Annotated in this window: 95 protein-coding genes, 1 tRNA gene and 1 pseudogene (2 of these 97 cut by a window edge); 60 read left to right on the top strand and 37 right to left on the bottom strand. The window is 44.4% G+C overall.

Annotated elements, in window-relative coordinates; translation table 11 throughout:
• From IDJ77_RS22830 to IDJ77_RS22820, 3 genes are all read left to right on the top strand, one after another.
• Positions 1-802: the 3' portion of a DUF1501 domain-containing protein gene (locus IDJ77_RS22830; protein ID WP_191191295.1), read on the top strand. It extends 656 nt beyond the left edge of the window; only the last 802 of its 1,458 coding nucleotides appear in the window; its start codon lies beyond the left edge, outside the window; its stop codon occupies positions 800-802.
• A gap of 235 nt (positions 803-1,037) precedes the next feature.
• On the top strand, positions 1,038-1,997 hold the full coding sequence (locus IDJ77_RS22825) for an NHL repeat-containing protein (RefSeq protein ID WP_224751203.1): 960 nt from the start codon (positions 1,038-1,040) through the stop codon (positions 1,995-1,997).
• Between the two features lie 25 nt (positions 1,998-2,022).
• A complete protein-coding gene (locus IDJ77_RS22820) occupies positions 2,023-4,179 on the top strand; it encodes a c-type cytochrome domain-containing protein (RefSeq protein ID WP_191191293.1) in 2,157 nt (718 codons plus the stop codon).
• A 391-nt stretch (positions 4,180-4,570) separates the two neighbouring features.
• Here IDJ77_RS22820 and IDJ77_RS22815 read toward each other — a convergent pair whose 3' ends face one another.
• Together IDJ77_RS22815 and IDJ77_RS22810 are read right to left on the bottom strand one after the other, a co-directional pair.
• Positions 4,571-5,905: a dihydroorotase gene (locus IDJ77_RS22815; RefSeq protein ID WP_191191292.1), complete on the bottom strand. Its 1,335-nt coding sequence runs from the start codon at positions 5,903-5,905 to the stop codon at positions 4,571-4,573.
• 151 nt (positions 5,906-6,056) lie between these two features.
• Positions 6,057-6,695 (bottom strand): hypothetical protein, encoded by a 639-nt coding sequence (locus IDJ77_RS22810; protein ID WP_191191291.1) that lies wholly within the window; start codon positions 6,693-6,695, stop codon positions 6,057-6,059.
• Between the two features lie 373 nt (positions 6,696-7,068).
• Here IDJ77_RS22810 and IDJ77_RS22805 point away from each other — a divergent pair, with 373 nt between their 5' ends.
• From IDJ77_RS22805 to IDJ77_RS22770, 8 genes are all read left to right on the top strand, one after another.
• Positions 7,069-8,430: a DEAD/DEAH box helicase gene (locus tag IDJ77_RS22805; protein ID WP_191191290.1), complete on the top strand. Its 1,362-nt coding sequence runs from the start codon at positions 7,069-7,071 to the stop codon at positions 8,428-8,430.
• Positions 8,396-8,704 carry a hypothetical protein gene (locus IDJ77_RS22800; RefSeq protein WP_191191289.1) on the top strand — a complete coding sequence of 103 codons (309 nt, stop codon included), beginning with the start codon at positions 8,396-8,398 and terminating at the stop codon, positions 8,702-8,704. Before IDJ77_RS22805 ends, IDJ77_RS22800 begins: the two co-directional genes overlap by 35 nt.
• A gap of 5 nt (positions 8,705-8,709) precedes the next feature.
• Entirely contained in the window at positions 8,710-9,042 is a 333-nt protein-coding gene (gene gldC / locus IDJ77_RS22795) for a gliding motility protein GldC (RefSeq protein ID WP_191191288.1), read from the top strand.
• 2 nt (positions 9,043-9,044) lie between these two features.
• On the top strand, positions 9,045-9,467 hold the full coding sequence (locus IDJ77_RS22790) for a hypothetical protein (RefSeq protein ID WP_191191287.1): 423 nt from the start codon (positions 9,045-9,047) through the stop codon (positions 9,465-9,467).
• Positions 9,468-9,565: 98 nt separating this feature from the next.
• Positions 9,566-12,997, top strand: coding sequence for a response regulator (locus IDJ77_RS22785; protein WP_191191286.1), 3,432 nt, complete (start codon positions 9,566-9,568; stop codon positions 12,995-12,997).
• 1 nt (position 12,998) lies between these two features.
• Positions 12,999-13,838: a CheR family methyltransferase gene (locus tag IDJ77_RS22780; RefSeq protein WP_191191285.1), complete on the top strand. Its 840-nt coding sequence runs from the start codon at positions 12,999-13,001 to the stop codon at positions 13,836-13,838.
• Positions 13,839-13,872: 34 nt separating this feature from the next.
• On the top strand, positions 13,873-14,421 hold the full coding sequence (locus IDJ77_RS22775; protein ID WP_191191284.1) for a chemotaxis protein CheB: 549 nt from the start codon (positions 13,873-13,875) through the stop codon (positions 14,419-14,421).
• A gap of 16 nt (positions 14,422-14,437) precedes the next feature.
• Complete coding sequence (locus tag IDJ77_RS22770) at positions 14,438-16,375, top strand: response regulator (protein WP_191191283.1); 1,938 nt, start codon at positions 14,438-14,440, stop codon at positions 16,373-16,375.
• Here IDJ77_RS22770 and IDJ77_RS22765 read toward each other — a convergent pair.
• From IDJ77_RS22765 to IDJ77_RS22755, 3 genes are read right to left on the bottom strand one after another with little or no spacing between them, the layout of a single operon-like run.
• Complete coding sequence (locus IDJ77_RS22765) at positions 16,359-16,844, bottom strand: methylated-DNA--[protein]-cysteine S-methyltransferase (RefSeq protein ID WP_191191282.1); 486 nt, start codon at positions 16,842-16,844, stop codon at positions 16,359-16,361. The two genes, IDJ77_RS22770 and IDJ77_RS22765, sit on opposite strands and share 17 nt — an antisense overlap.
• Before the next feature lie 3 nt (positions 16,845-16,847).
• Positions 16,848-17,657 carry an SDR family NAD(P)-dependent oxidoreductase gene (locus IDJ77_RS22760; RefSeq protein ID WP_191191281.1) on the bottom strand — a complete coding sequence of 270 codons (810 nt, stop codon included), beginning with the start codon at positions 17,655-17,657 and terminating at the stop codon, positions 16,848-16,850.
• A 42-nt stretch (positions 17,658-17,699) separates the two neighbouring features.
• On the bottom strand, positions 17,700-18,644 hold the full coding sequence (locus tag IDJ77_RS22755; protein ID WP_191191280.1) for an Rpn family recombination-promoting nuclease/putative transposase: 945 nt from the start codon (positions 18,642-18,644) through the stop codon (positions 17,700-17,702).
• A 56-nt stretch (positions 18,645-18,700) separates the two neighbouring features.
• Between IDJ77_RS22755 and IDJ77_RS22750 the strand changes: the two genes are divergently transcribed.
• The 9 genes from IDJ77_RS22750 (at position 18,701) to IDJ77_RS22710 (ending at position 27,469) form a co-directional block, all read left to right on the top strand.
• Complete coding sequence (locus tag IDJ77_RS22750) at positions 18,701-19,384, top strand: heme exporter protein CcmB (protein WP_128533411.1); 684 nt, start codon at positions 18,701-18,703, stop codon at positions 19,382-19,384.
• Between the two features lie 94 nt (positions 19,385-19,478).
• Positions 19,479-20,663 carry a carboxypeptidase-like regulatory domain-containing protein gene (locus IDJ77_RS22745; protein WP_191191279.1) on the top strand — a complete coding sequence of 395 codons (1,185 nt, stop codon included), beginning with the start codon at positions 19,479-19,481 and terminating at the stop codon, positions 20,661-20,663.
• A gap of 409 nt (positions 20,664-21,072) precedes the next feature.
• Positions 21,073-21,747, top strand: coding sequence for a cytochrome c biogenesis protein (locus IDJ77_RS22740; RefSeq protein WP_224751202.1), 675 nt, complete (start codon positions 21,073-21,075; stop codon positions 21,745-21,747).
• 3 nt (positions 21,748-21,750) lie between these two features.
• Positions 21,751-21,960, top strand: coding sequence for a CcmD family protein (locus IDJ77_RS22735; RefSeq protein WP_191191278.1), 210 nt, complete (start codon positions 21,751-21,753; stop codon positions 21,958-21,960).
• Positions 21,961-22,110: 150 nt separating this feature from the next.
• Positions 22,111-23,547 (top strand): Glu/Leu/Phe/Val family dehydrogenase, encoded by a 1,437-nt coding sequence (locus IDJ77_RS22730; protein ID WP_191191277.1) that lies wholly within the window; start codon positions 22,111-22,113, stop codon positions 23,545-23,547.
• Positions 23,548-23,683: 136 nt separating this feature from the next.
• Positions 23,684-24,217, top strand: coding sequence for a hypothetical protein (locus IDJ77_RS22725; RefSeq protein ID WP_191191276.1), 534 nt, complete (start codon positions 23,684-23,686; stop codon positions 24,215-24,217).
• Between the two features lie 38 nt (positions 24,218-24,255).
• A complete protein-coding gene (locus IDJ77_RS22720; protein WP_191191275.1) occupies positions 24,256-25,041 on the top strand; it encodes a hypothetical protein in 786 nt (261 codons plus the stop codon).
• Positions 25,042-25,143: 102 nt separating this feature from the next.
• Positions 25,144-26,778, top strand: coding sequence for a sensor histidine kinase (locus IDJ77_RS22715; protein WP_191191274.1), 1,635 nt, complete (start codon positions 25,144-25,146; stop codon positions 26,776-26,778).
• Positions 26,771-27,469, top strand: a complete 699-nt coding sequence (locus IDJ77_RS22710; protein WP_191191273.1) for a response regulator transcription factor — start codon at positions 26,771-26,773, stop codon at positions 27,467-27,469. The genes IDJ77_RS22715 and IDJ77_RS22710 overlap by 8 nt, the downstream gene beginning before the upstream one ends.
• Before the next feature lie 116 nt (positions 27,470-27,585).
• Here the strand turns inward: IDJ77_RS22710 and IDJ77_RS22705 are convergent, their stop codons facing one another.
• A complete protein-coding gene (locus IDJ77_RS22705) occupies positions 27,586-28,224 on the bottom strand; it encodes an NAD(P)-dependent oxidoreductase (protein ID WP_191191272.1) in 639 nt (212 codons plus the stop codon).
• A 536-nt stretch (positions 28,225-28,760) separates the two neighbouring features.
• Between IDJ77_RS22705 and IDJ77_RS22700 the strand changes: the two genes are divergently transcribed.
• The 3 genes from IDJ77_RS22700 to IDJ77_RS22690 are packed head-to-tail and all read left to right on the top strand — an operon-like array spanning position 28,761 to position 32,151.
• Positions 28,761-29,171 carry a cytochrome c maturation protein CcmE domain-containing protein gene (locus IDJ77_RS22700; protein ID WP_191191271.1) on the top strand — a complete coding sequence of 137 codons (411 nt, stop codon included), beginning with the start codon at positions 28,761-28,763 and terminating at the stop codon, positions 29,169-29,171.
• Between the two features lie 9 nt (positions 29,172-29,180).
• A complete protein-coding gene (gene ccsA, locus IDJ77_RS22695; RefSeq protein ID WP_191191270.1) occupies positions 29,181-31,652 on the top strand; it encodes a cytochrome c biogenesis protein CcsA in 2,472 nt (823 codons plus the stop codon).
• A 19-nt stretch (positions 31,653-31,671) separates the two neighbouring features.
• On the top strand, positions 31,672-32,151 hold the full coding sequence (locus IDJ77_RS22690) for a nuclear transport factor 2 family protein (RefSeq protein WP_191191269.1): 480 nt from the start codon (positions 31,672-31,674) through the stop codon (positions 32,149-32,151).
• 41 nt (positions 32,152-32,192) lie between these two features.
• On the opposite strand, the gene IDJ77_RS22685 is transcribed toward IDJ77_RS22690, so the two are convergent.
• Positions 32,193-32,423, bottom strand: a complete 231-nt coding sequence (locus tag IDJ77_RS22685; RefSeq protein WP_191191268.1) for a hypothetical protein — start codon at positions 32,421-32,423, stop codon at positions 32,193-32,195.
• A 188-nt stretch (positions 32,424-32,611) separates the two neighbouring features.
• Between IDJ77_RS22685 and queG the strand changes: the two genes are divergently transcribed.
• Positions 32,612-33,544 carry a tRNA epoxyqueuosine(34) reductase QueG gene (queG, locus tag IDJ77_RS22680; RefSeq protein ID WP_191191267.1) on the top strand — a complete coding sequence of 311 codons (933 nt, stop codon included), beginning with the start codon at positions 32,612-32,614 and terminating at the stop codon, positions 33,542-33,544.
• A gap of 94 nt (positions 33,545-33,638) precedes the next feature.
• Here queG and IDJ77_RS22675 read toward each other — a convergent pair whose 3' ends face one another.
• Complete coding sequence (locus IDJ77_RS22675; protein ID WP_191191266.1) at positions 33,639-34,667, bottom strand: exonuclease domain-containing protein; 1,029 nt, start codon at positions 34,665-34,667, stop codon at positions 33,639-33,641.
• 120 nt (positions 34,668-34,787) lie between these two features.
• Here IDJ77_RS22675 and IDJ77_RS22670 point away from each other — a divergent pair, with 120 nt between their 5' ends.
• Entirely contained in the window at positions 34,788-36,761 is a 1,974-nt protein-coding gene (locus IDJ77_RS22670; RefSeq protein ID WP_191191265.1) for a DUF3857 domain-containing protein, read from the top strand.
• On the top strand, positions 36,762-38,672 hold the full coding sequence (locus IDJ77_RS22665; protein WP_191191264.1) for a DUF3857 domain-containing protein: 1,911 nt from the start codon (positions 36,762-36,764) through the stop codon (positions 38,670-38,672).
• Here IDJ77_RS22665 and IDJ77_RS27895 read toward each other — a convergent pair whose 3' ends face one another.
• The gene (locus tag IDJ77_RS27895) at positions 38,673-38,795 is read right to left on the bottom strand and encodes a hypothetical protein (protein WP_262892804.1); all 123 of its coding nucleotides are present in this window, start codon (positions 38,793-38,795) and stop codon (positions 38,673-38,675) included.
• A gap of 32 nt (positions 38,796-38,827) precedes the next feature.
• Here IDJ77_RS27895 and IDJ77_RS22660 point away from each other — a divergent pair, with 32 nt between their 5' ends.
• Positions 38,828-39,571 carry a TMEM175 family protein gene (locus IDJ77_RS22660; RefSeq protein ID WP_191191263.1) on the top strand — a complete coding sequence of 248 codons (744 nt, stop codon included), beginning with the start codon at positions 38,828-38,830 and terminating at the stop codon, positions 39,569-39,571.
• 13 nt (positions 39,572-39,584) lie between these two features.
• Here the strand turns inward: IDJ77_RS22660 and IDJ77_RS22655 are convergent, their stop codons facing one another.
• The 3 genes from IDJ77_RS22655 to IDJ77_RS22645 form a co-directional block, all read right to left on the bottom strand.
• The gene (locus tag IDJ77_RS22655) at positions 39,585-40,190 is read right to left on the bottom strand and encodes a C40 family peptidase (protein ID WP_191191262.1); all 606 of its coding nucleotides are present in this window, start codon (positions 40,188-40,190) and stop codon (positions 39,585-39,587) included.
• 166 nt (positions 40,191-40,356) lie between these two features.
• Positions 40,357-42,933 carry a DNA mismatch repair protein MutS gene (gene mutS / locus IDJ77_RS22650; protein WP_191191332.1) on the bottom strand — a complete coding sequence of 859 codons (2,577 nt, stop codon included), beginning with the start codon at positions 42,931-42,933 and terminating at the stop codon, positions 40,357-40,359.
• A gap of 328 nt (positions 42,934-43,261) precedes the next feature.
• Positions 43,262-44,581, bottom strand: a complete 1,320-nt coding sequence (locus IDJ77_RS22645; protein ID WP_191191261.1) for a hypothetical protein — start codon at positions 44,579-44,581, stop codon at positions 43,262-43,264.
• A gap of 116 nt (positions 44,582-44,697) precedes the next feature.
• Between IDJ77_RS22645 and IDJ77_RS22640 the strand changes: the two genes are divergently transcribed.
• Positions 44,698-45,087, top strand: a complete 390-nt coding sequence (locus IDJ77_RS22640; protein WP_191191260.1) for a hypothetical protein — start codon at positions 44,698-44,700, stop codon at positions 45,085-45,087.
• Positions 45,088-45,093: 6 nt separating this feature from the next.
• Positions 45,094-46,167, top strand: a complete 1,074-nt coding sequence (locus IDJ77_RS22635; protein ID WP_191191259.1) for a winged helix DNA-binding domain-containing protein — start codon at positions 45,094-45,096, stop codon at positions 46,165-46,167.
• A gap of 2 nt (positions 46,168-46,169) precedes the next feature.
• Here the strand turns inward: IDJ77_RS22635 and IDJ77_RS22630 are convergent, their stop codons facing one another.
• The 19 genes from IDJ77_RS22630 to IDJ77_RS22540 form a co-directional block, all read right to left on the bottom strand.
• Entirely contained in the window at positions 46,170-47,405 is a 1,236-nt protein-coding gene (locus IDJ77_RS22630) for a cation:proton antiporter (protein ID WP_191191258.1), read from the bottom strand.
• Between the two features lie 112 nt (positions 47,406-47,517).
• Complete coding sequence (locus IDJ77_RS22625) at positions 47,518-48,231, bottom strand: phytanoyl-CoA dioxygenase family protein (protein WP_191191257.1); 714 nt, start codon at positions 48,229-48,231, stop codon at positions 47,518-47,520.
• 21 nt (positions 48,232-48,252) lie between these two features.
• Positions 48,253-49,164, bottom strand: a complete 912-nt coding sequence (locus tag IDJ77_RS22620; protein WP_191191256.1) for a polysaccharide deacetylase family protein — start codon at positions 49,162-49,164, stop codon at positions 48,253-48,255.
• Positions 49,165-49,251: 87 nt separating this feature from the next.
• Positions 49,252-50,406, bottom strand: coding sequence for a Gfo/Idh/MocA family protein (locus tag IDJ77_RS22615; protein ID WP_224751200.1), 1,155 nt, complete (start codon positions 50,404-50,406; stop codon positions 49,252-49,254).
• A 16-nt stretch (positions 50,407-50,422) separates the two neighbouring features.
• Positions 50,423-52,705 carry a GH92 family glycosyl hydrolase gene (locus IDJ77_RS22610; RefSeq protein WP_191191255.1) on the bottom strand — a complete coding sequence of 761 codons (2,283 nt, stop codon included), beginning with the start codon at positions 52,703-52,705 and terminating at the stop codon, positions 50,423-50,425.
• A gap of 84 nt (positions 52,706-52,789) precedes the next feature.
• Complete coding sequence (locus IDJ77_RS22605; RefSeq protein WP_191191254.1) at positions 52,790-54,289, bottom strand: RagB/SusD family nutrient uptake outer membrane protein; 1,500 nt, start codon at positions 54,287-54,289, stop codon at positions 52,790-52,792.
• Positions 54,290-54,315: 26 nt separating this feature from the next.
• Positions 54,316-57,720 carry a TonB-dependent receptor gene (locus IDJ77_RS22600; RefSeq protein WP_191191253.1) on the bottom strand — a complete coding sequence of 1,135 codons (3,405 nt, stop codon included), beginning with the start codon at positions 57,718-57,720 and terminating at the stop codon, positions 54,316-54,318.
• Between the two features lie 245 nt (positions 57,721-57,965).
• Positions 57,966-59,159: a FecR family protein gene (locus IDJ77_RS22595; RefSeq protein ID WP_191191252.1), complete on the bottom strand. Its 1,194-nt coding sequence runs from the start codon at positions 59,157-59,159 to the stop codon at positions 57,966-57,968.
• Positions 59,160-59,248: 89 nt separating this feature from the next.
• Positions 59,249-59,842: an RNA polymerase sigma factor gene (locus tag IDJ77_RS22590; protein ID WP_191191251.1), complete on the bottom strand. Its 594-nt coding sequence runs from the start codon at positions 59,840-59,842 to the stop codon at positions 59,249-59,251.
• A 164-nt stretch (positions 59,843-60,006) separates the two neighbouring features.
• The gene (ruvB, locus tag IDJ77_RS22585) at positions 60,007-61,029 is read right to left on the bottom strand and encodes a Holliday junction branch migration DNA helicase RuvB (protein ID WP_191191250.1); all 1,023 of its coding nucleotides are present in this window, start codon (positions 61,027-61,029) and stop codon (positions 60,007-60,009) included.
• Between the two features lie 134 nt (positions 61,030-61,163).
• Positions 61,164-61,895: a polyprenol monophosphomannose synthase gene (locus tag IDJ77_RS22580; protein WP_191191249.1), complete on the bottom strand. Its 732-nt coding sequence runs from the start codon at positions 61,893-61,895 to the stop codon at positions 61,164-61,166.
• A gap of 168 nt (positions 61,896-62,063) precedes the next feature.
• Positions 62,064-63,569 (bottom strand): POT-type proton-dependent oligopeptide transporter, encoded by a 1,506-nt coding sequence (locus IDJ77_RS22575; RefSeq protein ID WP_191191248.1) that lies wholly within the window; start codon positions 63,567-63,569, stop codon positions 62,064-62,066.
• A gap of 110 nt (positions 63,570-63,679) precedes the next feature.
• A complete protein-coding gene (locus tag IDJ77_RS22570; protein WP_191191247.1) occupies positions 63,680-64,606 on the bottom strand; it encodes a hypothetical protein in 927 nt (308 codons plus the stop codon).
• Positions 64,607-64,652: 46 nt separating this feature from the next.
• Positions 64,653-65,831 (bottom strand): acetyl-CoA C-acyltransferase, encoded by a 1,179-nt coding sequence (locus IDJ77_RS22565; RefSeq protein ID WP_191191246.1) that lies wholly within the window; start codon positions 65,829-65,831, stop codon positions 64,653-64,655.
• Between the two features lie 142 nt (positions 65,832-65,973).
• Complete coding sequence (locus tag IDJ77_RS22560; protein WP_191191245.1) at positions 65,974-66,378, bottom strand: DUF3368 domain-containing protein; 405 nt, start codon at positions 66,376-66,378, stop codon at positions 65,974-65,976.
• A gap of 21 nt (positions 66,379-66,399) precedes the next feature.
• Complete coding sequence (locus IDJ77_RS22555) at positions 66,400-66,627, bottom strand: UPF0175 family protein (RefSeq protein ID WP_224751199.1); 228 nt, start codon at positions 66,625-66,627, stop codon at positions 66,400-66,402.
• Between the two features lie 179 nt (positions 66,628-66,806).
• Positions 66,807-66,971, bottom strand: coding sequence for an Arc family DNA binding domain-containing protein (locus IDJ77_RS22550; protein WP_191191243.1), 165 nt, complete (start codon positions 66,969-66,971; stop codon positions 66,807-66,809).
• Between the two features lie 8 nt (positions 66,972-66,979).
• Positions 66,980-67,516, bottom strand: a complete 537-nt coding sequence (locus IDJ77_RS22545; RefSeq protein ID WP_191191242.1) for a hypothetical protein — start codon at positions 67,514-67,516, stop codon at positions 66,980-66,982.
• 1 nt (position 67,517) lies between these two features.
• Complete coding sequence (locus IDJ77_RS22540; RefSeq protein WP_191191241.1) at positions 67,518-68,375, bottom strand: SPFH domain-containing protein; 858 nt, start codon at positions 68,373-68,375, stop codon at positions 67,518-67,520.
• 112 nt (positions 68,376-68,487) lie between these two features.
• Here IDJ77_RS22540 and IDJ77_RS22535 point away from each other — a divergent pair, with 112 nt between their 5' ends.
• On the top strand, positions 68,488-70,557 hold the full coding sequence (locus tag IDJ77_RS22535) for an HD family phosphohydrolase (protein ID WP_191191240.1): 2,070 nt from the start codon (positions 68,488-68,490) through the stop codon (positions 70,555-70,557).
• Positions 70,558-70,746: 189 nt separating this feature from the next.
• Positions 70,747-70,833 (top strand) — tRNA-Ser (locus tag IDJ77_RS22530).
• 731 nt (positions 70,834-71,564) lie between these two features.
• Here the strand turns inward: IDJ77_RS22530 and IDJ77_RS28065 are convergent.
• Both IDJ77_RS28065 and IDJ77_RS22515 read right to left on the bottom strand, forming a co-directional pair.
• A pseudogene (locus IDJ77_RS28065) lies at positions 71,565-72,347 on the bottom strand (recombinase family protein); the annotation flags it as partial.
• Between the two features lie 19 nt (positions 72,348-72,366).
• A complete protein-coding gene (locus tag IDJ77_RS22515; protein WP_191191239.1) occupies positions 72,367-72,582 on the bottom strand; it encodes a hypothetical protein in 216 nt (71 codons plus the stop codon).
• Positions 72,583-73,208: 626 nt separating this feature from the next.
• On the opposite strand from IDJ77_RS22515, the gene IDJ77_RS22510 reads away from it, so the two are divergent.
• The 11 genes from IDJ77_RS22510 to IDJ77_RS22460 all read left to right on the top strand — a co-directional run bounded on the left by IDJ77_RS22510 (position 73,209) and on the right by IDJ77_RS22460 (position 89,066).
• The gene (locus IDJ77_RS22510) at positions 73,209-73,616 is read left to right on the top strand and encodes a mobilization protein (RefSeq protein WP_191191238.1); all 408 of its coding nucleotides are present in this window, start codon (positions 73,209-73,211) and stop codon (positions 73,614-73,616) included.
• Positions 73,601-74,869 carry a relaxase/mobilization nuclease domain-containing protein gene (locus IDJ77_RS22505; RefSeq protein WP_191191237.1) on the top strand — a complete coding sequence of 423 codons (1,269 nt, stop codon included), beginning with the start codon at positions 73,601-73,603 and terminating at the stop codon, positions 74,867-74,869. The genes IDJ77_RS22510 and IDJ77_RS22505 overlap by 16 nt, the downstream gene beginning before the upstream one ends.
• A 13-nt stretch (positions 74,870-74,882) precedes the next feature.
• On the top strand, positions 74,883-76,883 hold the full coding sequence (gene mobC / locus IDJ77_RS22500) for a conjugal transfer protein MobC (protein ID WP_191191236.1): 2,001 nt from the start codon (positions 74,883-74,885) through the stop codon (positions 76,881-76,883).
• Between the two features lie 364 nt (positions 76,884-77,247).
• A complete protein-coding gene (locus tag IDJ77_RS22495; RefSeq protein ID WP_191191235.1) occupies positions 77,248-77,844 on the top strand; it encodes an RNA polymerase sigma factor in 597 nt (198 codons plus the stop codon).
• An 88-nt stretch (positions 77,845-77,932) separates the two neighbouring features.
• On the top strand, positions 77,933-79,045 hold the full coding sequence (locus IDJ77_RS22490; protein WP_191191234.1) for a FecR family protein: 1,113 nt from the start codon (positions 77,933-77,935) through the stop codon (positions 79,043-79,045).
• Between the two features lie 108 nt (positions 79,046-79,153).
• Positions 79,154-82,666 (top strand): SusC/RagA family TonB-linked outer membrane protein, encoded by a 3,513-nt coding sequence (locus IDJ77_RS22485; protein ID WP_224751198.1) that lies wholly within the window; start codon positions 79,154-79,156, stop codon positions 82,664-82,666.
• Positions 82,596-84,125 carry a RagB/SusD family nutrient uptake outer membrane protein gene (locus tag IDJ77_RS22480; RefSeq protein WP_191191233.1) on the top strand — a complete coding sequence of 510 codons (1,530 nt, stop codon included), beginning with the start codon at positions 82,596-82,598 and terminating at the stop codon, positions 84,123-84,125. Before IDJ77_RS22485 ends, IDJ77_RS22480 begins: the two co-directional genes overlap by 71 nt.
• Positions 84,126-84,208: 83 nt before the next feature.
• Positions 84,209-85,399, top strand: coding sequence for a TlpA disulfide reductase family protein (locus tag IDJ77_RS22475; protein WP_191191232.1), 1,191 nt, complete (start codon positions 84,209-84,211; stop codon positions 85,397-85,399).
• A gap of 19 nt (positions 85,400-85,418) precedes the next feature.
• A complete protein-coding gene (locus IDJ77_RS22470) occupies positions 85,419-86,930 on the top strand; it encodes a hypothetical protein (protein WP_191191231.1) in 1,512 nt (503 codons plus the stop codon).
• Entirely contained in the window at positions 86,930-87,439 is a 510-nt protein-coding gene (locus IDJ77_RS22465; protein WP_191191230.1) for a protein-disulfide reductase DsbD domain-containing protein, read from the top strand. The genes IDJ77_RS22470 and IDJ77_RS22465 overlap by 1 nt, the downstream gene beginning before the upstream one ends.
• A gap of 481 nt (positions 87,440-87,920) precedes the next feature.
• Entirely contained in the window at positions 87,921-89,066 is a 1,146-nt protein-coding gene (locus IDJ77_RS22460) for a TlpA disulfide reductase family protein (RefSeq protein ID WP_224751197.1), read from the top strand.
• 260 nt (positions 89,067-89,326) lie between these two features.
• On the opposite strand, the gene IDJ77_RS22455 is transcribed toward IDJ77_RS22460, so the two are convergent.
• Entirely contained in the window at positions 89,327-89,791 is a 465-nt protein-coding gene (locus tag IDJ77_RS22455; RefSeq protein WP_191191229.1) for an Lrp/AsnC family transcriptional regulator, read from the bottom strand.
• Positions 89,792-89,953: 162 nt separating this feature from the next.
• Between IDJ77_RS22455 and IDJ77_RS22450 the strand changes: the two genes are divergently transcribed.
• The 11 genes from IDJ77_RS22450 to IDJ77_RS22400 all read left to right on the top strand — a co-directional run bounded on the left by IDJ77_RS22450 (position 89,954) and on the right by IDJ77_RS22400 (position 103,130).
• Positions 89,954-91,024, top strand: a complete 1,071-nt coding sequence (locus IDJ77_RS22450; protein WP_224751196.1) for a PLP-dependent cysteine synthase family protein — start codon at positions 89,954-89,956, stop codon at positions 91,022-91,024.
• Positions 91,025-91,056: 32 nt separating this feature from the next.
• Positions 91,057-91,506: a protein-disulfide reductase DsbD domain-containing protein gene (locus IDJ77_RS22445; RefSeq protein ID WP_191191227.1), complete on the top strand. Its 450-nt coding sequence runs from the start codon at positions 91,057-91,059 to the stop codon at positions 91,504-91,506.
• Between the two features lie 394 nt (positions 91,507-91,900).
• Positions 91,901-93,562, top strand: coding sequence for a protein-disulfide reductase DsbD family protein (locus IDJ77_RS22440; protein WP_191191226.1), 1,662 nt, complete (start codon positions 91,901-91,903; stop codon positions 93,560-93,562).
• 386 nt (positions 93,563-93,948) lie between these two features.
• Complete coding sequence (locus IDJ77_RS22435; RefSeq protein WP_224751195.1) at positions 93,949-95,274, top strand: M16 family metallopeptidase; 1,326 nt, start codon at positions 93,949-93,951, stop codon at positions 95,272-95,274.
• A gap of 60 nt (positions 95,275-95,334) precedes the next feature.
• A complete protein-coding gene (locus tag IDJ77_RS22430; protein ID WP_191191225.1) occupies positions 95,335-96,753 on the top strand; it encodes a M16 family metallopeptidase in 1,419 nt (472 codons plus the stop codon).
• A gap of 177 nt (positions 96,754-96,930) precedes the next feature.
• Positions 96,931-99,075: an FUSC family protein gene (locus tag IDJ77_RS22425; protein ID WP_191191224.1), complete on the top strand. Its 2,145-nt coding sequence runs from the start codon at positions 96,931-96,933 to the stop codon at positions 99,073-99,075.
• A 572-nt stretch (positions 99,076-99,647) separates the two neighbouring features.
• Positions 99,648-100,262 (top strand): Crp/Fnr family transcriptional regulator, encoded by a 615-nt coding sequence (locus IDJ77_RS22420; protein ID WP_191191223.1) that lies wholly within the window; start codon positions 99,648-99,650, stop codon positions 100,260-100,262.
• 569 nt (positions 100,263-100,831) lie between these two features.
• Positions 100,832-101,356, top strand: coding sequence for a helix-turn-helix transcriptional regulator (locus IDJ77_RS22415; protein ID WP_191191222.1), 525 nt, complete (start codon positions 100,832-100,834; stop codon positions 101,354-101,356).
• 143 nt (positions 101,357-101,499) lie between these two features.
• The gene (locus tag IDJ77_RS22410) at positions 101,500-102,099 is read left to right on the top strand and encodes a cyclic nucleotide-binding domain-containing protein (RefSeq protein ID WP_191191221.1); all 600 of its coding nucleotides are present in this window, start codon (positions 101,500-101,502) and stop codon (positions 102,097-102,099) included.
• 110 nt (positions 102,100-102,209) lie between these two features.
• Positions 102,210-102,683: a MauE/DoxX family redox-associated membrane protein gene (locus tag IDJ77_RS22405; protein ID WP_191191220.1), complete on the top strand. Its 474-nt coding sequence runs from the start codon at positions 102,210-102,212 to the stop codon at positions 102,681-102,683.
• 138 nt (positions 102,684-102,821) lie between these two features.
• Complete coding sequence (locus IDJ77_RS22400; protein ID WP_191191219.1) at positions 102,822-103,130, top strand: hypothetical protein; 309 nt, start codon at positions 102,822-102,824, stop codon at positions 103,128-103,130.
• Between the two features lie 71 nt (positions 103,131-103,201).
• On the opposite strand, the gene IDJ77_RS22395 is transcribed toward IDJ77_RS22400, so the two are convergent.
• Genes IDJ77_RS22395 through IDJ77_RS22385 form a run of 3 tightly spaced genes read right to left on the bottom strand, consistent with a single transcriptional unit; the run spans position 103,202 to position 109,190 of the window.
• Entirely contained in the window at positions 103,202-104,557 is a 1,356-nt protein-coding gene (locus IDJ77_RS22395) for a RagB/SusD family nutrient uptake outer membrane protein (protein WP_191191218.1), read from the bottom strand.
• Positions 104,558-104,604: 47 nt separating this feature from the next.
• Positions 104,605-107,796: a SusC/RagA family TonB-linked outer membrane protein gene (locus IDJ77_RS22390; protein ID WP_191191217.1), complete on the bottom strand. Its 3,192-nt coding sequence runs from the start codon at positions 107,794-107,796 to the stop codon at positions 104,605-104,607.
• Positions 107,797-107,852: 56 nt separating this feature from the next.
• Positions 107,853-109,190: a TlpA family protein disulfide reductase gene (locus IDJ77_RS22385; protein ID WP_191191216.1), complete on the bottom strand. Its 1,338-nt coding sequence runs from the start codon at positions 109,188-109,190 to the stop codon at positions 107,853-107,855.
• A 617-nt stretch (positions 109,191-109,807) separates the two neighbouring features.
• Between IDJ77_RS22385 and IDJ77_RS22380 the strand changes: the two genes are divergently transcribed.
• The 7 genes from IDJ77_RS22380 to IDJ77_RS22350 form a co-directional block, all read left to right on the top strand.
• A complete protein-coding gene (locus tag IDJ77_RS22380; protein WP_191191215.1) occupies positions 109,808-110,314 on the top strand; it encodes a helix-turn-helix domain-containing protein in 507 nt (168 codons plus the stop codon).
• A 286-nt stretch (positions 110,315-110,600) separates the two neighbouring features.
• Positions 110,601-111,503, top strand: a complete 903-nt coding sequence (locus tag IDJ77_RS22375; RefSeq protein ID WP_191191214.1) for an RteC domain-containing protein — start codon at positions 110,601-110,603, stop codon at positions 111,501-111,503.
• A 155-nt stretch (positions 111,504-111,658) separates the two neighbouring features.
• Entirely contained in the window at positions 111,659-112,192 is a 534-nt protein-coding gene (locus tag IDJ77_RS22370) for a hypothetical protein (RefSeq protein ID WP_191191213.1), read from the top strand.
• A gap of 160 nt (positions 112,193-112,352) precedes the next feature.
• The gene (locus IDJ77_RS22365) at positions 112,353-112,637 is read left to right on the top strand and encodes a DUF4134 domain-containing protein (RefSeq protein WP_224751205.1); all 285 of its coding nucleotides are present in this window, start codon (positions 112,353-112,355) and stop codon (positions 112,635-112,637) included.
• A gap of 2 nt (positions 112,638-112,639) precedes the next feature.
• Positions 112,640-113,137 carry a hypothetical protein gene (locus tag IDJ77_RS22360; RefSeq protein ID WP_191191211.1) on the top strand — a complete coding sequence of 166 codons (498 nt, stop codon included), beginning with the start codon at positions 112,640-112,642 and terminating at the stop codon, positions 113,135-113,137.
• 92 nt (positions 113,138-113,229) lie between these two features.
• Positions 113,230-113,565 carry a DUF4133 domain-containing protein gene (locus IDJ77_RS22355; RefSeq protein WP_191191210.1) on the top strand — a complete coding sequence of 112 codons (336 nt, stop codon included), beginning with the start codon at positions 113,230-113,232 and terminating at the stop codon, positions 113,563-113,565.
• On the top strand, positions 113,562-115,343 hold the 5' portion of the coding sequence (locus IDJ77_RS22350) for a TraG family conjugative transposon ATPase (RefSeq protein ID WP_191191209.1). 684 nt of this gene lie beyond the right edge of the window; the window shows 1,782 of its 2,466 coding nt (coding positions 1-1,782); the start codon lies at positions 113,562-113,564; its stop codon lies off the right edge, out of view. The genes IDJ77_RS22355 and IDJ77_RS22350 overlap by 4 nt, the downstream gene beginning before the upstream one ends.

Raw genomic sequence — 115,343 nt, 5'->3', positions numbered from 1 at the left:
TTTAGATTCTATCCACCAGGGCGTACAGTTCAGCAGCGGCGAAGACCCAATCCTGTACCTCAACGACCCTGAAGGGTTGAATCGCCACGAGCGCCGTAAGATGTTGGATAATTTGGCAGCACTGAATGATATCAATTATAAGGAATTCGGCGACCCGGAGATCAACACCAAGATACAGCAGTACGAGATGGCCTACCGGATGCAGACCGCGGTGCCCGAGATCATGGATGTTTCTAAAGAATCGGACGATATTGTAAAAATGTATGGCCCCGAATGTTTGATACCAGGCACCTACGCGGCCAATTGTTTGCTGGCGAGGAAACTCTCGGAGAACGGTGTTCGCTTTGTGCAGCTTTACCATCAGGGTTGGGATCAGCATAATAACCTGCCGCAGGAAATGGCGGGCCAGGCCAAGGATGTTGACCAGGCCTCGGCAGCATTGGTTACCGATCTGAAACAACGCGGTCTGCTTGATGAAACGCTGGTGATCTGGGGCGGCGAGTTTGGCCGCACCAATTATAGCCAGGGTAAACTGGATGCAGCAAATTACGGCCGCGACCACCACCCGCGCTGCTTCAGCGTTTGGATGGCCGGCGGAGGCATTAAGCCGGGAATGGTTTATGGCGAATCGGACGAGTTTGGGTACAATATTGTGAAGGACCCGGTACACGTACACGATTTCCATGCCACCATCCTCAACCAATTAGGCATCGACCATACAAAACTAACCTTTAAAAGCCAGGGGCGCCGCTACCGTTTAACGGATGTGGCCGGTAATGTGGTGAAGGGGATAATAACTTGATCAAAACTAATTACCACGCGTCATTGCGAGGAACGAAGCAATCTCTACGCAGGACGAGCCGCAATGCAAAGTGGATAAGCACATCGGGAGATTGCTTCGTGCCTCGCAATGACGGGGTGTTAATTAATCGGTGAAATCAAAATAAAATCGGTGAAATCCAAAAAATAATATGGAAAGAAGACAATTTATAAAGCACACATCAGTCCTCTCCGCAGGTATTTTTATTACAAAAGACATGTTAGCAAAAAATGATGGCCCGGTTTACGGGCATGGCAACATGCGTTACCGGCTGGATAAGGAATGGAGCAAGGCCGATTCGCAAAAGAACCCCGTGAACGATTGCCATGAGATGGTACAGGATAGCAAAGGCCGCATTTTGCTGCTTACGAACGAGACGAAGAACAACGTACTCATCTACAATAAATCGGGTAAGCTGCTGAGCACCTGGGGTCACGATTTCCCGGGCGCGCACGGGCTTGCCTTGTTTAACGAGAACGGCACGGAATTTTTGTTCATCACCGATACCGTAAAGCACCAGGTTTATAAAACCACGCTGGATGGGAAGCTATTGATGACCATTGATGCGCCGATGGAAACCGGCGTTTACAAAAAGGCGGAAGAGTTTGTACCTACGGAAACCGCAATTGATACCAACGGCGATATCTATATTGCCGACGGTTACGGAGCGCAATACATTACCCGTTATGATAAAGACGGCAAGCTGAAAGGCTACTTCGGTGGCAAAGGCGAGGGCGACGAGCATTTGGATAATGCTCACGGTATTGTTATCGACAGGCGCAAGGGAACGCCAACCCTACTGATCACCGACCGTACCCGCAACTGCTTCAAACGCTTTAGTATGGATGGTAAGCTGCAGGAAATTATTAAGCTGCCCGGCGCCTGCGTTTGCCGCCCGGTTATCAAAGGCGACCACCTGTACGCCGCTGTGCTGCGCTCGCCTGATCTGGGTAAGAAAAACTCCGGCTTTACTACTATCCTCGATAAAAACAACAAAGTGGTATCCAACCTCGGCGGTACCGAACCGGTTTACGTAGATGGCGTATTGCAACCTATGGCCCAGGCTGAAAAGATCTTCTCAAACCCGCATGATGTATGCGTAGATAACGACGAAAACTTGTATGTAGCGCAATGGGCATCGGGCAAGGTTTACCCTTATAAATTTACACGCGTTTAAACCCATGCAGTACCACGTTTGATATATGAAGAGCAGCCATAAAGGTTTTGCGGATGGGGCGCTTTTCGCGCTGAATGTTTTTATTTTGGTTTTACTGCTTGCCGGCAATAGCCTGGTGGTGCCGCAATGGCTGCAACCAGCAGGCAGGCTGCATCCATTGGTGCTGCATTTCCCTATTGTGATACTGATGCTGGCCATGCTGATGGAATTCTTCCGCTTCCGGCCGGAGTTTGTGGATGAAAAATTATATCAGTCCTTCACCAATTATTTGCTGGTGCTGGGGGCTTTGTTTGCTTCGGTCACCGTAATTATGGGCTTGCTGCTTTCGCGCGAAGCCGGTTATGAGGGCAGCAATTTACAATGGCATAAGTGGTTTGGGGTAGGCGTGGCCTTTGTGGGCTATGGCGTTTACCTCATCCGCAACCGCGAACGGTATACGGCTACCATTGCCAAAACGGGCGCTATCGTTACCATTTTTTGTTTGATCATGGCCGGGCATTTCGGCGGCAACATTACACACGGCGATGATTTTGTTTTTGGTCCAATAATGGATAAGGATAAAAAGCAGGTGCCGATAAACGAAGCGCTGGTTTACCGCGATGTGATTGCCCCCATCTTCGAGGCCAAATGCCAAAGCTGCCATAACGCCGATAAAACAAAGGGTGGTCTGAAATTAACCGATGAAGAATCGATATTGAAAGGCGGTAAAAAAGGGAAACTTTTTGTAGTAGGCAACCCGCAAATAAGCCTGTTGCTGCAGCGCATCCACCTCCCCGAAGCCGAAAAGAAACACATGCCGCCCATAGGCAAGCCACAGCTAACCGACGAGGAAAAACTGCTGCTTTATTTCTGGGTGAAGAACAACGCCGATTTTAAAAAGAAGGTGATCGATCTGCCTGCCACCGATTCCCTGCGGATCATTGCTTCATCTTTTTTAAAACCTGCGGAGAGCACGGAGGAAACCTATGATTTTTCGGCTGCGAGCGAAAGCGACATTAAAAAACTGAACAATAACTACCGCGTGGTTTACCCGCTGGCTGCCGAGTCGCCGGCTTTGGCGGTGAATATCTATAATAAAAGCACGTTTAATGTGAAGGCATTAGAGGAATTAAGCCCCATTAGCAAACAGGTGGTCTCGCTCGACCTGAACAAAATGCCGGTAAAAGATGCCGACCTGAAAGCCGTTGCCAAACTGGAGAACCTGCGCCGCCTGGTGCTCAACTTCAGTGATGTAACCGGGAAGGGGCTGAAAGAGTTAGGCGGATTAAAAAACCTGCGCAGCCTTTCTTTAGCAGGAGTGAAGCTAACGCCTGCCGATATCAAACAATTGTCCGCCATAAAGAGCCTCACCGAACTGGCTGTTTGGGACACAGGACTTAAACCTGCCGATTTTCATTCGCTGCAAGCTGGCAACAAACAGCTGAAAGTATTAACTGGTTTTAAAGATGATGGCAAGCCTGTAAAGCTTACCAACCCGGAATTAAAAAACAAAGCGGTGATTTTTAGCGAAAGCTATCCGCTACAACTTACTAACCCCATAAAGGGAGTTGATATCCGCTACACCACAGATAACAGCGCGCCGGATAGTGCCCGCTCTTTGCTGTATAAGCGCGGTACGGTTCTCACCCAAAGCACGGTTATAAAAGCCCGGGCCTATAAGCAGGGCTGGATTGGCAGCGATACCGTACAATTCAACGTTTACAAATGCCGCTATACGCCCGATAGCGTACTGTTTATAACCCGCCCGGATGACAAGTATAAAGGCGATGGGGCTAAAACCATTATCGATAAAGAGCTTGGCGGTACCAGTTTTGGCAACGGCAAATGGCTGGCCTCGCAAAAGGACCTGGAGATGATGATGTGGTTTAATAAACCTATCGAGATGCATTTTTTAGAACTCAACACGATGCGCAACATCGGCTCGCAGATCTTTTTAGCCGCCGCGATTGAAGTATGGGGCGGACCGGATAAAGATCACCTGAAACTGCTAAGCACACTTAAAACCGCTACGCCGCATAAGGATGATCCGTTTGGATTGGTGCCTTTAACCTGTAAGCTGAAAGCGGCGCAAACGGTTTCTTGCCTTAAGATTGTTGCCAAGCCCCTCAAAACCGTACCAGATTGGCACCCCGCTAAAGGTAAACCGGGCTGGGTGTTTATGGATGAGGTGTTTATTAATTGACGGGACGCGAGCGGGAATTGAATTCAGAGCAGGGGGGCGGTGCGATTCCCCTCTTGAGGGTAATAGCCCATCATATGACAGATTCCATAAAACGTTCCGCCGGAACGTAAAAACTGCCGTTATTTTTTCTACCCATAAGACGTTCCTCTGGAACGACTTTGTTTTTCTTCATCCCTTCGGGATGTTTTACGGGTAGTAGAAAATGCCAAAGAACCCTTTAACGTTCCAGCGGAACGTCTTATGAATTACCCGCCTGTCTTATGATGGGCTATTACTCGAGAGAGGGGTGCAGGGGTGTGTTAGTCCGCACGGCGAAACACACCCCGCCACCGCGTATTTCCCTCACACGCCCCTCTCGAGAGGGGAAATTAAAAGCTTCTGAAATGATACCTTACCTCACAAAGCTCATCCTTTGCCCGTAAGTACCATCTGCCACTTTACCACTTTCATAAACCACATTACCACTCACTATGGTGTGGCTTATACCTGATGTAAACCGCTGCCCCTCAAACGGCGACCAGCCGCATTTATACAGGATGTTGTTTTTGTCCACATTCCAAGCCTTGTTCAGATCCACCAAAACCAGATCCGCCCAGTATCCTTCGCGGATAAAACCGCGCTTTTCTATCTGGAAGCATTTGGCAACGTTATGTGCCATCTTTTCGGCAATTTGTTCCAGGGTTATTTTGCCTTGCTTGTGCAAATCCAGCATAGCCACTAAGGCGTGCTGCACCAATGGACCGCCGCTTGGTGCCTGCAGGTATGCCTGGGCCTTTTCTTCGCTGGTATGGGGGGCGTGGTCGGTGGCGATAACATCTATGCGCCCATCCAGTACGGCGGCTAAAATACCATCCCGGTCGACCGCGGTTTTTACTGCCGGGTTCCATTTGATCAGGATGCCTTTTGTTTCGTAATCGGCATCGCTAAACCATAAATGATGGATACAGGCCTCAGCGGTTATACGTTTATCTTCCAGCGGGATATTGTTGCTGAATAAATGTGTTTCTTTCTCCGTAGAGATGTGCAGAATATGCAGGCGGGTGTTATGCTTTTTTGCCAGTTCTACCGCCATGCTTGATGACAGGTAGCAAGCCTCGGCGCTCCTGATCTTAGGGTGAAGTTGTATCGGGATATTTTCGCCAAGCAGCTGTTTATAATGCTCGAGGTTGCTTTTAATGGTGGCTTCGTCCTCGCAATGCGTAGCGATCAGCATAGGGGAGTTGGCGAATAGGTTCTCCAAAGTGGTAGGATTATCTACCAGCATATTGCCGGTTGATGAACCCATGAAAACTTTTATCCCGCACACGTTTTTAATATCGGTGCGTAAGACCTCCTCCAAATTATCGTTGCTGGCGCCCATGTAAAACGAATAATTGGCCGGCGAGTTTTGTGCCGCTATCGCGTATTTGTCTTCCAGTAATTCGCGGGTAAGCGTGTTAGGCACGGTATTTGGCATCTCCATAAAAGAGGTGATGCCACCAGCCACCGCCGCGCGCGATTCGGTATAAATATTACCCTTATGCGTTAGTCCGGGCTCGCGGAAATGCACCTGGTCGTCTATACAACCCGGGAAAAGGTAAAGCCCTTCGGCATTAATCTCTCTGTCGGCTTGTGCATTGATGGAGCTATCAATACGTTCGATGTGGCCGTGTTTCACCAATACATCGGCAATAAATTGTTTGCCTTCGTTAATGATGGTAGCGGCTTTGATGAGGATAGTTGGCATAGCGACAAAGATAGGCGCTTACTCGTGAGAAGCAAGGAAATCAAGAGGCAAGAATCAAGGTAAAAATAAGTCAGTAAGAAATCAGAGCCAAAAATCAAGAAAGGGCGTTCACTTCTTTCCTGATTCTTATGTCTTGCTGTCTTGCATCTCTTTACTTCCCTCCCCAATAATAATTCAACCCAAACGTAAAGTTGTTATTCAAAGCCAGGTTTAGCTTGGTGCCGTTGGTTTGGTAGTTGTAATTATAGTTGAGGTTGCCAAAACCCATATTGATGCCCAGTTTTTGGGTAGGGAAGAAAACCACGTTGGGGCTGCCACCTATATTAAGCGAACCCACCAAAAAGTTATTAAGCACATGGTTGCTGCTGATGCCCATTTGGGGGTAAATGCCGAATTTGTCGCTCAGCATCCAGTAGTAACGCAGGTTAATGGCCAGCCCGATGATATCGGTGTGGTATTTACGGGTATAGCTGTAGTTGTCGGTAACGGTGGTGTTGGAGTAATAATTGCTGGTTTCGGTACCTGATATGCGCGAATAGCCGGGTTGGATGCCTATTGTCCACTTTTTGTTTAGGAAGAAGCCAAACTCGGGGCTTACGTTTAAGTTCAGGATACCGGTATTAAAATATTGGGTGGTTCCCTGCGGGTAAGTTACGTTGCTGGAATAGCCCGCTTCATCATAGTTGAGGTTAAAGCTGCCGCCGATGTATTTGGCGCCTCTGCCGGTTTGGGCCGATGATGTGCCCGCGAAGAATAATATTGCTAAGACTGTAAGTAAGTGCTTTTTCATGAATGGAAATATATGGCGAAGGTAAATGTTTAGTTGGAATGACGGGGAAAAGGAGCTAAACGTTACAGAGGGTTGGTTTTCTTATCGCCCGCATATTTGACTCACCCCGGCGACGCTACGCTGGCCGACCCTCTCTGCTCCGCAAAGAGGGTGAAGAAACAAAAAATAACAGCTATGTCTCCCCTTCTTTCCGCAGGAGAGAGGGGGTTGTGGGTGAGTTAAACCCGCGATGCAGACATGACTGCCATGTTTCGAAACACAAGGGTTGAAACCATAGTTATAAAAAGCCGCCGCAAAGTATAAGATTAGCGCCCTTCCTTCGTCTTTCCGTCCTTCATCCTTCCTCTAAAACAAAAACCTTATCTTTGCCGCCATGGGCATACCCTTTGAAGATTTTAAATTTAACCGGCAGATATTGAATGCTGTTGCCGATGCCGGTTATACCAGAGCTACGCCGATACAGGAAAAGGCTATCCCCCCGATAATGAACGGGCAGGATGTAATGGGCATTGCGCAAACAGGTACCGGCAAAACCGCCGCCTATGTGCTGCCGATATTAATGAAGCTGAAATACGCCCAGGGCGATAGTCCGCGTGCGCTCATCGTATCGCCAACGCGCGAGTTGGCTATGCAGATAGAAGAGAACATCAAGGCCTTCGCTGCCAATACCGACTTACGGGTTGTGGTGCTTTACGGTGGCCTCGGCCCAAAAACACAGATCGAACTCATTAACAAAGGCGTTGATATTATTGTAGCAACGCCGGGCCGTTTGCTTGATATTTACCTGGCCGGCCACATCGTTACCAAAACCTTGCAGGTGCTGGTGCTTGATGAGGCCGATAAGATGATGGATATGGGCTTTATGCCGCAGATAAACCGCATTTTAGAGGTAGTACCGGTTAAGCGCCAAAACCTGCTGTTCTCGGCCACCATGTCTGATAGGATCCAGGAACTCTCTCATAATTTTTTGGAGTTCCCTACGGTGATAGAAGTTACCCCGCAGGCCACAACGGCAGAAACGGTTACCCAGCAACTGTACCACGTACCCAATAATAAAACCAAGATAAACCTGCTGAAGGTTTTGATGGACAAAGAGGGCGACATCAAAAAACTGATGGTGTTTTGCAAAACCCGTGTAGCGGCCGAGGATGTGTACAAATTCCTGTTGCGCAAATACGGCGAAACAGGTGTAAAAGTACTACACGCCAACAAAGGGCAAAACACTCGTATCAACTCCATCAATTCGTTTAAAGAGGATAAGGTGAAGATCCTGGTAGCTACAGATGTAGCCTCGCGCGGTATTGATGTGAGTGACGTAAGCCACGTAATAAACTACGATGTGCCTGTGGTAATTGAGGATTACGTACACCGCATTGGCCGTACGGGCAGGGCGTATAACTCGGGCGTAGCCATTACCTTTGCAGTGCCGTCAGAGGAGTATTATGTAAATAAGATCCAGAAGCTCATCAGGCAAACCATTCCCGTTTATCCTATTCCCGAGGGTGTGTTTATTGAGGAAACCCCGTACGAGGAACGACAGGAGCAGGCCAAAGAGATAGACCTGCAAAAACGCAAGGAAGATCCCGACTTTAAGGGAGCCTTCCACGAGAAAAAATCATTGGCGCAGATCAAAAAATTTGAAGCAGCCAAAGCAAAGAAAAATCCTAATCACCCAACCAATAAGAAACCCATAAAAAAATATGGAAGCCAAAACCGATCCGGCAAAAAACGCTGATCAACCGCGTAAATTCAGGGTTAGTCCGTTAAATTTTGCCACTGCCGGCTTTTTTATACTGGCGGGCTACATATTCATCAATGGCGCTAAAATAACCGGCAGCCCTTACGAGCATTGGAGCGGTACCATTACCTGGATATTTATACTGTTTGGCGTGGTTGTGTCATTGCTGGATATAATTTTCCGTAATTTCTTTGCCGAAACCAAAAAACTATGGATTGTAGAGCTAAGCTTTATAACTTTGGTGACGATCATATTTTTAATTGTTAAATAACACTGATGAAGACTGCTGAAATAAAGCTGACTGTACAACTCGACGATAATAACATTCCTGAAAAAATCCTGTGGGAATCAACCGATTCAAAAAATAAAGAGGCTTTGCCCGTACAGGCGTTCATGCTTTCCTTGTGGGATCAGAGTTATCAAAACACGTTAAAGATTGACCTATGGACCAAAGATATGCCGGTTGATGAAATGAAACGCTTCTTTTACGAAACCCTGCAAACCATGGGCGACACCTTTTTGCGCGCCACCGGCGAAAAGAACATTGTAGAAGACCTGCGCGATTATTGCGCCCACTTTGCCGATAAAATGGATATCAAAAAACAATAAAAATGCGCCTGCCTTCACTCTTATCACTTATCGGTTTTATTATACTTATTGCCGCAACTTACTGCCCAATGCTTAGCGCTTTCGGGTTGGTTACCATGAACGTTTATAAAATGAACCAGCCATTCGGACTGTTGCTATTGATGGTCGGGATAATCGGCATACTATGCACATTCTTTAACCAAACCAAAGTAACGCGGTTCACGGCATTTATGTCGCTGGCGCTTGTTGCTTTGCTGTTATTGGCGGCGTTTCTCAAAGTAAAAACCAGTTTCAGCTTTATACCATTTAAGGGTATTGCCGCTTTCTTAACCAGCAAGATCAGGTTTAGGTGGGGTTGGATAGTGCTGTTTGTAGGGCCGGTGTTGGCGGTGATAGGTGCGCTGTTCTCCAAAAAGAAGCTGAATATTTCTGCACAGCAGGTATAGCTACTCCTAATCTGTTTAAGGAGGGTTTCGTTATATTAAATTTAGTTAACGAGCAATTTTTTAAACATATTTGTACCACATTAACCACATTTTATTAAATGTTTAAGCTTTCCTTTCGCAACCAGGTATTAGCAGGCTTTGCTGTTTCCATTGTATTGGTATTATTTGTAGGCACACTTTCCTTTAAAAGCATTAAGCAGTTAAAGGAAGATACCGTATGGGTAGACCATACTCAGCAGGTTATAAAAACCACCAATAATTTACTGCAATTGTTAATAGACGGCGAAACCGGCATGCGCGGTTATGGCGCAACGGCCAATAAGATTTTTTTAGACCCTTATAACATTGCTGTACCGCGTATCAACGAAAACTTAACACAGCTTGGCAACCTGATAGCCGACAACCCTGTACAGGTGAGACGCATTGACTCCCTCAAGGAACTTGTGGCACGCCAGATGGCCGTTTTAAAATTAAACATAGATACCCGCGAAGCCAAGGGGCTTGATTATATGGTTGCCAACCATATGTTTTTGGCTGGCAAAGGCAATATGGATAGTATCCGCGGTATTAAGAACCGCATGATAGAAACGGAGAATAACCTGCTTGCACAGCGCAAGGCAGCTTCCGATAAAGCAACAACCGAGGCTATATGGATAATAACTATTGGTTCAGCTATATTCCTGGTCATTGTTGTTCTCATGTTTTTCTATATCCAAGGTACATTTGCCCGTCAGAAAAAGATAGAAGAAGAAGTAAAAATAGCCAATATCGAACTTGGAAAAGTACTGGCCGAGAACGAAGCGAAGAACTGGTTACTCACGGGTACAGGTACCCTTAACGATAAAATGCAGGGCCAGCAAAGCGAAAAAGAATTATCTGAAAATATACTTGCGGAAGTGAGCCACTATGCAAACGCTTTAACGGGTACTCTATACCTATTTAACGAAACAGAGGAGCGGTTGGACCTGTATGCATCTTATGCCTATAACGACCCTGCATCGCTTAAAAAATCTATCCGTATTTCCGAGGGTTGGATAGGGCAGGCAGCGAAAGACGAACGCGCCGCCGTGGTGAAAGGCAAACTGAATGATAAAATTGAATTAGGCTCTTCTATCGTGAGCGAAGAGATCATAGAAACCTTCATCGTGCCTTTCTTCTTCGATAAAAAACTGAAAGGCGTAATGGAGATCGGTTTCCGTGGCGAGCTGCGGGAGCAGGTGAAAGATTATATCCTGCTTGTGGCAAATGACATCGGCATAGCGGTGAATACCGCCCAGGCCCGCACAATTATGCACGATCTGTTTGAAGAAACCCAGCAACAAGCCGAAGAACTGGAAGCCCAACAGGAAGAAATGCGCGTTACCAACGAAGAGCTGATGAACAAAACAGAAATGTTGCAGGCATCAGAAGAGGAGCTACGCGTACAGCAGGAAGAACTGCGCACCATCAACGCCGAACTGGAAGAAAAAGCCAGTTTACTTGAAGAGAAGAACCAGGCCATTGAAGAGGCCCGCCAAAGCATCACCCAAAAGGCAAACGAGCTGGAAGTTACCGGCAAATATAAATCGGAGTTTTTGGCCAACATGAGCCATGAATTGCGTACCCCGCTGAACAGTATCCTGGTGCTGGCACGCATCTTAAAAGATAACAAGCCGCTCAACCTGTCGGAAGACCAGATCAAATACGCCAGTGTGATTTTCAACGCCGGTAACGATCTGCTTACCCTGATAAACGATATTCTCGACCTCTCTAAAATAGAATCGGGCAAGCTGGATATGCAGAACGAGGACATCCGGGTATCCGAGATCCTGGGCGATGTGCAATCTCTTTTTGCCGAAATGGCGATGAACAAGAACATCACCTTTAAAACCCATGCGATTGATGTACCGGCAACCTTCTTTACCGATAAGCAAAGGGTAGAGCAGGTGATTAAAAACCTGCTGTCGAACGCGTTTAAATTTACACCGGATGGCGGTTCTATTTCGGTTACCGCTAAACCGGGCGCCTTGGCCAATACCATCAGTTTCAGCATAAAAGATTCGGGCATTGGCATCCATGCCGATAAACAGAAGATCATCTTCGATGCCTTTCAGCAGGCAGATGGTTCTACCAGCCGTAAGTATGGCGGTACCGGGCTGGGCTTATCCATCAGCCGCGAACTGGCAAGCCTGCTTGGCGGACACATTACCCTCAAAAGCGAACCGGGCGAGGGCAGCGAGTTTACCCTCACGCTGCCGCTGGAAGCCAGGCATGTGGAACCGGAGAACGTACCAACCGTAGAAACCTTTACACCATCTGCCAGCTTCCTGAACACTATAGTGAAAAAGCCGGAAACCGGCCGCGAGCCAACCGTAGTAATTGTAGAGGACGATAAAAACTTTGCCGCTATTTTACAGGATTACGCCCGCGACCACGGCTACACCGCTATTATGGTGAACGAAGGCACAAATGCATTCGAGATCATTAAAGAGAAACAGCCGGACGCGGTTATTTTGGATATTATGCTGCCGGGCAAAGATGGCTGGCAGATATTGAAAGAACTGAAGAACGACCAGGCTACCCTGGCTATACCGGTGCACCTGATGTCGGCAGGTGAGGCAGCGGCCAATAGGGTACGTAAAGAGGGCGCCATCAGCTTCCTTAAAAAGCCGGTGGATACCGAAACGCTTGATAAGCTGTTTACCGATATTATGGTGAACAGCGGCACCCGCTTTAAGCAGATACTGCTGGTAGAAGACCACCGGGCGCAAAGCCAGGCGCTGAAGGACCTGATGCAAAGCCAGGGCATTACGGTAGACCAGGCATATGATGGCGAATCGGCCTTCAGGATGCTGCACGAGAATGAATACCAGTGCGTAATACTGGATCTGAACCTGCCGGATATCTCTGGCCTCGACCTGTTAGATAAGATAAAAGAGGTGGATAAATTTGCCGCCCTGCCGGTCATCATCAATACCGCGATGGAGCTGGATAAAACATCGGTAAACAGGCTGATGCATTATGCCAACGCTATGGTAGTTAAAACCAACAAATCATCAGACAGGCTGATAGACGAAGTGAACCTCTTCCTCAACAAAATAAGCGAGTCAACCGGCACGCCCCAAGCATCAGCCCCTATATCGCCTAAGAAATTGATAACTGCCAATAAGGATAACCTCAAAGGCAAGAAGGTTTTGGTGGTAGATGATGATATGCGAAACATCTTCGCACTGAGCAGCGCATTGGAAAGTTACGACCAGGATGTAGTGATAGCCAATGATGGCGAAGAAGCGATAGCCAAGCTGGAAGAGATAACCGATATTGATATCGTACTGATGGATATCATGATGCCCAAAATGGACGGCTACGAGGCTACGAGGTACATACGCAAGCAAAACAAATGGGCCAAATTGCCTGTTATCGCGTTAACCGCAAAAGCAATGAAGGATGACCGCGAAAAATGCATAGCTGCAGGCGCTAATGATTATATCACTAAGCCTGTAGATATGGACAGGCTCATTTCGTTGATGCAATTGTGGCTGGATAGCTGATATGAGAGAAATTTTAGGTAAGGATAGTAATTTAACAACGCCGCAATTAACGGAGCTGATAGATCTTGTAAAAAAGATCCACGGCTTTGACTTTAGTGATTACACCAAGGCATCCCTTAAAAGGAGGCTGGCGCGGATCATGATGCTGAAGAAGCTATCCTTTTACGATCTGAAACACATTTTGGTGAACGCCCCCGCTTTTTTTCAGGAGTTTTTGGAAGAAATTACGGTGAATGTAACCGAGATGTTTCGCGATCCGGCCTTTTACAAGGCGCTAAATACTCAGGTTGTACCTTACCTTTCTACCTACCAGCATACCAAGGTTTGGTGCGCCGGTTGCTCATCCGGCGAGGAAGTTTATTCGCTGGCCATTTTGCTGAAAGAGGAGGGGTTGGGTAAAAAATCTTTTATTTACGGCACGGATATCAATACCGAAGTATTAAAGGAAGCACGCAAGGGCATTTATAGCCTGCGCAAAATAAAAAGCTATGCTGAAAACTATTTGTTTACCGGCTTACCCGGCTCCATAACAGATCATTTTACCATGATGTACGATGCGGCGGCCATCCATAGCGAGCTGAAACAAAATACGCTATTCTCGGTACATAACCTCATTTCTGATACCATATTTAATGAGTTTCAGATGATAAGTTGCCGCAACGTTTTTATTTATTTTGAAACAGAATTGCAGGAACGGATCCTTGATCTTTTTTATAAAAGTCTCTGTCCATTAGGTTATCTTTGTTTAGGTAACAAGGAAACCATCCGCAGTGATAGCTTTCGTAAAAAGTTTAAAGTGATCAACCAAAAGGAAAATATATACCAAAAAATTGGCGCTTGATGCTCAACTGATCGGACGATTTAACAGATCGAAGATGCTGCTTTTGGGCGGCTCGGCAGGGTCGTTTAAATTGTTGTTCAGGCTGGTGAAATTATTACCGCACGACTTTAATAAAACGGTCGTTATCATTATTCATAGAAAGAAGAATTTTTTTAGCGAAATTGAGAAACTGTTCGCCGAAAACAGCCGTATGTTGCTGAGGGAAATTAGCGATAAAGACCCAATAGACAGCAATGCTATTTATATAGCACCGGCAAACTATCATACCCTGATAGAAAAGAAGGGGTATTTTAGCCTGGACGTATCAGAAGCAATATGGTATTCAAAACCATCTATAGATGTAACCTTTGAAAGCGCTGCGGATGCATTCGGCAAAAGCTGTACAGCCATATTATTTTCGGGAGCAAACCAGGATGGGGCGGAGGGCCTGCTAAAGCTGCGCCAAAGCGGCGCGCTAACTATTGCCCAGCACCCCGAAGATGCGGAAATGGCTGAAATGCCAAACGCGGCCATTAGCATTGATGGTGCTGAATACATATTACGAACTACGGAGATATTTGAGCTACTACAGAACGGTACTTAACGCCCCTACATATTGAATGACCCCTATTAATATTCTGATCGTTGATGACAGAGAAGAAAATATTGTTGCGCTTGAAGCACTTTTAAAGCGCAATGATATCCGCCTGTTTACTACTACGTCGCCAAACGACGCCTTAAAGATTGCCTGGGAAAATCATATCTCCATTGCACTTGTGGATGTGCAGATGCCCGAGATGGATGGCTTCGAGCTGGTAGAGATGCTAAAATCCAACCCGCGTACCAAAGAGATCATGGTGATATTTGTAACCGCGATATCCAAAGAGAGCAAATATGCTGTTAAAGGTTTTGGCGCGGGCGCTGTAGATTACCTTTACAAACCGCTCGACCCCTATATCACCTCAGCTAAGGTTGATTCATTTATACAGCTTGCGCGCCAGCAGCAGGAGATAAAATCCAAAAATATCGAACTGGAGGATTACGCCATTGTGGTAAGAAATAGTGCCGACCTGATATGCTCTGTTGATGCTAACACCCTGCGGATAAAAACGATAAACCCCGCGGTTGAAAAGATATTGGGCTACCGGCAGTCGGAAATTTTTGGCTCCAACATTGTAGACCTGGCCATAGATGAGGATAAAGTCGCCTTTAAAAAGAAACTTGGAGAGATCATTAAAGATAACCAGCAATTTTCTTCGTTCGAGTTTCAGTTTAACACGTTTGATAAGCGCAGTATATGGGTAGACTGCCGCGTATCGTATCGCAACAAGGTGCTTTTTATGAACATCAGCGATTGTTCGCCGCAAAAGAGTTATGAGCAGCAGCTTATCAAATCTAAAGAAGCCGCCGAGTACGGTAAAAAAGTAAAAGAAACATTTTTGGCCAACATGAGCCACGAATTGCGCACCCCGGTGAACGGCATTATCGGCATCAGCAATTTGTTGCGCAAAACAGGTGTAACTAATCAACAAAGTAACCTGCTGGATATGCTGGAAACTTCGTCGCGCTCGTTGTTAGGCGTTATAAACGATGTGCTGGATATTTCTAAAATAGAGGCCGGTAAGTTTAATATTGTGCGCTCGCCGCATAATTTACGCAATACCATCGAATCGGTACACGGCTTGCTAAAATTTAGTGCCGATGAGAAATGCATCGAATTTGAGCTGGAGATAGATGATCATATACCCGATGTTTTGCTGTTAGATTCGTTGCGTATTAACCAGATACTGATGAACCTGCTGAGCAACGCCATTAAGTTTACCGATAGGGGGACGGTTAAGCTAAAAGTTGCGGTTCTTCAAAAAAATGGTGATAAGGTACAACTAAGATTTAGCGTGGAAGACAGCGGTATTGGCATCCCTGCCGACAGGCTTTCGAGGATCTTCGAATCCTTTGAGCAGGCCGATGATGATACAGCAAGCAAATACGGCGGTACGGGCCTGGGCTTAACCATTGTTAAAAAGTTGGTGGAGCTAAAAGGCGGCGAACTTACCGTAAGCAGCCAGATAGGGAAGGGCAGCATATTTAATTTTACAAACTGGTTCGAAATAGCTAAAATGCCCGAACATAAAGCCGTTAAACCAGCTGCGCCGCTTAGTCCGTTTGCGGGTTTAAATGTTTTGGTGGCAGAAGATAACATGATAAACCAGTTTATGCTGGTGAAGATGCTGAAAGACTGGAACGTGAATGTAATGGTGGTTGATAATGGTAACAGTGCTATAGAAAAGTTTACGGATAACGACTACGACCTGGTTTTGATGGACACCCACATGCCGGGGCTTAATGGCTACCAAACCGCAAGGACCATCCGCATGGATTTTGCCGAGCCTAAGCGGAGTGTACCTATCATATCGCTATCGGCAGCGGCCTACGAGCATGAGCATAAAGAAGCCATATCTTCCGGCATGAACGATGTTTTATCAAAACCATTTGAACCGCACGAACTGCATAGTAAAATTGAAAAGCTGGTAGGCGGTAAAATTAAAAAAACAATTTAGTTTGCCCCACGCCCATTACACGGGCTTCGTGGTCGAGCAGCCACTGTTTACGCCAGATGCCGCCAGCGTAGCCGGTTAGGCTGCCATTGCTGCCGATAACGCGGTGGCAGGGCACTACTATCCACAAATTATTTTTGCCATTGGCAGACGCAATTGCCCGTATAGCCAATGGGCTGTTCATGATCTGCGATTGCTGCCCATAACTGATGGTTTTCCCGTAAGGGATAGTTAGTAACTGCTGCCAAACCTGCTGCTGAAATTCGGTACCGGGTTGATTAAGCGGCAGGTCGAACGCCTTCCTGGTGCCCTCAAAATATTCATCCAATTGTTTAATAGCGAGGTTGATCACCGGCGAATCCGACGGTGTTTCCACGCATTCCTCATCGCGGATGCTGATGGAGGTGATGTACTCTTCCCCGGCCCTGATGCGGACAAACCCAACCGGTGTTTTATGGAAAGCCTCGTACATGATTTATAAACTCTCTGCTTTTAGCAGTGCTTTATAATATACCTTGCCCATGTTTTTGGTGATGAACTTGCGCGGCATAAAGCTCATAAATACATTGCCCACCCGGTTTAAAAAGCCGGGGATATGCACATGCTTGCGCAATATAAAAGCGTTCAGCCCCTCAATAGCGGCCTGATCAACGGGCATCAGCCAGCTTTTCAGGTCGTTAAAGTTTTTACCTTCGGTCATTTCAGTAGCTATGCCGCCGGGGGCATACACAGTTAAGGAAAGCGCCAGGTTTTTGATCTCTACGGATAAGGCATTGGCAAAGGCCATAATGAAAGCCTTGGTTGCCGAATACACCGCCTGATAAGGCACCGGGAAAAACGCTGCCATGCTGGATACGATCATCACACCGCCTTCGGTGTTAGCTTTCTCGAAATGGGCCACCAGTCGGCTGGTCATATACACCACGCTGTTTACATTGGTTTTCATGATGTTCTCGGTTTGCTCCCAGGGCATATCGCTGTGGCGGCCAAAGTAAGTTACACCGGCGTTTAAGATAGCGCCGTACAGCGTTCCATCGGCCAGGCTATCATCTATCATTCGTACCACATCCTCATGTACCGACAAATCGGCCACCATCACCTTCACTTTTATACCTGCGGATGCCTCCAGCTCGGTTTTAAGCTGATCGAGCTTATCTTTGCGGCGGGCTGCGATGATGAGGTTGGCGCGGTGTTTTGTGGCCAGTTGTTTGGCCATTTCCTGCCCCAGACCGGATGAGGCGCCAGTAACCAGGATCCATTTATCCGCTAATTCGAGTTTCTTCATTTAAGCAAGTATACAGAGCATTAAAGAAACCCTTAAATATATTTACAGTTTTTCTATTGTTTCTATAGAAAGCTTAGTGGTTTTAGCAATAAAATCAATTGCTAAACCCTCTTTTTTAAGTTCGCGGGCAATGGCTAACGCTTCTTCTAACTTGCCTTTTTCAATTCCTTGCTCAATCCCTTTTTCAATCCCTTGCTCAATTCCTTTCTCGATTCCTCGCTCAATCCCTTGCTCAATCCCTTCTTTTAAGGCATAGTCCAGAACGTTCTTATTGTCCCATTTATATTTTAAGCTGCTATCGTACATGTCTCGTTCCTCCTTTGTAAAATTAGCGTATTCCGCAATGTTGAATAATTTCTCAAAAATTGGCTTTCTTAAATATACAGGTATCTTACCAATTTTGCTCATGTTTTTTAGCACATAAAGCCACTTATCCAATTCTGTGCCTAATTCACTTTCGGTTTTAACAAATTTACTCAATTCTATATAGGTAAAACCCAATTTTTCGTAAAATATTTCACCTGTGTCGCGGTCGCATAAATAAACATCGTGCACATATTTGGGATAGGGGCCTGCCGCAGATGTAAAATCTTCCAGCAGTGCAATTAAATATACTTCGGTAAGGTCGTATGCCCATTGGCTGCGTTTACCTTTTGGTGCCTGGTTACTAATGAGGCGGGATGTGTAAAACAAAGCCCTTTCTTTAAAAAATCCTTGCCTGCCCCGTTGTATCTCAATGATAAATTGCTCGCCCTTGTCGCCGGTGCATTGGAGGTCGAATATGGCCGCCCCTTCGTCTTTCAGATCGCCGTGTTGTTCGTTTTTGCTGTATACAAGGTCGGCAATAACTTTACGACCTCTAAAAACTTCGTTTAAAAAAGCGATCAGCAAATCTTTATTGGGTTCACTGCCGAATATTTTCTTAAAAGCAAAGTCTACTAAAGGATCAATATATTTCCCCGTAGCGGGTGGTTGTTGGTTAGGCATGTCTCAAAGATATTAAGATAAACCCAATTCAAATGGCAGATTAGTATATTTGCCCAATGAGGCTTTTTAACGAAACCTATAACTTATTAAAAAAAGAGATCATCCTGGAATGGCGCTCCAAATACGCTTTTAATGGGGTACTGCTGTACATCGTCTCCACGGTTTTTATCTGCTACATCTCCTTTAATTTAAACCCGGGTTTTAAAAGCAGCCAGGGCTACCCCATTGTTTGGAATATCCTCTTCTGGATCATTATGCTGTTTGCTTCGGTTAATGCCATTGCCAAAAGCTTTATGCAGGAGAGCAAAGCCCGTTTGTTGTATTATTATACCATAGCGCGCCCGCAGGCCATAATCTTATCTAAAACCATCTATAACGCCATGCTGATGGGCTTGCTGAGCATACTGGCGCTATTGGTGTATATGCTCTTCTTTACCAACACGGTTGGCGATCTGTTTTTTTACTTCATCACCGTGCTGATAGGCAGTATCAGCTTTTCTACAGTATTCACCATGATCTCGGCCATAGCGTCCAAGGCGGGTAATAACGGTACGCTGATGGCCATATTAAGCTTCCCGGTAATTATCCCGGTGATACTGCTCCTGATAAAAGTAAGCAAGGCTGCCATGGATGGGATAGACCGCGGGCACAGTTACGGCACCATTGGTGTGCTGGTGGCTATCAACGTTATCGTGATCACTACCTCATTGATATTGTTCCCGTTTTTGTGGAGGGATTAATCGCCTGTATCTTTTTAATTACCATCGATCTTTTTCATCTTTAGTTCATAAATTATATCTTTATTAGCATCCTCTAAAAAAATTTAAAAGTACAATGCGCCGTTGGTGGTTTATCGTGATGTTTTTATGGCTGCCCATGCTGGCGGCTGCGCAGGCCGGGTTTATAAGCGGGAAAATTACTGCTGCCGGTACTAAAACCCCGGTTGCGAGGGCCAGCGTGTTCCTCAGCAATGCCAGTTACGGTACCGCAACTGCAGATGACGGCACTTTTACATTAAGCGGTATAAAACCCGGGCAGTATAATTTAGTGGTAACCACACTCGGATATGAAGAATACACCAAACAAGTACTGGTAGGCAGTCAGCCGATTAACCTGGTTATTGAGATGACGCCCAAGGTAATGATGATGCGGGCGGTAACCATCACCAGCAATGCCGACTGGAAAAAGAACTACGAGCAGTTTAAAAAAGATTTTATAGGGACTACCGAAAATGCCAAACATTGTAAGGTTGTGAACCCGCATGTGCTCGATCTCACCTATATCCGCAGGAAGCAAACACTGGAAGCATCCTCCGATGAGTTTTTAGTGGTAGAGAATAATGCCCTTGGCTATCGTACCAAGTTCCTGCTGAACAGCTTCAGCAGCGACAATATATCGCATACCATCTCGTATGTGGGCAAGGCGCTTTTTGAGGAACTGCCTGGCAGCGAATCGCAAAAGAAAAAGTGGAAGGCTAAGCGAGAGGACGCGTATTATGGTTCCGCGCAACATTTTTATAGGTCGCTTTATAAGAACAAGCTGACTGATGAGGGTTTTGTGATCTATAACTACACCCGTATCCTCAACCCAAACCGCTATCAGGAAGCTTTTATCCAAAAGAAAATAAAACAGTTCGAACTGGTTAACCGCGATTCGGCCAGGTATTGGATAGACCAGCAGAACGTACCCAAATGGGCCAATGAGAACCTGATAAAACCACCATTAAAGGCTATCGACGTGATCCGCACCACGGGGCAGGAGGGGATCTTTGCTATTACCTTCCCGGCTTACCTTTATGTGGTTTATACCAAAAAGTACGAGGACGCGGTGTTCCGCGATATATACCGCCCGTTGGATATGGAGAATTTTGAAACCAGCGTGATCAGTCTCTATAGTAAACGCTACGCTATTTTTGATATGAACGGCATCGTGATAGCCGAAAGTCCGCTGTACGAAGGCACCTGGAGCAAATCTAAGCTCTCTAACCTGTTGCCGGTTGATTATGAGCCGGGTGATTAGTGATTCATTAGTTCAATGGTTTATTAGTTCATTGGTGTAATACCTGTTGAAAATGCGATAGGGATTGGAAGGGTTTAGCCGCAACGGGGAGCAATGAGCGGGGAGCGGCCGCAGCGCAGCGGAGCCCTGGAAAGCCCGGGCCGAAGGCATCGCCATCATAATTGTCTGAACCTTGATTGTCATGATTATAGGATTTCCTGATAAAAATCAAGCCTATACTTCAACCTCAAAAGTCATAGCCTAAAAAAATAAAGGCTTTCAATTTCACCACCCTTTAGTAACAATTTTTCAACCCTTTCCCCACAATCAAAATAACTTTATAACCATTAACGCCTCGCAGTGCAACAATACTAATTATACGGTAACTAATCTATCATAAACAAACATATTACTACCTTTGCCGCACAATATGAAATTCATTTATCAAACCTGGTGGAAAGTATTGGCCGTTGTGCTGATATTTTATACACTCACAGCCGGTTTTTTGATAGGGGTACCCCGACTGCCTATCCTGCACGAAACAATACGCAACACGTATTTCCATGTGCCTATGTGGATAGCCATGTTCACGGTGTTCACCATATCGGTAATTTACAGCATTAAATACCTGCAGAGCGGCAAAGAGGAGCACGACTTGATAGCAGTGGAATGCGTAAATACAGGGCTTTTCTTTTTTGCCCTGGGCCTGGTAACCGGGATGCTTTGGGCAAAATACGCCTGGGGCGAGTACTGGAGCAACGACCCTAAACAAAACAGCGCCGCCATAGCCTTTTTACTGTACTGTGCCTACTTGGTGCTGCGCAACTCGATAGACGAGGAACAAAAGCGCGGAAAGATCTCGGCCATCTATAACATTTTTGCATTCCCCATAATGGTGGTGCTGATTATGGTTTTACCCCGCCTAACCGACTCGCTGCACCCCGGCAACGGCGGTAACCCTGCGTTTGGTAAACTGGATATGGACAACCGCATGCGTATAGTGCTTTACCCCGCCTTTATTGCCTGGGCGCTTATTGCGGTTTGGATAGCTACCCTGCGCTACCGTATACGTTTAATTGAATTTAAAAAGAACACGATAAATTAAGAGATGAAGAAACTGATATTTTTAGTGGCTATGCTGCTTAGTTTTGTTACCGTGAACGCCCAGCCAGGGAGCGATATACAAATGGCAGATGCGCTCCGTACATCGGGGATGATCTATGTGGTGGTAATTACCATTGTGATAATTTTTACCGGGCTGGCCATTTACCTGTTCAGCATCGATCGCCGCCTGAAAAAAATTGAGAAGGAGAATTAAACTAATCCCCCTTAATGCTGTTTAAACTTTGATTTTGAATTTCTTTACATTTTAAACAGATACTGTCTTTTAAAAATTTGCATTATTCGCAAAAAAAGAACCAACTTTGCGCAGTTTTTTAAGAGATTAATTTTTATCCAATTCTAAATTATGAATATTAATAATCCGACTGCAAATCAGGATACGCACTTTTTTGGTGACGTATGTAAAAACTTTGATTTTGCAGCGCAATTTACCCAGCACGATGCCGGTTTGTTAGACCAGATAAAATCGTGTAACAGTGTTTACCGTTTCCGTTTCCCTATCCGCAGGGGCAATGGTTTCGAAGTTATTGATGCCTGGCGTGTAGAACACTCGCACCACCAAAGCCCAACTAAAGGTGGTATCCGCTACAGCGAAATGGTGAACGAGGATGAAGTAATGGCGCTTGCTGCCCTCATGACCTACAAATGCGCCATTGTAAATGTACCTTTCGGCGGTGCTAAAGGCGGCATAAAAATAAATCCTAAAAGTTACAGCGTAAGCGAATTGGAGAATATTACCCGTCGCTACACGGTAGAGCTTATCAAAAAGAACTTTATAGGCCCAAGCATTGATGTACCTGCACCCGATTACGGTAGCGGCGAACGCGAAATGAGCTGGATTGCCGACACCTATGCTACCATGAACCCTGGTCAGCTGGATGCTATGGGTGCTGTAACAGGTAAGCCTATTGCGCTGCACGGTATTGCCGGCAGGAGAGAAGCAACCGGCCGTGGAGTTGCCATAGCCATCCGCGAGTGTGTGGGTGTTGCCGAGGATATGCAGAAGATAGGCTTAACCACCGGCTTATCGGGCAAAAAGATAATTGTACAGGGCCTAGGTAACGTGGGTTACTACTCTGCAAAGTTCCTTTCGGAATTTGGCGCGTTAATAGTTGGCCTTTGCGAGTTTGAAGGTGCTATTTACAACGAGGATGGTTTGGATGTGGAAGCTGTATTCCAGCACCGCAAATCAAGCGGATCTATCTTAGGTTATGCCGGCGCGAAAAAAGAGTTTAAAAACACGATGGACGGCCTGGAGCAGCCTTGTGACATATTAGTACCTGCTGCTTTGGAAAACCAGATCACTTCGCAAAACGTGGGCAGCATTAAAGCAAAAATTATTGCTGAAGGTGCGAACGGCCCCACATCCCCGGAAGCGGAAGCCGCGTTTTACAAAAATGGCGGCATGATCATCCCGGATATGTATGCCAACGCCGGCGGTGTTACCGTATCGTACTTCGAATGGTTGAAAAACCTGAGCCACGTAGCATTCGGCCGTATCAACCGCAGGTTTGAGGAAAACTCGAACCTGAATTTGGTGAACATGGTAGAAGGTATTACCGGCACGGCTTTAACACCGATGCAGCGTTCAACCATCATCAAAGGTGCGTCGGAATTGGAATTGGTAAACTCCGGTTTGGAAGATACCATGATCCGCTCATACCACGAGATCCGCGAGATCTACAAGAACAACCCTAAGATAGGAACCCTGCGTAACGCAGCCATGGTAGGCGCTATCAACAAAATAGCGGTATCGTACCAAAACCTTGGTGTTTGGCCGTGATCAGCGTTTAGAGGCTGGAGATTAGAGATTAGTCTTCAAATTCGATATAAAGAAAGAGCGCCCGGAATGGCGCTCTTTTTTTGCGCTCTGAATTTGAAAAATATCGATACATTGATCAGATGAAAATATCCCGCCGTTGAACCAGCAACTAACCAAACCGACAGCCTTTAGAAAGGAGTTTATGTGGACGATAAACAGCAAGTTTGGTTGCTGGTCGTGCCTTATAAAAGTTCCCGCGATCTTGGTTTTGGGTTATTATACGTTCTTTTACCCATTGATGGAGTATGACCGCACTTTAGTTGAATGGCATATCCCCGTGATTGCCGGATGCATCGCGGGTTTGTTAGCAGCGGTATTCTTCGCGAAGCGGGCGAAGCAATTTCTGCCGATGGCCTTTGTAACAGCATTTGCTTTCAACGCCGTTTTGTTTTTTCTTAACGATGTGTTCTCCGATGGGAAGAAAGTAGCGTTTAAACTTACCATCAACGCAAGATACCCGCATTATGGCAAATACGGGCCGAGCGCAGCTGTTAAATTCCACGAGAAGAACTACTCGGTTAAAGCCGCGAGCAATGAGGAGTTAAAGCAGGCATCGTACGCCGTGATAACGGTTGATGAAGGGTTGTTTGGATATTATATCATTCGGGGTGAAAGATTGGTGAAATACTAATACCCATATTTGCAAATATTTATTAAAGCACCTTCGTAATGCTGAGCCGCTTATTTTTTGTATGCTTCCTGTTTATCTTTCCTGTTGCTTGTGTGCAATTAGATAAAGAGCGGCCGACCAAACCAGAAAAAGAAAGTTCAAAACCCTATTTGTCTAACCATAAACTTGGCCTCAATTCCAATTTAGATACTATAGTTAGTAAAAATGAGGTTTTTGTGGATGGCCTACATTTTACACTTGTTAGCACAAGTCTTAAGACCTACCTATTGAGGGGAAAGGATGACACGATTTTTAAGGTGGCCGAAAATGCACCAATTGTTGATCCCAGAGACTTTAACGGCGATGGTTACAAAGATTTTAGAATTGGCTTCACAAGTGACGCACTTGGTTCTGAGAATTTATGGCTTTATGTTAAGGAGAAAAAAACGTATAAAAAGGTAATTCATTTTAGTGATTTTCATACCGCAAAACGCATACCCAAAACCAATTATTACTATTCCTATGACGTTAAATATCCTTGTGTACTTGTGGTTGACCCGAGTGATGCATCGCGATATAGAGGCGACAAGTCAGAAAAATATCGTGGACAGAATATAACGAGCGAACTATTTTATATTAAAAATTTTGAAGTAAAAAAAATAGGGAGTCTTAAACAGTACGCTTGCGATGCAGACGAAAAAAAAGGGGTACACATCTATCGGTTTAAAAACGGAAAAGGTATTAGATATGCCGAATTCCCGGTTCAAGCTATTGGAGGAAATGATTTTTATCGTTATTTCTTCTTTGAAAGATATTGGGCAAAAAATTATAGGTTGTTCTTATGAAGGCTTATGTGTCTTACCCACCCTTATTTAACGTTAACGAATGTTAACAGATACAGGCGGTTGCTTTCGGGCGAATTACTTTTACCTTAAGCAACCAAAATCATGAAAAAGAAACTTTCTATCGTATTGTTTTTAACAACTCTTTTGCTAGCCGGTATTATCGTGCTGCAGCTGTACTGGAGTTTTACGGCCTATAAACTCAACAAAGAAAAATTCGACGGCGACATCAACATAGCCATGCAACGCGCGCTGGATAGCTGCAAAAAAGACTATTTCGATTCTATCAGGGTGGTGATGGTAAAACGCCTGTCGGACCCGGGTACTAATATCAGGATAGACACAATAAAGAAAGATACCTCTAATATCTGGTTTAATATCTGGCTCAAAAATAAGTATGTAAGTATGGGCGAGCCTCTGTTGGTGTCTAAATCTGACTTTGATTTTTACCGGGCAAAAATAAACCACACTGCAACAAACGCCGAGACACTCACAGAGATGTCGTTTTATGTACCAAGTGTTGTTGACCAAGTATTACTTCTGCTTGGGATGGAAGACAGCTATTTGCATATCAGCGAAAAAAGGAAATCAGCAGGTGTAAGTAGCCGAAAGCCATTTCGCGAAGTAATATATGATATTGTCCTTCGTAACGGCATTTTTGCATTGCCGCCTGATTACCGCAAGGCCGACAGTACGACGCTTCACTTTTATTTTAAGGAAGCCCTGCAGCAAATGCACCCTAAGATGCGCCGCTTTGATTTCGACCTGGATATATCTGATAAACCCATCCCGGCAGACGATTTTGACCCGCACCTCATAAATCAGTTGCGGTACAGCGAAACCGGGCAGTTTACTTATAAATACCATGGCTTTTTATTTTTGCAGCATACCGATAAAAATACACTGTTCGTAAGGGCAAAATTCGACCGTGCGCAAATTGGCATCTTAAGTGAAATGATCATCATACTGGGCTTATCAGGTTTTTTGATCGTGTTTACCATATTTTGTCTGTTCTACATTATCCGCACCATTGTTCAGCAAAAAAAGCTGACCGAGCTAAAGGATGATTTCATCAATAATATGACGCACGAGCTGAAAACGCCCATAGCCACCATCACCGTTGCCATAGAAGGGCTGCAAAAGTTTAACGGCTTAAACGATCCGGAGAAAACCCAACGCTACCTGCAAACATCGCGCAACGAATTGAGTCGGCTTGATGGGCTGGTAACCAAAGTGCTTAACGTTGCTGCTTTCGAGCGTAAAAAGGTGGTATTGGTAAAAGAGCGAATAGCCATTGACGAACTGATGAACGAGCTGATAGAAGCCGAAAAACAAAAAACAATCAAGGAGGTAAGCATCAGTTACATCAACCGCGATGGTATTACGGAGATAGAAGCGGATAAGGTACATTTACGCAACATTATGCTTAACCTAATAGATAATGCCATCAAGTATGCAACTGAGCCTGTGGATATTAAAATAAACCTAACCAAACAAAATAAATACGCCTTGTTTTCGATAAAGGATAATGGCATGGGTATACCGGCAAAGCATATTAAACACATTTTTGATAAATTTCACCGTGTACCGGCGGGGAATGTACACAATGTAAAAGGAACCGGCCTGGGGCTCAATTATGTTAAATACATTGCAGAGGCCCATGGGGGCAAAGTATCTGTTACCAGCAAGATGAACAAAGGAAGTGAGTTTACGGTATCTATCCCCCTTAAAAATGGATAAAATAAAGGTTTTATTAGCCGAGGACGAGCTTGCGCTGGCCCATATCGTGCGCGAGAGTTTGGAGGAGTCGGGTTTTGAGGTGGTGCTTTGCGCCAACGGCGAGCAGGCCCTGCAAAAGTACCGCGAAAGCAAGCCGGATATTTTAGCGCTGGATGTAATGATGCCCAAAATGGATGGCTTTGAACTGGCCAGGAAGATCCGCGAAGCGGATAAAACAACGCCAATCATCTTCCTTACGGCAAAATCGCAGCCCAAAGATGTGGTGGCTGGCTTTGAGAGCGGGGCGAATGATTATCTGAAGAAACCCTTCAGCGTGGAGGAACTCATTGTACGGATGCGGGTGCTGCTGAGCCATAATCGCCTGCTTGCCCGTAAAACGCCCGATAAACCAGCTAACGAACTCTACCAGATAAGCAACCTGCATTTTAACCCGGTAAAAAACACCTTACAGCAAGGTATCAATACCTGGCCGATAACCGCCCGCGAGAGCGATATTTTAAAGCTGCTTTGCAAGAATGAGCACGAGGTATTGCCTCGCAAAATACTGCTGGATACCATTTGGGGCGACGATAACTTTTTTAACGCCCGCAGTCTGGATGTGTTCATCACCAAGCTCCGCCGTCACTTAGCTGCAGACCCTAACATTCAGATCATCAACATCCGGGGAGTGGGGTATAAGCTGGTGTGGTAGAGAGAATTGTTGAAAGGTTTTAAAGTTGAAAGGTTGAAATGTTGTTTGCATTTCAACCTTTTTAGTTTGTTAATATTCAAACTTTAAAACCTTTCAACATTCCAACCTTTCAACTCTTACCTATTCGCTATAAACGGCGCCTGCCGCACAAATTCATCGCTTGTTAGCTGCATTATCATCCACGCGCCGAGGCTTGATGCGCTGATGAAATCGCCGGGGCAATCCTGCAGACTGGTTACCACTTCGGGCATATCGTCGGTTTGCTGGATCATGGGGAGGCGCACGAGCGTCCAATCGGCCCCGCTTGCGGCGAGCACTTCGTATTCCACCTGTTTATCGGCGGTGGTTTTGGGGTAGTTTTGATACATCCATTCGGTGCCGAATTTTGCTTTGGGGCCTTTATTGTCGAAGGGAGTATCTACATTTAGTCCTGTAGCGCTGATGTAACGGGGAACATCTAATTCTACCATCGCCTTCAAAACCTTGGTGCTCACGTCGCTAAAAACGGGTAGCTCGCCGGAGGGCTGGCCAACGGTGCTGATGACGGCACTGCAGCCGGCAATCAGGTTGAGCAGGGCATCATAATCGCGCGCGTCGCCTTTTACGAGTTGGATAAGGGGGTGATGAATTTGCAGGCGCTCAGGGTTGCGGTGCAGAAATTTAACAGGGATATTTTGAGCAAGTAATTGTTTAACAAGGTATTTACCGGCCTTACCGGTGCCGCCAATTACGGCAACTTTTATGTTTGATTGCATGATATGCTTTATAAAAATGAAAATAGAAAATGAGTGTTATGCCGTTTGAGGCACAAGGGATACGTCGCCATTTTAAAGGCAATGCAAATGGGTGGGATATTTATAAAGCGATTTTAATGAGATAAAGGTAAACAGGATTAATGGATTTTAAGATTATTCAGGATTTTTTTCTGAACCTTGATTTTCCTGATTTAAAGTTTTCATGAACTAACTTTATATCAGGTGTATCTTTTAATCCTTTAATCATGATTCAAAATGCGATAGGGATGGGCGCGGATACCGGCCTTGTGGCTAAGGCTTGTGCAGTATGAGCAAACAGCCCGGGCCAAAGGCATCGCCCCACAATTTGTCTGAACTCGAATTTCAAGGAGTTTAAAGAATTTTCAGAATCTAAAAAAAGAACCTCATTTCGCATTGACCCTTACAACCCTTACAACCTATCAATAACAATTCTAAATAACATATATCCCTTGTAATAAACATTATTAGCTTAGCGTTTTGTATTTTTGTATCCCGGTTTACGTATAGATCAAAGCATGAAGAAAAGTTCGATTTTTGGCCTCATTGTAATAGCTATTGCCATAGCGGTTATTATTAGTGTTTACTCAAGCACAAGTAGTTACGGTAATTTTAACGATGCTAAAAAAAGCAGCAGCGAATTAAAAGTTGTTGGGCGCCTTAACAAGCAAAAAGAACTGCATTACGATGCCATAAAAGATGCTAATTATTTCTCGTTCTACATGCGCGATACCGTGGGTAACGAATGTAAAGTAGTTTTCACCGGCACCAAGCCCGAAGATTTTGAACGCTCTGAGCAGATTGTGCTTACCGGTAAGATGGTAGGCAACGAGTTCCATGCTTCCAATATCCTGATGAAATGCCCCTCTAAATACACCCAGGATAAGTTAGAAACGAAAGAATACAAGGCCAAACAAGCCAGCATATAACCAATTTTAATGGATACAGTTTTTAAAGGCGAGCACCTTTTACCAGGGCAGATAGGCCAATTTTTTCTCGTTCTCGCTTTCGGGGCGGCGCTTTTATCGTTTATCAGCTATTATTTTTCTACTACAGATGATGCCGGAAAACCCGGCGGTACCTGGCAAAAGCTTGGTCGTATTGGCTTTTATATCAACTCGTTATCGATATTGGGTATCGGTACCTGTTTGTTTTACATTATTTATAACCACTTTTTCGAGTATCACTACGTTTGGGCATATACTTCCAAAACGTTGTCGGTGCGCTATATCATCTCTGCCTTTTGGAACGGGCAGGAGGGTGGCTTTTTGCTTTGGATCTTCTGGCAGGCGGTATTAGGCCTGGTGCTGATCTGGAAGGCCGGTACCTGGGAGCGCCCGGTGATGACCGTTGTTGCCCTATCGCAGGTAACGCTGGCCACCATGGTTTTGGGTGTCAACATACTGGGCGTGCATTTGGGCAGTTCGCCGTTTTTGCTACTGCGGGATTTTATGTCGGAAGCCCCGATATTTAAAAGCGCCGATTACATGTCGTTCATTAAAGACGGGCAAGGCATGGTGCCCTCCCTGCAAAACTATTGGATGATCATCCACCCGCCAACCTTGTTTTTGGGTTTTGCGGCTATGGTGGTGCCTTTTGCTTACGCGGTTGCCGGCCTTTGGCAAAAACGCTATAAAGAATGGGTAGCACCTTCTATCCCTTACGCGCTGTTTGCCTGTATGATATTGGGCACAGGCGTAGTAATGGGCTCGTTTTGGGCCTATGAGTCATTAAACTTTGGCGGCTTTTGGGCGTGGGACCCGGTAGAGAATGCTTCTATCTTCCCCTGGATCACTATGGTTGCGGCTGTGCACGTGCTTATTGTGTATAAAAACACAGGTCATTCTTACTTTACCGCAACGTTTTTAATGCTGATAAGCTTTGTGCTGGTTTGGTACTCCTCGTTCCTCAACCGTAGCGGTATTTTGGGCGATACTTCGGTACACTCCTTTACCGATTTGGGTATGTTTTGGCAATTGGTTACCGGGATCTTGATTTTCTTTGTAATGTCGGTTTGGCTGTTGGTGAGCCGCTGGAAAGAACTGCCGATCACCAAAAAGGACGAAGAAACCTACTCGCGCGAGTTTTGGATGTTTGTAGGTGCCGTTTTCCTGGGTTTATCCTGCTTTCACCTCATTGTAGTAACATCAGTACCGGTATGGAACGCCATGTTCGGTTTAAACATTGCTCCGCCTGCGGAAAAAGCCAGGATGATCCATTACAATGTTATCCAATCGTCGTTTGTGTTTGTAATAACCATACTGACTGCCTTTACGCAATTCCTGAAGTATAAAAAGACCGACGTAACCAAATTTTTTATTACCACCGCTGTTTACCTGCTGTTTTCGATATTGATAACCGCGCTGGTGGTTTACGCCACAGGGCTTTACAAGCTAAATTTTGTATTTGTGCTGGTGATGTGCGGTTCCATCTATTCGGTAATAGCCAACGGTAAAGTTTTGGCCGATGCCTTTAAAGGTAAGTTCAAGCTGGCCGGTTCGGCAGTGGCACATATTGGTTTTGGTTTACTGATGGTAGGCGCATTGATATCTGCGGGTACCAGTACGGTAATATCTATTAACAACACAGGCGAAAGCTATTCTGCCGAGTTTGCCAAAGACGAAAACCCGCGCGAAAATATCCTGGTATACCGCAACGAACCACAAAAAATGGGCGACTATACGGTTACCTATTTGGGTGATTCGCTAAACCTGCCCGATCACTTTTATAAGGTAAACTACCGCCGGGTGGATGCCGCAGGCAAGGTAGCCGAAGATTTTACCCTTTACCCTAAAGTACAGGTGAACAAAGGTTCGCTGGCCTCATCGCCGGATACCAGGCACTACCTGTTTCATGATCTGTACACCCACATCACCATGACCAACTCGGCAAGTACAAGCGAGGAAAAGGGTGTGGCAGGCGAAGAGGAAACCCCTAAAGACGATACTAAAGATTACGACCCCGCCGTACCGCATGAAGTCGCAGTAGGCGATACTATCCGTTTCCGCGAAGGTTACATGGTGTTAAAGCAGCTGAATAATGGCGTTAAGCTGCAAAATATCGCCGCAAGCGAAGTATTGGTATCTGTTGGTGCCGAACTGGAGATTGTAACGCACGGCAAAACCTACCATACTGCCCCGGTTTACATGTTGAAGAAGAATGGTGGCGTATTCGATTTCCCAACTAAAGTGGAGGAAGCCGGTTTAAAACTGCAGTTCAGCAAAATTATTCCGGATAAAAAGAAGGTGGAAATATCCGTTTATCAACAGCCCGAGAGCGCCAAAAAGTACATCGTGATGCGTGCCATCAAATTCCCTTATATCAATTTCTTTTGGGCGGGTACCATTATTATGGTTATCGGTTTCTTCCTGTCGATATTACGGAGGAATAAGGAAGTGAAGGCGGTATAATTAAATTGTATATTTAGCCATGCGCAGCACAATTAGTTACACCTTGTATGTTTTATTTGCAGCTATGGCATTTGCTGCCTGTACCCAACAGCCGGATAAACCTGCTGTAGATAAAAAATCACAATCAGAAACCCTAATACAGGAACATTTCAGGTACCTGAACGATCATGACCTGAAAAGCCTCGTAGGCCAATATGCGCCGAAAGCCAGCATTACATCAAGCGATTGGAAAGGGATGGTAAGCGGCCGCGAAGGTGCCGACCAGATCTTCCACCTGGAGTTTTATGTATCGCCGGATGCCAAATACCTGGTAGATAAAGTGATCAATACCGATTCTACTGTTGTTGTAGAATACGATGTTATCGGCCTAAAGGATAAAGCCAACGGCGGTGTACGCTACGATGTGCGCAAATGCAGTATCTTCCGCATTGATGATAAAAATAACATAGGCAGCGAGGCTACCTATGTCAACGCCATGGCTTACCATAACGGCAACTAAGCAACAAAGCCTCTTCAAAAAAATGAAGAGGCTTTACTGTTTTAAAGGTTCTCGCCAGACGGGCCCTGCCCTTTATTGGAGGCATTTTCCGGTTGCGGGTTCTCCAGCTCTTCGTTATCATTATCGGGTGTAACGGTAGGTATTTCTTTTTGCTTTTCGTCGTCTGCTTCCGGTTTTATCGTTTCGTTATCAACATTGGCAACATTGCCTTTAATATCATGGTTTTTGCCCTGGTTGGTGGCGCGGTCGAATTTTTCAATTGTAGTTTCCATATCCGTATAATTTAAGGTTGATGTTATTGTTAACTTATCTTAGAAAAAACCGTACCAAGAATTGAGGGAGTCGGAAAGTCCGCAAGTCCGAAAGATTTTTGAAGGACTCCGAGCTTATGGCTATTTCTCTTTCTTTCGGACTTTTCCGACTTCCGGACTTTCCGACTAACATCCCTATCTTTGCACCAATGCAAAATCTCCACGCGTATTCGCAACTTATAAAAACCGAGGCCAAAAACCTGGGCTTTTTATTTTGTGGTATAGCTAAGGCAGAATTTTTAGAGGAGGAGGCTCCCCGGCTGGAAGCATGGCTTAACAAAGGCATGCACGGCGAAATGAAGTATATGGAAAACTACTTTGATAAACGCCTCGACCCGCGTTTACTGGTAGATGACGCAAGATCGGTTATTTCACTTGGGCTCAATTATTATTCCGATGAGCTGCAGCTCGACCCATCGGCTCCAAAGATCTCCAAATATGCATATGGCATTGATTACCATTTGGTTATAAAAGAGAAACTAAAGCAGCTTTTGGCCATTATCAACGATAAGATAGGAGAGGTTGGCGGCCGCGCTTTTGTAGATTCGGCACCAGTACTGGATAAGGCCTGGGCAAAAAAGGCAGGGCTTGGCTGGATAGGTAAAAATTCAAACTTGCTGAGTAAGCAAGTTGGCTCCTTCTTTTTTTTAGCGGAACTGATCGTAGATATCGAGTTGGAATACGATGTAGAGCCCACTGCCGATCATTGTGGCACCTGCACCAAATGTATCGATGCTTGCCCAACAGAAGCCATTGTAGGCCCTTACGTGGTGGATGGCAGCCGTTGTATCTCTTACCTCACCATCGAACTGAAGAACGAGATCCCGCAGGAATTTAAAGGCAAAATGGATAACTGGATGTTCGGCTGCGATATTTGCCAGGATGTTTGCCCCTGGAACCGCTTTTCGGTACTCCACAACGAGCCATCGTTTACCGCGCATCCCCACCTTCACGGATTAAAGAAAGAAGATTGGGAAGACATCACGCAGGATGTGTTTCAGAAAGTGTTTAAAAACTCCGCCGTAAAACGAACAAAGTTTGAAGGCCTGCAAAGAAACATCAGCTTTTTACGAGAGATGTAATTATAATTGAGATATTAGTCATAGCTGACAAAGCCCGTTTATTGCTTAAACGGGCTTTGTCTTGTATCTTGATTCTAACAGTCTTAGGTCTGTTTTACAGCCCTTTACCAAATTTACTTGCCAGTTGTTTCAGCATATCATCATCCACAGGCTTGGCGGGTTCTTCTTTCTTTTTAAAAGGCTGATTGTTATATGGCCTGTTTAATTGAGGGCTTGTTTTTGGTGCATTATTGGTGAATGCCGGTTTGGGGGCATCTTGTTTTGGGGCTGTAGTTGTTGCGGTTTGTGCAGGTTTGGCCGCCTGGCGCTCGGCTGCCTTCTTGGCGCTCCAGCGCTTGTGGATCTCTTCCAGCTTGCGTTTGGTATACAGCGGGAAATCGCCCTGCATCATCCAGGAATAATAGCTGGGCTCTACATTCAATACATCCTCTACACGCTTGCCTTTGTGCTTGCCAAAGTTTATCAGTTCTTCACCTTCTTCGTTATAAACCATGCGGCCCGCAAAATCAACAGGGCGGCTCAGGTTAGTAAATTTATGCAGAGCCTCCACATCGCCTACAACAGGCTTGCTGCGGTTGCCTTTTTTATCTTCATATTCGGTATCAACATAACGCTCTACCTGCGCCAGTAAAACTTCCATGGTGGCACGGGTATCAGCCTCGGCAGAGTGCGCGTTAATAATATCCTTTTCGCAATAAAATTTGTACGCTGCCCTTAGTGTACGCTGTTCCATCTGGTGAAAAATGTTCTGCACATCTACAAAATAGCGGTTCTCCAGATCGAACATTACGCCGGCGCGTAAAAATTCTTCCATCAGCATGGGTATATCAAACTTGTTGCTATTGTATCCGGCAAGATCGCTATCACCAATAAAAGCGGCAATATGCTCACCTAACTCATGAAAACGCTTCTCATCTTTTACATGCTCATCGTAAATACCGTGCACTATAGATGATTCCAGCGGAATAGGGATGCCCGGCTGTACTCGCCAGGTCATAACTTCCTCGCTGCCATCGGGGTTAAGTTTTATTACGGATATTTCTACAATGCGGTCGGCACCAATATTTACACCGGTAGTTTCAAGGTCGAAAAAGGCGAGAGGCCGCTTTAAATTTAATTTCATTGGTTGTTTATCAGGAATGCAAAGGTGGCAAAAACCTTAAAATTATCGGCTTTTATTTTATGAATAAATTGTAAGGTTATTTTGTTATTTTCATTGCGCCTAAATCAATTTAAGCCTTATATGAATAAATTTATACCAGTAGTTTTCTTTTTCATTCTCTTAAGTTCGGTGGCCCATAGCCAGGATTTTACCTATGGGGATAATTCTGCCGGGGAAATGGGTATGAAAAAGTACGATAAAGATACCGCCGCCCGGGCGGTTGTGTTAAATGAGTATGGCGTGGCCCGCATAGCCGATGACGTTGACGGCAACATCAGGGTGATGCGGGATTATCATATCAAAATAAAGATCCTGAGCACCAAGGGTTTTGATAAAGGCACAGTAGAGATCCCCTTACATATTTATTCCTCATCGGAAGATGATGTTACAGATATTAAAGGTTATACTACTTATGTAGACGATAATGGCACTGCCCAAAGTGCCGAACTCAACTCGCGCTCGGCTTTTACCACCAGGGAGAACAAATATTGGAAAACAGTTAAGTTTACCATGCCAAATCTAAAACCAGGCTGTATCATCGAGTATAAATATACGCTGCGGTCGCCGGGCTGGTGGTCCTTCCCGTCATGGCAGCTGCAGGATGATATCCCTAAGATCAATTCCAGGTATGATGTTCACATCCCCGGATTCTGGAATTTTAATATCTCGCTGCGCGGTCCCTATAAGCTTACCAAAAACACCGCTGACATTGAAAAAGAATGTTTTACCTGGTATGGTGCCAAAGCCGATTGTTCCTACATGGTTTTCCAGATGGAGAATGTGCCGGCGTTTATTGAGGAGGAGAACATGACCTCGCCAAAAAATTTCATGTCGGCAGTTTACTTCGAGCTTTCTGATTATACCAACCCAAGCAACGGGCAAAAAATAAAAGTTACTAAACAGTGGACGGATATTGACCTTAACATGAAACGGTCGGACTATTTTGGTTCGCAGCTAAAAAAGAAGGATCAATTAAAAACCTATATAGCGCCCGTAGTAGCCGGCAAAACTGATGATCTGGCCAAAGCGAAGGCCATATTTGCCTACATCCAAAAAACGATAAAATGGAACAATCTGTATTCTACCGGCAGCGAGGGAATAAAGAAGGCGCTTGACGATCACAGCGGCACTATAGGAGATATTAACCTGGCGCTGGTTACCGCGCTAAACTCGGCCGGTATAAATACCGAAGCTGTATTGTTAAGCACGCGTGCCAACGGCCTTATTAACAAGTTGTACCCTGTAGAAGATGATTTTAACTATGTGATTGCAAAGGCTAACATAGGCGATAAAAGCTATTTGCTGGATGCTACAGACCCCTTGCTTGGCTTTAATATGCTGCCGCTGAGATGCCTGAACGATCAGGGCCGTGTGATGAGTTTAGATAAACCGAGCTATTGGATAGATATGGTTTCTCCGCAGCGCAAATCGCAAAACAGCGCTTACGATCTTACCCTGCAAAGCAATGGAAAACTAAAAGGAACCCTGACAACCTACTACATGGGATATGAGGGCTACGAAAAAAGGAAAGCCATTAAAAAATTCAACACCCAGGACGAGTATATAGAAAACCTGGACGAAAGGCTTGTGAAAACAAAAATACTGAATGCCGAAATAACCAACCTGGATAGCCTGGACCTGCCACTGCAGGAAAAACTGGAAGTGGAAATAGATGCCTTCGACAACTTAAATCACGACAGGCTGGCGTTTAACCCCTTCTTTTTCGACAGGATAACCAATAACCCATTTAAGCTTAACGAACGAAATTACCCCGTGGACTGGGGAATGCCATCAGACGACCGCTTTATGCTGACCATGCATTTGCCTGCCGGGTATGTAATTGACAGCGCGCCGCAGGGTATAGCACTTAGCCTGCCAAACCAGGGCGGTAAGTTCCTTACCAACTTTGCAGGCGAAGGCAGCAGTTTTACTTTCTCCAACATCCTGCAGTTTAATAAAACGGTGTACGAAGCCGAAGAATATCCGTATTTAAAAGAATTGTATAATAAGATCATATCAACCCAAAAAGCGGATATAGTGTTTAAAAAGAAATAGATGAGAAGGATTTGTACCGCGATTTTTATGTTGATGCTGGCAACCCCGGCCAAAGCTCAGCCTAATTATGATGTAGGCCTTATACCTAAAACCTTGCTGCCATATGCCAGCGCTGTAGTAAGGGGCGAGGAGGTGAATATTGAGGTAAAGGATAATGACAACACGGTTTACCACATAAAAAAGGCCATAACCGTGCTCAATAAAAATGGCGATGATATAGCCCGAATTGTATTGTGGTATAACAAAACAAACACTATACGCAACTTTAAGGGCACTACCTACAATGAATTTGGCAAACCGATAGGTAAATTCACCGAGAAGGAACTCATAGATGAGAGTGCAACTGCAAGTTATTCGCTGTTTGATGACTCGCGGGTGAAACACTTTATTCCGTCCATTGGTGCATACCCGTATACCATTGAGTATGAATATGAACTCCGCTCAAAGCAATCGCTTAATTTTAGCGATTGGGCACCAAACGATTCGCCGGGGCTGGCGGTAGAAAAAAGTACTTTTACATTTACTTGCAACCCAACCTTTAATATCAGGTACAAAGAGATCAATATGCCCGGTAGTGTTAGCACCGGCGCAACAAAAGACGGGCTTAAAACCTATACATGGCAGGTAACCAATATGAAGGCTTTTAAAAATGAGCCTTATAGCCCCAATGAGGAAGAATATCTTAGCCTGGTGAAAATTGCGCCGCAAAATTTCAAATATGAGGGTTTAAGCGGCTCGTTCAACAACTGGAAAGAGCTTGGCCAATGGACCTACGATAAACTGTTGGCCAACCGCAGGGAATTGCCACCGGCAACCGTGCAATATATTAAAGATATTACCGCGGGCATAAACGACCCAAAGCTAAAGGCAAAAAAGATATACGAATATATGCAGGGCAAAACCCGGTACATCAGCGTACAGGTAGGTATTGGTGGCTACCGGCCGTTTTTAGCATCAGATGTGGACCGTACCAGCTATGGCGACTGCAAAGCGTTGGTAAACTATACACAGGCCCTGCTAAATACAGTGGGTATCGAATCGTGGTACTGTGTGGTGGAGGCAGGAAGTCGCAAGAGAAGCCTGATGCCCGATTTTGCAAGCATGGATCAGGGTAACCATATTATTTTGTGCCTGCCATTTAAAAATGATACTACCTTTTTAGAATGCACCAGCCAAAAGATACCATTTGGGTATTTAAGTGATTTTACCGATGATCGTAACGTATTGGCCTGCACCCCACAGGGTGGTAAACTGATGCACACTACAAAATATACCGCCCAGGTAAACCTGCAGCTGCGAAAGGCGGATTTTGTTGTTGATAACACCGGTTTGCTTACGGGTAATATCAGCACCGTTTTTAAAGGTACCCAATATGATAACCGTGGCGAATTGCTTGACGAACCGCGAACCGAGCAATTGAAGTTGTTCCCCAAATTATACCCGGCTATCAATAACCTGGATGTACAAAGTTTTGATTTTAAGGAAGAGAAAAACGTGTTGCCCTTAATAACAGAGACCATTAAACTAAACGCTCGCGACTTTGCCACCACAGATAACGGCAAAATATATTTTTCGTTAAACCCGCTTAACCGTACAGGCCGTGCGCCGCGCGAAGTGCGTAACCGCACCACTGCCCTTTATATTAACAGCGGCTATACAGATGAGGATGAGATAACGTATAAGCTACCTGCCGGGTATAAAGTTGAGTTTACGCCTTTGGATGTAACCATTGATAATCCTTTTGGCAAATTTTTAGCAAAAATGGCGGTAAACGGCGATAAGCTAACCTTTAAACGCCGTTTGCAGTTGTTAGAAGGCACCTACAGTAAAGAGCTTTACAGCCAGCTGGTGGAATTTTATCAACAGGTAGCCGATGCCGATAATTATAATGTAACGCTGGTGAAAAATTGATCAGCCGAAGATGAGGATGCCGAGGATGATACCAACGATCATGATGACGTAAAGCATGATCTCGGTACCGGCGAAACGCTTATATTTAGTCCAGAAAGAGTAATCCTGTTTTGGTTTCTCCATAATACTACAAAAATATACAATTATATTTAGCTATGAATATAACCGAAGAAGAAGAGATAAAGAAAGAGTTCCAGCTGGAACGGGTTATCCTGTTCAGCGACGCGGTGTTTGCCATTATCATCACCATTATGGTACTGGAAATAAAATTACCGGAAGGCCTGCGCCACGCAGAGCGAAAGGAGATCCGGCATGCTTTGCTGGAACTTGCACCCAGGCTGTTTGGCTACGTAACGGCTTTCTTTTTTGTGGGAATGTTTTGGGTAAAACACCTTAAGATCTTCAGCTATTTAAAAGATTATAGCAACGCGCTCATTGTTTGGAATTTAGTGTTCCTGTTCTTTATCTCGCTTTTCCCGTTCGCTGTATCTACCATGACGGGTTCTTTGGGGCCGGGGAGCGCCATCGGGCTTTTCATTTATTTTAATGTGATCGCCTTTAGCATCCTGGCACAAAGTTTACTCACGCGGTACCTTATTAAACATGCCGGCACACTTTGTATTAAGCCGCAGCAAATAGAAACCAACCTGAAATGGAAAGTGCAGCGGCTGAACTTTATCACTATACCTTTATTGTATGCTTACGTTACTGCCTGTACTTATTATGAAGTAAACACCCAGTTTGTTAGTGTTGGCTTTATAATATGGGCGCTATCGCTTGCGCGGGCGCGCAGGGCATATTACCCGGGCGATACCAATGACGAACCTTTAATTCGCCGGTTATTTGCATCGCGAAAGCGGAGAAAAGCGGTGGCCGTTGAAACTGCCGATAGAGCATAGATGAACAGCCTGGTTAATTCCCCGATGTAGTTAGCGATGAATCAATAACTGAGCCCGCGCGCGAGAAATATTGGTAAATGCCATTATCATGGAGTTTAACGATCACCACACCGCGGCGGGTGCTGGCATGTACAATGTAACCGTTTTGCAGGTAAACGCCCACGTGGCTGAATTGCTTACCATCAAAATCAAAAAAAACGAGGTCGCCTTCTTTTAGTTCTTCCTCGTACTTACGCTTGATGTTGTTTACCTGCATAGCACAGGTGCGTGGTACGGGCATATCATAAACCTGTAGTTGCAGCAAAAATACCAGGCCCGAGCAGTCAACGCCCTCCTTATCCATACCACCAAAGCGATAGGGGGTGCCCATCCATTCATCTATAAAGCTGTAAAGCCTGCCGTTTTGGATATCGTTACGTTTAAGGCCCATCATAGCCGCGTATTTATCGGCAATTTCCTTATCGGGTTTTACCATTACATACGGGCCACGATTTACCTTCGGTAGGGCTATGCCGCCATTGTTGCTGTTCCTCACGGTTAGCTTACGCGAGTGGCAGGCGCTTAAAAGTATCGTTGCAGCAAAAATAAAGGCTAAATTGGTATAGCGTTTTAAAAACATTGTACTAAAGATATCGCTAAAGGTAAAAACGTTACAGTGGATGTTATAAACATTTCAACAGATGTGCGGATGTGCAAATAGATGTGCAGATTTCAAATGTGCGGATATGCAGATGAGGAGCATATCAATTTTCTCATTTGCACATCTGAAATTCGCACATCCGCAGCTACCCTTTTATCACCCTTTGTATCTCATCCAGTTTCATCAAAGCTTCTACCGGGGTTAGGGTGTTCACATCCAGGTTATTCAGCGTATCGCGGATCTTCACCAGCACGGGATCATCTATCGAGAACATCTGCATCTGTACGGCTTGTTTCTGCACCTTGCGGATGCTTTCTTTAATATGTTCACCGCCGGTGCGTTCATGCTCCAGTTTTTTCAGGATCTCGTTGGCGCGGCTCAATACCTTTTGCGGCATCCCCGCCAGTTTGGCTACGTGGATCCCGAAACTGTGCTCGCTGCCGCCCGGCACCAGCTTGCGCAGGAAGATGATCTGCTGGCCAACTTCTTTTACCGACACGTTGAAATTTTTGATGCGGTTAAAGGTGTTGCTCAGTTCGTTCAGCTCGTGGTAGTGGGTGGCAAAAAGCGTTTTGGCACGCGCCGTTGTCTGGTTGTGCAAATACTCGGCTATCGACCAGGCGATGGAGATCCCGTCATAAGTTGAAGTTCCGCGGCCTATCTCGTCAAGCAAGATCAGGCTTCGGTCTGATAAGTTATTAAGGATACTCGCTGTTTCGTTCATCTCCACCATAAAGGTTGATTCGCCCGACGATAAGTTGTCTGATGCACCAACCCGGGTAAAGATCTTATCTACCAAACCAATAGAAGCAGCTTTAGCGGGCACAAAACAGCCCATCTGCGCCATCAGTACAATAAGGCCCGTTTGCCTTAGCAAGGCCGATTTACCCGCCATGTTGGGGCCCGTAATGATGATGATCTGCTGCGAATCCGAATCGAGGAAAACATCGTTGGTGATGTATTCTTCGCCAAGGGGCAGGTTCTTTTCTATCACGGGGTGGCGGCCGCCTTTAATATCCAGCACGCGGCTGTCATTCACGTTAGGCTTTACGTAATAGTTTTTGATGGATATAGTCGCAAAATTCAGCAGCACATCCAAACGGGCTATCAGTTGGGCGTTGAGTTGTATGGGTTTAATGTATTCGGCCAATGCGTACAGCAGGTCGTTATACAGCTTGGTTTCCAGGACCAGGATCTTTTCTTCGGCGCCTAATATCTGCTCCTCGTATTCTTTAAGCTCCGGGGTAATGTAACGCTCGGCGTTCACCAGCGTTTGCTTGCGGATCCACTCGGTAGGCACCTTTTCGCGGTGACTATGAGTAACCTCCAGGTAATATCCAAATACGTTGTTGAACGATACCTTTAAAGACGGTATACCCGTTGCCTCCGCCTCGCGCTTTTGTATCTCCAGCAGGTAGCCCTTACCGCCAAAGGCGATCTTACGCAGCCTGTCGAGTTCTTCGTTAATCCCTTCGTTCATTACCGAACCTTTTACCATCATTACCGGCGGCTCGGGATGTAGTTCGTGGGCTATCTTTTCGCAGATGGTAGCACATGGGTTTAGCTGCTCGCCAATGGCGCGCAGTGGTTCGCTATCAGTAGTCTCCGTTATCTTCTTTATTTCGGCAATGGCCAGCAAGGCTTTTTTCAACTGGCAAACCTCGCGCGGGTTAGCCCTTTGCAGGCCTATTTTAGAAATGAGCCTCTCCAGATCGCTTATCTGGCGGATGTACTGCTGCAACGTTTCGCGCAGTTCTTCCTCCGCTATAAAATGCTCTACAACGCCAAGGCGATCGTTTATGGGCTTTATTTCTTTCAGCGGCATCACTATCCAGCGGCGCAGCAAACGGGCACCCATAGGGGAGCAGGTATTGTCCAGTACATCTACCAGGGTTTTGGCGTTCTCGTTATGAGAACCTACAAGTTCCAGGTTGCGGATGCTGAACCTATCGAGCCACAAGTAGCGGTCTTCCTCAATACGCCCAATGGCGCTGATGTGCTGCAGGTTGCGGTGTTCGGTCTCGTTTAAATAATGCAACGCCACGCCGGCTGCCACAATGCCTAAGTTGAGTTTTTCGATCCCAAAACCTTTAAGCGACTTTACGCCAAAATGCTTCAGCAGGGTTTCCTGCGCGTAATCGCCGCTGTAAGGCCAATCATCAAGGGTATAGGTGTAAAAGCGGTCGCCGTAATTATCTTTAAAATCGTGCTGGCGGCTTTTGGGGTAGATCACCTCGCTGGGTGCGTAGCTTTGCAGCAACTTATCGATATAGTTGACATTTCCCTGGGCGGTTAAAAATTCGCCTGTAGATATATCTATCAGCGCAATGCCTATACTGTTCTTTTCAAAATGAAGCGAAGCAAGGTAATTGTTGCTCTTTTGCTGCAGGATGTTATCGTTAATAGCCACGCCGGGCGTCACCAGTTCGGTAACACCGCGCTTAACAATAGTTTTGGTGGTTTTTGGGTCTTCCAGCTGGTCGCAGATGGCTACGCGCTGCCCTGCACGCACCAGTTTAGGCAGGTAGGTTTCCAGCGAATGATGCGGGAAACCGGCAAGTTCTATAAAGGTGGCGGCACCATTTCCGCGGCGCGTAAGTACAATACCCAAAATGCCGGCGGCTTTAATGGCGTCTTCGCCAAAGGTTTCGTAAAAATCGCCCACGCGGAACAGCAGCAAAGCACCGGGGTACTTCACCTTTATAGCGTTATACTGCTGCATTAAAGGGGTTTCTTTGGTTTCGGTGGTTTTGGCCAAGTTAGTGCTTTTAATAATCTGCTAATTTAATCCATTGCCTTTGGATTAAAGCCATTGTGGAAAAGTTGCAGGAATGTTAGTTACGTGGTGAATGGTGAATGGGTGATTCAACCACTCACCAATAATGGCACCACCGCTTACCAGCGGTCCGGGCTTTGCCGGGCTTCGCTTCGCTGCGGCCCCGTTGCCATTGCTCTATTGCCCGCGCACCGTGGCTTCCCCTTTCAATCCCTGGTGCGGGAGAGTCTGAAGTCGGGAAGTCGAAGATTTCCTTTCTTTCGGACTTCCCGACTCAGCGCACAAACTCCATTAAATACTCCGAAACATAGTCATTTTTGTCGTTATCATTATCCTTGTAAAACAGCCTTGCGAAGCGGGATGAACGTACCGATGATAGTTTATTTACGCTGTTTGCCTCCGAACTCAGGGGTTGCAGCGATGGATACCATAGGGTATGTCCTGGCTTGTTGGCCAAAAGCTGTGGTTTACCCCATTCTTGGGAGTTGTTGCCGATGCCTAAATCACGGTTTTTGTTGAAGGATACGTATACGCTGCTACCTTTCCATGACGGGCCCTCTGCTTTGGCCATCGTCATCACCCAGCACTTGAGGTATACGTTCCAGCTAACAGATGGCCCCCAGTAATATTTAGCTGTAGGAGAGGAGGTGGGCCCGCCGCCCTCAGCCTGTGGTATTTGCAAAGATGCTACGGGTTTGCCCACGCCGTTGTAAGGTGCGTTAAAACCTTTGCCATCCCATCGTTTTGCTTTTCCTTCGGGGTGGTTCAAGTCGCTTATTAAAATACGGGCTATGCTGATGCATTGTCCCTGCCATTCGGTTTTAGGGTTATAGTTTTTTTCATCAAAAGCTCCCGGATAACCGTATTCACCGTAGAAGAGGTATAGGTAATTACCATTAGCGATGGCAGAGGGATCGCCGGTGCCCCCGGCGAAATTGATGGCCGTGTTATTAGGCTTCAATATCATGCGCGGCTGCTCATCCTCAATAAATATTCCGCGGTTCACCCAACTTTTGCCGTCGTCGGCAGAGCGCATAATGCCAATGCGGCATACTGCCGAAGCGGTTTCGGCACCACGCAGCCCTTCGGGCCATTTATGGTTCTTGTAGCCTTTGCCGGTTTTAGCATCGTAAGGTAAAGTTGCCGGGTAGTTTTCATTATGATACAAAGCATACAGCGTTTTGCCCGACCGGTCGCCCGCATCCTGGTAGATCGATTCGAACCATATTGCGCCGTGGAGCCCCGGTTTGCCCGGCTCAACATTTGGCGGCAATTTCGGTTCGGTAAATCCGCTTTCCGGCGTGCTGATAACCTCGTCCACCGTTTTGCCCGATGCATATTTTAGGTTGTTGGATGGCCCCCAAACCGGGTCCTCGCCGTACTTGCCGGGGAAAATGGTGAACCTAGTGCCCACCCAAACTTCCGACATATTGCAATCTACAAACGATTTAAAAACAAACCTTTTTACCGGCGTAAGTTTAACCGTTGGTGTGTTTTTTGTATCTCGACGGTCTGTTCGAGGGTAATAAAACGAGTAAACAATTATCAGGCATACCATAGTGCATACCCATGGCAGGAACGGTTTTTTAAACATAATACGATTGTGCCGGTTTGAAATTGGTTGGGTCGTTTCTGATTGAAACGCCTTTATTTAATGCAATATACAAATGGTTTCCAGCTTATTATCTATCTTGTAACAAATTAACCAAGATGAAAACACTGTTGGTAGTTGCTTTAATGATATTAATGGGCGGTGTTGCTTACGCACAAACAACACGCGCAGATTCGGCAAGGATATTGAAAGCTGTAAAAGCCGATCTTAAAAAGTTCAAGCTGGACAAACGACTATGGAAAGATTTTAAAGACCGGCAGTTCGGCGTTACTTCAGATCATTTTAAACCAGTTAAGGCCAGTGTTAGCGATAGCACATTGTTGAATGATTCAGTGTATGTGAGAGCTTACCGTGCGGGTGCGGCAAAAAAAACTTCGAAGCGGCACACTACCGGGCATTATTTTTTGTTTGCTGGTGGCGCATCGATAATAATACTTGCTGCAGCTATGCTAACCGCTGTGGCCTTAGCATTTAGCGCGTGGAATTAAATTGAAATGGGTTTATTAAATATTACAGATATCCGTCTTCAGAATCAGCATTTAGTGAATACAGAGTTTTCCAACCCGGCAGATGTTGTAAAATCTATGGGCGCCGTGCAATCGCAGGACTACAACGGCGCTAAATGGGCGCTGGGCCAGCGAATGAAAAACGCGACTGATGATTTGATAGATAAGGCCTTAGCCGACGGCGATATCATCCGCACCCATGTGCTGCGCCCAACCTGGCATTTTGTACATCCGGCTGATATTCGCTGGATGCTGGAACTTACTGCCAAACGCATCCAGGCAGCAGCAGCATCGTATCACCGCCAATTACAACTTGATAAACAAATATTGGCTAAATGCGAAAATCTGATCGTGAAAGCTCTGAATGGCAGGCAACAGATGGCGCGGGAGGAAGTTGCTGCATTTTTTAATCAGCATGGCATAGCCACCAACGAGCAGCGTTTTGTACACATTATGGAGCACCTGGAACTGGAGCAGCTGGTTTGCAGTGGTGGCCGCGAAGGGAAGCGATTTACCTATGCTTTGTTTGACGAGCGTGTACCCAAAACCAAACCGATAGATAAAGCTGAGGCCATCGCCATGCTTGCCGAACGTTATTTTACATCACACGGCCCGGCAACCATAGCCGATTTTGCCTGGTGGAGCGGCTTAACCAACACCGATGCTAAAGCAGGGCTGGAAGCGGTTAAATCAAAACTAAGCAGTCATGAGGCTGATGGCAACACTTATTGGTTTGTTGAGCGGGAAGCAGCCGGCGTTAAGACAAACATGGTTCAGCTATTGCCTAATTACGATGAATACATCGTGAGTTACAAAGACCGCGGCGCAACCATCGATACCAAATACATCAGCAAAGCAGACCCGCGCGGAACCATCTTTAACCACACTATTCTCATCAATGGCAAAATTGAAGGGCTTTGGAAACGCGCGATAAAAAAGGATGCGCTGGAAGTTGAGCTGACACCCTTTAAAGCATTAAGTCAGCAAAATTTGAAAGCGGTTGAAAAGGCGGCAAAAGCTTACGCTAAGTTTTTGGGCCTGAGGCATGTTATTATAGTGTAACGCTAAAGCGGTTTGCTTTGCAGTCGCTTCGCCAGTTTACCTATAGTTAAGCCCTGTACCAATATGGAGAACACCACTATAATATAAGTGATCAGCACAAACTCATCGCGGTACATGTTGGTGCCGAGAGATAGTGCCATTGCTACCGAAAGGCCGCCACGCAAGCCGCCCCAGGTAAGGATGGTTACAGCATTTTTTTCGAATTTTATTTTGTAACGCAATAGCGAGACCGGGATGAATACCGAGATCCATCGCGCCAGCAAAACAATAAGGATGCTGATAACGCCGATAACCATCACTACAGGGTTTATTTTGATGATGAGCATCTCCAGGCCGATGAGCAGAAAAAGCACGGCGTTGAGGATCTCATCTATCAGTTCCCAAAACTTGTCGAGGTAATCGCGGCTTACATCAGATAATCCCTCGTGCCTTTTATTGCCGGTAATGATGCCCGCGACTACCATGGCCAAGGGGCCAGATATGTGTAATCGCCCCGCTAAAAAATAGCCGCCCATTACAATAGCAAGGGTAATTAAAACCTCCACTTTATAATCATCTACAGAGCGTAGTGCCCAAAAGCCCGCATAACCAAGCGCAGCGCCAAACATTAGGCCGCCAACTGCTTCCTGCAAAAATAGTTTGCTAACTGCTACTGCAGAAAAATCCCCGGAGCGGGCCACCTCTGCAATGCTGATGAAGATCACCACCGCCACGCCGTCATTAAACAACGATTCGCCGGAGATCTTTAGTTCGAGCGAGGCAGGTATTTTCGCCTCTTTTAATATCGCCAAAACGGCTATAGGGTCGGTAGGGGATATTAGCGCGCCAAACAGCAGACAATAAATAAAGGGTATGCTGATATGAAACAGGATGAAGAGGTAGTAAACCATGCCGCCTACCAAAAAGGTAGAGATGAGCGTGCCTGCCGTAGCCAGCAATATAATTGGCCAGCGCTCTTTTTTTAACTTGGCAGCATCGATATGGATCGCCCCGGCAAAAAGCAGAAAACTGAGCATGAAATTCATCAGCACATCCTCAAAGTTTACCGATGTGGCCAATTCGGTGGCTTTTTTCAATAAGCCCGAATTGGAACCGCCAAATGGCGCCAGTAACATGGAGCATAGCAGCGAGAGCACCATAATGCCAATAGTAGGCGGCCATTTTATAAACCGGTTGTTGATATAGGCGAATAAGGCGGTAAGTACAATGGTGATGGTAATGATCTCCTGGGTGCTCATATATGCGCAATTTACCCATAATATGGCTTATTTAGGTAGATAAAGCGATTCCCCTGCTAAAAATAGAGCGCGGGAAAGGAATTTGTGATCAGTGCTGACAGATTAGAAATTGTTAAATTTTGCAAAGTTCTGCCCACGTTAACTCCATGGGCAAATCAGCCTTGCTAAATTCAATATGGATCACTTTGCGGGGTTTGTGGTTGGTTGTACGGTTTGATGCGTGAAGCAGCAAAGGGCGCATTACCATGATGCCGCCGGCTTTAACAGCACAGGTAGTTTCAGTTTCCCCATCCCAATCAATGGTTTCGGGCCTGTAAATGCCTTTGAGATGCGATCCGGGCACCACTTTTAGAGCACCATTACCTTCATCGGCATCGTCCAGATGGATGCGGATGGTGAAGTTATCCTGTAGGATATTTAGAGGGGGCTGTACAGCAAACTGGTTTTGTTTAACCGTCCACGGCCCAAAACCGGGAAGATTGGTCCGCTTATCTACAGAGATAGTAAGGTCCTGGTGCCAGGCTACAAACCAGTTAGATTCTTCGGGCTTATCAAAATAAATGGCTTTCACCATGAAGTAACCGTCGCCAAATAAAGCGGTTATGGTATTCTTTAGCTTCGCCGTAAAAATAAGCGATTGCGCTTCGGGAATTTCTTTGAGAAACTGCCTGATAGCGAAAAGCCCCGCCGATTTACGGAATGTACTCTTATCAGCGTTGGTTTTATTGATTTGCTGTAAAATAGAACGGATCTCATCCGGCCCAAAAATATCTTCTACAACAGTAAACCCATTGTTAGCTATGTTTTGCAGATGAGATCCGTACATGCGCTTAGGCAAAAGACCTTTTTAGAAACTATTCCTAACGCTGTTGCTGAAGGTTTTGGTGCTCCAGTAACCGCTGTCCAGTATCCGGCGAACGGTTAGCAATGGATAATCCGGGTCGCGTTTATCAGCCAGCTGGAACGCTAATTTGAACCCTCTTTTTTGGATCTCCGGCAACACTGGTTTTTTCCAGATTCCAAAGGGGTATGCAAAGTACACGATCTCTTTACCGGTTATTTCTTGCAGTTTTTTGGTTGGCTTATCTATCTGGGTAACCCAGTCATCAACCGGGCGGTTGGTTATTTTACCGTTCTTGCCTTTTATCTGGAACACGCCGTTATGTGTGTATTTGTCCACCCGGTGGTGGTCCCAGGTGTGGCTGGCAATTACGTTACCATCATCTGATAATTTTTTAACCATCTCGGCAGTCATGTAACGCGGGCGGCCGATAGATACGGTCATTACAAAATAAACCGCTTTAAAGCCGTATTTCTTTAGCTCCGGCGCGGCAACAGTGAACTGGTCCAGATCCGTATCATCGAACGTAAGCATGATAGGCTTTTTAGGCAATGCAGCACCGGTTGTTAAATAATTATATAATTGATTGGGCAGGATAGTGTGGTAACCGCTATCGGCCAGCATTTTAATGTGCTCTTTAAAAGCTGCTATTTGTACAATATAATCCTTAGCGCCTTTGCTGTCGGTAGCCTTCCAGTCGCGGATCTGGTGGTAGCATACAATGGGTACCTGTTTGCGGGCCATTACAGCGGCATTATCTACCGGGCCGGTTGCCAGTTTGGCTACCACATCGGGCGAGCCGGGTTGCTGTGAGGCAACGGTGTCAGTAGCTTTTTTATCGGTTGAGGCGGGTTTAGACTGGCACGATATCATGCCTAAAACGAACAGTGGTAACAGGGCAGAAAATTGCTTTAACATAGATGGATGATTATTTATCGGTTACTGGGCGCTAAAATAATACAATTCTAAAGGATATATTATTAACTGTTAATAAATAAAATAGAATTAAAGTACAATCCGCTTACCCTCCGCAATAGAACGTTTGGCGGCATCGAGTATCTGCATCACTATCATATTATACTTTAGCGATGAGCGGTCGTTAATGCCAAGCAAGCGGTTTTTTAGCACCAGCTGCAGGTAGGTAACCGGGTTATCCAGTGGCGCTTCCAGCGCGGTGCTGTTGCTTGCACTGGTTGAAGTATCATTTACACGGGTAACAATATTGTTCTTATCCAATGCGTGCATGTAGCCTTTATCGCCAAATACTTCTAGGTCTTTTATCGAGAACGGCCAGTTCCACGATGCTTCTACGAGGCCGGTGGCCGTAGGGTATTCTATTAAAATATTAACATCATCTTCCACCTTGGGGTAAACATTCAGTTTAAAGTGGCGTGCAACGGCGGTTACGGCAATTGGTTTCTGGCCTTCCATCAGCCAGGTCATCAGGTTGGCCCCATAGCAGCCAAAATCGATAAGGGCACCGCCGCCATTCAGCTCAGGGTCGGTAAGCCAGCTTAAAAACTCCGGGCTACAGCCAATTTCTTTTGGCCCCTGGTGCCCATCGTGCACCACCATTTTACGGATGCGGCCGATGCTATCCTTAGATGCCACGTTGTATACATGCTGATAGGAAGGGTACCAGGTAGTTTCGTAATTGGTAAGCAGTTTGATGTAGTATTTCAATGCTAAAAACTCCATACGCTTAGCCTGCGCAAGGGTAGCGGCCAAAGGTTTCTCTACCATAACGCTAATGCCCAGGGGGGCGCAGATCTCCACTACATCGATGTGTTTGGCAACGGGATTATAGCCCAAAACGGCATCCGGTTTTTTGGTGGTTACCATTTTCTTCAGGTCGTCGAAAAAGATAGAATCGGGGAGTTTGTACCGCTCCTGGTATTTGGCGCGGAGCTGTTTGTCCGCCTCGGCAATACCAACGATGATCACCTTGCCCTGCTGGTAATCGCTCAGGATGCCGTTCACATGATCGTGCGACATGCCCGCTATGCCCAGTCTGAGGGTACTCATGGGCAGTGGCGGCACAAATGGGATGGCCGCCGCTGCCGTAGCAGGCTTCACCTTTACGGTATCCTGCGCAAATGAAATTGAATTAACAGCAGCCACCAGGGCCAGGCAGCAAAAAAATCTTGTTAATTTCATCATGATCTATATCTCAATACTATTTTTCTGTTGATAACGAATAAGGCACATCCTCAGCTTTGATGCCCCTTGCTTTATTAGGCGTTGCCGACATGCTGAAATTAAGTACCCCGCCCTGCAATAAAGCGGCATGACTTAGCCAGTTGTAATCGTACGGCTTGCCGTTTACCGTTAAAGCGCTTACATAACGGTTCGCATCGCTGTTTGTTGGTGCGTTGATGATAACTTTTTTGCCGTTCTCTAAGGTAAGTGTGAGTTTTTTAAACAAGGGAGTACCCAAAACGTACTGGCCGCTGGATGGGCATACCGGGTAAAAACCCATTGCCGAAAACACATACCAGGCCGATGTTTGGCCGTTATCCTCGTCGCCGCAGTAACCATCCGGGGTGGCTTTGTAAAGCTTGTTCATTACATCGCGCACGTGGGTTTGGGTTTTCCATGGCTGGCCCGCGTAATTGTACAGGTAAGGCATGTGTTGGATAGGCTGATTACCGTGCGCATACTGGCCCATGCCTGCTATCTGCATCTCGCGGATCTCGTGGATAACCTCACCGTAATAGCTGTCGTCAAATACCGGTGGTAAGGACCATACTGAATCCAGTTTAGCTATAAATTTTTGCTTGCCGCCCATTAAACCGATAAGGCCGTTGATATCATGAAAAACACTCCAGGTGTAGTGCCAGCTATTACCTTCGGTGAAAGCATCGCCCCATTTAAAAGGATTAAAAGGGCTCTGGAATTTACCATCTTTGTTTTTGCCGCGCATCAGGCCCGTTTGCGGGTCGAACAGGTTTTTGTAGTTCATGCTGCGTTGTTTATACAAATCGGTTTCTGCTGCAGGGCGGCCCAGTGCTTTGCCTAATTTATATATGGTGAAATCGTCGTAAGCGTACTCCAAGGTACGCGCGGCGTTCTCGTTTATCTTCACGTCATAAGGCACATAACCTAACTCATTATAATATTGTACGCCATCGCGGCCGGTAGCGTTGGGGCCATCGTTGTTGGCACCATGTGTTAAAGCCTCGTATAGGGTGTTGATATCGTAACCACGGCCACCCTTGAGGTAAGCATCAGATACTACAGATGCGGAGTTGTTGCCCACCATTACATCAGAATAACCCGGGCTGCTCCATTCGGGCAACCAGCCGCCTTCTTTATAATCGTTCACCAAACCGGCCTGCATTTCTTTGTTGATGGCCGGGTAAACCAAATTCAGGAAGGGGTACAAAGCACGGAAGGTATCCCAAAAGCCCGTACCTGCGAATTTATAGCCGGGGTGAATAGCACCATCTTGTGCACTCCAGTGTATTGGTTGGTTCTTCGCATCCAGTTCATACATTTTATTAGGGAAGAACAGCATCCGGTAAAGGCAAGAGTAAAAGGTACGGGTTTGGTCGACCGTGCCGCCTTCAACCGCTAAACGGTTCAGTGTTTTGTTCCAGGTAGCTTTGGCCTTAGCACAAGTCGCATCAAAATTATCTTTACCAACCTCGCGTTGCAGGCTTATTTCAGCTTGTTCTATGCTGATGAAAGACGAAGCAACCCGCAGGTTTACTTTCTTGCCTTTGGCTGTTTTAAAACCAATAACCGCGCTCACATGCTTGGCATTAAGTTCGCTGCCCTCGTTCAAAGTGCTGTCGCTATAAACCTGAGCCAGGGCGATAGGCTTATCTACATAAATAACAAAGTAGTTTTTAAAGTTTTTTAGCGGCCCGCGGGCGTACTTGGTAGAGTAGCCTACTATTTTGCCTGCGCTGCGGTCTACTTTAATGTATGAGCCCTTGTCGAAAGCATCTATCACAATAAAGGAGCTATCCGATTTTGGATAGGTGAACCTGAACTGCGCGCTGCGCTCGGTAGGTGTTATTTCGGTAGTAACATCATGGTCGGCCAGGTAAACGCTGTAGTAGTAGGGTTTGGCTATCTCTGTTTTATGAGAGAACCAGCTTTGACGGCCATTTTGGGTAACTTTTATTTTGCCCGTTGCGGGCATAATGGCAAACTGCCCGTAATCATTCATCCACGGCGATGGCTGGTGGGTTTGTTTAAAGCCGTTTATCTTGTAGGCATCGTAGGTATATTGCCAACCATCACCCATTTTTCCGGTTTGCGGTGTCCAAAAGTTCATCCCCCAGGGCAGGGCAATGGCAGGGTAGGTGTTACCGTTACTCAGGTCGTATTTAGATTGGGTACCCATTAGGGGGTTTATCCATTCAACCGGGTCGGTTATTTTAGCGGCCTGTTGGGCAAAGGTTGTGGTAGCGAAAAGTATCGAGCTTAAAAAGAGGAATCTTTTTTTCATACATGAATTGATATTGGCAGAATTAAACTGCCGGTAAATATAAAAGACTGGCGGGTATTGCCAGTCTTTTATATTGTAAAATTATTACCACCCGGGGTTTTGGGTGAGTTTTGTGTTGGTATTTATCTCCCTTTGCGGTATCGCCCACAGGTAATACTGCTGCTTCATGGTTACCCCCTGTTCGTTAGGGGTGGAGGTAGCCTCGCCAAAGGTGTTGTTTTTAACGTCATATACCTTGTGAGTACGCTGGATATCAAAATAAGATTTATCCTCGTAGGCCAGCTCGTGATAACGCTCGCGCCAAACCTCTTCCCTAAAGGCCTGTTTTGATAATGCGCCTATGGGTGCAAGTTGAGCGCGCGCCCGTATTTTATTCAGCTGCGCAATAGCCGTGGCATTTGGGCTGCCTTCGGCTTCGTTACTCGCCTCGGCATATATCAGCATTGCTTCGGGCAGGCGCAGCAAAGTGTAGTTCTCGTCGCTTTTACCATTGCCCAGGGCGCTTTCCACATGGAAGTATTTATAAAGCGCGTGTTCGCCAAATTGAATAATGGTTCCGGGGTCTTTATCCTTGGGATAGCTGGAAAAATAAAATTGCCTTTCCTGTGTACGCAGATCGCCGGCGGGGTAGCTGGCAACAAACTCGTTTGTAGGTATCATAGCGCCGAGGTGATCGCCGTATGCTCCAACCTGCAGATTGAATGGCAGCGTTAGCTGCGGGATAGCATTTTCGCGCACACCCACCAAATAGTTGATCTGGAAGATGAGCTCGCCGGTGTTTTTATGCGCGTTATCGTGCAAGTAGTCGTACTTATCAAACAGGGTGTACTGGCTTAACACCGGTAAAACTTCCTGTGCGGCCAGGGCGTAGTTCTCTGGTTTGTTTAAGGGGAACCCCGCCATGGTTAAGTATACGCTGCCAAGCAATGTGCGCACAGCACCAAGCGATGCGCGGCCGGTTTCGTCTTTTTCTGCCATGCCCGAAGCCTTTGCAGCCTGCAGGTCGGTTACAATCTGCGCGTACACATCGGCAATAGGGGTACGGGTAGGGTACAGGTTCTCGCTGTTTATGGCAACCGGCTCGGTAATTAAAGGCACATCGCCATAAAGCCTCACCAGGTGATAATAAAAGAACGCCCTTAAAAAGTACGCCTCGCCCAGCAGGCGTTTTTTTGCGGCATCATCCATACTGATCTTGGGGATGTTGGCGATAGCGATGTTAGCATTAGAAATAGCATTATAACTATTGGCCCATACCGTTTGAAAACCCGGATTAACCGAACTTGTAGTTTGGGTGATAACGGCCCTGTTGTTTACACTCTGCCCTAGCGATGTAGTGTGGCCTGCAAAAAGTTCAATGGTGATAAAGGGGCTTTCGCCATAGGCATCGCCGTTTTGGAACATGTATAACGAGGTATAAATACCATTTACAAAGGTTTGGGCCTGCGATGCGCTTGTAAAGTAGTTATCCTTTACAAAATTGCCTTTATTTTCCTCGTCGAGGTATTTTCTGCAGCTGCCGAGGGGCGCAACAAGGATCAGTAGTAACAAGCCGACCCTGTATTTTTTTAAGTTAAACTTCATAATAGCGTATATTAATTGTTGTTTAATTAGAAACTTGCGTTAACACCAAGCAGGAAGGTTCTTGGTTTTGGATAATCATAAAACTGGATGCCCTGGGTAAAGTTGCTGTTACCGTTGTAAGTAGATACCTCAGGATCGTAACCGGTGTATTTGGTTATCAGGAACAGATTTTGCCCTTGCGCGTAAACCCTCAGCCTGCTCATTTTTAATTTCTTAAGAATGTTATCAGCAAAAGTGTAACCCAGTGTTACCGCCCTGCCACGTATGAACGATCCGTTCTCCACTTTGGTGGAATAGATCTCGGTTTGGTACCTCACGTAAGCTGGCCTGTTCTCGGCTATGCTGGTGTTTTGGTTCTCAGGCGTCCAGGCGTTTAATACGGTGGCGTAGCTGTTTGCCTGGCCGGTACGGTCCTGGCCCGAGTGGCGGGTGAGGTTCATGATCTGGTTGCCGTAGTTAAACTGCAGTTCCACACCAAGGTCGATGTTTTTGTAGCGGAAGTTGTTGGTAAAGGTACCGTAGCCATCCGGAGTAGATTTTCCTAATACCTCGCGGTCATCGGCGCTGATCTTGCCGTCACCGTTCAAATCCTTTATTTTCAGATCGCCTGGCAACAGGTTGTATTTAGCCGCTTCGGTAGCTTCGCTGGTTCCCCAGGTGCCTAACACTGTGTAGCCATAGAAACTACCAGGGGCAAGCCCAACACGCATCAGGTTAAAATCTGAAAGGAAGCCCGGCGACAGGTAGATATCGTCGTTGCTTTCGCCCAATGAAATGATCTTACTTTTCAGCAGCGAGATATTGAAGGAGGTGTTCCAGCTAAAGTTATTAGTTCTGATGTTTTGTGTGCTGATGGTAAACTCTAAACCTTTGTTTTGCAGCTTACCTATGTTTTTATAAACGCTGCCGAAACCACTTGTTTGTGGTAATGGTGCATTCAGCAATAACGCCTGGGTTTTCTTTAAGTAGGCGTCAGCTTCCAAAGTAACACGGTTGTTAAATAAACCAAGGGATACACCAAAATCTATCTCAGAGTTTTTCTCCCATGAAAGATCCTCGTTACCAATAGTGGTTTGGCGTGTGCCGATAGTTTGGGCGCCGCCAAAAACGTAATTGGTTGTTTCTATCCTGGCCTGTGATTGGTATTGGCCAATTTCGGAGTTACCTGTTAGCCCGTAGCTTAAGCGGAACTTTAGATCGGAAATGGTTTTGTTATCCTTTAGAAAAGCTTCCTGCGATGCCCGCCAGGCCAGTGCGGCAGAAGGAAAGAACCCGTATTTTACGTTTTTACCAAAGCGCGATGAACCATCCTGGCGGCCGGTAACTGTTAACAGGTATTTCTCTTTGTAATTGTAATTCACCCTGCCAAAGAACGATTGCATTTGCCATGCATCGTAGTTAGAGCTGGGGATACCCGGTACGCTTCCTGCGCCGAGGTTGTAGTAACCATAAAAATTATCAGATAAAATACTGGTGGATGCGCCAAAGCCGGTTTGCTTGAAATTCTGGCGCTCGAAACCCGCTACAACGTTTATCCTGTGGATGTTGTTAAACGTTTTATCGTAGGTGAAGTGGTTCTCCCATTGCCAGAAGGTGTTGTTGCGTTCGCTGATGGATGCCGAACTGTACTTTTGATCGGGCGTGGCGCCGCCAACCAAACCGGTTTGCGAGTTAGGATAGTAGTTGGCAGAGGTAGTTACACCCAGCGTACTGCGAAATTGCAGACCCGGGAACAGGTTGAAGTTTAAATAACCGTTACCGCTAAATACGCGGATCCTGGTCAATTGATTAATTTCGTTTAACTGTGCAACCGGGTTGTCGCCGCCTTCCATATTGGGATAATCGGTACGTTTACCATAGCTGCCGTCGGGGTATTTTATAGGGATGATAGGTATCATCTCGATAAGCATACGCGGGATATTGTTACCGCCGGTTCCGTTATCCTGGGCTCGTCCATCCTGGGCATTATAGTTTAAGGTAGCGCCAACCTTTAACCACGATTTTACCTGGTTATCAAAAGTAAGGCGGGCATTGTAGCGTTTTAAGTAGCTGTTGATGATGATACCCTGATCGTCGGCATAGTTTAAGAATAAACCATAGTTAAGCTTTTCTGTAGCGCCGGTGAACGATAGGTTATGGTTTTGGCTCACAGCGGTGCGGGTGGTCTCGTCCTGCCAGTCTACATCATACAGCGGCTGCAGGTTCGAGTCGAACAGCTTACCAATGAGTGCGGTACGGATAACCTTTGGGTCGTCATCGGCGTACTTGCCTGCCGCCCAGCCAACCGGGTCGTATTTTTTGATGTTAGCGTACGATTGGTCTTCCACAGCTAAAAACTGTTTGGCGTTTAGTACCGGTATTTTGCGTGCCATTTTGCTTACGCTTACATAGCTATCGTAGCTTATTGCAGATGGCGCGCCTTTGTTGCCACGTTTGGTGGTCACCAAAATAACGCCGTTTGCACCACGTGTACCATAAATAGCGGTAGAGGATGCATCTTTCAGCACATCTATCGATTCTACATCGTTGGGGTTGATGGCGTTACCGCCTTCTGTCCAAACCACGCCATCTACCACGTACAATGGGTCGGTATTAGTGTTGATAGAGCTGTACCCACGGATGCGGATTTTGGTAGCGCCACCCGGTGCGCCCGAGTTGGTAGATACGTTTACACCGGCAAGTTTACCGGCCAATTGCTGCTCGAGGTTGGTTTGGGGCCTTTCCTGTAACTGGCGGCCGCTCACGCTACCTACCGATCCGGTAAGGTCTACACGTTTTTGGGTGCCGTAACCAACTACCACCACTTCGTTAAGCGCCATTGGCTGCTCTGCCAGTAACACATCAACGGTTGTGCGATTGTTAATGGCAACTTCCTGCGTATTATAGCCAATAAAGCTGAATACCAGCGTGCCGCTGCCCTCGGGAACGGTGAGTTTGTACTTGCCGTTTACATCGGTTACGGTACCGGTTGTAGTGCCTTTAAGCTTTACGTTAACACCGGGGAGGGGGCCTTTGGCATCGGTAACGGTACCAACAATGTCTATCGCTTTAATTTCAACGGAGTTATTGTCGGCATCCTTCTTTTTTACCACAATGGTCTCCTGGAAGATCTTGTAGGTAAGCGGCTGGCCTTCAAAGGCTTTGTCGAGCGCCTCTGCAATGGTGACTTTCGTTACATCGATGTTGATAGCGCCCGCCTTTGATACATCCTGCTTATCATACATAAAATGATAACCGGTTTGTTTTTCTATCTGGCGCAGGATCTTTTCAACCGAGGTGTTCTTTTGTTTTAAAGAAACCACCTGGCTAAACGTTTTAGCGCTTACAGTAGTGAATGCTGCAATTATTAAAATGGCAGTGAGTTTCATAACCAAAATAATTTTGGAAAGTTTAGGCCACGCCTCGGGCAGGGCCTTAGAATTAAAATTCATAAGTTTGTAGAGTTTGGGTTAAACATTAAGTTTCAATTCGTCTGATTGCGATGGTTGGGGAACCCAGATATTTAGCCGGAGAAGTGGGTCGAAACACTTCCCGGTTTTTTTATGATCTGTTGGTACGTTTAGCCCAACCGGGTTCGCCTTGCGGGCTAACTTGGTTTTCGTCGTAGTTCTTCTGTCATGATGCGTTTTTTAAAGGTGGATATTGGTAAATATGTATTGGGTGTTTTTTTGGCTGGTTATAAAACAATGATGTTCTTTCCTTCAATTTTTAATTTTACGCCGGTATACTCCAGCATATTCAGCAACTCCGATGCTTTGACATTGCGTGCTATACGGCCATTAAATTCGCGGTGGGGTATCTTACCTTTGTAAACCACATCTACATCGTACCAGCGCGATGCCTGGCGCAGTATCATATCTATCCCCGCATCCCTGAACTGGAAGATGCCGTTCTTCCAGGCGGTTTCGTCGTCTACGTCTACATCATCAACCACTTTGCTTTGGCCGTTGGCGGTTATCTGGGCCTGCTGGCCGGGTTTCAGCCTTGCATTAAAGCTGCCGCTTTTGATATTCACCGCGCCTTCCAGCAGGGTGGTTTTCATGGTGGCCTCATCATCGTAGGCCATTATGTTGAAATGGGTGCCTAATACCTCAATTTCGGCCCGGTTGGTTTTAACTTTAAATGGCATCGCCGGGTTTTTAGCCACTTCAAAATATGCCTCACCGGTGATGTTCACCTCACGGGTTTTACCAGTAAAAAACGTAGGAAAGCGCAGCGAAGAAGCCGCGTTCAGCCAAACTTTAGTGCCATCGGGCAAAATAATTTGGTACTGCCCGCCGCGCGGGGTTACTATGGTATTGATGGATGGGGTAGGGTTATTGTCGGCTATGGCGGCTGCGTTATACAGCAATTGGCCGTCGGCGGTTTTTTTAACTATGGTGGCGCCTTGTTTGGCAAGCGTGCCGTTTTGGGCGTTATCTAAAACAATGGTTTTGCCATTGGCGAGGGTAAGTATGGCTTTGTTGCCGCCTGGTAAGGCATCATGCGCAGGGCGCTTTACCACTACGGCCTGTGTCTGCACAGTTTTTTTTTGTCGTAGGTACTTGTGCGCGCAAAAGCCAACGAACAATAACATCACTGCCGCCGCCGCTATTTTGCCCCATAGAATCAATGGCTTGCCTGGTTTTTTGCTGGTATCCGCATCGGCGGAGCCTAATATATTCTTTAAAATGGCGCTTGATCTCTCGGGATCAAATAATGGCTCTCCCGGTTTAAGCTCGTCCCAGGCCTGGCGAATGTAGCGTGACAGTTCCTCATCGCACTTGCCGGCATCTATTATAGCAAACAGTTCGTCGCGCTCTTGCGGAGTGGCCGTTTGGTTATAATATTTATCAAAAAGGTATTGCAACCTCAACCTGGATGTTTTCATTAAATCTTGTTCAAAAATTGGCAGTGTATAAAAGCCGGGGAGCTTTATGTTAAAGACACAAAAGGCAAATAAAAAGGGGGTATTGCTTCTTAATTTTTTTTCAAAATAATTGCGGCAAGCGCAATAACAGCCGACATGTCCATGTTCGACTGTACAAAATTGGTGATAGAATGGGTAGATGCCTGCAGGTATTTCTTCACGGTTTCGCGCGAGATGCCCATCTGGTTTGCTATCTCATCATACTTCAGGCGCTTGTGGCGGCTAAGCAGGTATACTTTTTGCTGCTGCGGCGGCAGGTGATCGATAGCCTCGTCGAGCAGGCTGTAATAAGCATCTAAGCCGCTATTCTCTTCGGGGATCAGCGCCATCGCGTTTTCTTCGATGGTTTTTTGGCGGAGACGTTCTTTGGCAAGCTTTCGCAGGCAGTTGAGCGCATGGTTTTTAGAAATTACAAATAAATAAGCCCGGAAATGCTGTACAGCGGCAAGGCTTTCGCGGCTGAGCCAGATCTTCAGGAAAACATCCTGCACCACTTCTTCGGCCAATTCGGCCGAACCTGTGATTCGGTAAATATGCGTACCTAAAAGCTGGTGATGGGTATTGAACAGTTCGCTAAAGGCATGTTCATCTCCATCTGCAACTCTCAAAAGCAAGTCGTTTTCGCAAGGTAATACGTCTAACATAGGCTGTTATTGGTAGCGGCAAGTAATAAAAAATATACTACAACCGCAAACCCAATAATGTTTTAATGTTAAAAAAGTATCACATTGTGTAATTTATACACATTTTAATTGCTTGAGTGGTAAATATTTAACCTTTGATAAAAATCACCATTCGGCGAAAAATGTTAAAATAATGACGGATTACCGCCCAGTTTTATCCTGCCTAAATGCTTATAAGCGGCTTCGGTTGCCTCGCGGCCACGGGCTGTTCGCATTAAAAAACCTTCCTGAATCAAAAAAGGTTCGTAAACTTCTTCTATAGTACCCTCTTCTTCGCCGACGGCGGTGGCTATGGTTTTTAAGCCCACAGGGCCACCTTTAAATTTATCTATAATGGTTGTAAGAATGCGGTTATCCATCTCGTCCAGCCCGTGCTCATCTACGTTAAGGGCATTCAAAGCGTATTTGGCAATGGCGGTATCAATGTTGCCATCTCCCTTTATCTGGGCAAAATCCCGCGTACGGCGCAGCAGGGCGTTGGCAATACGGGGTGTACCGCGGCTACGGCGCGCAATTTCGTAGGCGCCTTCATCGCTGATGGGGGTTTTTAATATGGATGAGGAGCGTAAAACGATGGTGGTTAAAAGTTTTGCGTCGTAATATTCCAGCCTGGCGTTGATGCCAAACCTTGCCCGTAATGGCGCAGTAAGTAATCCCGAGCGGGTGGTTGCACCAACAAGGGTGAAGGGGTTGAGTGAGATCTGCACCGAACGCGCGTTTGGCCCGCTCTCCAGCATAATATCTATCTTAAAATCTTCCATGGCTGAGTACAGGTATTCTTCTACCAGCGGACTCAGGCGGTGGATCTCGTCAATAAAAAGGATGTCGCCCGTCTCCAGGTTGGTGAGCAGGCCGGCCAGGTCGCCCGGTTTATCAAGTACCGGGCCCGATGTTATTTTAATACCGACGCCCATTTCGTTGGCCACAATGTGCGAGAGGGTGGTTTTGCCCAGCCCGGGAGGGCCGTGCAGCAGCACATGGTCCAGCGCTTCGCCACGCTGGCGGGCCGCCTGTACAAATATTTTTAAGTTGGCTAATATCTTATGCTGCCCCGTAAAATCTTCAAAAGCCTGCGGGCGCAATACTTTTTCTATATCGCGTTCGGCAGGAGAGAGGCGCTCACGTTCCGGGTCAAGATTTTCATTCATTGCCAACGAAATTAGTAATTTTTAGGAGAAAGGTTAAAGGCGAAAGGTAAAAGGTTTTGTTTTTTCGATGCAGTATTAAGATTTATTCGGCGCTATAACCTTTTACCTTTAACCCTTTACCTTTCGACCTAACCTCACCCCTCGGGATACTTCCTGAAAATGCTATTGAATTTCATTTGCAGTACGCCAAACACGGCTTCTTTGAAAATGCCTTTTGACATTTTGGAAGTGCCGGCGGTCCGGTCGGTAAAGATGATGGGGATCTCTTTTACCCTGAAACCATGTTTAATGGTGGTGAACTTCATTTCTATCTGGAAGGCGTAGCCTACAAACTTCACCTTATCCAGTTCGATGGTTTCGAGCACCTTGCGCCGGTAACACATAAAGCCGGCGGTAGAGTCCTGGATATCTATACCCGTAATAAAACGCACGTAAACGGATGCGAAATAGCTCATCAGCACGCGGCTCATGGGCCAGTTAACCACATTTACACCCTTAATGTACCGCGAGCCGATAACCGCATCGTTATCATCTATACATGCCTGTCGCAGGCGCAGCAGGTCATCGGGGTTATGCGAAAAATCGGCATCCATCTCAAAGATATAATCGTAATGGTTGGCAATTGCCCATTTAAAACCGTGGATGTAGGCCGTGCCTAAACCCAGTTTGCCCGCTCGCTCTACAATGAAAAGCTTCTCGCCGTAATCGCGCTGTAAAGATCTGACAATCCTGGCGGTGCCATCGGGCGAACCATCGTCGATGATGAGTAAATGGAAATCGTGCACAAGCGAAAACACCTTGTGGATCATCCTTTCGATGTTTTCCTTTTCGTTATAGGTAGGTATAATTACTATACTATCCGGCACTTATCAATAATTGAAATGAGGTAAATGTAAACGGCTAAAATAACCCAATTTGTAATGGTTCGAAATAAAAAAACAGGAAAGCTTTAGCAATCCTGTAATTTTTAAGTAATATTTTCTTTACACGCTATTTGTTGCCTTAAATGCAAACGCCTTAGGCGCGTAAATATTTTATACGATAGGGTTATCGGGATGAATTTTGCTGGTATGATCGTCGCGGATATCCATACCTTTTGCCAGTACATCGGCGGCCAGGTACGCTTTTTCTTTAATGAAAGGGCTCACAATAACAAATACCACCACAAAACCGAAGCAAATGGCCACAAACAGCCAAAAGAACGATGCACCGGTAAAGTTTTTAAACATACCACCACCGGCGATGCTGTTATTTACCACTGCGTTGAAGAACGAACCGATAGAATAAGTGAAGTACCAGATAGCCGTCATGGTGCTTTTCATAGATGGAGGAGATTGCGTGTAAGCATACTCCAGGCCTGTGATAGATACCAATACTTCGCCGGCCGAAAGGATGGCGAAGGCTAATATCTGCCACCAAACCGATGGGTGCTGGCCCGCATCAACCTTCTCTTGCAACAATGCGATGATCACGAAGCTAAAGCCGGTTACAAACAAGCCAAAGCCAATTTTACGCAACGGGGTTAATTTAATGCCGAGTTTTTGTACCAGCGGGTATAAACCATAGTTGAAGATAGGGATGAACGCCAGCAGGAAGAAAGCGTTTACGGTTTGGATCTGCGATGGTAAAACCTTCCAGCCGAAGATGCCGAGGCTAAGGTCAAGTTCTTTTGATTGCAGCACCCACTCGGCACTGTTCATATCCCAAAGCGACCAGAACACCGGGATAAAGGCAAACACCGCCATAACGCGCCAAACTGCTTTTATACCGTCTACCTTTTCTTCACCATATTTCGCTTCTGCGCATTCCCATGCGGTTTTGCCGGCAGCTTTTGCCTTTCCGCCGAGTTTGCACGAAAGCGCGTAAAGGCTAACCGATACAAAGTTGTCTTTATTGATGCCCTTAGGCGGTAATTTTACATATGATTTGCGGCCAGAAAAAAAGATGAGCGTTGCCAAAGCCATCAGTATACCCGGTACACCAAATGCCCATGAAGCGCCCCATTTTTCGTAAATAACGGGTATCAAAGCCAAACTTACCATAGAGCCGGCGTTGATGCTGAAGTAGAACCAGCTGTAAATGCTGCTCATTAAATGCTGATTGCTATGATCGAACTGATCGCCTACGTTGGCTGATACACATGATTTGATGGCACCTGCTGAAAACGCGATGATGATGAGCCCGGTTTGGAAACCACTAAGAGAGGTATCAAACATCGAGAGTAAAAAGTGCCCGATGGTATAAATAAGCGAGCCGATGAGGATAACGCGGTATTTGCCAAAGAACCAATCGGCCAGAATAGCGCCAAGCAGGGGTGTAGCGTATACCAGTGTTGAGAAAGTATGGTTGATACTGTTTGATTTTGCGTTGGCTATAGCGGTAGCATCATGACTAAAAAACTGGTGCACCAGGAACACGGCCAATATGCTCCGCATTCCGTAAAAGCTAAAACGTTCGGCAAATTCGTTGCCTATAATAAAGGGTACACTTCTGGGGATGCGGCCTTTCGGCTTTTCTGATGCTATCGGGGTTTCCTGCATTATTGTTGTGGGGATAAAATTTGCGCTAAAAATACTATAATTATACTAAACCAAAATTTTATACCGAAATTATTACAGAATGGTATATCAATGATGGTTAATTGGTTTGTTTACTGCTGGATTGTTTTTCGTACCGGCACCTGGTCTCTGTCTTTAAGCGCCTGCTTTTTCGGGTCTATAATATCAACATCTTCGGGCCGGGGGATGTTGCGCATATCCAGGTTCTCTACAAATACCCATTTGCCTTCTTTTAATTTATAGCCGTCGTAACTCAGGTCGGGGCCAAAGGTATCGGGCTTGTCCTTCATTTTGGGATCGGGCGGGGCCAGGTGGTCAAAAACGATGAGGTTTTGCTCGGGCACGTAACGCAGCAGCATAGATGCCTGGCGGGTATACTCGAAAACCACACGCTTGCGGGTTTTGCCGTTGCCATTAAAAACACCCATGCCCATTACCGGTTTGTTATCCCTGTTGAAAGAGATCACATCTATCACCTTTTTATTGGAGCGAACGGTGCTACCCTTCCAGCCTAATAAAACGTAGTACGGATTGCTGGTATCTACCCGAATGATCTTATAATACTGAGCACCATACCATTTGCGGTTATTGGTAACGCTGTCTTCGGGATTTTTTAATAATGGCGAGTAATCTTCCAGGGGGTACATCACCAGTTTATCGCCGGTGTTCATTTGTATTGTGCCATAAAAGCGGTAGCTACCGTCGGCATTCATTACATGCCAGCTGATGATACGAAAACGGTTATCGGGCGCGTTGATGATGCTGACGCTTTTTACCGAATCGAAGGGGAACCGGAAGGAATTATTAACTTTTAAAGCAGATACCAGCGTAGGGATGAATTTATAGTTGGCTGCTTTGCGGGCCAGGTCGTCGGTATCATTTATAAACCGTTTACCAAGGTTAGCCAGGCTATCCTCGTACATGCGCAACAGCTTTTGATTGCCGCTGTCGTCAGAATGCTGAGCGAAGGAAACCGTGGAAATAAATAAAAAAGTAAAAGCTAAAAGGAAAACTCTCATCAATGGGTTTACAATAAAATTCACCTAAAATACAGCTAATTCCCTGTTAACGTAAATTTTCGATAATCATTGCGCTTGCGCCACCACCGCCGTTGCAGATACCGGCCGCGCCAAGCTTGCCGCCATTCTGCTGTAAAACATGGATCAGCGTAACAATAATACGCGCGCCCGAAGCGCCCAGCGGGTGCCCGATGGCCACCGCGCCGCCGTTCACATTCACCTTTGCAGGGTCTAAATTCAATAATTTATTGTTTGCTACCGATACTACGGAGAAAGCTTCGTTGATCTCGAAGAAATCAATTTGTTCTGCTGATACACCGGCTTTATGCAATGCTAATGGGATAGCTTTTGAGGGCGCTGTAGTAAAATACTCAGGTGCCTGCTGCGCATCGGCAAAAGAAACTATTTTGGCTAAAGGTTTGATGCCCATCGCTTCTGCTTTTTCTCTGCTCATTAAAACTAAGGCAGCGGCGCCATCATTCAGGGTTGAAGCATTGGCCGCAGTAACCGTACCGTCCTTTTTAAATACAGGTTTTAGCGTAGGGATCTTATCAAACTTTACAGTAGCAGGTTCCTCATCATTGCTAAATAAGGTTACTTCGCCTTTTTTATCTTTCAGTTCAACCGGGGTTATCTCATCGGCAAACTTACCGGCTGCTTGTGATGCCTGCGCGCGTTTGTACGATTCTATGGCAAAAGCATCCTGCTCTTCGCGGGTAACGTTGCAGTCTACGGCGCAAAGTTCTGCAGCCGAGCCCATGTGGTAATCGTTATACACATCCCAAAGGCCGTCTTTCACCAGGCCGTCGGTGATCTGGCCATTGCCTAAACGGTAACCGTTGCGGGCCTTGTCCAGGTAGTAAGGCACATTGCTCATGCTTTCCATACCACCAGCCAGTACAATATCGTTATCGCCGTTGGCGATGCTTTGGGCAGCCAGCATAATAGCTTTCATGCCCGAAGCGCAAACCTTGTTAACCGTAGTAGCGGGCATAAAAGGGAGGCCTGCAAATATTGCAGCCTGTGTAGCAGGAGCCTGGCCCAAACTTGCCGACAGCACATTGCCTATATATACTTCCTGGATATCGGAGGGTTGCAAGCCAGCTTTTTCGACTGCCGATTTGATAGCCACAGCGCCTAATTGTGTAGCCGATAAACTTGCCAGGCTACCCCCGAAACTGCCGATAGGGGTACGCGTTGCCGATACGATATATACTTCTTTCATAATGATGAGTGCCTTTTATATTTGGTGGCGCAAATTTATATTTTTTGTTTCAAGAATAACGCGGTGTGGATAATTTATTATGCATGCATAGTATTATGTGGCGGTTGTGAAGGCCGTAGTGATTGCTATTCACCTGCGTCAATCAAAATTGTTGGGCTAATTGCGGTGATAACCTGAAATTAGTTTGTTGAATTAATTTTAGGTAGGGGCTAAAGAACGGAATTACACCTAATTGTTTAGCTGTCAATAAAACTCCGATAGTTCCTTTTATGGGTAAACCAAGTTTTTGGGCGAGTTTGCGAGCGGCTATATCATCAAGAATAATGAAATCACAGGATATTTCGGAAGCTAAAGAAATTGCGCTGGCTTCGCCTTCGTCAACATGCTTTTGGAATTTTAAATTGAGCACCTGGTTGGCCGGCTGGATGATTACCCATTCTGGTAAAGGTTTGCCATATTCTTTTTTGATCTCCGGCGTAGTAACTATTGCGCCGAATACTTCCTTCAAGATATCCAGCGCATTGATTTTTCCAGTAATACAAAACAACTGGTATCGGTTATGATAACTTTATTTTCCGGAAGCTTTTTGGAACTCATTTAAATCTGCTGTTGCGCTTTCATCTAAATAATGCACACCGTAGTTTATCAATATCTCTGCAAAATCCCATTTTTTCATACTGCACATTTCCGCTGCTTGCCCCAATGTTAACTTGCCCGATTCATATAACTTGGCAGCAATTAAACGGACGGTTTCGTCATGTTCTTTTTCAAGCGCGTCGGGAACCTGTAATGTCATCGTCGTCATATGATATAAAGATAAGAATAAGTTTTAACGATAAAACTCCCTTTTTTGTGAAAAAGTACCAATTTTCGGGAGATTCTCGTAAGCGAATGATGATGTCCAAACTGGGGGCCAATAGTGTGTCCAATCCATTTATATTTTAAAAACTGGACGGATTAGACACCCGGATCAAATTATTCTTTTTTCTTGCGCGTGGCTTTTTTGCGCCCGTTCAGCGCCTGCTGCAGCAAATACTCTATCTGCCCGTTGGTGCTGCGGAATTCTTCGGCACCCCAAGCCTCTATCTCCTTGAGTACCTCGGGGTTTATTCTTAATACGAATGCTTTTTTCTCTGCCATTATACTCCTTATGCCGAAGCTGCTGCCGCAGCCTGTGCCTGCCGCAATAAAATTAAGTTAACACCAATCAAAATAAACAAGGGTATATTAAGCTTCACCTTCTGTGGCGAAGCGTCAACCTGTATTTTAAAAGGTGTTTTTATCCCGAAGGGTTTCTGTATGATCTGCAGTATGTCGCCCTGTGCAGCACTGGCAAGCGTTAAAGCTTTGGTAAATAGCTTTTTGTACAGATAAGTAGCTTCGAAGCCATTATCCAGCTTAAGCAAAGTGTCGCGTTTCCAGCGCTGGGGCTCAATGGTGCCAATGGTTTGGTCTTCATCCTGGTTTAGCAGCATAGCGCATTTAAACCAACCCTTGTGCTTGATGGTCCAGCGACCTTCGGCTGTCTCAATGATAGCGTACCTGCGCCAATGGCTTTTATAACTTAGCTTGCCATACACAAATTGCCCGTCGGTAAGCTCATAATAGGGGAAGAACCACTTATGGCGGGTAATAAACAGCTCGGTTGTTTTCAGCTGGTCGAAATTCCTGAAATCGTTCATCATCTTAGTGGTATAAAGTGCCAGTATTCACAACCGGGGAAACCGCGCGTTCGCCACATAACACTACCAGCAGGTTACTCACCATAGCTGCTTTGCGCTCTTCATCAAGTTCCACAATGTTCTTTTCGGCCATTTTGTTCAGGGCCATTTCTACCATGCCTACGGCGCCCTCTACGATCAGCCTCCGTGCGGCAATAATGGCCGATGCCTGCTGGCGCTGCAACATCGCCTGTGCAATTTCGGGCGCATAGGCGAGGTGCGATATGCGTGCCTCTATCACCTCTATGCCGGCGCGTTCTAAACGCTCATTCAGTTCTTTCTCCAGCATGTGGCTTACCTCTTCGGCACCGCCGCGGAGGGTAATACTGGCGGTTTCATCCTCAATATGATCATAAGGGTAAGAGTTTGCCAGGTGGCGTACTGCCGCCTCGCTTTGTATGTTTACGTATTGCAGGTAATTCTCCACCGCGAACACGGCTTTGGCTGTTTCCTTTACCTGCCAAACTATTACTGCGGCAATTTCTATAGGGTTACCCACGCTATCGTTTACTTTTAATTGCTGCCCGTTGAGGTTAAAGGCACGTAAGGAAACTTTCTTTTTAACAGTGAAAGGGTTCACCCAATAAAAACCGCCCGATTTAACCGTGCCCATGTAGTTACCAAACAGGATAAGCACACGCGACTCATTCGGGTTTACCACGATAAGTCCGCAAAGCACTACTATAATATCTACAACTGTAATAATAACCCCCGGAATCGGGCTGTGTGTAGCAAAGAAATATGCTGCTGCCCCGCCAAGCAAAAAGAACAACAACAAGGCCAAATAGCCCGAAGGCGCTGTGATAACTTTTTCAGAGTTCATGGTTTAAATGATTTAAAATGATATCATAAAGATATCAACTTTGTTTTGATAAAAACAAGAAAAAACGCATTTAACCGAAACTTATATTATTTTTGATAGGTTAAACTCGCAAATGGCAAAATTATCATCGTCGCGGCAGAAGGCATTATTGCGTAAATACGCGCTAAATGTTAAATTTTTTATGATGATAGCCAGCGTGAGCGTTATCGTTTACGCCCTGCCTAAACAGGCTAAATTTGGCTACGAATACGAAAAGGGGAGGATATGGAACCAAAAAGATCTGGTATCGCCCTATAACTTCGCCATCTTAAAAACCAACCAGGAGATAGAAGCCGACGAAAAAACAGCGCTGGCTACCGTAACGCCCGTTTATCAACTAAACACAGATGTAGGCAAGCAGTTGGTGGAAGGTTTTAAAACCGATCTGGAGATCAAATGGCATACGGCGGGCATTAATGATAAGTTTAAGGCCCAATACCTTCAAACAGGCATTTCGCTGCTTAATGAAGTTTATGCCCGCGGCATTTTTAAGCCAAACTCAAAGTATCAGCAAGGCAATCCTAATTACAAGGTTACTATACTTAATAATAATATTGCAACCGAGCGCAATACCGCCGACCTTCTCACCCGCGAAACAGCAATAGCTTACTGCGATAACGCCATAGGTAAAGTACCTTATATCGACAGGGCCTTCCTGCTGAACCTGATGCAGGACAGGCTGCAAACCAACCTTACTTATGATCTGAAGCTTACCCAAAGGCTGGAGCAGGAAGTGGTTGAAAACCTTTCCATTACCCGTGGCATGGTGCAAAAGGGAGAAACCATCATAAGTAAAGGCTCGGTTATAAATGATGAGGCCTTTCAAAAGCTGGGCTCCTTTAAAAAGGCTTTTGAGGACAACGCTCGCATCAACGGTAACCATACGCTGGTGCTACTGGGGCAGTTTTTGCTGGTTGGGCTGGTTATAACCTTGCTAATGATTTTTCTATACCTGTTCAGGCGCGATATTTATGATGACAACCGTTTGGTGAGTTTGATTTTGCTTGTGGTAACCGCTATGCTGGCCACACTATCGCTTGCTATTAAGCTGCAATGGCCGGGCAATTTGTACTACATTCCTTATTGTATTGTCCCTATTATTATCCGCATTTTGTTTGATACACGTTTGGCGCTTAATATTCACCTGCTGGTGGTATTGATAGCGGGTTTTTTTGTGCCAAACAGTTTCGAATTTGCTTTTTTCGAGATCACGGCGGGAATGGTATCTATTTACAGCATTAAAAACCTGCTGCGTCGCGAGCAGTTTCTGATTTCAGCGCTCATCATCACCTTCGCTTACTTTGTTTCCTTTATGGGGATATCGCTGGTACGCGAAGGTTCGTTTAGCGCTATCGACTGGATGGACTTCCTCCCATTTGCGGGAAGCGTGATGCTAACCTTACTGGCTTATCCATTGATCTACGCCTTTGAAAAGATGTTCGCCATTACATCAGATATCACCCTGATAGAACTGACCAATACCAATGCGCCCTTATTACGCGAGATGGCATTTAGCGCACCAGGTACGTTTCAGCATTCGTTGCAGGTGGCCAACCTTGCCGAGAATGCAATCTATTCTATTGGCGGTAATGCGCTGCTGGTTAGGGCAGGGGCTTTGTACCACGATATCGGCAAAATGCAGAACCCATTGTTTTTTATTGAGAACCAAACCTCGCACTTTAACCCCCATGATAAGCTGCCTTACGAGGAGAGTGCCCAGATCATCATCCGCCACGTAAGCAAAGGTATAGAAATGGCGCGCAAAGCTAACCTGCCCGAGATCGTGATTGATTTTATCCGCACGCATCATGGCAATACCAGAGTAGATTACTTCTACCAGTCGTTTTTAAAGAACTTCCCCGAAAAATTCATCAACGAGAACATTTTCCGCTATCCCGGGCCTATTCCTTTCTCCAAAGAAGCCGGCGTTTTGATGCTTGCCGACTCGGTTGAGGCCGCTTCGCGCTCTTTGAAGGAGCCGGACGAGGAATCTATCAGCGTACTGGTAGATCGCATCGTAAAATACAAACTGGATCAAAACCAGTTGAAAGACAGTAATATAACCCTAAAAGACCTCGAAACCATCAAAACCATCTTTAAACGGATGTTGATGAGTATTTATCACGTAAGGATAGATTATTAACGGTGAACCAGCAGCTAATCAAGAGAACTGTGAGTGATTTTCCTGAATTTTGGCCGATTTTGTGGTCTGCTTACTAAATAATTTACCACATAATCAGGCGGATAGCTAATAAGTCATTTTTTTTTTTGACACGCAGGCTGATTTGCTATATTTGCAATCCCGAAAAAAGGGATTTTATTTTTAATACCTGGTGAGGTGCCTGAGAGGCCGAAAGGATCAGTTTGCTAAACTGACGTACGGGCAACTGTACCGAGGGTTCGAATCCCTCCCTCACCGCAAGAGGGTACTTTGTAAAAATCACCAGAGGGTTGCTCGATTTCGAGCAACCCTTTTTCTTTGAGAATCAGCCTGTTAAATTCAAACTCCGGATTGATGCAAGGAGTTCTAAACATACCCTCTTTATAGGTAATACCTTGTTTGAACACCTCCCTTATGATAGCGTGCTGCTGGTTTAATGAGGAATCAGCAAAAACCTGCGGGAGATTAAGCATGTAAGGCAAAGTCAGTAATTCCTGTTGCAGGCGGTCATCCAGGTCTTCGAGATACGTAAATTCGTCTTTCAGCCTGGCCCTCTCCGCATTGAACTTCTTCATCCACTTTTTGTAAGTAGCAGCATTGATGGTATCATCGAACAGCTTTTGTTCCGCGTTTTCGATCTTTACTTCTAATGCGGTCAACTGGGTCTGCAATATTTTAAAGCGCTTGTCCTTAATGTCCAGCATACCTTTGGCCAATTGTGGCACCCGTTGTGTCAGCTTATCAATGAATGACGGTGTAAAGCTGATATAATTTAGTAGTTCTTTAAACTTATCATGCAGCATCGTTCCCGATATATTGATACCGCTATGCGGGATACACCGGTAGTACAGGTAGTATTTCGTTTTCCCTTTCGTCCAGCCTGCGGTCATTAACGTATTACAGCAGGGGCTTAACAAAACACCCTTTAACGGAAATTCATCCTTTGGTTTTGACTGCATCAGTCTTTTACTTAAACCAAGCATTTCCTGTGTCCGGTAATATTGCGATTCCGTCACAATAGGCTCATGTATAGCTTTGATAATCTTTTCCGGAATGTTGCCGCTTGCGCATACCCTAACCAATCCTGCATACAAAGGATTTGTCAATATCCTGTGCAACGCGCTTTTGCTGCTATGCGGGAAACCGAGTTCACGGATCTCCTTAAAGATCATAAAACGGGGAACACCTGCTAAGAAATCCCGGTAGATCTTCCGCACGATATAGGCTTTGGTTTCGTCTATAATCAGTATCATTTTACCGCCGGGCTGCCTGCCATTCAGGTAACCATAAGGTGCCAGGTTGATATACCTGCCTGATTCCTGCGCATGTCTGGCACTGACCTTTGCCCGCTTCCTGATGGTCAACAATTCCTGGTTCGCGATCAGATATTTAAAAGCCCTTAGCAGGAAAACCGAAGGATCAGCGGTATCAATGTCCAGCGGTTCTGTAACTGCGATCACTTTTAAACCATATTTCTTTTCGAGTGATTCAATTTTCTGCAATGCTTCCGGCAGGTTTCGGCTAAAGCGGTCATGGTCAAAGATGATCAGGTATTTTACTTTAGTCTTGCCCTTGTGATCTTTGATGAAAGTCTCCAGCGCTTTAAAATCGGCCCGGTCGAACGTGTCGCTTTTCTGGCCGTTATCAATAAACAGGTTGCCCAGTTTGATGAGGTTTCTGTCACAGTAGTCCCGGATACTTTTTTCCTGGTATTCCAGTGAGTGTGTTGACTGGTCTTTCTGGCTTATCCTGATATATCCTATAGCATCCATACTCCATTAATTTTTATGTTCATTCTTTTTTTATCATTTCATTCCGCTGTTTTGATTCATGCCTAATCCTTCTAACCATATTCTCTACAACGATCTCTGCTATTAAATTTAACAAATTATCGTCGTTATTTAAAGGCTTTTTATTGTTATTTGTTATGGTACCGCCCTTATCTGCACTGTTTTCCAGTTGGTTACCTGCGCGTATTTCGCAGGTCCTGTTTTTCAATTCTTCCATATGTATTTTATTAAAAGCACAATAATGGAAGTTAATCATCGTAAGCGATGGTGACTTTTACAGGGTGTCCCCCTCACTTTGTGACAAGTAGCTGAATATCAAAACTAAACATCGTTTTGTAGAAATCAGGTGAACAGGGTACTGGTTTAGAACACTTTTAAGTGGTTGATTACAAGTCGTTATCATCTATTTATAGTGACACCCCATATAAGTCACCAAGCGACAAATCTCAACATCCGCACTTTTGGCTAATTGAAAAACGATAGTCATGAGCAGAACATCATCACGAGAGCACACCAAATGGAAGCCTAAGATTAACGACAGGCCTGTCATCAAACGTGTTCGGGAGCATCCCCGGCACACGGTCAAAAGGCGCTTGCGCCAGTCAGTTTCACGAAGTGAAATGGACTGTTTAGACACGATCAATCCATAGCCGGTAGGCAGTAATAAAGACACAAATCAAAAGCAGAAGTGCGCGAAGCAAGCGACGGCTTTTTCCCAGGAGACAGTAAACGATAGTTTACGGCAAGATGTATTTTCGTATACACGAAAAAAATCTTGCCCTCATTCTTCGGGGGAAACCGCTGCGGAACTTGCGGTTTCTGGACACCATAAAGTATGTATTTATGAGCCGTAAAAAAGCCGAAGATCAGGACGAGTTATTGACCCATCCCATCATCATGCGGGTGACCGAAAAACAGTTTTTAAAGCTGGAACAAATATTGGCCAACAGTAACTGCCAGTCCATCGGGGAAGTTGCCAGGATGATCCTGCAAAAACAGCGCATCCTCTATTTTCATAAAGACGTTAGCATGAACGGGCCGATGGAAGAACTAAGCAGCATCCGCAAGGAATTGAAATTCATCGGTCATAACATTAACCAGTTGACTCGTAGTTTTCACGTCAGTAAGCATGAGGCGCAAAAGAACTTCTTTATCATCAAGGTGGCTGACCGTTATGAAAAGGTGGAAGAAAAAGTGGACAGGCTATTACTGATCATCTCCCAACTATCGGCGAAATGGTTGCAAAAATAATCACCGGCAAAAATATCAGGGGCTTGCTGCTCTACAATGAAAATAAGGTGGAAGCAAATAAAGCCGAGCTGATTATGGCAAGCCGTTTTGGCGGCGACATTGAACAATTGAGTTTTAAAAATAAACTTACCCGCTTTGAAAATCTTACTATGCTCAATAGCCGGGTCAAGACCAATGCCCTGCATATCATGCTGAATTTTGATACTTCGGAGAAGATAGGTACTGCAAAATTACAACAGATCGCAGCGGCTTATATGGACAAGATCGGTTTCGGCGACCAGCCTTACCTAATTTATCGGCATAAGGATGCTTCGCACGACCACCTGCACATCGTGACGACGAATATGCAGGCAGACGGTAAGCGTATAGACCTGCATAATATCGGCAGGCTATTATCCGAACCGGCGCGTAAGGAACTGGAAATGGAATATGGTTTGGTCAAGGCCGAGGGTAAGGGCTTAAAAGAAGCGTTAGGCATTAAGCCGATTGATATCGAAAAAGCGGTCTATGGGAAAACACCGACCAAACGAGCCATCACCAATATTGTAAGCCAGGTAACCAATACCTACAAGTTCAGTTCTGTTGCCGAATTGAATGCCGTACTCAAACAGTTCAATGTGGTCGCAGACCGTGGCCGGGAAGATACTTTGATGTTTGAAAAGAAAGGATTGCTGTATTCCATCTTGGATAAGGAGGGTAACAAGATCGGTATCCCTTTTAAGGCCAGTAGTTTGAACGGAAAACCGACCTTGAAGAACCTGGAAGAAAAGTTTGAGCGGAATAAGGAGAAGCGCAAGCCTTACAAAGATGATTTAAAGAAACGCATTGATAAGGTATTCCGGGGCTATACGACAATAACCAAACCTACTTTTCTCCAGGAATTACAAAAGCAAAATATCCATGCGGTGTTCCGGCAGAATGAGCAGGGTTTTATTTATGGCCTCACTTTTATTGACAATAAGAATCGCACGGTATTTAATGGCAGCGATCTTGGTAAGGAATATAGCGCCAAAGCGATAACTGAAAGGTTAGCGCTGAGCGATCAACTCAAAACTTATCTCAAACCTCAACAACAAACCCGTTATCTCAAAAAGACTGAACCGGATACCAGCTATCTCCGCGCGCCGGAACCTGTGAAGTTTTTGGAAGCCTTATTTGACAAGCCGGACTATGAACCATCGGTAAACGGGCCTCGTAAGCGCAAAAGGAAGAAGCGTAAGGGGATTTCGCAAGACAACCAATTAACACTATAAAAAGACATTCAAGATGAATACAGGGGAAGATACACAGGGTCTACGAAAGATCATTGACCTAACCAGGCTGATCAGCCTGGTTATATTAAGTATGCATTTCTATTTAACCTGTTACCAGGCATTCCGGGACTGGCATTGGACGGCAATAGTCACTGACCGTATCATTGGCAATATAGCGAAAACGGGCTTGTTTAGCGGAATGCTCAAACCAAAACTGGCCGCATTGCTTTTCTTATGCATATCCTTGCTTGGTGCCAAGGGCAAAAAGGACGAGAAAATCCAGCGGAACAGCATAATCGCCTACCTGGGTTGCGGGTTACTAATCTATTTTCTCAGCTGGCTTATTTTATACCTGTCCGCTGGGAATAGCATGGTGGCTATCTTGTATATGAGCATAACAGGAACGGGCTTCTTGCTGATTTTAACGGGTGGAACCTGGCTATCACGGCTGATCAAAGCTAACCTGAATAAGGACATCTTTAATAAGGACAATGAAACATTTCCACAAGAGGAACGATTGTTAGAAAATGAATATTCCATTAACCTGCCGGCTAAGTACAATTTAAATGGGAAAGTGCGTGATTCCTGGATAAATGTGATCAACCCGCATCGCTCAACGGCGGTTTTGGGCCTGGCCGGTGCCGGGAAAACCTATTTCGTGATCCGGCATGTAATCGACCAGCACATCCGTAAAGGGCATAGCATGTTTCTGTATGATTTTAAGTTTAGCGATTTAACCATGATCGCTTACAATGCCCTATTGAAGTATAGAAATAACTACAAGGTCAAACCTACATTTTGGGTAATTGATTTTGATAAGATCTATCACCGCTGTAACCCGCTCGACCCGCAAAGCATGGAGGACATTACCGATGCGACGGAATCAAGCCGCACCATCATGTTAGGCTTAAACCGGGAATGGCTGAAGAAACAGGGCGACTTTTTTGTGGAAAGCCCGATCAATTTTTTAACGGCGATTATCTGGTATCTGCGCAAATATGAGAATGGAAAGTATTGTACGTTGCCCCACGTTATTGAATTAATGCAAGCAGATTATGATAAACTATTTGCGGTACTGGAACAGGAGGAAGAAATCAAGGTATTGATCAATCCATTCATATCTGCCTACCATAATAAAGCAATGGCACAGTTAGAAGGGCAAATCGCATCTGCCAAGATTGGATTGGCCCGCCTGGCTTCTCCGCAATTATATTATGTGTTATCCGGCAATGATTTTACCTTGGATATTAATAACCCTGACGAGCCTAAAATTGTCTGCGTGGGTAACAATCCGCAGAAATTGCAGGTGTATGGAGCGGTACTATCGCTGTATGTGAACCGGATGTTGAAACTCATCAACAAAAAAGGTAAACTGAAAAGCAGCTTGATATTTGATGAGTTTCCAACTTTAACGGCGGACTTAATACCAACGATCAGTACTGGTAGGTCGAATTTAATTAGTGTGACTATTGGGATTCAGGATTTCAGCCAGTTGAAAAAAGATTATGGCGCGGATCATGCGGATGTGATCACAGGGATAGTAGGAAATGTGATCTGCGGTCAGGTAACCGGTGATACCGCCAAAAAGATGAGCGAGAACTTTGGTAAGATCATGCAAAACCGGGAAAGTTTGAGCATAAATAGTTCTGATACTTCAATTTCCAAATCAACGCAGTTGGATTATGCGATACCGGCGTCCAAAATCGCTGCACTTTCTTCAGGTGAATTCGTCGGCATCGTGGCCGATAACCCGGATTGTAAGATCGAATTGAAAATGTTCCATGCGGAGTTTCAGAATGACCATGCGGGGATCAAAAAGGAGGAGGATAACTATAAGCCGTTACCTGTGGTTGCCAATGTAACAGAGTTGGATATTCAGGAGAATTATAAAAGTATCAAAAGGGATATTGAACGCTTGCTGGCTGTCGAATTGCAAAAATTGGAGGGAGAACAACCGGTACACGATAAGGATGGATCAGATGAGGAAGGGTCACACCAAGCTGTTTCAATGTAGTTTAGCTACTTGAAAGATGAACGGGTACATCTAATACCCAAGACGAGAAGAAAAAAAACTATTACCAAGCACGCTGGAAGTCATTATAAAAGGTAGCCTTAGAGGCTGCCATTATTATTTCAATAATCATCAAACCTACTTGCTCAAATATTTTGGTTTTACGCTCTATGTTCCAACCGCTATACTATGAAACTGACAAATTGATTCCGTGCCAGTGACTCATCTCGCTATAAATTATACTTAGTATATAGACTTTATAGATTATTAGTTATACTTGTGCGTTGAAACTTATAAGGATACTGTTAATATAAAGAGATCATTTCTATTAATTTTAATTTATTCTTACTTTAGTAGTTAATTAACAATGGATAGCTATAGATCATACGGTGATGCTGAACTGGTTGACTTGTTAAAGTCAGGTGACGAGGCTGCATTTTCACAGATCTATAAACGACATTGGCACCCCTTATATCATCATGCCATCAAAATGGTGAAGGACGAAGATGAGGCTACGGACGTAGTTCAGGAAGTATTTACTGCTTTGTGGTCAAAATCTGAGCATATTAAATTAAATTCCTCCTTATCTTATTACCTCCATTCTTGTGTGAGGAATTACGTTCTGAATCTGTTCAACAGGGAAAAGATCAGAACGAATTATCTAGATAATCTTCAGCATACCCTTAATAAAGGCAGTAGTTTTACGGATGAAACGCTTATGCGCAAGGAGCTTTCAACAATAATTGAGTATCAAATATCATTATTGCCGGAGAAAATGCGAAAGGTTTTTGAATTGAGTAGGAATTCGCACTTATCTCATAAAGAAATTTCAATGGAACTGGCAATTTCAGAAGAAACAGTAAAAAAACAGATATATAATGCCTTAAAAATTCTTCGGTTAAAGCTTACGTCGCTCTTTTCAGTGGTATTAACGCTCTTTTTTTACCTTTTTTTTCATTTTTAGATTTTTTTCAAATTTATTTTCAGTTCATCTACCACTTCGGCCTTGGTAATTGTTCTATAGTATGTAGGTGTAATCAAACCTATGCGATATGGACAAAAACAAACATGCAAAACAACTCCTTGATCGATATCTGAAAGATCAATGTACACCAGAAGAAAAAGCTTTGGTAGAAGAGGTGTATGCGGTTCAGTTGGAGTCAACTGAAGATGAGTTTCAATACGATCTAGATTATACGGCCAAGGAAATGGAGATTTGGGATGCTGTGCATCTGAATCGAAAAACAAAAGTGGTTCGCTTATGGCCGCGCCTGACTGCCGCAGCGGCAATACTCATCTTTGCTGTATTAGCTTTTTTATGGGCGGTTAACCCAGCAGAACCAGATTTGAGGATTGCCGGTGTAAACCCCGGAATCAACAAAGCCACCCTGACTTTGTCCAATGGCCGGAGAATTGACTTGGTTGCTGCTAATAATGGTGCCTTAGCCGAAGAAGGTTCAGCATCTATCCGTAAAAATCATAAAGGACTGATCAGCTATGCAGCTGATAAATCGGGTACTAGGCCGGAAGCACCTGTGTATAACACGTTGACCACACCCAACGGGGGGTATTACACGCTGACACTTGCTGATGGTACCAATGTCTGGCTGAATGCAACATCGTCAATTAAATATCCTACCGTGTTTTCAGGAGGATCAAGGCAGGTTGAAATAACGGGTGAAGCCTATTTTGAAGTGGCGCATGACGCAGCCAGGCCATTTACGGTTATTGCAGGAGACCAAAAGGTAGAAGTGCTGGGCACACATTTTAATATTAATTCATACGCAAGCGAGCCCGGTATTAAAACTACCCTCCTTCAGGGTTCTGTACGCGTAACCTATCAGGGCCGGGAGCAGATGCTAAAGCCGGGGCAACAATCGGCAATAAAGAACAACAATATCAGCGTGTACGATGTAGAAACGGATGATGTGATCGCATGGAAAAACGGATATTTTGAATTTTCTAATACTGATATCCAGTCTGCAATGCGCCAGATTTCGCGATGGTATAACGTGGAAGTCCAATACGAAGGGCCTGTAACTACAGAAACTTTAACAGGCCGTATATCAAGGCTTAGGGATATCAGTGAAGTGCTGAAAATGATACAACAAACCAAAATAGTTAATTTAAAAGTTGAAGGAAGGAGGATTATGGTAAAAGAATAACAAACTCCATAATCCAAAAAAAAGCCAGAAGTGCGGGAACACTGCTGGCCAATACCTGGATTTTATGTCAATAATTTCTCCTATTAACTTAATTAAACCAGAAAACAAATGTATAAAAATTATACTAAGAAACTCTTCTTGCCCTATTGGTTCCTTAATAAATTACTGCTTATCATGAGATTAACCACCCTGATCTTAATAGTTACCATGATGCAGGTTAGTGCAGGGACACTCGCCCAAAAAATATCTTTGTCTGAAAAGAATGTATCGCTGGACAAAATTTTTAAAAAAATCAGTCAACAAAGCGGTTATGATTTTCTAATTAAAGGATCAACTTTAACAGGCATCAAGCCAGTTACAATCAATTTAAAAAATGTAGAGTTGACTGACGTCCTCAATATCATTTGTAAAGATCAACCGATTCAATATAAAATAGAGAACAAAAGGATCGTCATATCGCAGGTCAGTGAATCTTTTATTGATCAAGTTAAGTCTTTTTTCTCTGAAGTTACGATCAATGGCAGCGTGGTTGATGAGTCCGGGGCTCCAATGCCGGGTACAACTGTCAAGGTAAAGGAGAAGGATATCGTAGTTGTAACCGATAAAGCGGGAAAATTCACGATCACGGTTCCCAATGAAAAATCCCTACTTGTGTTTTCATTTATAGGCTTTGTCACTCAAGAAGTTCCGGCAAAAACCGGTATGCTGGTTACCATGAAACCAGGCTCCAATAAACTGGAAGAAACCGTGATTGTCGGTTATGGCAGCACCAAAAGACGGGATCTGACGGGATCTGTAGCGTCGGTTAACATGGATGAAGTCAAAGATGTACCATTTGCGACATTTGATCAGGCTTTAACGGGAAAAGCATCGGGCGTTCAGGTTGTTCAATCGGATGGTTCACCGGGTGGGGTAGCCAAAATACGCATACGCGGCGGTACTTCTTTGTTGGGTGGGAACGATCCGCTATATATTATTGACGGAGTACAGGTACAGGTGCAAAATAATTATTTAACTTCTGCTGCCGATGTGGTTAGTCCTGTCGAGCGTGGAGGCAGCGATAATCCTAATAATTCCGTATCGGGTGCTTTTGCCAGGGCGCTCAATAGTTTAGGTGGTTTGAATATCAACGATATTGCCTCGATCGACATTTTAAAAGATGCATCCGCAACTGCCATTTATGGCTCTAAGGCCGCGAATGGCGTCGTGATTATTACAACGAAAAAAGGGAGGTACAATCAAAAATCAACCCTTGAGGCTAATTACTATACGAGTGTAAGTGTGGCCCGAAAGGAAAAACTACTGAACAGAGATCAATATATGATGATCCTGAAGGAAGGAGCAACCAATTTAAATGCAGCCCGGGCACTCAAAGGGCAGGTGCCGGATGGTGCTGCAACAAGCATATTAACCGATCCTAACTTCTTTGAAAACGGGAATACAGATTGGATGAATCTGGTGTTGAGAAAAGGTATCACCCAAAATGCCGACGTTTCTTTAAGGGGAGGCGGTGAGGGTTCGCGTTATTACACCTCGTTGAGCTATAATAAAAATGAGGGCGCCGTACTAGGGACAGATTTTACGAAGATCGCCGGAAAGATCAGCCTGGATAATGATATCACGAAAAAATTCCGGATCAGCACCAACCTTGATTACGCGTTTTTAGGAAATAACGTTACGAATGGCGTTTACACACAGGCCATGTATGCTCCGCCTACAATGAACCCGTATAACGCAGACGGAAGTATCAAGGTGATTTCCTCGGCAAGTCTGGGTGCTTTTGCTTACCAAGGCTTTCAGAACCCATTATTTCTATTGTCAGGTAAAAATGAAACCAGTACGGTTTCCCTGATTGGATCAGTCACGGCAGAGTATGATATCCTCAAGGAATTAAAGTTCCGCAGTTCGGTCGCAGTGAATTACAATACATACAACCAGAACAATTACGTGCCGAGCACAGTTTCTATTGCGACTCCAAACGGTTCGGGAAGTTCAAATAATGGAACTGCTACTCAAGGGCAATCCCAAAACGTTAATGTTTTTTATGAAAACACCATAACATGGGATAAACAATTCAATAAAGACAACCATCTAACGTTATTAGCTGGAACCTCCTGGCAGATCAACAAGAGTAAAGCATTTACCGCAAGTGGCCAAGGATTTCCGGACGACACCTATTTGAATAATTTGTCATCAGCGGCAGTTACGTTGCCGTCAACTGGAGTTTCGGGCCAAAACTCGCTGCTCAGCTTTTATGGTCGGGCGAACTATTCGTTATTTGATAAATACCTGTTCACATTTACAGGGCGCTCTGACGCGTCTTCCAAGTTTCCGGCGTACAATCGCGTAGGGTATTTTCCTTCAGGTGGTGTCGCATGGCGGATTTCACAGGAGAAATTCTTAAAAAATGTAACCTGGATTGATGATATCAAATTGAGAGCGAGCATTGGTTACACCGGTACCCAGAACATCGCTGATAATCTGTTCTATACCTTGTATTCACCAGTTTCTTACGCGGGCATTAATGGGTTGTCGCCATCACAGTTAGGTAATAGCGATTTGAAATGGGAATCCACCCTGCAGAAAGATGCTGGTATCGATATCGAATTATTTAAATCACGCCTGCGTTTAGGGGTTGGTTACTATAATAAAGTTACATCTGGTGTTCTTTTTCCAACAACAGTTGCCAATAGTTCGGGTGCAAGCACGGTAACGGCCAATATAGCAACAATCCAGAATCGCGGTCTTGAGTTCGAACTTTCAGGTGATTTTATCAAGAAGGAGGATTTTCAATGGTCTGGGTCGTTAAACGTTTCAGGAAACCGTTCGAAAGTTTTGGCATTACCAGTTAATATTGGCAATCCGACTGATCCGTCGATGTACATTTATGGTAACACCGTACTTCAAGTAGGTCAACCCTTAGGATTACTTTATGGAAAGGTATTTGACGGAATTATCCAAAATCAGCAAGAATTAGATGCCTACAAAAAGGCAAGCTATTATGGGGCTTATGCTTTGCCCTACACCGGTATTGGTGACGCCCGTTTTAAAGGGGACGGAATTCCTGTCGCGGCCGGTTTTACGCAAAGTCTTTACGCGAATGATGTCATAGGTCACGCTGAACCTCGTTTTTATGGTGGCTATAATAATACACTCACCTATAAAGCATTTACCCTGGCTACGCTGGCTACTTTTTCACAAGGCGGCGATATTTATTATTTAGCTGATATCCAGAATATGGACCTGTCGACTCGCACTAACAAAGGGGTGCGAATCCTTGACCGCTGGACTCCTGAAAATCCTAGCACCACGCGTCCACGTTTGTTATTGGGACAAAGCAGCTTCGCTAACGCATCAAGTGCAAACGTCTATAAAGCATCGTATCTTAAAATCAAATCCGTAACGTTGAGTTACCAGCTTCCTAAAAGCATATTGAACAAACTGAAAATTAGTAAGGCTTACTTGTACGCCTCGGCTACCAACTTATTTACGTTCACCAAATATCCTGGTGCCGATCCTGAAGTCAGTAATGACCCTTATAGCTTAATTGGTGGCTACAGCGATTCAGGTGGCTATCCAACGGTTAAACAATACAGTTTTGGTCTTCGTATCGGATTTTAATCAAAAAGACATGAAAAAAATATTCACATATCTCATCATCTGCTTCATAGCGGTCGTATTTTTCGCCTGTAATAAAGACCTAAGCGCTCCGCCGAAAAATGCAAAGGTTGAAGGCAACACTATTATTGATCAATCAACGGCACAAATTGCTTTAAATGGCGTGTATTATAATTTTGCATTTGCTACGGCAACCACAACCGGCTGGCAAATGCACGAGGTTTTTCCTGCGAGCCTTGCAGGCTATATACATTTCGGATTTGGTAATTCCCCGAGTGACCTGAACCAAAACAGCATTTTCGCGGCTAATCCTAACTACTGGTTAGAGAGTTATCAAACTATTAACGCCGCAAACGGTTTGATAAAGGGAGTTAATGACTTGGCAGACGGCAAATTCACCGCTAACCGTAAAGCAGAAATGATCGCCGAAGCGCATTTTTTACGTGCCTACTCCCATTTCAAGATCCTTAATTACTATGGCGAGTGGTACAAGCCCGATAGTAAGCTTGGCATCGTATTGAGAGATGAACCCTCAGTTTTGTCAGCTATCCCAAAAGCGCGCAGCAGCGTTAAAGATAGTTACGCCTTTATTATCAGCGATTTGGACGATGCAATTGCTAATGCGCCAGTTACTAATCCGGTTTACTACGCGACAAAATGGGCCGCTATGGCGATGAAAATACGGGTGCTAATTTGCAGGGGCGGCACAGGCGATTATGCTTCTGTAATTAGTTTGGCAAATACCATTATTCAAAGTAGCCCTTATGTACTCGAAGCTAAACAGGAGGACGTGTTTCATACCAAGGGTTTAGCAAGTAAAGAGGTGATATTAGGGATACAGCCACAAGCCTTGCAGGTGTCGTACCCTTACAATAAAAGTAGGCAATACTATCCCTTAGCTTCTAATTTATGGACCGCATCACAAGCCCTACGGGATATTTACGCTAATGATCCGCGCTTAACCTGGATGATCGGAACACCAACTCCATATATTGCTTATTCGCCCGGTACGAGTTATTTTATGAAGTATATCTTACAAGGTGGAACTCCAAATACCTTATCTGAAAGCGATTACGCCTTACGTTTAACAGAGGTTTATCTATTAGAAGCCGAGGCTCTTGTACGTTCAGGGGGTGATATGGCAACTGTAAAAATGTTGGTTCACACCATACAATCCAAGGCGGGTATAACTGCTACCGTTAACAATACCAATTACCTTGCTGTAGAGAGTGCCAATACAGCCGATTTAATGCTAATGGAAATTTATAAAGAGACGGTACGAAGTCTTATAGGCGAAGATGGTGCTGAATGGAATGCTTTGCTCCGCTTGCCGTTGGCTACGGTTCAACAGATTAAGCCAACTATCACTTCACAAAATCTATACATATTCCCGGTACCACCAAGCGAGTTTCTATACAATCCGCTCTTTGGCGATCAAAACCCGGGTTATATCAAAAATTAAAATTCACCTTCTACAAGGGAGTGTCTTGATGCTCCCTTGTAGAAGGTCAGTCATTGGTTATCAATACACTTAATTCAGTTTTTATGAAATGGAAAATGTTATGCGCTGCGCTATTGTGCTTACTCATGCAGGAAGGCTTTGCACAAGTTGTAAAGCAATATGTGATCAGAGGCACCTTCAAAGGCATCCCGACTGGGAAAATACAATTATTAGCATCCAATCTGAGTGACAGGACCAGTAAAGCCGTTGATAGCGGGATAGTCAAGAATGGTGTTTTCGAATTGAAAGGAATTGTAAGCACTCCTCAAATGATGACGCTCAATATTGTGCCCGGCAACTGGCGCTTTGATATTTTTGTCGAAAATGCCGCTATAACTGTTACTGCCGATACCGCCGGTGCAAAACACTATGATTATACGGCGTATGGCATGGGTAAAATGGCCAATATTATCAAGTTCACAGAAACTGGCTCCAAGGTTTATGATGACTGGATGGCCTATCAAAATGATCCGGTGCAAAAACAGTACCAAGGTATTTTCGGGAAGTTAACCGAAAAATTAAAAGCTACCGGCAAAGATATCAATGCACAATATAAGGTGCGTGGCGAGATGGATTCGGTAGGACATCTCCAGAAGACTTGGCAAAAGGCAAAGATTGAGCGCTACGTTGACGAAAATCCATCGTCTGTCGCCGGAGTATATATGTTTTACAACCTGCATTTGTTTAGCAATCAGATGCCTTATACCACGTTTGGGGAGATGTTAAGCAAATTTACAGGTGAGGCGAAAGCCTCCATTTACTATCAAAACATGCAGTTTGAATTAAGTAAGCAAAAAGCGGTGCAACCCGGCAGTATCGCTCCGGACTTCACTTTACTGAAAAGAGACAGCACTGCATATACCCTGTCATCGATGCGCGGGAAATATGTGATGATCGACTTTTGGGCAAGCTGGTGCCATCCATGCCGAGAGGCGATCCCGCATTGGAAGGCGGTTTACCAAAAATATCACGATAAAGGGTTCGACATCATTAGCGTATCTGACGATAGCAAATGGAAAGACTGGAAAAAGGCTATGGATGATGAAAAAATGCCATGGGTTCAGGTTTGCGACGAGTTTCCTGTCAAAGGCATGCCGGCACGGGTGGGAAGCTTATATATGACTCATACTATTCCACATTATGTATTGCTGGACAAGGAAGGTAAGATTTTGGTTTACTCGGCTGATGAAACTAAAATAGATGAGAAGCTAAAGGAATTATTTAAAATTTTTTAATTAAAAATTACTACTAACCATGAAAATAGAGAATTTGAAATTTGCAGTTTTTATGCTGTTGATTGTTTTTAGCACGGCGCTAAATGCCGCTATACCACCAAAAAGCCAGTTGAAAGTGTTGTTTGTAGGCTACGACCCACTAAAACCGTTCCCTGTTTTGGAACGGCGTAATCCGGGAGAAATGACTAAAGAAGGCTTTTTGGCAGAGTATCCCGTACGAATGCCGGCATTTAAAGCTTTGCTAAGTAGCTATTTTACTGAGGTTGCTACCATGGACTGCAGGGATTGGAAACCGCAGGATTCAGAACCATACGATGTTACGGTATTTGACTTCAGTACAAAGGTGATTGAGCCAGCTCGTCAGGAAAAACGTGCCAATGGCAGCACAAAGTATATTCCTGCAAGATACCTTCCGGATAATTTTTCTAAGCCTGTTGTTTTTATTGCCAATACTGCACCAGAAATGGGTGGAAGAATAGGGTTGAAACTGGACTGGCTTTGCCTTTGCCTGGATGCAGATGCGCACCACATAAATACTGGTCACCCAATTTTTAAAGGATCTCTTGAAAAAGTTACGCCTACTATGGTCATGAAGGCAACGCCAGACGGCGTTTTTCATTACACGACAGGTGTAAATTTACCTAAACAAATTCCAATGTGGCGGGTACAAAAAGAAGGTTATTTAGATAGAAAAGATGTTAGGGTTGGCTTAGTTGCCAGGGGAAACCGTTTTGGGGAGTCCCCGGATGCAGAAGTCATTTCAAGCGGTGTTTGTACGAAAGATGTTGGTGCTGTGGCACTTGGGAGGCACGGCAATTTCTTTTTGTGGGGCTTTAGTGCTTCTCCTGCAGACATGACCGAAGAGGCGAAAAAGGTGTTTGTTAATACAGTAGCTTATATGAAAGGGTTTGACGGCAAAACGCCTATTGCCCGTAAATACAACGACAGAATGGCTACTACAGATGATGTTAGGGAAATCATAGCGGCGGTGACAAAAGAAAAATATGAGGAATATGTGCAGTTTCTAAAAGATTTTAATGAACAGAGTAAAAACCAAAAAAAGTTATTGGATGATAAAGTTGCCACAGGACAGACATTGAGCCCTGAGGAAAAGGAATCTATGACCTATTTGGGGATGGAACAGGCTATTGATTCATATGAAAAGTACATAAAATCCACAATGGGTAAATTGGCGACAAGATTTGGTTCTGATGCACCAGCATTTCAAAAGTACATGAAAGAGAATTTTGGCTACTTGTATTGTGACCCAAATGCTTTCTTTGCTTATGAGGTTGATGACGAAGCAAAGCAAATAGGTGTATCAAACCATGACGTCCGGTTTCTGGAAACCTGTATTAATAGATTAAAAAAGAATGAGCAACCTGAGCTTGCTTTAAAGATGCTGAAAAAATATACCGCTGAGGACTTCAGTTCTTCTAAGGAGTGGCGCAGTTGGTTCGCCAAGAATAAGAATAAATTATTTTTCACGGAAACCGGAGGCTACAAGTTTTTAGTTAATACCTACAACTGATGAGGTGGTTCCTGACTTTTTTTTGTGTGCTACAGGTCGGGTTCCTGACTGCGCAAACTGCAGAGAACAGTTTTGATAAAAGAATTGCAAGGGGTGCAGATAGTTTGGCCTGCGAGGTGCCAGATGAAGAAAGGCCCGTTATGCTGAATGCGAAATTGATTTCTGATTATGGGGGTGATAGTGTTGCGGTGATTATAAAAGCATGTATGGCACCGGGTTGGCATTTATATGCGTATATACCAGAAAATATGCCTTATATATTAACAGAATGCCTACTAGAATCAGATGCTAATGCAAAACCAGTAGGAGCATGGATTAAAAGCGCTCCTCAGGCTTCTACGACTGATAAAGGTGTGCTGATCTACGAGGATGTGGCTGTATTTACCCGTAAGTTGAAAAAGACATCTAAATTGATTAGAGGTAAGATCAGCACCGGATTGTACTACCAAACTTGCAATCTGCAGCAGTGTTTACCTCCTGTTGAAGCGAAAATCGAATTGATGTATTGATGAGAATTAATGTCATAAAAAGGCAGAAATAGCGAGTTCCCAATATTGACATTAAGTCGATATGCTTACTTACACTTTAAAATCTATGGTATCAACAATAGAAGATAATCTTCAATTATATCTTTTTCAAGATATCCCGATAAGGGCAGATGTTTTTTATTTAATTGATTAACCGTAACCGGCTTTGATAAAAGCAACGATATTTCGGGGAATTATGGTATTCATACGCTTCCAACCAAGATTTTAGTGGATAAAAACGGCACGATTATCGGTCGCTTTGGTGGAGGCGGTGACTCGGACGAAGCGATGGGTAAAAAACTTGCTGACATCTTCAAATGATCCGGCTGTGAAGATCTTTACAGGGTGGGTAAACGAAGAAATGAATGACAAGTGGAATAATATGCATACTGGCTAGCTTAAACCGTATATGGCAAGGGTATTAAAACGAATATTTAAAAATTAATAATAGATCAATAATAAAATGAAAAAAATCAGCTTATACTTAATCTTAGTATTGTGCAGTTGTTTAACTGCTTTGGCTCAACAAAAACCGACGGAAACCATCATTTTTAAAGGAAGAGCGGGTGCCGTTTATAACGGCTCTATGATGGTAATCTATACCAGGGATCTGACGGACTCTGTAAAGGTAACAGACGGTACATTTACGCTCAGTGCGCCTTATAAAGGGCCGGCAATGTATTATTTTTATAGTAAGTACGAAGCCAAAAGAGACGGCGGTTATTCACCTTTTAGCATCCTGGTTAATTCGCCGGCTCCCGTTGATATTAACGTAGGGGCTGAAGGCCTGGCGAAATCCGTTATCGGGAATGCGCCGGAAAATAAGTTGTATCATGAATTTTCAAAAGCAGGTGGTGGTCAGCAAAAGATAATGGACCAGCTTAATACAAAATATGGCGCTGATTTCTTAAAAACTCTCACAGAAAAAGACCCGAAATACAAGGAGGTTATGAGTGATTATAAGGAATTGGCTTCGGCAAATGATGCATTGGAAGCTTCCCGCTTAGCGTCCTTCATAAAAGCAAATCCGAACTCATTCACTGCTATTTTCCTGCTAAACAATATGATATCAAGCGTACCTATGAATAAGGGCGAGGCACTTTACCAGTTGCTTGGTGCGAATTATAAAAAAACCAGTTATGGTGCAGATATCAAACGAAAAATAAACGCAGCAAAAATAACCGCTATTGGTAAGATCGCCCCTGATTTTGAACAGGCCGATACTTCAGGAAACATGGTGAAACTGTCCAGTTTGAGGGGACAATACGTATTGGTTGATTTTTGGGCAAGTTGGTGCGGACCATGCCGGGCCGAAAATCCTAATGTCGTTAAGGCTTATCAGCAATATCATGATAAAGGCTTCACCGTACTTGGCGTTTCGCTGGATCAGCCCGGAAAAAAAGATGCTTGGTTAAAAGCCATCCATCAAGATCAGCTGACCTGGACACAGGTATCCGACTTGCTGTTTTGGAACAACGCGGCTGCAAGACTGTACGGTGTACAAGCTATACCGCAGAACTTTTTATTAGACAAAGAAGGTAAAATCATATCAACCAACATCAAGGGAGAGGAATTGAACACTAAACTTGCTGAGATATTTCATAAGTGATCTTTTTGTTTTGCAATGAATTGTATTTACAAAAAGTCATGTATTTTTTCAATACGCAGTTATTTATTGCCGATGTAATTCTTGTAGTTATACTAATCATTTTGATTCTTTTTAAAGATAAAGGAAAGTTTAAGATATAATGCCTATGGCAGCTTGAAATCAGGGGGCGGTTGCCATAAGGACCGATTGCCGCTACCTGTTCGTTCTTTGAAATTTAATGCCGATTCTTGATACCGGGTTAATCATTTACTATCACCGATTTATAAGGGATAGGCCGTGTCGCTTTTAGTTTCCGACAGCACGAAGAAACTCTGAACAGAGGTTATTTTAGGCAGCGTAGCCAACTTTCTGTAAAAAAGGTGGTATTCTTCCATGTCCCTTGTGGCAATACGGAGGATAAAATCAAAAGTTCCGGTCATCTGGAAGCATTCCATCACTTCAGGAAATTTGACTACTTCTTTTTCAAATGTATTCAACGTGGTGGCGGTATGATCATTCAGGAGTACCTGGCTAAATGCGATTAATGTCTTATCGATTTTCTTTCTGTCCAATATCGCTACGATTCGCTGGATGTAGCCCTGCTCTTTTAACCGTCTGACACGCTCGTGTATGGTGGCTATGGATTTATGAAGCTTATAAGACAGCTCCTTGTTTGTTAAGGAAGCGTCCCTTTGTAAGAGTCTTAAAATTTCCAGATCGGTAGGATCTAATGCTGAATTCAACATGCCAATGAGTTTATTTACAGAAAATGAGTTAATGCAACGCGCAAGCCGAAAAATATTATAATGATTACACTAAATACCATAAAATTTATGGAAAATATAAAAATGATTGTAATTATAATCGAAAATAATGAATTTTATTCGAATAAAAAACTATAAATGGTAATGAAAACAATAGCGGTTTTGCCTTCCTTTTTAATAGACCTTGAAGATAAGTTTAATCAACTGTGGTATTTGGTAGGTAATACGCCTATGCTGGAATTGCAATATAATTATAAAGGTAGGGCAGGAAATATCTATGTTAAATGTGAACATTATAACCTGACCGGTAGCGTGAAGGACAGGATGGCTTTATACATTATGTACCAGGCTTATAAAAACAATGCGGTTAAAGCGTCCGATGTGATTGTTGAAGCAACTTCCGGAAATACAGGTATAGCTTTCGCGGCAATTGGAAAAGCGCTGGGCCACGATGTGATTATCATGATGCCGGATTGGCTCAGTAAGGAGCGTCAGGATATCATCAAGAGCTTGGGTGCTGAAGTTCATCTGGTTAGTAAAGTGGACGGGGGCTTTTTAGGGAGTATCAGGCTTTCTGAAACCTTGGCTGGAGGTTCTGGTAAATATTTTTTGCCTAAGCAGTTTGAAAACAGGTATAACGCAGAAGCCCATGAGATGACCACCGGTCCGGAAATTTGGACACAACTGGCTGGGGAAGGTAAAATGCCGGATGCATTTATAGCTGGGGTAGGCACAGGTGGAACAGTAATGGGCATTGGAAAGTATCTGAAATTGATGAATCCCAAGGTGAAAATACATCCGCTGGAGCCTGCGGAAAGCCCTACACTAACCACCGGTTACAAAGTTGGCAGCCATCGTATCCAGGGAATTTCTGATGAGTTTATTCCGGCAATTATAAAATTGGATGAACTGGACGAAGTGGTGCAGGCTAATGATGGTGATGCTATTATAATGGCACAAAAGCTTTCGAGAGAGCTAGGGTTAGCAGTTGGCATATCATCAGGCGCCAACGTAATTGGGGCCATCAAATTAAAGGAACAAATGGGTGCAGACGCTGTTATAGTCACCCTGCTGTGTGACAGCAATAAAAAATACCTGAGTACCGACTTGGTTAATGATGAACCCGTAAAGGAAGGTTATATATCTACAGATACAATGTTTACTGGTTACCAGCCTATTTCGCGGTTACCGGCTCCTATTATTATAAATGAATAACATAAAATTTAGCATACATAAGTTATAAAAAAATGAAAAAGTATTACCTGGCGGCTATCATCATGCTGCTGTTCAACTTGAAAACCATGGCGCAAATACTTACGCCTGTTCAATGGAGTTATGGGTCCAAAAGAATAAGCCCAACAGAAGCAGTTGTGTTTCTAAAGGCTACAATAGATGAGGGTTGGCATGTTTATTCGCAAACTGTAAAGGACGGTGGGCCGGTAAAAACCGCCATTTCGTTTAATCCGTCAAAAGAATACCAAACCATTGGCCAAACGGCAGAACCAAAACCCATTACACGCATGGAAAAGGTATTTGGTATGGACGTAAGTTTCTTTGAAAAGTCGGTTATTTTTCAACAGAAGATAAAGCTCAAAGCAAAACAAACTACCGTTAGCGGCAAATTGGAATACATGACTTGTAATGATAAACAATGCCTTCCGCCTGAGGATATTCAATTCAGCATTATAGTAAAGTAAAACCGAAAAAACATGGATTTTTTGTTTACCAACCGGTATTCATGGCTATGCCTTTGTCTGTTATTTTGCGGCAGCTGGGTATCCTGTGCAGTACATAACCCCGCTCGCCAGTCAATGGTACCTGTGCAAAAGGCGGAGCATTCCGGAATATGGATACTGAAAATAAGATTGTTACCAGGCTCCGAGGATCTTGTTTTTCCGATATTCGGACTCCAGGGTATAAATACGGCTGACCGCTTTACCGGAATAAGCTTTCAGGGAAATTACGGGCAGCCCATTGTACTTGAATATCGTTTTAAAAGTGCCGCTCAGTGCCACATGACCCTGGACGAACTATTGAGCACGGGAATGGTAAATCTCATCAGCCTGGCGGAATTATCTAACTAAAATGAGTATGAAAATCAAGATAAACACATTAAGATATAACTTTAAACCTGTAATCGTAACGGTACTTTTCTGCTTTTTGTTACTGACCGATGGAGTTTTGTATGCACAGGATACGGTTTCACCTGCAGGCGTACAGTTTACAGAGGGACCTGCGGCAGCACCTGCAATAATTAAAAAGAAGAGCGCAACGGTTAAAGCAAAGATAACCAAGGTTGCGGATCATCAGGAAACTAAGAAATCTTTATGGGCTATATTCCTTGCCGGGATTGCCGGAGGGTTCGCTGCCTTGCTGATGCCCTGCATCTTCCCGATGCTGCCACTTACCGTCAGTTATTTTACCAAATCCGGCGAAAAGGGACGGGCCGCAGGAAAAGCAGCCATTTACGGTATCAGTATTATCGTTATATACGTGGTGATGGGCTTGCTGGTAACCGTGTTATTTGGTGCAGATGCCTTAAATAATTTGTCTACCAATGGGGTTTTCAATTTTGGCTTCTTTTTGTTAATTGTTTTGTTTGCCATTTCGTTTCTGGGCGCTTTTGAGATTACCCTGCCAAACAGCTGGGTTAATAAAATGGATCAAAACTCCGATAAAGGTGGCCTGGCAGGTTTGTTCTTTATGGCAGCTACGCTTTCGCTGGTTTCTTTTAGTTGTACCGGGCCCATCATTGGCACCCTGCTTGTACAGGCGGCCACAACGGGTGCCCTGCTCGGGCCTGCCATAGGCATGTTGGGCTTCGCATTAGCGCTTGCCCTGCCATTTGTGTTATTTGCATTGTTTCCAAGTTTGTTAAAATCACTTCCCAAATCAGGCGGTTGGTTGAATAGTATTAAGGTGGTGCTGGGTTTTCTGGAATTAGCGCTATCCCTTAAATTCCTGTCCAATGTTGATCTCGCATACCATTGGCACTGGTTTGACCGTGAAATTTTCCTGGTGCTATGGATCGTTATCTTCGCCATGATGGGCTTTTACCTGCTGGGTAAACTCAGCTTTTTACACGACAGTCCTCTGCCCTATATCGCCGTCCCAAGGCTTTTTATGGCCATTATTGTACTCAGCTTTTCACTGTACATGATACCGGGTTTATGGGGAGCTCCGCTTAGGTCAATCAGCGCCTTTTTGCCGCCGCAAGCCACTCAGGATTTTGATTTGTATGCTCCAGGAGGCAACGCTGTGGGGACAAGTAATGCAATCAACGATGACAAGCCTCATAAATACGCTGAACTATTTGATAAACCAAAAGGGTTAAATCCATTTTTTGATTATGATGAAGGAATAGCTTATGCTAAAAAAATGCATAAACCAGTCATGATAGATTTCACCGGGCATGCCTGTGTTAATTGCCGCAAGATGGAAGCTAACGTATGGACAGATCAGCAGGTTTTTAAAAAAATTAATAATGATTATGTGTTGATTCAGCTGTACGTGGATGACAAAACAGACCTTGCCACCAGTGAACAAACCGCCACCCCGGAAGGCCGTCAAATCAAGACAATCGGTAATAAATGGAGTTACCTTCAAACATCAAAATTTGTGGCGAATTCCCAACCTTTTTATGTTTTGCTAAACCCTGAAACGGAACAGCTTCTTGTTGCACCCCAAGGTGCAGATTTTGACCCGAGTGGCTATTTAAATTACTTAGAGATGGGATTAAAGGCCTACCGTTAAATATCCTAAGTGGCACCTGACGAAAGGTATACCCCATGTAGATTTTGGGGAAATAAATAAGAAAGAAAATGAAAGCATACTAAAATCGAAAATTGACGTATTTCATGCTTTATGAAACGGACTAGGGTACCCGTTCAGTGTTAAGAAGTCTTCATTCGTTCTTTATATCAGTTAATAGTTAGGTAATTAGGTAAAAGCATCTTTTGAAGCAGGTGCTTTTCTTTAAAAACCAACAAGCTTTGAGCTTATTATATAAGTTTTATACCGGTATCGTCAGGATTTGCATGACTGCATGGGTGCCGGGTACCCAGTAACAATGACCGGCGTTACTGATTGGCGAAAACACTAATCGATAATTATTACCCATCAACTAAAATTAAATGATAATGTTAAAATTAAAAAAACTTACGTGCTGGACTGCGGGCATGTTTTTATGTCAGCAGTCTATGGCACAAAAAGTAGAATTCACGGAATATGATATGCCTAACGGGCTGCATGTTATCCTGCATCAGGACCATACAGCACCGGTTGTGGCGGTGAGCGTAATGTACCACGTAGGTTCGAAAAACGAAGTAATTGGCCGCACAGGTTTCGCTCATTTTTTTGAACACTTACTATTTGAGGGGACGGATAACATCAAGCGGGGAGAGTTCATGAAGATCGTAGCAGCCAACGGCGGAGAGAATAATGCTAATACCACCCAGGATCGGACCTTTTACTACGAAGTTTTTCCGTCAAATCAGTTTAAGCTTGGCCTATGGTTGGAAAGCGAGCGTATGCTGCATCCCGTTATTAACGGGATCGGTGTTAAAACCCAAAATGAAGTGGTTAAAGAAGAGAAGCGGATGAGGGTAGATAATAAGCCCTACGGTAACTTGATCAGCGCTATTTTTAAAAATATATTCCCAAAGCACCCTTATAATTGGGCACCGATAGGATCCATGGCCGATCTGGATGAGGCAAAACTTTCCGAATTCCAGGCATTCTTTAAAACATATTATGTACCCAATAATGCAGTATTGTCTATTGCCGGAGATATAAATATTTCCCAAGCCAGGGGCCTGATAAGTACTTATTTTGGAGAGGTGCCTAAGAGTGAGCCCATCAAATATACCAAAGTAGAAGAGGCGCCCATAACCCAACAACTGGTGGATACGGTTTATGATGCCAATATACAATTGCCAATGATCTCGGCTACCTACCGGGTGCCTGGTATGGATAGCAGGGATTCTAAAATATTGGAAATGATCTCCACCATTTTATCAAATGGTGCTAGTTCCAAGCTCTACAAAAAACTGGTGGATGATAAGAAAGAAGCATTGCAGGTAGGTTCATTCAATTACGCCTTGGAAGATTATGGTGCTTATATTACTTATGCTTTGCCCAATAACAACACGCCACTCCATACCTTACTTCAGGATATTGATGAAGAAGTCGTGAAATTGCAGACCAATCTGATCAGTGAAACCGATTATCGTAAGATCCAAAACCAGTTGGAGAAGAATTATATATCGACTAATGCAAAAGTATTGGGTGTTGCAGAGAATCTTGCAGACGGTTATACTTTTCATCATAAAAACACAGCCTACACAAATCAGGAACCGGAGCAGATCAGGAGCATCACGCGTGAAGATATCCGAAACGCGGCTGTTAAGTATCTCCAGCCGTCTTTCAGGTTGGTGTTGTATTACCTACCGGCAAAAAATAGTTAAAAATTCGTTTTATCCATATCGGTTAGCCTGTAAATGCAGGCTATTTAAGCAATAAAATCAATGAAAAAAGTTATCATAATTCTTTTAGCCGTGTTCTTATGTCACTATGCTGAAGCACAAACTACCTTTGACCGTACACACCAACCCGAGGCCGGCCCGGCACCTGTGATCTCTTTTAAAGATCCTGTCATTTATAAATTCCCCAACGGAATGATCGTGCTTGTAGTGGAGGATCACCGCTTGCCCCGTGTATCGGCCAGTTTTTACATAGACGCTGGCCTGGTAACTGAAGGTAAGAAGGCGGGAGCATACGGCTTAATGGGGCAAATGCTGAATGAAGGGACGGCGGCGATGCCCAAGGCCCAGTTCGATGAGGCGGTTGACAAACTCGGAGCTGACGTCAGCTTAAACTCATCAGGTGGTAAAGCAGATGCCTTAACCCGTTATTTCCCACAGGCTCTCGAATTACTGAGTCAGGGGCTGCAAACACCTGCTTTTAGAAATGAGGAGTTTGAGAAACTACGCTCCCAGGCATTAACAGGAAAACAGAATGAGTCCAGGAATGTCAAAGCAGTTTCCGGGCAAGTGGTTAATGCTTTACTTTATGGAACGGACAATCCAATGGGAGAGTTCTCCACCGAAGAAACAATAAAAAATCTTACACTCGATGATGTGAAATCTTTTTACAACAAGTACATCACGCCATCGAGATCCTATTTAACTATTGTTGGCGACATTAAGCCTGCTTTGGCAAAACAACTGGCGGAGAAATTATTTGTATCCTGGAAGGGAAGTAATTTAGCCCTGCCTGTAATTTCCACTGTAAAGAATCCGGTCAAAACGGTGATTGACCTGGTTGACATGCCGAACGCGGTTCAGTCTGAAATTACGGTAAGCAACCTGATTACCCTGAAGTTGAACGACCCTGATCTGTTTGCAGCTAAACTGGCCAACGCCATTTTGGGCGGTGGCGCTGAGGCTTATTTGTTTAAATCACTACGCGAGAAGCGCGGATTTACCTATGGTGCTTATTCTACTATAGGCAGTGGCCGTTTCCAGGAAACTTTTAAGGCGAATGCAGCTGTGCGAACTGCGAAAACAGATAGCGCGGTGACTGAGTTTCTTGCCCAGATCACTAAAATCCGTTCACAAGCGGTTTCCGAAGAAGACCTAAAGAATGCTAAAGCGCGGTATAACGGCTCGTTTGCATTAAATATGGAAGACCCGCAGGTTACCGCTTCTTATTCGCGTAATATTTTAATCAATAACCTGCCAAAGGATTATTACCAGACTTACCTCCAAAAAATAAACGCGGTATCTGTGGCGGATGTCCAGTTTGCTGCTCAAAAGTATTTTGGTTATGATAACACCCGCGTAATCGTTGTTGGCAATGCCGGGCAGGTCAGGGAAAATTTAAAAAGGTTGCCCTTTGAAGTGAAGGAATATGATCGGTTCGCACAACCAGTAGCTGTTAAGTAGTTAGCCGCGTCGAAATGATAAGAGAAGGTGATTCAAAATTAACATGATAATATTTGTTTTGAATCACTTTTAGGTTGACTCTGAAGGCCTATAAGTTTAATAGGAGGCCTTGACAGCATAACGTTTTGACAGTGATCAATATAGCAAGTTAATACAGATCCCTAATGTTGAATTTTTATGTTTAGATTATTAAAAGGAATTGCAGTAAAATGCTGGTATTTTATTTGGGGTGAATATTTTATAGAGGCATTAAAAACTACTATCGTAATTGTATCTATTACGGCATTCTTTTTTTGGACAAATAAGCCCGGCATTGCCATAGCTTCCGGGCTGGGTGTGATGTTGGCTAGCTTACCGGATCAACCTAGAACGATAAAGGACCGAGTAAGAATTATGACTATATCCTGTGTCCTGTTACCGATAATAGCCCTCATTTCTTGTTACGCGGTCCATTATACTACAATAATGGCAATTCTTTTACTCGTAAGCTGCTTCTCGTTTTCCATGATTGCGGTTTTTGGGAGCCGTCTCTATTTGCTAGGTTCCAGCGTTATAGTTTTGGTTTTGTTCGTCATGGGACTTAGGCCGGGTAACGGGCTTGTCTTTGCTTTGCATATCGGGTTAGGCTGCGTATGGTATTTGGTGGTTAGTTCATTAGTTGCTTTTATTTCTCCGGAGCGGCCTCTCCGCTTCGCTCTTGGTGAGTTCGTATGTGCCGAAGCTCAATTTCTTCGGAATAAAGGTGCTTTCTATGACCCCACGATACCAATCGACATTTGTTATCAAAGAGGGTTGAAGTATCACGAAATCGTTATCGCAAAACAAAAGGCGGTAAATGATATGATCAAGAGTTATACCAGCCATTACGGAAACGATGATTCTTCATCGGTTGAATGCATACATGCCGTTTCGAAAGAAATAAAAGCGTTACATGCACAGGTTTTATCAATAGAATACGATCACCACCATATCCGCACTACTTTGGGAGAATCGGGCTTATTGCAAAAAATAAAAAATACTATACTTTTAATTGCCAGTGAAATGGATTCAATTGGAACCTCATTCAAAACAGGTCTGTTTTACGCTATTCCATCTGAGACGGATAAAGGCTCTCAAGAGATTCGTAAAGATTTAAAAGCTTTAACACCTTCTTTAGATGACCATATCAAGCTCATAATGAGTGGTTTTATTAACAATCTAACGAACATTGAACAACATCTGCGAAAAATGAAGAATGCTACCTTAAAGAATGATCACAATGATTATTGTGTTCAGGAAAAGGTAGCGGAACAATTTTTGATTTTTGACATAATTAGTGTTTTACAGACAGTGAAATCTAAAATGATTTGGTCTTCCCTGACCTTTAAATTTTCGATTCGGCTTGCCGCCGTTTGTGTTGTCACTTATTTGCTAATGGTAGCATTCCCGATAGGCAAGTACAATTATTGGGTATTGCTCACTATAGTTTTCGTTATGCGACCGCTATATGGTACTACACGTCAACGCAATATTGAAAGGGTCTTGGGTACATTATCCGGTATTCTCTTGATGTTGGGTTTGATGTTGATAGTTCAGAGTACAACGGCCCAAATCATCTTAGTTATCCTCCTATTACTGGGTTATTTGAGCTTTTTGCGCGTTAATTACATGATTAGCGTAATTTGTGTTACCGGAATTGCAGTATTGGGAATCCACATTTTATATGGTGGTCTGTCATTACTGGTTCTCGAACGGTTTTATGATACAATAATCGGATGCACAATATCGCTCCTTGCGGGGTTTCTGTTTCCCCATTGGGAATCTAAACAAATAGATGCCTTATTAAGAGGGGTAGTAAAAGCAAATATCAGTTACCTCGAATACTTTAATGATTGTATGTTAGGACATACGTTTGATGAAGTAAAATATCAAAATTTACGGAATCATGTTTTTTCGGCTTCTGCTGATCTTTCTGCAACAGCCAGCCGATTCAGCGTTGAGCCGGGAACAAGAAACCTCATACTTCATATCTATAATTTCCAGGTTACAGTACATAAGTTATTTTCGGCTGCGACATCTTTGTTTGGGCCTGTCATGACAGATCGGTTACACCTATACACAAAGCAGGCAACTACTTCTGTAGGGTGCGCGGTTGAGATACTCAAGTCAGCAGAAAACTTGTTAGAAAGTAAAAGATTAAAACCGGGTTTTGAAAAACAGGCAACCGGGAGTCAAATTCAGCCCGAAGCCTCAATTGGCTTTAATTTCTTATTGAACTTGGCCAGACGCCTATATGAAGAGTTAGGAAATATTTATGCCGAAATGGTGGTTAATAACAATTAATAAAATTGTCGATTTTAACCATATCAGGAATAATTCTTTTTAATATGATTCTACAAAATGTTGTACTGCAAATTATATAGTCCGCAGTTGGGGGGCTTGTGGTTTTCATTACAATTTGCATCGGCATCCCGCTTTTAATTAAAAAACATGAAAAACGGGGATCATCCGGACAAGCTTTGATGAAAGCCTTCTATCGTTCTTTATAGTTCAGTTAAAAATTAAGAAAAAGAGCTCTTAGAAGCAAGCTCTTTCTTAAGTTTTGATAAACACATCACAATAAAACGTATCGCCATCGCTGTCTTTAACCGTTTCTCCATTTTTTTATAGCGGCTGTTAATGAGTGTGGATATTATGAGAGGCTTGACCAAGCTGTTCTGTGCGCGTTGGAGCAGCGAGTTACGTTGATGGAAGGTAATAACAATTAACAATCAAGAGACTAACATGATCAATGTGTTCCAGAATTGCCTGTTCATAGTTTCAGAATGAGATGTCGGAATGCCCACTCTATATTTCGATATCATTGAATAGAATAAATCAAAAGCACAATAGTCATCTTTTATTCAATAGAACAGATGCCAATGCGGGAACACGAAGCGATCATCAACAAAGTTTTCAGAATACTATGCAGTTATAAGCCCCAGCCGGAGGCTCTGCGGGATCATTTAACGCAAGTATTAGATGGTCGGTTCTACCCTGACCGGAAGATATTGTTTGAGCGAGGTAGCATTGTGAAGGACGTGCTGTTCGTATCGGATGGTTATGTGGCTTGTTATGGCTTTAGTGACGCGGGGGACAGACAGGTGCTTAGTATTGCCGCTAAGAATACCATTGTTTCGGGGAAAAGTTTCACTACGCAAACCCCTTCAACCTTTGAATGGGTTTGCCTGCCGGGTACTTACCTGATGGCTATTGGCTATGAAGCGCTTCAGGATACACATGCGCGGTTTCCTGGTACAGAAGAACTGTCCAGGATAGTGATAGCAGAAGCGGCGGAAAGGGAACTGCTGGAAAGGTTGTCGCTCTACAAGGATGCTGAAATGGTGGTTAAAAATTTTTATAATAGTTTCAAGGAGTTTAAAATACCGGGCCGGATGATGCTTGATGTGGACATTGCCTCTTACCTGTTGATCGGAGAAAGTACACTGCGGAACGTCCGTGGCAAACTAATTAAGGACGGGCGATGGTAGTTCAATGTTTTTTAAGGATAATATAGTTGCTTAATATTTAATATTTAGTGCGATCTTACTTTTTCAGAGGATATATCCGGCGGATTTTTTACAACTTGCGCGAATATCAATTTAACGGTTCTATAGCCCACGATGCGTTCCCCGGCTTTCATGGTTGTATAGGACAAAAATCAACTTCCTATGAAAATATTTTTAAAATTGTTAATCCTATCTTGCAAGAACGAACGGCTCAAGATCATCGGATCAACATAAGATAGGCCGACCTACTTCATAATATCGATTGCGTTTGTAATACTTCCCGAGATGATAAAGCTGGAATTTTAATAGAACCGGGAAATCCTGCAATGCCTGCTGTGAAAGCGCGGGCGTGGCTGTTTTGGTTCCGGCTTTCCAGGCCTTTCATCTCATCTCAGATCATGACCCGCGCTGACTCTGGCAGCGATCTTTATCCTGTAACTTCCAGCCAGGTATCTTCATGATTCTACCTCCCGATTATTAATCTTCATGATGATACTCTAGCCTCGGTGGTGGTAATTATCTTTTTTGTTTTTGCGTTAATTCTTAAGTTTATGCGTTTTTTGCCTTATCATTCACATGTCGTTTCCTGGCTATTTGTTGTCTTTGAACTTGTACTGATCGCCTATCTTTTTATCCGTGGTAATTCGGCTAAACCTAGGTTGATGAACTGGGCACCCCTGGTTGTACTATCGCTGCTGATGGTCTGGAACGGTGGCTTCGGATATGCGTTTAATTTATTCGACCTCGTAGGGGTTAATACAATCGCACTAATCATCATCGTGCTGTTGATGGCAATGCCCTTGTTATGGGCAAGGTTGCGGGAAAAGGATGATCTACCGGAGGGGATGGAAAACACCGAACCTTCAGACCGCTTTATGGAGAACTGTGCAAAGTATGAGTTATCCTCTCGGGAACTGGAGGTGGTGTTGCTGAGTCGGAAGAGTTGGACGAATAAACAGATCGCTGAACAATTGTTTATTTCGGAACGAACGGTCGAGGGGCATCTGCGTAACATTTATTTTAAGGTAGGTTGTAGGCGCAGTAAACTGGCGCTAATTACTAAGCTGAACAGTTAAAGCCAGGTATTGGTTGATATAAGGGTTTACACCTGTTTTGCCAGATTAAGGGTTTGCACGTATTGCGGATAAGTGGGGCGAGGTTGCATTTTTGGTAGCAGCCGGTGAAATAACCGGTTGATTGAACATTAATCTCCCTCAATATGAAACCTGCTGAATTGGAAAAACGGATCAATGAATTGCTGGAGGTACTACACGCAATGGTGCCAGTATCACCCGGCTTTCGGTCGGATGTCAATTCTTTGCCCACGGCTCAGTTAAGCGCAGCAAAGGAAGTAATCTTATTGCCGCCTGCTTATGCCCGTTATGTTTGGTATAGCGTAGATGTATGGCTGATTGCGAGTTTAGAAGATGAAAACGGAAACGATCGGGTAATCCGGATTTACGGGCCTGGCCAGATCTTTACTGATTCGCTTAGTTTCTTTAAAGCAAAACCCTCGAATCTGAAGTTGACGGTCTTGACTAAAGGCACGCTGCTGTCGCTTAAGCGAAGCGCTATTATTGAATTAAAAAAGCATCAGGAAACTCATGAGCTGGTGACTTATATACTTCTCGTTGAACAACAGGTCGAAGCCTGGCGCACCCGCGTTATGGGTTTGCATGACAAAGATAAGGTAGCCACGTTCGCAGCTGTATACCCGATGAATAAAATCCCTAACAAATACGGCGCTTCCTTTTTAAATATGGTGCCGGCTAACTACAGCAGGGAAAAAGCCGCATATAACGCTAGAAACAAAGATTGATGGTTTTTTTGAGCTGAAATATAATCAAAAAATAAATAGAACAAATTGTTGACGGACAATTTAATGCGGAAAATTTCAGCGGAAATTTGAGGTAATCAAATAGTTAGGCAATGAAAAAGGAAACCATACTGAGGATTATTTCGGGCTTAATGGCTGCAATGTTTAGTTATGCGGCAGCTATAAAGCTCTCAGATTATCCCAAATCTCGGGGCGAAATGTTAAATCAGGTATTTCCGGTGCCAATTGCAGATGTTCTAACATGGCTTATTCCTGTTATCGAAATGCTTCTTATTGTACTCTTATTATTATCAGCCACACGAAAAAAAGCTACTTGGGGTTCATTGATCTTGCTGTCTGCTTTTAGCATTTATATAATCCTGGCGACAAATGATGCATTCAGCCGGACACCCTGCTCATGCGGTGGAGTTTTATGGGACAGCGCATCTTACTTGGCTCAACTAATCTTTAATATTGTCTTTATAGTCCTTTCCCTAATCAGCCTTACTATTGAAAACGGGCGGCTAAAAGACTTTTCATGGTTTCACCTTAAATACAAAAAACAGCTTGCCTCAAACAGTGCCTGAACTGCAATGGCAGGGAAAAGAGCCAGCCCTGCATAGGAAACAGATAAACAAAAATGTGAGAAGATCGCGGCTTCAAGGGATCAAATCACCAAATCGGGCCCGCTAAAAAATAAAAGCGGGAACACAACATTTACCGTCATGATCAAGAAAATCATCTCACAAATTAAAAGCGTTAACAAATACGGGTTCGTGGCCGTATTAATCGCCACAAGTTTAGTGGCATTCAAACCAGCAGCCAAACAAACTACGATCAAATGGCGGGCAAGCTATAACGGAAGTGGAAATATAACTGGTTGGACAAATGTTAATTCACAGGTACAGGGAACTAATTACAATTGTGTATCGAGCGCTAATATTTGTACCGGCCAATTTCCTTCTGGCGTTACTCCATCGGCAAGCTCGACGCCGTTAAGTAGTGTGAGCGGTAATTTTAACCCCATTCCCTAATAGCATTGGTATTGGCCAACTATTTATTAAAAGCAGACTGTGTTTTTATACAGTCTGCTTTTAATGTTTTTCTACCTTGGATTTTGTACTATTCCACTTCCTGAAATTTCGTCATCAGGAATAGGGAATAAATAACGAGTGCCATTAGGAAGCAAAGTATAGGTGTTTCCATCAAGATTACGGCTTAATGTAGTAGCAAAGCGTGGTTCTTTATTCAACCGCCTCAAATCCGTCCATCTCGTTCCCCGTGAAATAAGTTCCTTTCTCCGTTCGAGCAATATTTTTGTTAACGCAGCATTAATGTTTGTGGTCGTAAAAGGCAAGGTGCCTGTTACGTAACGATTGGATAATAACGTATTTAGGTCGGCTAAGGCTCCTGATAGGTTATTTAGACGTGCATAACATTCCGCTCTTGTCAGATATAGCTCATCAGTCGCCAATCCGCTGAAAAAATACGCATACGAACCTCTAAAATTGTAGCCTGTTCCATTCAGCCTAAAGAAGACGGTTTTCCTTAAATCATTAGTTTCATATAAGTTATAAAGATCAGTGTCAATGTAAGTCAGTGCTTCATAACTATAAGAGTAAGCATTAATCGTTGCATAGTACAAAACTTCATCGTTCCCATTGGGCAATATGTTAGGAAATGGCCTTGAAGCACCCGGAGTTAAAGTGTTGTAATCGATCAACTTGTTGTTTGATTTAATAGCGGTTGTCGCATTTACTGCGGCTTGTGTATAATTACCCATCGTAAGATAAACCCTTGCCAACAAGGCGTCTACCGCTGCTTTACCTGGCCTTGATTTATAGGTTACCTGTGCATTAAGCAAAGTTTCAGCAGTGGAAAGATCACTGATGACTTGATCGTAGGTCTGCTGGACAGTCCCGCGAACAGATTTGATATTAACATCAGAATTTAGACGAATAGGTATGCCGGGCTGTTGAGTAGCATTCCGTTGATCATACGGTGCCGCGAATAATTGAGCAAGGTTGTAAAAGGCGAATGCCCGGTAAAACAAAGCGCTGCCTTTGATTTGGTTATAGTTGTTTTGTGTGTTGGCATCTGGTTTAATAGCCTCAAGTCCATCCAATACAATATTTGCATAAAATACCTGCTGGTATGGTACATCCCAATCCGGCGTTGTTGAACCCTCATATATATTGCTTAGCCACAGATAGCTGTTTCTTTCCATAGGAGTAACCCATGACTTCCAGCCGTTGTCTGTAGTGTAAAATTCGTCTGCGGAAATAACATTCAATCCAGGGGTGCTATTCATCGTAATGATATTATCCATCATGGATTGGAAATCGCTTAACGTAGTTGGAACAAGCAGCGATTTGTCGGACTTTTCATCAAGAAAGCTTTTCTTACAGGAAGCCACTGAAAAGATAACAGCTGAAAGAAGTATAATATATCGTATTTTCATTTTCTTAGAGTTTAAATGGTGCTAAAATCAATTTACTTGGTGCTGTTTCAAAAATCGGCCTTTAAGCCCAGGGCAATGGTTTTAGGAACCGGGCCAGTCTGGTAATCGGGATCAACTCCGGATTTATTAGCTTTCCAAAGTAAAGCAAGGTTGTTGGCATAAAGGTAAAACTGAACATTGCGGAACGGAAGCTTTTTCAATTGTTGGCCGTTAAACACGTAGCTAATGTTCACATCCTGTAATCGAATATTGTCAGCTTTTTCAACTAACACACTGGAAAAATTATAAAACAGGTCCCTGTTAGCTATGACGGTGGTCGGCATGGATGGTACATAGGTATTTGCTTCATCACCTGGTTTCTGCCAGCGCTTGTAATAGTCGCCATTACCACCTAATCCGTAATTGTTGCCATAGCCTATAGAATTTTTACGGAAGTAATAACCTAAATTATAGGAGATATTAGCAGAGATGGATATGTTTTTATAAGCGAAGCTATTTCTGAATGAGCCGAAGATCGTAGGTCGGGCCGAACCGTTGTAGACCAAGTTGCCCGGGGTTGCTGACGATATGATAGCAGAATAATCGGTGCTGATATCCCCGTTCAAATAACCTTGCGGGTTACCTGTCTGGTGGTCAAGACCAGCCCACTTATAGCTGAATAAAGCATAAAGCGGCCTGCCCTCTACTGGGATTTTCCCTAATCCGTCGCCATATTGTAGTAAGTATGCAGCAGGAAACGGGGTAAGATATTTGGTTACTTTGTCTTGTATCAGGCTTAATAAAAAAGTAGTGTTCCATTTAAACTGCCTGTCAATGTTTTTCGTGTTCAGTGTTAAGTCCATGCCATTGCCGCTGGTATTGGCAGTATTTCCTGTGAACGTGGTAATACCTGTAGATGGCGCATAGGGAATAGTGCCGATGAGGTCGTTCCCTTTTTTATGGTAATATTCGATTGTTCCAGTGATGGTATTATTCCTAATTCCAAAATCAACACCCAAGTTAATTACCTGTACTTTTTCCCATCTTAATTCAGGATTGGGAGGATTGGTGATTTGTGCATAAGGCTGATTGATCGCGCTCTGTGAGGCAGCCCAATAAAGGGCTGTTGTGTAAGCCGTAACAGTTTTATTTACATTTCCATTGTACCCGTATGTTGCCCGCAGCTTTAACAATGGTAACCAGTCACTTTTACAAAATCCTTCGTTGTTGATACTCCAGCTTAATCCTGCAGAATACAGCGGAACCCCCTTTTGATTCGTCTTGACACCGAACAGATTTGATTCATCACGCCTGATGCTTCCTGAAAGTGTATAGCGACGGTCATAAGTGTAGGCTCCGTTAAAATACCACGATCTGTAATTATCGTGAAGATCTGTGGTATAATCTGTATTGGGAACAATACGGTAATCATAAGGATTATTGTACATGATATAATAGTCCGTATAATTAACTAAACCGCTGGTAGCATGTGTATCGTCATATCCATAAAGGCGGTTTCCTGCTCCGGTGGTATGTAGTCCCCGGACTTCGTACCCACCGATAGCGGTCAGTTCATTTTTTTGACTCCAGGTAAGGTTGTAGTTAAGCTGTCCACGTATGTCATTACTAACACTTATTACGTTGCGCGAGTCGAGAATACCCCCTGCTGGTATGGCCAATGTCAATGAGCCGTCTGCGTTAATTTGGGTATATTGGTTGATGAGATTCCTTGTATAATAGGTGTCCTGGCTTTGCAAATTTCTTCCATCTGTTGAACTGCGCTCATATTGGTAAAGAACCTGTGCGCTCAAACCGGGCAATACATTGTACTTCAGGCTCGTGTTTAACCTATAGTCGGTTATCTTTGAAGTGTTGTCAGCATTGCGAACTTCTTGCAATGGCTTATAAGTCCAGTCAAGCAGGCCACCTTGAGCGGCTGTTTGAATAAATCCAGCCCGGTAGTCTTTGGTGATCGCTAAGGGATTGCCATTATTGTCAGCCAGGCTGGCATAGGGATATAAAGTATTACCGTCATAAGTGATCTGATCTATACCCGGATTGTTTGCAGTAGTACTACTTTGGGTAATATAAACACCTGTTGTAAATTCAAGTTTATTTTTAAGCCAGTTGTAAGTATTATTGGCATTTAATGTCACCCGGTCATACTCGTTTCCGACGAGATTATCTAAATTTTTATCATAGCCTCCTGAAATATAATACCGTTGATTTTCCGAGCCTCCATTGATGTTTAGGGAATATTGCTGGTTGACATTTTTGCGATAGAAATACTTTTCAAGGCCATTACGTACATCCTGAATTTTCAAGGCATTGATTTGCGCATTTGCTGCCTCGGAAGTGATTTTTCCGTCGCGTTCGGCAATGAGCAATTCTACTACAGGGGTAAGCGGAAGATTGTTGTAGGATAATTCTGTATTTTGATAATAGCCCTGAGCAAACAGTTTTTTCTCAGTTTCGATGTAATCGGCACTGCTCATTCTTGATTGATAGAACAGATTAGGTTTGTCGCCTATGGTAATGTTTGAATTAAAAGAAATGTGTACAGACTGATTGTATTTACCTTTTTTTGTCGTGATAACGATAACTCCGTTACCTGCCCTTGCACCCCATATAGAAGCTGCTGCTGCATCTTTGAGAACTGTGATACTTTCCACATCATTAGGATTGATGTCATTGATGTCACCATCGTAGGGAAAATTATCAACAACAATCAACGGCTGTGCATTACCAAATATAGTACTAAGCCCCCTGATGCTAATATCATTTTTAATTGTGCCCTTACCTTTGTTGAAAATCAGCCCGGAAGTAACGTTCTGCAAACGGCTTAAAATATCTGTGCTGACACTTCTGTTTAGTAGATTATTGTCAACTTTAACAAATGAACCGGTGGCTCGTTCTTTGGATATATCCTGATAGCCTGTAGACACCATCACCTCGTTTAACTGATAAGGGTCAGGTTTAAGGGGAATAGTCAATGGAGACAAAGGCAGTGTAATAGCTATATCGGTGGTTTTAAAACCGATATAAGATATAAGCAAGACAATTTTATTACTGTTCGCCACAACATGGAATTGCCCGCTGCTGTCACTTGTTGTACTGATATTTGTGCCCTTAATCTTTATGGTTGCCCCTGGTAAAGGTGTATGATCAGACAAGGATATTATCGTTCCCTTAACCCCCTGTTGCGCGTAGCTCAATGCCGCATAGCAAAGTAGCATTATAAAAAGTATAAATTTTTTCATTTAATAAATCTTAAATTGGGTGAAAAATGATTTGAGAAGCTTAGGAATGCGATGGACTATTCTTTATCCCTAAAAATCAGCATATGGGTATTTTGTACTGATTCTTCAAATTTTAGATCATACTTTTGAAGTGCCCTGTTGATATCTGCAACATTGGACAGATTAGCATCAATATCCATATCTACACGTCCGGTAAATCCTGTTGCATCAACAACCGGGAATGGACTGCCCTGTAAAAAAAAAGCGTCCAATCTGCTTGTCAACTGTCCGATATAGTTATTACGGATATGCAGTCCAAATTCATCGGATTCGACTGAAGTCGGTCCTCCTTTACTATGTAGTTTATCCTGATTCGAGGTTCTGACCAATGCCAAGCACTTGACTGGGATTGTCTTTACACTAACCGAATATTGAGTAAAAAAACGATTGAGATCATTTTGCATGAGGGTGAAAATTTGATTAGCCTGGGCCGGAGGAACGATTACTTCGTAGCTGAAACCGCTTCCTGTTTTCATCCAATCAATAAATACCTGTCCCGATGAATGATTTATGAGCTTTGAAGGCTCTTTCACCTCAATGATCATACGGTTATCACCAAACCATCTACGTCCTTCGCCGTAAGCCAGTGCGTAAAGCTTTGGGATTGTTTGATTGGTTGCTGTTAAACTCCTTGGCTTGTCAGCTGCAGGCTTTTCTTCATCATATTTAAATCCCGACAAGAGGCCATCAGTATAACCTGTAATTAAAGTGTGATAAAGCATGTTGCTGCCGTCACCTCCGTTACCTCCGATTAACAATGGTCTGGCTCGATCATATTCAATATGTACATCTATTTTTTGTCGTACCGCAATTTTTCCGGTTCCTAAAAATTTGGCAATATTGGATGAATTGACATCATTGTATTCTGTAATCGAAACAACCGTTCCAGTGTCGTTAATCCAAACATAATGTGGTAGATAAGTATGTGGGAAAAGTTTCGCCAGTTCGGTATCGCCGGTTACATCCGGCAAGTCGTATCGCTTTTTTTGTTGTAACTGAAACTTCTCTAAAAAAGATCCTATGATTTGTTCAGATTGGTAGGCTACTGGTAGGAACTGCATTTTTCCGGCAAATTCTTTTTGTAGGCTGTCCATTTTGGGGATCATGGCCACGCATGGGCTGCACCAGGTGGCCCAAAAATCGAGAATAAGGAGTTTGCCTTTGAAGTCGGATATTTTAGCGTTGGTGGCGGGTTGGCCGTTGGCGTCTTTGTAGTTGATAATGTTGTTTATGGTAATGTCGGGTACTTGGTCGCCGATTTTCAGGGCGGTGATATTGCCTGGTTTGTTCTGTGCGTGTGCGGTAAAATTTAGGCAAAGCACAGCCAGTACTAAATTTAATATGATTTTTTTCATTAAATCAGTTAGTTAAGGAGCGTTAAAAGTTAATTTGATCCTAAACAGGAGAAAACGGCAGCCCAAAAGCATTAACTATTAACTGGTTGGCTGCCGTTTTCAGCGTTTAATCGGGACGCTTAATTATGTTCTTAAAGAGATTTTTGAGATTTTGAAAACAACGTAAAGTATATAGAAAACGGCATACTACTTCTATCGAGGTAGTTAAAGAAGACGTACTGACCGCTTTGTTACTTTGTTGTGGCTTCATTGCTTGTTGTAAACAAGCCTTGCCTGGACGACCCTTATATAAATAAGTGTGAGGGCTGCATCACGTGACCCCATATTGGTTCTCAGGCCTTACGTTATCACATGTGAACAGCAGCACCCCACACTTATCAAATGATGCTAAAGATAGCACTTTGTTGAAAGTGTTGGGGTATCAATTCTGCTGCCTTGCAGTAACGGCCTGAGATGGGTCGCAAGACTTTTATATTAATACCTTTTATAAAATAAACTTAATTCTTCTTACATAATGAGTTAGTGTTGGATAACCTCTAAAACAAATATAATAAATCACTTCAAAAAAAGCAAATACTTATTGAAATTGTCACGATTTGGTATTGTCCATTTGTTTTATGGACAATACCAGCTTAATTATTAGTGCCAATGTGATAGAGTTGAGGGATGCATTGGGACTTTCACAAAAAGATTTTGCGTTGTTATCACTTATCTCTACATCGACTTTGGTAAATATCGAGTCCGGTAAGAAATCGTTTAGAATTAAATCTCTAGATGGAATTATCAATTTCACCACCATTAAATTAGAAGATTTAAGTAAAAGGAATTTTGTACCCTCAATAAATTTAAGAGAAATACTTGCCCAAAAATATAAATCTATACCTGCTATACAGGTTCTTTTGAGTCAAGAGCCGTCAATACCTTATTGTATCAAATACAAAATGCTTCCAAGTGGTTATCTTGATATTCCGAGAGAAACAAGTGAGATTAAGAGTTTCTTTTTAGAATTGGGATGGAATTTCAAGGCCAATTCATTACACACAGCATTAAAAAGAATGACACTTTTGATAAAAATAAGCCCCCATCCAAAAAAGAGCGGTACAAATTTATATTCCAAAATATAGAAATCAAAGTCTATAGAAATCTCGGCTTCATCCGGGGCAATCAAAAAAGAATGATTTTAGTAAAAGCTGTACCCTCCGGTGCGGCTTTTTTTTTACGACAAGTGATTACACCTGTTTTGTTCGTTTAGGGGTTTTCACGTATTGCGGTTTAGTGTTTTTGTACTGCACATTTGGCTTTACCAAAATAAACGGCCTATGGTATATGCATACTTTTCTCTGCTGATTTTATTGCACAGTTAACTATCCCTATGGGGGAGTCGGCAGGTTCATTTAAACCAATATATTTATGTTATTTGAAGTATGTGAGCAGGAATTCCGGGTGATGGAAGCTGCACTTGGAAAGATTAACAGTTCTACCGAATTACCTGCTGAGCGGCTGAAAGAGGCCTTGACGGTAATTCGTAAATCCCTGCATTTTTTGTCTGATCATGTTTTAGCTCACCCGCTGGGTTCTGAAGAAGAACAAATCAAGTATGGTAAGGTGCTTTTGCCGAAATTCTATGCATTGTATATTTATCACCAGGAATGGTATGCGATTTTGTCCGCGCTGCCGGTAACGACGAATAAAAAGATTCGGGCTTTCTGGCTCGATGAACTACGGGTGGTCAGCCGTTTCCCCTCCCGTTATTCGCTCCATCATGCTTATTATAAGACGGCTGGTACATATCTGGATAAGTTGCTATTTGTTCCGGGTGCGGATACCAACAGTACGTTGGTGCCGGAGATTCCTGAGTATGATCTTATTCTCCCTACGTCTTGCAGTTACTTGTTCGCCAAGTTCAGGGCTTATGAGATGCTGAGCGCGTCGATTATGGAAGCGATGGGCAATACGCCGCCGATGGTTCATGCGCCCGCTGCGGCACGTAAACGGACAAGAGAAATGCGCTGGACGGGTGAAAGTATTAACCTAGTGGAGGTAGGCTTTGGTTTGTATGATACGAAGCAATTAAACGACGGCAATGCCAGCCTGGTCGAAATCTTTGAGTGGATGGAAGAGGTGTTGCATGTCCGTATTGGCAGGCCTGCCCGTCGGTTTGAGGAACTGGAAACCCGGAAAACGACCAGTCCGACCAGTTACCTGGATAAAATGCGGCATGAGATCAATATGCGTATTGACAGGAAGCTGAACTATGATCCTGATGCGTTTCAACTAAAACGCAGGGCCAACCGCGTTCCGCCGGCAAAGTAGGCGCGGCATTTTCTTTGATTACAAATCTGGTAGTTAGGGGTTTAAGAAAAAGTTTTGGGGACTTTCATAGGGAGTCCCCAATCAAAAATGCAGGTTCTCCCAACCTTTGATCCATCATCTCGGCACAATGTCGTGCGGGGTAAAACAAAATATTTATGTTACAAGCATTCACATGGCAACAGTTCCTGATTGCCGCATTGATTTTCAGCCTGGTCTGGCTGGTAGTCGTCCTACTGCTCTTTTATCGGAAAGAGGTGTTCGCTTTTTTGTCTGGGGCGAAGCCCGAAGTAGTGCCTTTGAAACATGCCTGGCAGGATGATTTTGAACAGGAACCTGATGATGACCTGATGGGTAAAGCCGCTGAGCAAGAGGGTATCAGCGTGTTGGGCCAACATGATTTTGGTTTTGCGCCAAGAGTTGAAGAGCCCGCTGAAGATGACACTTCGGTTGGAGGTGATGTTTTGCAAAGCGATTTGTTCGACCTGATGGAAGATGTTAAGCCTTTGTTCGATTCAGAACTGGACAAGGCCGGGTTGATCGAAGCTGTCAATGAAGAGGTTCGTCGATATCCGAGGCTAATGGACAGCACGCTTCTGGAAACATTTTACCTGATGGTAGCCGAGCAGGTACAGGAATCCGATACGCTTGATTTCGAGGTTACCGCGCGAGAATTGCAGGGCGCGCTTTAGCAGGATGTTTTTTAGCAAGTAAGCTTTGGTTTCAAATCCTTGACGAGAAAATGGGCCGCATGGTGCGGCCTGTAGGGAAACGAAACAAAATTTATTCTGCATGAAAAAAATCTTTAAGAACGCGGACAAAAAAGTCCTGGCAAAGTGGTGGCTGTTATCAATGACGCTCTGTGTTTACAATATGCTTTGCAGCATATCGGTGTACGCGGCGGACGGTGCAGCGGGAATTGATGAGGCGACAAATAAGGTCAAGGGGTATTTTGAATCAGGCTGTAACCTGATGTATGCCATCGGCGCAGTTGTCGGCCTGGTTGGGGCCGTCAAGGTCTTTAATAAATGGAATGCAGGTGAGCCTGATACCAACAAGGTAGCGGCGGCCTGGTTCGGCTCCTGTATCTTCTTAGTTGTGGTGGCAACGGTACTGAAATCGTTCTTTGGTATTTAATCATGACCGGCTTTGATTTTATCAAATGCCCGCTTCACCGCTATACTTTTTCGGTCAGGTCGATCCGGGAATGGGTTGAAAAGGAATGCGAAGGCAAGGTTTTAAACTTATTTGCGGGACGTACCAAACTGGCTTTGGATGAGGTCAGGAATGATCTGGACGATGAAGCAACAGCCGATTACCGTATGGATGCCCTTGCTTTTTTAAGAACATGGAAAGGTGAAAAGTTCGATACGATCTTATTAGATCCGCCTTATGCTTTTAGGAAAAGCATGGAACTGTACAAAGGGATTTTATGCAGCCCTTTCCGTCAATTGAAAGACGAGGCGGGTAAAGCGCTGAAACCGGGCGGCAAGGCGATCACGTTCGGCTACCATTCGGTGGTGATGGGCATTAACCGGCATTTTTTTTTAGAAAAGGTGGGTTTGTTTAGTCATGGCGGCGCGATCCATGATACCATTGCCAGCGTGGAAAGGTATCTGCCGGTAATAGGCAATTAAAAAATTAACAGGATCAGAACGGGCGGAATACGAAGCCTGCAACAAGAATGGCAATTCGTTCCGTCCGTTCCTGACCTTAAATAAAACAAATTATGAGTTCAGTATATCAAATAAATAAGGGCATCAATAAGCCAATCGAATTTAAGGGTTTGTATGGCCAGTATATTGGCTGGCTTGCGGGTGGCTTGGTTGTCCTGTTATTAACCTTTGTGGCATTATATCTTTTAGGCGCAGGTTTACTCATCACCGTACCGTTAGTATTTACATTGGGGGGTGGCTTGATTTTTACGGTGTTCCGGCTTTCTAAGCGTTTCGGTGTGCATGGGTTAGGTAAATTCTTTGCTAAACGCGGGCTGCCAACTTATGTTCGGTTCCGGTCAAGGCGTGTATTTACGACATTAAAAACGTCGGGAAAGGTGGCGGCATGATCGATATTGAAAAAATATTGCCCATCTGGAAAGTAGAGAGCGGCACGATGATCTCTATGCAGGGGGATAAAACCATTGCCTATGAACTGGATTTGCCGGAGTTCGGTACCCAATCGGCGCAGGACTTTGAAGCGGGGCACCAGGCATTTGTTAAAGCCATGCGCGGGTTTTTGCCAGGCACCATCTTTCATAAATTGGATTGGTTCACGAAGATGGGGGTTCAGGCCGACAGCAAAAGAGCAGCTGAAGGTATGTTAGGCGCTGCTTCGGAGAAGCATTTCGCGGGCAGGCCGTATTTAGACCACCGCTGTTATATCTTTTTGACCCTGCAACCATCGGGCAGAAAATTGTCGAGTTCGGCCTATTCCAATATCCTGCGCAAGTCCATCGCACCGGTCGAACTGAAAGACGAACGGCTGTTTCAAAATTTCATGGCGGCCTGCGGGCAGTTTGAAAGGATTTTGGCCGATAGCGGGCTATTTAGTTTAAGCAGGCTGGCTGATGATGAACTGGCGGGTACGGCTAATAAGGCAGGAATCATTGAGCAGTACTGCTTTTTGTTAAACCGTGGTCAGCAGCCGGTCATCAGGGATATCCATATCAAAGACGAAATCCGGGTGGGTGATAAGCATGTGGAATTATACACACTGGCCGATGCGGAAGACCTGCCTGCGCTTTGCGGCAGCAGGATCAACTTTGATAAGTATTCTACCGACCGGACAAAATATAGTATTGGCTTTGCATCACCATTGGGCCAGTTTTTAGACTGCGACCATATTTACAATCAGTTCGTGTTTATCGGCGATACGCAGCATACGATTAAGCAATTAGAGGCAAAAAAACTGCGTTTGCAGTCGCTATCTGCCTACTCCCGTGAAAACGCCATATCGCGTGATGCCTGTAATGATTTCTTGAATGAGGCTATTGGTCAACAGCGCTTACCTGTTAAGGCACACTTTAACGTGCTGGCCTGGTCGGATAATCCTATAGATCAAGCAGAACTGAAAAATAAGGTCGGCTCGGCAATGGCGCAAATGGATGCGGTTTGCAAGCAGGAAACCGACGGTGCGCCGCAGGTCTGGTACGCGGGTATGCCGGGTAACGAAGCAGACTTTCCTATGAATGACACTTTTGATACGTTCGCGGAACAGGCCACCTGCTTTTTTAACCTGGAGGGTATGAGTCGTTCTGACGGTTCAGGTTTGCGTTTAGGCGACCGGAGTTATGGCCGGCCGGTGCATATCGACCTGTTTAACGCGCCGATGAAGTCGGGTTTGATCACTAACCGGAACCTGTTTGTCTGCGGTTCTTCGGGTGCGGGTAAATCCCTGGCGATGAATCACCTGTTGCGCAGTCTATACGAAGAGGGGACGCATTGCGTGACCATTGATATTGGCGGCAGTTATAAGGGGCTTTGCGATCTGGTGGGCGGTTATTATTTTACTTACACAGAGGATAACCCGATCCAGTTTAACCCATTCTATATCGGTGCTGATGATGTGCTGGATGTGGAGAAAAAGGAAAGCCTGAAAACGCTGTTGCTGGCGCTTTGGAAAAAAGACAGTGATAATTACAGCCGTTCGGAATATGTAGCGATCTCCGGTGCCATTAATCTGTACTATGAGCATTTAGCCGCAAACCCTGATGTATTTCCGGGCTTTAATTCCTTTTACGATTTCCTGCTGTCCGAATACATGGAAGTATTGCAGAACGGCGATGTGAAAGAGAAGGACTTTGATTTAGGGAACTTTGTTTATGTCCTGAACCCTTATTACAAG

Origin of the sequence: Mucilaginibacter pankratovii, from assembly GCF_014773265.1 — a bacterium.
Taxonomy (GTDB): domain Bacteria; phylum Bacteroidota; class Bacteroidia; order Sphingobacteriales; family Sphingobacteriaceae; genus Mucilaginibacter; species Mucilaginibacter pankratovii.
Note: the sequence above shows the minus strand (reverse complement) of the source record. Positions and strands in the feature narration are given on the sequence as shown.

What these genes read in the sequence shown, in the direction of transcription:
- IDJ77_RS22825 (WP_224751203.1), top strand. Translation starts at nt 1,038, where the DNA reads ATGTTAGCAAAAAATGATGGCCCGGTTTACGGGCATGGCAACATGCGT.
- IDJ77_RS22820 (WP_191191293.1), top strand. Translation starts at nt 2,023, where the DNA reads ATGAAGAGCAGCCATAAAGGTTTTGCGGATGGGGCGCTTTTCGCGCTG.
- IDJ77_RS22815 (WP_191191292.1), bottom strand. Translation starts at nt 5,905, where the DNA reads ATGCCAACTATCCTCATCAAAGCCGCTACCATCATTAACGAAGGCAAA.
- IDJ77_RS22810 (WP_191191291.1), bottom strand. Translation starts at nt 6,695, where the DNA reads ATGAAAAAGCACTTACTTACAGTCTTAGCAATATTATTCTTCGCGGGC.
- IDJ77_RS22805 (WP_191191290.1), top strand. Translation starts at nt 7,069, where the DNA reads ATGGGCATACCCTTTGAAGATTTTAAATTTAACCGGCAGATATTGAAT.
- IDJ77_RS22800 (WP_191191289.1), top strand. Translation starts at nt 8,396, where the DNA reads ATGGAAGCCAAAACCGATCCGGCAAAAAACGCTGATCAACCGCGTAAA.
- gldC (WP_191191288.1), top strand. Translation starts at nt 8,710, where the DNA reads ATGAAGACTGCTGAAATAAAGCTGACTGTACAACTCGACGATAATAAC.
- IDJ77_RS22790 (WP_191191287.1), top strand. Translation starts at nt 9,045, where the DNA reads ATGCGCCTGCCTTCACTCTTATCACTTATCGGTTTTATTATACTTATT.
- IDJ77_RS22785 (WP_191191286.1), top strand. Translation starts at nt 9,566, where the DNA reads ATGTTTAAGCTTTCCTTTCGCAACCAGGTATTAGCAGGCTTTGCTGTT.
- IDJ77_RS22780 (WP_191191285.1), top strand. Translation starts at nt 12,999, where the DNA reads ATGAGAGAAATTTTAGGTAAGGATAGTAATTTAACAACGCCGCAATTA.
- IDJ77_RS22775 (WP_191191284.1), top strand. Translation starts at nt 13,873, where the DNA reads ATGCTGCTTTTGGGCGGCTCGGCAGGGTCGTTTAAATTGTTGTTCAGG.
- IDJ77_RS22770 (WP_191191283.1), top strand. Translation starts at nt 14,438, where the DNA reads ATGACCCCTATTAATATTCTGATCGTTGATGACAGAGAAGAAAATATT.
- IDJ77_RS22765 (WP_191191282.1), bottom strand. Translation starts at nt 16,844, where the DNA reads ATGTACGAGGCTTTCCATAAAACACCGGTTGGGTTTGTCCGCATCAGG.
- IDJ77_RS22760 (WP_191191281.1), bottom strand. Translation starts at nt 17,657, where the DNA reads ATGAAGAAACTCGAATTAGCGGATAAATGGATCCTGGTTACTGGCGCC.
- IDJ77_RS22755 (WP_191191280.1), bottom strand. Translation starts at nt 18,644, where the DNA reads ATGCCTAACCAACAACCACCCGCTACGGGGAAATATATTGATCCTTTA.
- IDJ77_RS22750 (WP_128533411.1), top strand. Translation starts at nt 18,701, where the DNA reads ATGAGGCTTTTTAACGAAACCTATAACTTATTAAAAAAAGAGATCATC.
- IDJ77_RS22745 (WP_191191279.1), top strand. Translation starts at nt 19,479, where the DNA reads ATGCGCCGTTGGTGGTTTATCGTGATGTTTTTATGGCTGCCCATGCTG.
- IDJ77_RS22740 (WP_224751202.1), top strand. Translation starts at nt 21,073, where the DNA reads ATGAAATTCATTTATCAAACCTGGTGGAAAGTATTGGCCGTTGTGCTG.
- IDJ77_RS22735 (WP_191191278.1), top strand. Translation starts at nt 21,751, where the DNA reads ATGAAGAAACTGATATTTTTAGTGGCTATGCTGCTTAGTTTTGTTACC.
- IDJ77_RS22730 (WP_191191277.1), top strand. Translation starts at nt 22,111, where the DNA reads ATGAATATTAATAATCCGACTGCAAATCAGGATACGCACTTTTTTGGT.
- IDJ77_RS22720 (WP_191191275.1), top strand. Translation starts at nt 24,256, where the DNA reads ATGCTGAGCCGCTTATTTTTTGTATGCTTCCTGTTTATCTTTCCTGTT.
- IDJ77_RS22715 (WP_191191274.1), top strand. Translation starts at nt 25,144, where the DNA reads ATGAAAAAGAAACTTTCTATCGTATTGTTTTTAACAACTCTTTTGCTA.
- IDJ77_RS22710 (WP_191191273.1), top strand. Translation starts at nt 26,771, where the DNA reads ATGGATAAAATAAAGGTTTTATTAGCCGAGGACGAGCTTGCGCTGGCC.
- IDJ77_RS22705 (WP_191191272.1), bottom strand. Translation starts at nt 28,224, where the DNA reads ATGCAATCAAACATAAAAGTTGCCGTAATTGGCGGCACCGGTAAGGCC.
- IDJ77_RS22700 (WP_191191271.1), top strand. Translation starts at nt 28,761, where the DNA reads ATGAAGAAAAGTTCGATTTTTGGCCTCATTGTAATAGCTATTGCCATA.
- ccsA (WP_191191270.1), top strand. Translation starts at nt 29,181, where the DNA reads ATGGATACAGTTTTTAAAGGCGAGCACCTTTTACCAGGGCAGATAGGC.
- IDJ77_RS22690 (WP_191191269.1), top strand. Translation starts at nt 31,672, where the DNA reads ATGCGCAGCACAATTAGTTACACCTTGTATGTTTTATTTGCAGCTATG.
- IDJ77_RS22685 (WP_191191268.1), bottom strand. Translation starts at nt 32,423, where the DNA reads ATGGAAACTACAATTGAAAAATTCGACCGCGCCACCAACCAGGGCAAA.
- queG (WP_191191267.1), top strand. Translation starts at nt 32,612, where the DNA reads ATGCAAAATCTCCACGCGTATTCGCAACTTATAAAAACCGAGGCCAAA.
- IDJ77_RS22675 (WP_191191266.1), bottom strand. Translation starts at nt 34,667, where the DNA reads ATGAAATTAAATTTAAAGCGGCCTCTCGCCTTTTTCGACCTTGAAACT.
- IDJ77_RS22670 (WP_191191265.1), top strand. Translation starts at nt 34,788, where the DNA reads ATGAATAAATTTATACCAGTAGTTTTCTTTTTCATTCTCTTAAGTTCG.
- IDJ77_RS22665 (WP_191191264.1), top strand. Translation starts at nt 36,762, where the DNA reads ATGAGAAGGATTTGTACCGCGATTTTTATGTTGATGCTGGCAACCCCG.
- IDJ77_RS27895 (WP_262892804.1), bottom strand. Translation starts at nt 38,795, where the DNA reads ATGGAGAAACCAAAACAGGATTACTCTTTCTGGACTAAATATAAGCGT.
- IDJ77_RS22660 (WP_191191263.1), top strand. Translation starts at nt 38,828, where the DNA reads ATGAATATAACCGAAGAAGAAGAGATAAAGAAAGAGTTCCAGCTGGAA.
- IDJ77_RS22655 (WP_191191262.1), bottom strand. Translation starts at nt 40,190, where the DNA reads ATGTTTTTAAAACGCTATACCAATTTAGCCTTTATTTTTGCTGCAACG.
- mutS (WP_191191332.1), bottom strand. Translation starts at nt 42,933, where the DNA reads ATGCAGCAGTATAACGCTATAAAGGTGAAGTACCCCGGTGCTTTGCTG.
- IDJ77_RS22645 (WP_191191261.1), bottom strand. Translation starts at nt 44,581, where the DNA reads ATGTTTAAAAAACCGTTCCTGCCATGGGTATGCACTATGGTATGCCTG.
- IDJ77_RS22640 (WP_191191260.1), top strand. Translation starts at nt 44,698, where the DNA reads ATGAAAACACTGTTGGTAGTTGCTTTAATGATATTAATGGGCGGTGTT.
- IDJ77_RS22635 (WP_191191259.1), top strand. Translation starts at nt 45,094, where the DNA reads ATGGGTTTATTAAATATTACAGATATCCGTCTTCAGAATCAGCATTTA.
- IDJ77_RS22630 (WP_191191258.1), bottom strand. Translation starts at nt 47,405, where the DNA reads ATGAGCACCCAGGAGATCATTACCATCACCATTGTACTTACCGCCTTA.
- IDJ77_RS22625 (WP_191191257.1), bottom strand. Translation starts at nt 48,231, where the DNA reads ATGTACGGATCTCATCTGCAAAACATAGCTAACAATGGGTTTACTGTT.
- IDJ77_RS22620 (WP_191191256.1), bottom strand. Translation starts at nt 49,164, where the DNA reads ATGTTAAAGCAATTTTCTGCCCTGTTACCACTGTTCGTTTTAGGCATG.
- IDJ77_RS22615 (WP_224751200.1), bottom strand. Translation starts at nt 50,406, where the DNA reads ATGATGAAATTAACAAGATTTTTTTGCTGCCTGGCCCTGGTGGCTGCT.
- IDJ77_RS22610 (WP_191191255.1), bottom strand. Translation starts at nt 52,705, where the DNA reads ATGAAAAAAAGATTCCTCTTTTTAAGCTCGATACTTTTCGCTACCACA.
- IDJ77_RS22605 (WP_191191254.1), bottom strand. Translation starts at nt 54,289, where the DNA reads ATGAAGTTTAACTTAAAAAAATACAGGGTCGGCTTGTTACTACTGATC.
- IDJ77_RS22600 (WP_191191253.1), bottom strand. Translation starts at nt 57,720, where the DNA reads ATGAATTTTAATTCTAAGGCCCTGCCCGAGGCGTGGCCTAAACTTTCC.
- IDJ77_RS22595 (WP_191191252.1), bottom strand. Translation starts at nt 59,159, where the DNA reads ATGAAAACATCCAGGTTGAGGTTGCAATACCTTTTTGATAAATATTAT.
- IDJ77_RS22590 (WP_191191251.1), bottom strand. Translation starts at nt 59,842, where the DNA reads ATGTTAGACGTATTACCTTGCGAAAACGACTTGCTTTTGAGAGTTGCA.
- ruvB (WP_191191250.1), bottom strand. Translation starts at nt 61,029, where the DNA reads ATGAATGAAAATCTTGACCCGGAACGTGAGCGCCTCTCTCCTGCCGAA.
- IDJ77_RS22575 (WP_191191248.1), bottom strand. Translation starts at nt 63,569, where the DNA reads ATGCAGGAAACCCCGATAGCATCAGAAAAGCCGAAAGGCCGCATCCCC.
- IDJ77_RS22570 (WP_191191247.1), bottom strand. Translation starts at nt 64,606, where the DNA reads ATGAGAGTTTTCCTTTTAGCTTTTACTTTTTTATTTATTTCCACGGTT.
- IDJ77_RS22565 (WP_191191246.1), bottom strand. Translation starts at nt 65,831, where the DNA reads ATGAAAGAAGTATATATCGTATCGGCAACGCGTACCCCTATCGGCAGT.
- IDJ77_RS22555 (WP_224751199.1), bottom strand. Translation starts at nt 66,627, where the DNA reads ATGACATTACAGGTTCCCGACGCGCTTGAAAAAGAACATGACGAAACC.
- IDJ77_RS22550 (WP_191191243.1), bottom strand. Translation starts at nt 66,971, where the DNA reads ATGGCAGAGAAAAAAGCATTCGTATTAAGAATAAACCCCGAGGTACTC.
- IDJ77_RS22545 (WP_191191242.1), bottom strand. Translation starts at nt 67,516, where the DNA reads ATGATGAACGATTTCAGGAATTTCGACCAGCTGAAAACAACCGAGCTG.
- IDJ77_RS22540 (WP_191191241.1), bottom strand. Translation starts at nt 68,375, where the DNA reads ATGAACTCTGAAAAAGTTATCACAGCGCCTTCGGGCTATTTGGCCTTG.
- IDJ77_RS22535 (WP_191191240.1), top strand. Translation starts at nt 68,488, where the DNA reads ATGGCAAAATTATCATCGTCGCGGCAGAAGGCATTATTGCGTAAATAC.
- IDJ77_RS22515 (WP_191191239.1), bottom strand. Translation starts at nt 72,582, where the DNA reads ATGGAAGAATTGAAAAACAGGACCTGCGAAATACGCGCAGGTAACCAA.
- IDJ77_RS22510 (WP_191191238.1), top strand. Translation starts at nt 73,209, where the DNA reads ATGAGCCGTAAAAAAGCCGAAGATCAGGACGAGTTATTGACCCATCCC.
- IDJ77_RS22505 (WP_191191237.1), top strand. Translation starts at nt 73,601, where the DNA reads ATGGTTGCAAAAATAATCACCGGCAAAAATATCAGGGGCTTGCTGCTC.
- mobC (WP_191191236.1), top strand. Translation starts at nt 74,883, where the DNA reads ATGAATACAGGGGAAGATACACAGGGTCTACGAAAGATCATTGACCTA.
- IDJ77_RS22495 (WP_191191235.1), top strand. Translation starts at nt 77,248, where the DNA reads ATGGATAGCTATAGATCATACGGTGATGCTGAACTGGTTGACTTGTTA.
- IDJ77_RS22490 (WP_191191234.1), top strand. Translation starts at nt 77,933, where the DNA reads ATGGACAAAAACAAACATGCAAAACAACTCCTTGATCGATATCTGAAA.
- IDJ77_RS22485 (WP_224751198.1), top strand. Translation starts at nt 79,154, where the DNA reads ATGTATAAAAATTATACTAAGAAACTCTTCTTGCCCTATTGGTTCCTT.
- IDJ77_RS22475 (WP_191191232.1), top strand. Translation starts at nt 84,209, where the DNA reads ATGAAATGGAAAATGTTATGCGCTGCGCTATTGTGCTTACTCATGCAG.
- IDJ77_RS22470 (WP_191191231.1), top strand. Translation starts at nt 85,419, where the DNA reads ATGAAAATAGAGAATTTGAAATTTGCAGTTTTTATGCTGTTGATTGTT.
- IDJ77_RS22465 (WP_191191230.1), top strand. Translation starts at nt 86,930, where the DNA reads ATGAGGTGGTTCCTGACTTTTTTTTGTGTGCTACAGGTCGGGTTCCTG.
- IDJ77_RS22460 (WP_224751197.1), top strand. Translation starts at nt 87,921, where the DNA reads ATGAAAAAAATCAGCTTATACTTAATCTTAGTATTGTGCAGTTGTTTA.
- IDJ77_RS22455 (WP_191191229.1), bottom strand. Translation starts at nt 89,791, where the DNA reads ATGTTGAATTCAGCATTAGATCCTACCGATCTGGAAATTTTAAGACTC.
- IDJ77_RS22450 (WP_224751196.1), top strand. Translation starts at nt 89,954, where the DNA reads ATGAAAACAATAGCGGTTTTGCCTTCCTTTTTAATAGACCTTGAAGAT.
- IDJ77_RS22445 (WP_191191227.1), top strand. Translation starts at nt 91,057, where the DNA reads ATGAAAAAGTATTACCTGGCGGCTATCATCATGCTGCTGTTCAACTTG.
- IDJ77_RS22440 (WP_191191226.1), top strand. Translation starts at nt 91,901, where the DNA reads ATGAAAATCAAGATAAACACATTAAGATATAACTTTAAACCTGTAATC.
- IDJ77_RS22435 (WP_224751195.1), top strand. Translation starts at nt 93,949, where the DNA reads ATGTTAAAATTAAAAAAACTTACGTGCTGGACTGCGGGCATGTTTTTA.
- IDJ77_RS22430 (WP_191191225.1), top strand. Translation starts at nt 95,335, where the DNA reads ATGAAAAAAGTTATCATAATTCTTTTAGCCGTGTTCTTATGTCACTAT.
- IDJ77_RS22425 (WP_191191224.1), top strand. Translation starts at nt 96,931, where the DNA reads ATGTTTAGATTATTAAAAGGAATTGCAGTAAAATGCTGGTATTTTATT.
- IDJ77_RS22420 (WP_191191223.1), top strand. Translation starts at nt 99,648, where the DNA reads ATGCCAATGCGGGAACACGAAGCGATCATCAACAAAGTTTTCAGAATA.
- IDJ77_RS22415 (WP_191191222.1), top strand. Translation starts at nt 100,832, where the DNA reads ATGCGTTTTTTGCCTTATCATTCACATGTCGTTTCCTGGCTATTTGTT.
- IDJ77_RS22410 (WP_191191221.1), top strand. Translation starts at nt 101,500, where the DNA reads ATGAAACCTGCTGAATTGGAAAAACGGATCAATGAATTGCTGGAGGTA.
- IDJ77_RS22405 (WP_191191220.1), top strand. Translation starts at nt 102,210, where the DNA reads ATGAAAAAGGAAACCATACTGAGGATTATTTCGGGCTTAATGGCTGCA.
- IDJ77_RS22400 (WP_191191219.1), top strand. Translation starts at nt 102,822, where the DNA reads ATGATCAAGAAAATCATCTCACAAATTAAAAGCGTTAACAAATACGGG.
- IDJ77_RS22395 (WP_191191218.1), bottom strand. Translation starts at nt 104,557, where the DNA reads ATGAAAATACGATATATTATACTTCTTTCAGCTGTTATCTTTTCAGTG.
- IDJ77_RS22390 (WP_191191217.1), bottom strand. Translation starts at nt 107,796, where the DNA reads ATGAAAAAATTTATACTTTTTATAATGCTACTTTGCTATGCGGCATTG.
- IDJ77_RS22385 (WP_191191216.1), bottom strand. Translation starts at nt 109,190, where the DNA reads ATGAAAAAAATCATATTAAATTTAGTACTGGCTGTGCTTTGCCTAAAT.
- IDJ77_RS22380 (WP_191191215.1), top strand. Translation starts at nt 109,808, where the DNA reads ATGGACAATACCAGCTTAATTATTAGTGCCAATGTGATAGAGTTGAGG.
- IDJ77_RS22375 (WP_191191214.1), top strand. Translation starts at nt 110,601, where the DNA reads ATGTTATTTGAAGTATGTGAGCAGGAATTCCGGGTGATGGAAGCTGCA.
- IDJ77_RS22370 (WP_191191213.1), top strand. Translation starts at nt 111,659, where the DNA reads ATGTTACAAGCATTCACATGGCAACAGTTCCTGATTGCCGCATTGATT.
- IDJ77_RS22365 (WP_224751205.1), top strand. Translation starts at nt 112,353, where the DNA reads ATGACGCTCTGTGTTTACAATATGCTTTGCAGCATATCGGTGTACGCG.
- IDJ77_RS22360 (WP_191191211.1), top strand. Translation starts at nt 112,640, where the DNA reads ATGACCGGCTTTGATTTTATCAAATGCCCGCTTCACCGCTATACTTTT.
- IDJ77_RS22355 (WP_191191210.1), top strand. Translation starts at nt 113,230, where the DNA reads ATGAGTTCAGTATATCAAATAAATAAGGGCATCAATAAGCCAATCGAA.